At 39.5% G+C, this 115,343-nt stretch carries 110 protein-coding genes, 1 tRNA gene, 1 other RNA gene, 6 pseudogenes and 1 riboswitch (2 of these 119 only partly in view); of the genes and pseudogenes, 69 read left to right on the forward strand and 49 right to left on the reverse strand.

Going from position 1 to position 115,343, the window contains the following annotated elements; all coding sequences use genetic code 11:
- From ACT3S9_RS01760 to ACT3S9_RS01825, 14 genes are all read left to right on the forward strand, one after another.
- Window positions 1–21, forward strand: the 3' portion of a protein-coding gene (locus ACT3S9_RS01760) for a hypothetical protein (protein WP_444750680.1). The gene continues 357 nt to the left of window position 1, outside the view; the window shows 21 of its 378 coding nt (coding positions 358–378); the start codon falls outside the window, past its left edge; the stop codon is at window positions 19–21.
- Window positions 21–1,148, forward strand: a complete 1,128-nt coding sequence (locus ACT3S9_RS01765; RefSeq protein ID WP_444750681.1) for a polysaccharide pyruvyl transferase family protein — start codon at window positions 21–23, stop codon at window positions 1,146–1,148. Before ACT3S9_RS01760 ends, ACT3S9_RS01765 begins: the two co-directional genes overlap by 1 nt.
- A gap of 27 nt (window positions 1,149–1,175) precedes the next feature.
- Window positions 1,176–2,171, forward strand: coding sequence for a glycosyltransferase family 2 protein (locus tag ACT3S9_RS01770; RefSeq protein WP_444750682.1), 996 nt, complete (start codon window positions 1,176–1,178; stop codon window positions 2,169–2,171).
- Entirely contained in the window at window positions 2,171–2,560 is a 390-nt protein-coding gene (tagD, locus tag ACT3S9_RS01775; protein WP_444750683.1) for a glycerol-3-phosphate cytidylyltransferase, read from the forward strand. The genes ACT3S9_RS01770 and tagD overlap by 1 nt, the downstream gene beginning before the upstream one ends.
- Before the next feature lie 36 nt (window positions 2,561–2,596).
- On the forward strand, window positions 2,597–3,718 hold the full coding sequence (locus ACT3S9_RS01780) for a CDP-glycerol glycerophosphotransferase family protein (RefSeq protein ID WP_444750684.1): 1,122 nt from the start codon (window positions 2,597–2,599) through the stop codon (window positions 3,716–3,718).
- A gap of 468 nt (window positions 3,719–4,186) precedes the next feature.
- The gene (locus ACT3S9_RS01785; protein ID WP_444750685.1) at window positions 4,187–5,233 is read left to right on the forward strand and encodes an EpsG family protein; all 1,047 of its coding nucleotides are present in this window, start codon (window positions 4,187–4,189) and stop codon (window positions 5,231–5,233) included.
- A 52-nt stretch (window positions 5,234–5,285) separates the two neighbouring features.
- Complete coding sequence (locus tag ACT3S9_RS01790; RefSeq protein WP_444750686.1) at window positions 5,286–6,368, forward strand: glycosyltransferase; 1,083 nt, start codon at window positions 5,286–5,288, stop codon at window positions 6,366–6,368.
- Between the two features lie 119 nt (window positions 6,369–6,487).
- A complete protein-coding gene (locus ACT3S9_RS01795; RefSeq protein WP_444750687.1) occupies window positions 6,488–7,225 on the forward strand; it encodes an ATP-grasp fold amidoligase family protein in 738 nt (245 codons plus the stop codon).
- A 239-nt stretch (window positions 7,226–7,464) separates the two neighbouring features.
- Complete coding sequence (locus tag ACT3S9_RS01800; RefSeq protein ID WP_444750688.1) at window positions 7,465–7,761, forward strand: glycosyltransferase; 297 nt, start codon at window positions 7,465–7,467, stop codon at window positions 7,759–7,761.
- Between the two features lie 45 nt (window positions 7,762–7,806).
- A complete protein-coding gene (locus ACT3S9_RS01805) occupies window positions 7,807–8,694 on the forward strand; it encodes an ATP-grasp fold amidoligase family protein (protein WP_444750689.1) in 888 nt (295 codons plus the stop codon).
- Between the two features lie 27 nt (window positions 8,695–8,721).
- The gene (locus ACT3S9_RS01810) at window positions 8,722–9,843 is read left to right on the forward strand and encodes a glycosyltransferase family 4 protein (RefSeq protein WP_444750690.1); all 1,122 of its coding nucleotides are present in this window, start codon (window positions 8,722–8,724) and stop codon (window positions 9,841–9,843) included.
- 92 nt (window positions 9,844–9,935) lie between these two features.
- Entirely contained in the window at window positions 9,936–11,012 is a 1,077-nt protein-coding gene (gene wecA / locus ACT3S9_RS01815) for a UDP-N-acetylglucosamine--undecaprenyl-phosphate N-acetylglucosaminephosphotransferase (protein ID WP_444750691.1), read from the forward strand.
- Between the two features lie 463 nt (window positions 11,013–11,475).
- Entirely contained in the window at window positions 11,476–12,642 is a 1,167-nt protein-coding gene (locus ACT3S9_RS01820) for a nucleotide sugar dehydrogenase (RefSeq protein ID WP_444750692.1), read from the forward strand.
- A 146-nt stretch (window positions 12,643–12,788) separates the two neighbouring features.
- Window positions 12,789–13,793, forward strand: a complete 1,005-nt coding sequence (locus ACT3S9_RS01825) for an NAD-dependent epimerase (RefSeq protein ID WP_444750693.1) — start codon at window positions 12,789–12,791, stop codon at window positions 13,791–13,793.
- Window positions 13,794–13,981: 188 nt separating this feature from the next.
- Here ACT3S9_RS01825 and ACT3S9_RS01830 read toward each other — a convergent pair.
- From ACT3S9_RS01830 to ACT3S9_RS01880, 11 genes are all read right to left on the reverse strand, one after another.
- Window positions 13,982–15,072, reverse strand: a protein-coding gene (locus tag ACT3S9_RS01830) for an IS3 family transposase (protein ID WP_444751098.1) whose coding sequence is annotated in 2 segments (ribosomal slippage) — window positions 13,982–14,880 and window positions 14,880–15,072 — 1,092 coding nt in all. Because the reading frame shifts where the segments join, the coding sequence is not laid out codon by codon here.
- 118 nt (window positions 15,073–15,190) lie between these two features.
- Window positions 15,191–15,943, reverse strand: coding sequence for an IS21-like element helper ATPase IstB (gene istB / locus ACT3S9_RS01835; protein WP_208835222.1), 753 nt, complete (start codon window positions 15,941–15,943; stop codon window positions 15,191–15,193).
- A complete protein-coding gene (gene istA, locus ACT3S9_RS01840; RefSeq protein WP_443490040.1) occupies window positions 15,936–17,429 on the reverse strand; it encodes an IS21 family transposase in 1,494 nt (497 codons plus the stop codon). The genes istB (ACT3S9_RS01835) and istA (ACT3S9_RS01840) overlap by 8 nt, the downstream gene beginning before the upstream one ends.
- Before the next feature lie 163 nt (window positions 17,430–17,592).
- Window positions 17,593–18,579 (reverse strand): hypothetical protein, encoded by a 987-nt coding sequence (locus tag ACT3S9_RS01845; protein ID WP_444750694.1) that lies wholly within the window; start codon window positions 18,577–18,579, stop codon window positions 17,593–17,595.
- A gap of 130 nt (window positions 18,580–18,709) precedes the next feature.
- Complete coding sequence (locus ACT3S9_RS01850; RefSeq protein WP_444750695.1) at window positions 18,710–19,864, reverse strand: tyrosine-type recombinase/integrase; 1,155 nt, start codon at window positions 19,862–19,864, stop codon at window positions 18,710–18,712.
- 315 nt (window positions 19,865–20,179) lie between these two features.
- Window positions 20,180–20,725 (reverse strand): hypothetical protein, encoded by a 546-nt coding sequence (locus ACT3S9_RS01855; RefSeq protein ID WP_444750696.1) that lies wholly within the window; start codon window positions 20,723–20,725, stop codon window positions 20,180–20,182.
- A complete protein-coding gene (locus ACT3S9_RS01860) occupies window positions 20,722–21,483 on the reverse strand; it encodes an IS5 family transposase (protein ID WP_089367531.1) in 762 nt (253 codons plus the stop codon). The genes ACT3S9_RS01855 and ACT3S9_RS01860 overlap by 4 nt, the downstream gene beginning before the upstream one ends.
- Before the next feature lie 77 nt (window positions 21,484–21,560).
- A complete protein-coding gene (locus ACT3S9_RS01865; RefSeq protein ID WP_444750697.1) occupies window positions 21,561–22,298 on the reverse strand; it encodes a hypothetical protein in 738 nt (245 codons plus the stop codon).
- A 12-nt stretch (window positions 22,299–22,310) separates the two neighbouring features.
- Window positions 22,311–25,196: a hypothetical protein gene (locus ACT3S9_RS01870; RefSeq protein ID WP_444750698.1), complete on the reverse strand. Its 2,886-nt coding sequence runs from the start codon at window positions 25,194–25,196 to the stop codon at window positions 22,311–22,313.
- Entirely contained in the window at window positions 25,189–26,793 is a 1,605-nt protein-coding gene (locus ACT3S9_RS01875) for a hypothetical protein (protein WP_444750699.1), read from the reverse strand. The genes ACT3S9_RS01870 and ACT3S9_RS01875 overlap by 8 nt, the downstream gene beginning before the upstream one ends.
- A 151-nt stretch (window positions 26,794–26,944) precedes the next feature.
- Window positions 26,945–27,424, reverse strand: a complete 480-nt coding sequence (locus ACT3S9_RS01880) for a hypothetical protein (RefSeq protein ID WP_444750700.1) — start codon at window positions 27,422–27,424, stop codon at window positions 26,945–26,947.
- Between the two features lie 2,302 nt (window positions 27,425–29,726).
- Here ACT3S9_RS01880 and ACT3S9_RS01885 point away from each other — a divergent pair.
- Window positions 29,727–29,954 carry a hypothetical protein gene (locus tag ACT3S9_RS01885; RefSeq protein ID WP_444750701.1) on the forward strand — a complete coding sequence of 76 codons (228 nt, stop codon included), beginning with the start codon at window positions 29,727–29,729 and terminating at the stop codon, window positions 29,952–29,954.
- An 11-nt stretch (window positions 29,955–29,965) separates the two neighbouring features.
- Here the strand turns inward: ACT3S9_RS01885 and ACT3S9_RS01890 are convergent.
- A protein-coding gene (locus tag ACT3S9_RS01890) for an IS3 family transposase (protein WP_086957897.1) occupies window positions 29,966–31,116 on the reverse strand; the annotation gives its coding sequence in 2 pieces (ribosomal slippage) (window positions 29,966–30,861 and window positions 30,861–31,116; 1,152 coding nt in all).
- Between the two features lie 56 nt (window positions 31,117–31,172).
- Here ACT3S9_RS01890 and ACT3S9_RS01895 point away from each other — a divergent pair.
- Window positions 31,173–31,685: pseudogene (locus tag ACT3S9_RS01895) on the forward strand (UDP binding domain-containing protein); the annotation flags it as partial.
- Window positions 31,686–32,298: 613 nt separating this feature from the next.
- Here the strand turns inward: ACT3S9_RS01895 and ACT3S9_RS01900 are convergent.
- From ACT3S9_RS01900 to pmbA, 4 genes and pseudogenes are all read right to left on the reverse strand, one after another.
- Complete coding sequence (locus tag ACT3S9_RS01900; RefSeq protein ID WP_444750702.1) at window positions 32,299–32,979, reverse strand: HlyD family efflux transporter periplasmic adaptor subunit; 681 nt, start codon at window positions 32,977–32,979, stop codon at window positions 32,299–32,301.
- A gap of 8 nt (window positions 32,980–32,987) precedes the next feature.
- Entirely contained in the window at window positions 32,988–33,455 is a 468-nt protein-coding gene (locus ACT3S9_RS01905) for a biotin/lipoyl-binding protein (RefSeq protein WP_444750703.1), read from the reverse strand.
- A gap of 57 nt (window positions 33,456–33,512) precedes the next feature.
- A pseudogene (locus ACT3S9_RS01910) lies at window positions 33,513–33,746 on the reverse strand (IS66 family transposase zinc-finger binding domain-containing protein); the annotation flags it as partial.
- Window positions 33,747–33,898: 152 nt separating this feature from the next.
- A complete protein-coding gene (gene pmbA, locus ACT3S9_RS01915; protein ID WP_444750704.1) occupies window positions 33,899–35,248 on the reverse strand; it encodes a metalloprotease PmbA in 1,350 nt (449 codons plus the stop codon).
- A gap of 132 nt (window positions 35,249–35,380) precedes the next feature.
- On the opposite strand from pmbA, the gene yjgA reads away from it, so the two are divergent.
- The 3 genes from yjgA (at window position 35,381) to ACT3S9_RS01930 (ending at window position 38,010) form a co-directional block, all read left to right on the forward strand.
- Window positions 35,381–35,905 carry a ribosome biogenesis factor YjgA gene (yjgA, locus tag ACT3S9_RS01920; protein WP_441835728.1) on the forward strand — a complete coding sequence of 175 codons (525 nt, stop codon included), beginning with the start codon at window positions 35,381–35,383 and terminating at the stop codon, window positions 35,903–35,905.
- A 103-nt stretch (window positions 35,906–36,008) separates the two neighbouring features.
- Window positions 36,009–36,878, forward strand: coding sequence for a nucleotidyltransferase family protein (locus ACT3S9_RS01925; protein WP_441835727.1), 870 nt, complete (start codon window positions 36,009–36,011; stop codon window positions 36,876–36,878).
- A 58-nt stretch (window positions 36,879–36,936) separates the two neighbouring features.
- The gene (locus tag ACT3S9_RS01930) at window positions 36,937–38,010 is read left to right on the forward strand and encodes a phosphotransferase enzyme family protein (protein WP_444751099.1); all 1,074 of its coding nucleotides are present in this window, start codon (window positions 36,937–36,939) and stop codon (window positions 38,008–38,010) included.
- Between the two features lie 71 nt (window positions 38,011–38,081).
- Here the strand turns inward: ACT3S9_RS01930 and ACT3S9_RS01935 are convergent, their stop codons facing one another.
- The 3 genes and pseudogenes from ACT3S9_RS01935 to ACT3S9_RS01945 form a co-directional block, all read right to left on the reverse strand.
- Complete coding sequence (locus ACT3S9_RS01935; protein WP_441993250.1) at window positions 38,082–38,507, reverse strand: secondary thiamine-phosphate synthase enzyme YjbQ; 426 nt, start codon at window positions 38,505–38,507, stop codon at window positions 38,082–38,084.
- 98 nt (window positions 38,508–38,605) lie between these two features.
- Window positions 38,606–38,730, reverse strand: a pseudogene (locus ACT3S9_RS01940) (chemotaxis protein CheX); the annotation flags it as partial.
- 60 nt (window positions 38,731–38,790) lie between these two features.
- Window positions 38,791–39,225, reverse strand: coding sequence for a transcriptional repressor (locus ACT3S9_RS01945; RefSeq protein ID WP_441835725.1), 435 nt, complete (start codon window positions 39,223–39,225; stop codon window positions 38,791–38,793).
- Between the two features lie 89 nt (window positions 39,226–39,314).
- Here ACT3S9_RS01945 and ACT3S9_RS01950 point away from each other — a divergent pair, with 89 nt between their 5' ends.
- The 3 genes from ACT3S9_RS01950 to ACT3S9_RS01960 all read left to right on the forward strand — a co-directional run bounded on the left by ACT3S9_RS01950 (window position 39,315) and on the right by ACT3S9_RS01960 (window position 41,180).
- On the forward strand, window positions 39,315–39,935 hold the full coding sequence (locus ACT3S9_RS01950; RefSeq protein WP_441835724.1) for a MarC family protein: 621 nt from the start codon (window positions 39,315–39,317) through the stop codon (window positions 39,933–39,935).
- 46 nt (window positions 39,936–39,981) lie between these two features.
- Window positions 39,982–40,461, forward strand: coding sequence for a DUF721 domain-containing protein (locus ACT3S9_RS01955; RefSeq protein ID WP_441835723.1), 480 nt, complete (start codon window positions 39,982–39,984; stop codon window positions 40,459–40,461).
- 245 nt (window positions 40,462–40,706) lie between these two features.
- The gene (locus tag ACT3S9_RS01960; protein WP_441835722.1) at window positions 40,707–41,180 is read left to right on the forward strand and encodes a peroxiredoxin; all 474 of its coding nucleotides are present in this window, start codon (window positions 40,707–40,709) and stop codon (window positions 41,178–41,180) included.
- Window positions 41,181–41,264: 84 nt separating this feature from the next.
- Here the strand turns inward: ACT3S9_RS01960 and ACT3S9_RS01965 are convergent.
- Window positions 41,265–43,130 (reverse strand): annotated as a pseudogene (locus tag ACT3S9_RS01965) (S8 family peptidase); the annotation flags it as partial.
- 73 nt (window positions 43,131–43,203) lie between these two features.
- Between ACT3S9_RS01965 and ACT3S9_RS01970 the strand changes: the two are divergent.
- Window positions 43,204–44,172, forward strand: coding sequence for an IS30 family transposase (locus tag ACT3S9_RS01970; protein WP_086959932.1), 969 nt, complete (start codon window positions 43,204–43,206; stop codon window positions 44,170–44,172).
- 9 nt (window positions 44,173–44,181) lie between these two features.
- Here ACT3S9_RS01970 and ACT3S9_RS01975 read toward each other — a convergent pair whose 3' ends face one another.
- The gene (locus tag ACT3S9_RS01975; protein WP_444750705.1) at window positions 44,182–44,466 is read right to left on the reverse strand and encodes a hypothetical protein; all 285 of its coding nucleotides are present in this window, start codon (window positions 44,464–44,466) and stop codon (window positions 44,182–44,184) included.
- A gap of 311 nt (window positions 44,467–44,777) precedes the next feature.
- Between ACT3S9_RS01975 and ACT3S9_RS01980 the strand changes: the two genes are divergently transcribed.
- Window positions 44,778–45,962: an NAD(P)/FAD-dependent oxidoreductase gene (locus ACT3S9_RS01980; RefSeq protein ID WP_441835720.1), complete on the forward strand. Its 1,185-nt coding sequence runs from the start codon at window positions 44,778–44,780 to the stop codon at window positions 45,960–45,962.
- Between the two features lie 105 nt (window positions 45,963–46,067).
- Here the strand turns inward: ACT3S9_RS01980 and ACT3S9_RS01985 are convergent, their stop codons facing one another.
- The gene (locus tag ACT3S9_RS01985) at window positions 46,068–46,571 is read right to left on the reverse strand and encodes a GGDEF domain-containing protein (RefSeq protein ID WP_444750706.1); all 504 of its coding nucleotides are present in this window, start codon (window positions 46,569–46,571) and stop codon (window positions 46,068–46,070) included.
- Window positions 46,572–46,651: 80 nt separating this feature from the next.
- Here ACT3S9_RS01985 and istA (ACT3S9_RS01990) point away from each other — a divergent pair, with 80 nt between their 5' ends.
- Entirely contained in the window at window positions 46,652–48,145 is a 1,494-nt protein-coding gene (gene istA, locus ACT3S9_RS01990; RefSeq protein WP_443490040.1) for an IS21 family transposase, read from the forward strand.
- The gene (istB, locus tag ACT3S9_RS01995) at window positions 48,138–48,890 is read left to right on the forward strand and encodes an IS21-like element helper ATPase IstB (RefSeq protein WP_208835222.1); all 753 of its coding nucleotides are present in this window, start codon (window positions 48,138–48,140) and stop codon (window positions 48,888–48,890) included. The genes istA (ACT3S9_RS01990) and istB (ACT3S9_RS01995) overlap by 8 nt, the downstream gene beginning before the upstream one ends.
- Window positions 48,891–48,936: 46 nt before the next feature.
- Here istB (ACT3S9_RS01995) and ACT3S9_RS02000 read toward each other — a convergent pair whose 3' ends face one another.
- Window positions 48,937–49,554 (reverse strand): hypothetical protein, encoded by a 618-nt coding sequence (locus tag ACT3S9_RS02000; protein WP_444750707.1) that lies wholly within the window; start codon window positions 49,552–49,554, stop codon window positions 48,937–48,939.
- A gap of 340 nt (window positions 49,555–49,894) precedes the next feature.
- Here ACT3S9_RS02000 and ACT3S9_RS02005 point away from each other — a divergent pair.
- Window positions 49,895–49,971 (forward strand) — tRNA-Ile (locus ACT3S9_RS02005).
- 149 nt (window positions 49,972–50,120) lie between these two features.
- Here ACT3S9_RS02005 and galE read toward each other — a convergent pair.
- A complete protein-coding gene (gene galE, locus ACT3S9_RS02010) occupies window positions 50,121–51,134 on the reverse strand; it encodes a UDP-glucose 4-epimerase GalE (protein WP_441836455.1) in 1,014 nt (337 codons plus the stop codon).
- 214 nt (window positions 51,135–51,348) lie between these two features.
- Here galE and ACT3S9_RS02015 point away from each other — a divergent pair, with 214 nt between their 5' ends.
- Entirely contained in the window at window positions 51,349–51,843 is a 495-nt protein-coding gene (locus tag ACT3S9_RS02015) for a DUF3016 domain-containing protein (protein WP_441836454.1), read from the forward strand.
- Between the two features lie 54 nt (window positions 51,844–51,897).
- Here ACT3S9_RS02015 and ACT3S9_RS02020 read toward each other — a convergent pair whose 3' ends face one another.
- Both ACT3S9_RS02020 and epmB read right to left on the reverse strand, forming a co-directional pair.
- Window positions 51,898–52,188, reverse strand: a complete 291-nt coding sequence (locus ACT3S9_RS02020) for a prephenate dehydrogenase (protein ID WP_441836453.1) — start codon at window positions 52,186–52,188, stop codon at window positions 51,898–51,900.
- Window positions 52,189–52,355: 167 nt separating this feature from the next.
- Entirely contained in the window at window positions 52,356–53,369 is a 1,014-nt protein-coding gene (epmB, locus tag ACT3S9_RS02025; RefSeq protein ID WP_441836452.1) for an EF-P beta-lysylation protein EpmB, read from the reverse strand.
- A gap of 42 nt (window positions 53,370–53,411) precedes the next feature.
- Between epmB and efp the strand changes: the two genes are divergently transcribed.
- On the forward strand, window positions 53,412–53,978 hold the full coding sequence (gene efp / locus ACT3S9_RS02030) for an elongation factor P (protein ID WP_441836451.1): 567 nt from the start codon (window positions 53,412–53,414) through the stop codon (window positions 53,976–53,978).
- A 58-nt stretch (window positions 53,979–54,036) separates the two neighbouring features.
- A complete protein-coding gene (epmA, locus tag ACT3S9_RS02035) occupies window positions 54,037–55,011 on the forward strand; it encodes an elongation factor P--(R)-beta-lysine ligase (RefSeq protein WP_441992737.1) in 975 nt (324 codons plus the stop codon).
- Between the two features lie 78 nt (window positions 55,012–55,089).
- On the opposite strand, the gene ACT3S9_RS02040 is transcribed toward epmA, so the two are convergent.
- Window positions 55,090–57,183, reverse strand: coding sequence for a TonB-dependent receptor (locus ACT3S9_RS02040; RefSeq protein ID WP_441992742.1), 2,094 nt, complete (start codon window positions 57,181–57,183; stop codon window positions 55,090–55,092).
- Window positions 57,184–57,307: 124 nt separating this feature from the next.
- On the opposite strand from ACT3S9_RS02040, the gene ACT3S9_RS02045 reads away from it, so the two are divergent.
- The 10 genes from ACT3S9_RS02045 to ACT3S9_RS02090 all read left to right on the forward strand — a co-directional run bounded on the left by ACT3S9_RS02045 (window position 57,308) and on the right by ACT3S9_RS02090 (window position 65,944).
- On the forward strand, window positions 57,308–57,703 hold the full coding sequence (locus ACT3S9_RS02045; protein WP_441834718.1) for an acyl-CoA thioesterase: 396 nt from the start codon (window positions 57,308–57,310) through the stop codon (window positions 57,701–57,703).
- A 124-nt stretch (window positions 57,704–57,827) separates the two neighbouring features.
- A complete protein-coding gene (locus ACT3S9_RS02050; RefSeq protein ID WP_441834719.1) occupies window positions 57,828–58,229 on the forward strand; it encodes an META domain-containing protein in 402 nt (133 codons plus the stop codon).
- Between the two features lie 66 nt (window positions 58,230–58,295).
- A riboswitch (TPP riboswitch) is annotated at window positions 58,296–58,406 on the forward strand.
- Window positions 58,407–58,571: 165 nt separating this feature from the next.
- Complete coding sequence (gene thiC, locus ACT3S9_RS02055) at window positions 58,572–60,524, forward strand: phosphomethylpyrimidine synthase ThiC (RefSeq protein ID WP_441834720.1); 1,953 nt, start codon at window positions 58,572–58,574, stop codon at window positions 60,522–60,524.
- A 60-nt stretch (window positions 60,525–60,584) separates the two neighbouring features.
- Complete coding sequence (locus ACT3S9_RS02060; protein ID WP_441834721.1) at window positions 60,585–61,586, forward strand: FAD-dependent oxidoreductase; 1,002 nt, start codon at window positions 60,585–60,587, stop codon at window positions 61,584–61,586.
- A 25-nt stretch (window positions 61,587–61,611) separates the two neighbouring features.
- Window positions 61,612–61,809, forward strand: a complete 198-nt coding sequence (gene thiS / locus ACT3S9_RS02065; RefSeq protein ID WP_441834722.1) for a sulfur carrier protein ThiS — start codon at window positions 61,612–61,614, stop codon at window positions 61,807–61,809.
- A gap of 1 nt (window position 61,810) precedes the next feature.
- Window positions 61,811–62,608 carry a thiazole synthase gene (locus ACT3S9_RS02070; RefSeq protein ID WP_441834723.1) on the forward strand — a complete coding sequence of 266 codons (798 nt, stop codon included), beginning with the start codon at window positions 61,811–61,813 and terminating at the stop codon, window positions 62,606–62,608.
- 21 nt (window positions 62,609–62,629) lie between these two features.
- Window positions 62,630–64,171: a thiamine phosphate synthase gene (thiE, locus tag ACT3S9_RS02075; RefSeq protein WP_441834724.1), complete on the forward strand. Its 1,542-nt coding sequence runs from the start codon at window positions 62,630–62,632 to the stop codon at window positions 64,169–64,171.
- Window positions 64,171–64,950 (forward strand): HesA/MoeB/ThiF family protein, encoded by a 780-nt coding sequence (locus tag ACT3S9_RS02080; RefSeq protein WP_441834725.1) that lies wholly within the window; start codon window positions 64,171–64,173, stop codon window positions 64,948–64,950. Before thiE ends, ACT3S9_RS02080 begins: the two co-directional genes overlap by 1 nt.
- Window positions 64,951–65,134: 184 nt before the next feature.
- Entirely contained in the window at window positions 65,135–65,710 is a 576-nt protein-coding gene (locus ACT3S9_RS02085) for a BON domain-containing protein (protein WP_441834726.1), read from the forward strand.
- Between the two features lie 75 nt (window positions 65,711–65,785).
- Complete coding sequence (locus tag ACT3S9_RS02090; RefSeq protein WP_064667813.1) at window positions 65,786–65,944, forward strand: YqaE/Pmp3 family membrane protein; 159 nt, start codon at window positions 65,786–65,788, stop codon at window positions 65,942–65,944.
- Between the two features lie 409 nt (window positions 65,945–66,353).
- On the opposite strand, the gene mgtE is transcribed toward ACT3S9_RS02090, so the two are convergent.
- From mgtE to ACT3S9_RS02150, 12 genes are all read right to left on the reverse strand, one after another.
- On the reverse strand, window positions 66,354–67,712 hold the full coding sequence (gene mgtE, locus ACT3S9_RS02095; RefSeq protein WP_441834727.1) for a magnesium transporter: 1,359 nt from the start codon (window positions 67,710–67,712) through the stop codon (window positions 66,354–66,356).
- Window positions 67,713–67,830: 118 nt separating this feature from the next.
- Window positions 67,831–68,103, reverse strand: a complete 273-nt coding sequence (locus ACT3S9_RS02100; RefSeq protein ID WP_441834728.1) for an HPr family phosphocarrier protein — start codon at window positions 68,101–68,103, stop codon at window positions 67,831–67,833.
- 21 nt (window positions 68,104–68,124) lie between these two features.
- Window positions 68,125–68,970: an RNase adapter RapZ gene (gene rapZ / locus ACT3S9_RS02105; protein WP_441834729.1), complete on the reverse strand. Its 846-nt coding sequence runs from the start codon at window positions 68,968–68,970 to the stop codon at window positions 68,125–68,127.
- A gap of 12 nt (window positions 68,971–68,982) precedes the next feature.
- Window positions 68,983–69,432 carry a PTS sugar transporter subunit IIA gene (locus ACT3S9_RS02110; protein WP_441834750.1) on the reverse strand — a complete coding sequence of 150 codons (450 nt, stop codon included), beginning with the start codon at window positions 69,430–69,432 and terminating at the stop codon, window positions 68,983–68,985.
- A gap of 4 nt (window positions 69,433–69,436) precedes the next feature.
- On the reverse strand, window positions 69,437–69,724 hold the full coding sequence (gene hpf, locus ACT3S9_RS02115) for a ribosome hibernation promoting factor (protein ID WP_441834730.1): 288 nt from the start codon (window positions 69,722–69,724) through the stop codon (window positions 69,437–69,439).
- 28 nt (window positions 69,725–69,752) lie between these two features.
- The gene (locus ACT3S9_RS02120; protein WP_441834731.1) at window positions 69,753–71,246 is read right to left on the reverse strand and encodes an RNA polymerase factor sigma-54; all 1,494 of its coding nucleotides are present in this window, start codon (window positions 71,244–71,246) and stop codon (window positions 69,753–69,755) included.
- A gap of 61 nt (window positions 71,247–71,307) precedes the next feature.
- Window positions 71,308–72,033, reverse strand: a complete 726-nt coding sequence (gene lptB / locus ACT3S9_RS02125) for an LPS export ABC transporter ATP-binding protein (protein WP_441834732.1) — start codon at window positions 72,031–72,033, stop codon at window positions 71,308–71,310.
- The gene (gene lptA, locus ACT3S9_RS02130; protein ID WP_441834733.1) at window positions 72,030–72,554 is read right to left on the reverse strand and encodes a lipopolysaccharide transport periplasmic protein LptA; all 525 of its coding nucleotides are present in this window, start codon (window positions 72,552–72,554) and stop codon (window positions 72,030–72,032) included. The genes lptB and lptA overlap by 4 nt, the downstream gene beginning before the upstream one ends.
- Complete coding sequence (gene lptC, locus ACT3S9_RS02135; RefSeq protein WP_441834734.1) at window positions 72,544–73,098, reverse strand: LPS export ABC transporter periplasmic protein LptC; 555 nt, start codon at window positions 73,096–73,098, stop codon at window positions 72,544–72,546. Before lptC ends, lptA begins: the two co-directional genes overlap by 11 nt.
- Window positions 73,095–73,646, reverse strand: coding sequence for a 3-deoxy-manno-octulosonate-8-phosphatase KdsC (gene kdsC, locus ACT3S9_RS02140; protein WP_441834735.1), 552 nt, complete (start codon window positions 73,644–73,646; stop codon window positions 73,095–73,097). The genes lptC and kdsC overlap by 4 nt, the downstream gene beginning before the upstream one ends.
- Window positions 73,646–74,617 (reverse strand): KpsF/GutQ family sugar-phosphate isomerase, encoded by a 972-nt coding sequence (locus tag ACT3S9_RS02145; RefSeq protein WP_441834736.1) that lies wholly within the window; start codon window positions 74,615–74,617, stop codon window positions 73,646–73,648. The genes kdsC and ACT3S9_RS02145 overlap by 1 nt, the downstream gene beginning before the upstream one ends.
- Before the next feature lie 25 nt (window positions 74,618–74,642).
- The gene (locus tag ACT3S9_RS02150) at window positions 74,643–75,620 is read right to left on the reverse strand and encodes a calcium/sodium antiporter (RefSeq protein ID WP_441834737.1); all 978 of its coding nucleotides are present in this window, start codon (window positions 75,618–75,620) and stop codon (window positions 74,643–74,645) included.
- Window positions 75,621–75,902: 282 nt separating this feature from the next.
- Here ACT3S9_RS02150 and ACT3S9_RS02155 point away from each other — a divergent pair, with 282 nt between their 5' ends.
- The 7 genes from ACT3S9_RS02155 to murA are packed head-to-tail and all read left to right on the forward strand — an operon-like array spanning window position 75,903 to window position 80,557.
- Window positions 75,903–76,718 (forward strand): ATP-binding cassette domain-containing protein, encoded by an 816-nt coding sequence (locus ACT3S9_RS02155; protein WP_441834751.1) that lies wholly within the window; start codon window positions 75,903–75,905, stop codon window positions 76,716–76,718.
- Entirely contained in the window at window positions 76,718–77,497 is a 780-nt protein-coding gene (gene mlaE, locus ACT3S9_RS02160; protein WP_441834738.1) for a lipid asymmetry maintenance ABC transporter permease subunit MlaE, read from the forward strand. Before ACT3S9_RS02155 ends, mlaE begins: the two co-directional genes overlap by 1 nt.
- A 13-nt stretch (window positions 77,498–77,510) precedes the next feature.
- Window positions 77,511–78,059: an outer membrane lipid asymmetry maintenance protein MlaD gene (gene mlaD / locus ACT3S9_RS02165; RefSeq protein ID WP_441834739.1), complete on the forward strand. Its 549-nt coding sequence runs from the start codon at window positions 77,511–77,513 to the stop codon at window positions 78,057–78,059.
- Window positions 78,060–78,064: 5 nt separating this feature from the next.
- Window positions 78,065–78,736 carry an MlaC/ttg2D family ABC transporter substrate-binding protein gene (locus ACT3S9_RS02170; protein WP_441834740.1) on the forward strand — a complete coding sequence of 224 codons (672 nt, stop codon included), beginning with the start codon at window positions 78,065–78,067 and terminating at the stop codon, window positions 78,734–78,736.
- Complete coding sequence (locus ACT3S9_RS02175; protein ID WP_441834741.1) at window positions 78,729–79,022, forward strand: STAS domain-containing protein; 294 nt, start codon at window positions 78,729–78,731, stop codon at window positions 79,020–79,022. The genes ACT3S9_RS02170 and ACT3S9_RS02175 overlap by 8 nt, the downstream gene beginning before the upstream one ends.
- Before the next feature lie 5 nt (window positions 79,023–79,027).
- Window positions 79,028–79,285, forward strand: coding sequence for a BolA family protein (locus tag ACT3S9_RS02180; protein WP_441834742.1), 258 nt, complete (start codon window positions 79,028–79,030; stop codon window positions 79,283–79,285).
- Between the two features lie 12 nt (window positions 79,286–79,297).
- Window positions 79,298–80,557 (forward strand): UDP-N-acetylglucosamine 1-carboxyvinyltransferase, encoded by a 1,260-nt coding sequence (murA, locus tag ACT3S9_RS02185; protein WP_441834743.1) that lies wholly within the window; start codon window positions 79,298–79,300, stop codon window positions 80,555–80,557.
- 50 nt (window positions 80,558–80,607) lie between these two features.
- Here murA and ACT3S9_RS02190 read toward each other — a convergent pair whose 3' ends face one another.
- The 3 genes from ACT3S9_RS02190 to ACT3S9_RS02200 form a co-directional block, all read right to left on the reverse strand.
- On the reverse strand, window positions 80,608–81,690 hold the full coding sequence (locus tag ACT3S9_RS02190) for a trypsin-like peptidase domain-containing protein (protein WP_441834744.1): 1,083 nt from the start codon (window positions 81,688–81,690) through the stop codon (window positions 80,608–80,610).
- 99 nt (window positions 81,691–81,789) lie between these two features.
- Window positions 81,790–83,142, reverse strand: a complete 1,353-nt coding sequence (locus tag ACT3S9_RS02195; protein ID WP_441834745.1) for a Do family serine endopeptidase — start codon at window positions 83,140–83,142, stop codon at window positions 81,790–81,792.
- Between the two features lie 137 nt (window positions 83,143–83,279).
- Window positions 83,280–83,723 (reverse strand): YhcB family protein, encoded by a 444-nt coding sequence (locus tag ACT3S9_RS02200; protein ID WP_441834746.1) that lies wholly within the window; start codon window positions 83,721–83,723, stop codon window positions 83,280–83,282.
- Window positions 83,724–83,857: 134 nt separating this feature from the next.
- On the opposite strand from ACT3S9_RS02200, the gene zapE reads away from it, so the two are divergent.
- From zapE to ACT3S9_RS02240, 8 genes are all read left to right on the forward strand, one after another.
- Complete coding sequence (gene zapE, locus ACT3S9_RS02205) at window positions 83,858–84,946, forward strand: cell division protein ZapE (protein ID WP_441834747.1); 1,089 nt, start codon at window positions 83,858–83,860, stop codon at window positions 84,944–84,946.
- Between the two features lie 273 nt (window positions 84,947–85,219).
- Window positions 85,220–85,648, forward strand: a complete 429-nt coding sequence (gene rplM / locus ACT3S9_RS02210; protein ID WP_441834748.1) for a 50S ribosomal protein L13 — start codon at window positions 85,220–85,222, stop codon at window positions 85,646–85,648.
- An 8-nt stretch (window positions 85,649–85,656) separates the two neighbouring features.
- Window positions 85,657–86,049 (forward strand): 30S ribosomal protein S9, encoded by a 393-nt coding sequence (gene rpsI, locus ACT3S9_RS02215; protein ID WP_441834752.1) that lies wholly within the window; start codon window positions 85,657–85,659, stop codon window positions 86,047–86,049.
- An 835-nt stretch (window positions 86,050–86,884) separates the two neighbouring features.
- Window positions 86,885–87,475 (forward strand): ubiquinol-cytochrome c reductase iron-sulfur subunit, encoded by a 591-nt coding sequence (petA, locus tag ACT3S9_RS02220; protein WP_441836136.1) that lies wholly within the window; start codon window positions 86,885–86,887, stop codon window positions 87,473–87,475.
- Window positions 87,475–88,740: a cytochrome b gene (locus ACT3S9_RS02225; RefSeq protein ID WP_441836135.1), complete on the forward strand. Its 1,266-nt coding sequence runs from the start codon at window positions 87,475–87,477 to the stop codon at window positions 88,738–88,740. The genes petA and ACT3S9_RS02225 overlap by 1 nt, the downstream gene beginning before the upstream one ends.
- Entirely contained in the window at window positions 88,737–89,480 is a 744-nt protein-coding gene (locus ACT3S9_RS02230) for a cytochrome c1 (protein WP_441836134.1), read from the forward strand. The genes ACT3S9_RS02225 and ACT3S9_RS02230 overlap by 4 nt, the downstream gene beginning before the upstream one ends.
- A 79-nt stretch (window positions 89,481–89,559) precedes the next feature.
- Window positions 89,560–90,186 (forward strand): stringent starvation protein SspA, encoded by a 627-nt coding sequence (gene sspA / locus ACT3S9_RS02235; protein ID WP_441836133.1) that lies wholly within the window; start codon window positions 89,560–89,562, stop codon window positions 90,184–90,186.
- Entirely contained in the window at window positions 90,186–90,632 is a 447-nt protein-coding gene (locus ACT3S9_RS02240) for a ClpXP protease specificity-enhancing factor (RefSeq protein ID WP_441836132.1), read from the forward strand. The genes sspA and ACT3S9_RS02240 overlap by 1 nt, the downstream gene beginning before the upstream one ends.
- A gap of 100 nt (window positions 90,633–90,732) precedes the next feature.
- On the opposite strand, the gene dolP is transcribed toward ACT3S9_RS02240, so the two are convergent.
- Genes dolP through ACT3S9_RS02260 form a run of 4 tightly spaced genes read right to left on the reverse strand, consistent with a single transcriptional unit; the run spans window position 90,733 to window position 94,172 of the window.
- Window positions 90,733–91,302, reverse strand: coding sequence for a division/outer membrane stress-associated lipid-binding lipoprotein (dolP, locus tag ACT3S9_RS02245; protein ID WP_441836131.1), 570 nt, complete (start codon window positions 91,300–91,302; stop codon window positions 90,733–90,735).
- A complete protein-coding gene (locus ACT3S9_RS02250) occupies window positions 91,302–91,889 on the reverse strand; it encodes an SIS domain-containing protein (protein ID WP_441836130.1) in 588 nt (195 codons plus the stop codon). Before ACT3S9_RS02250 ends, dolP begins: the two co-directional genes overlap by 1 nt.
- A gap of 1 nt (window position 91,890) precedes the next feature.
- A complete protein-coding gene (locus tag ACT3S9_RS02255) occupies window positions 91,891–92,262 on the reverse strand; it encodes a YraN family protein (protein WP_441836129.1) in 372 nt (123 codons plus the stop codon).
- A gap of 29 nt (window positions 92,263–92,291) precedes the next feature.
- The gene (locus tag ACT3S9_RS02260) at window positions 92,292–94,172 is read right to left on the reverse strand and encodes a penicillin-binding protein activator (protein ID WP_441836128.1); all 1,881 of its coding nucleotides are present in this window, start codon (window positions 94,170–94,172) and stop codon (window positions 92,292–92,294) included.
- Between the two features lie 61 nt (window positions 94,173–94,233).
- On the opposite strand from ACT3S9_RS02260, the gene rsmI reads away from it, so the two are divergent.
- From rsmI to ACT3S9_RS02295, 7 genes and pseudogenes are all read left to right on the forward strand, one after another.
- The gene (gene rsmI / locus ACT3S9_RS02265; RefSeq protein WP_441833659.1) at window positions 94,234–95,091 is read left to right on the forward strand and encodes a 16S rRNA (cytidine(1402)-2'-O)-methyltransferase; all 858 of its coding nucleotides are present in this window, start codon (window positions 94,234–94,236) and stop codon (window positions 95,089–95,091) included.
- Window positions 95,092–95,133: 42 nt separating this feature from the next.
- Window positions 95,134–95,513, forward strand: an RNA gene (gene rnpB, locus ACT3S9_RS02270) — RNase P RNA component class A.
- A gap of 775 nt (window positions 95,514–96,288) precedes the next feature.
- A complete protein-coding gene (gene ltrA / locus ACT3S9_RS02275; RefSeq protein WP_086960535.1) occupies window positions 96,289–97,563 on the forward strand; it encodes a group II intron reverse transcriptase/maturase in 1,275 nt (424 codons plus the stop codon).
- Window positions 97,564–97,784: 221 nt separating this feature from the next.
- On the forward strand, window positions 97,785–98,822 hold the full coding sequence (locus ACT3S9_RS02280) for an IS110 family transposase (protein WP_301563131.1): 1,038 nt from the start codon (window positions 97,785–97,787) through the stop codon (window positions 98,820–98,822).
- Between the two features lie 685 nt (window positions 98,823–99,507).
- Complete coding sequence (locus tag ACT3S9_RS02285) at window positions 99,508–100,386, forward strand: NAD(P)-dependent oxidoreductase (protein WP_444511471.1); 879 nt, start codon at window positions 99,508–99,510, stop codon at window positions 100,384–100,386.
- A gap of 388 nt (window positions 100,387–100,774) precedes the next feature.
- The gene (locus ACT3S9_RS02290) at window positions 100,775–101,119 is read left to right on the forward strand and encodes a cupin domain-containing protein (protein WP_444511470.1); all 345 of its coding nucleotides are present in this window, start codon (window positions 100,775–100,777) and stop codon (window positions 101,117–101,119) included.
- 2 nt (window positions 101,120–101,121) lie between these two features.
- Window positions 101,122–101,280, forward strand: a pseudogene (locus tag ACT3S9_RS02295) (MFS transporter); the annotation flags it as partial.
- Between the two features lie 29 nt (window positions 101,281–101,309).
- Here ACT3S9_RS02295 and ACT3S9_RS02300 read toward each other — a convergent pair.
- On the reverse strand, window positions 101,310–102,071 hold the full coding sequence (locus ACT3S9_RS02300) for an IS5 family transposase (protein WP_089367531.1): 762 nt from the start codon (window positions 102,069–102,071) through the stop codon (window positions 101,310–101,312).
- A gap of 89 nt (window positions 102,072–102,160) precedes the next feature.
- Between ACT3S9_RS02300 and ACT3S9_RS02305 the strand changes: the two are divergent.
- The 3 genes and pseudogenes from ACT3S9_RS02305 to ACT3S9_RS02315 all read left to right on the forward strand — a co-directional run.
- Window positions 102,161–103,303, forward strand: a pseudogene (locus tag ACT3S9_RS02305) (MFS transporter); the annotation flags it as partial.
- Between the two features lie 77 nt (window positions 103,304–103,380).
- Window positions 103,381–104,313, forward strand: a complete 933-nt coding sequence (locus ACT3S9_RS02310; RefSeq protein ID WP_441836516.1) for a sugar kinase — start codon at window positions 103,381–103,383, stop codon at window positions 104,311–104,313.
- 477 nt (window positions 104,314–104,790) lie between these two features.
- Window positions 104,791–107,517, forward strand: coding sequence for a poly(beta-D-mannuronate) lyase (locus ACT3S9_RS02315; RefSeq protein ID WP_441836517.1), 2,727 nt, complete (start codon window positions 104,791–104,793; stop codon window positions 107,515–107,517).
- A 189-nt stretch (window positions 107,518–107,706) separates the two neighbouring features.
- Here the strand turns inward: ACT3S9_RS02315 and ACT3S9_RS02320 are convergent, their stop codons facing one another.
- The gene (locus tag ACT3S9_RS02320) at window positions 107,707–108,843 is read right to left on the reverse strand and encodes an ISAs1 family transposase (protein WP_008466968.1); all 1,137 of its coding nucleotides are present in this window, start codon (window positions 108,841–108,843) and stop codon (window positions 107,707–107,709) included.
- An 87-nt stretch (window positions 108,844–108,930) separates the two neighbouring features.
- On the opposite strand from ACT3S9_RS02320, the gene ACT3S9_RS02325 reads away from it, so the two are divergent.
- Window positions 108,931–111,879: a TonB-dependent receptor gene (locus ACT3S9_RS02325; protein ID WP_444751100.1), complete on the forward strand. Its 2,949-nt coding sequence runs from the start codon at window positions 108,931–108,933 to the stop codon at window positions 111,877–111,879.
- Between the two features lie 74 nt (window positions 111,880–111,953).
- Here the strand turns inward: ACT3S9_RS02325 and ACT3S9_RS02330 are convergent, their stop codons facing one another.
- Window positions 111,954–113,087 carry a mechanosensitive ion channel family protein gene (locus ACT3S9_RS02330; protein ID WP_441994518.1) on the reverse strand — a complete coding sequence of 378 codons (1,134 nt, stop codon included), beginning with the start codon at window positions 113,085–113,087 and terminating at the stop codon, window positions 111,954–111,956.
- A gap of 173 nt (window positions 113,088–113,260) precedes the next feature.
- On the opposite strand from ACT3S9_RS02330, the gene ACT3S9_RS02335 reads away from it, so the two are divergent.
- From ACT3S9_RS02335 to ACT3S9_RS02345, 3 genes are all read left to right on the forward strand, one after another.
- Complete coding sequence (locus tag ACT3S9_RS02335; protein ID WP_441836509.1) at window positions 113,261–114,235, forward strand: YihY/virulence factor BrkB family protein; 975 nt, start codon at window positions 113,261–113,263, stop codon at window positions 114,233–114,235.
- A 218-nt stretch (window positions 114,236–114,453) separates the two neighbouring features.
- Complete coding sequence (locus ACT3S9_RS02340; RefSeq protein WP_441994519.1) at window positions 114,454–114,627, forward strand: hypothetical protein; 174 nt, start codon at window positions 114,454–114,456, stop codon at window positions 114,625–114,627.
- Between the two features lie 62 nt (window positions 114,628–114,689).
- A protein-coding gene (locus tag ACT3S9_RS02345; protein ID WP_441835416.1) for a glutathione S-transferase family protein crosses the window boundary here: on the forward strand, window positions 114,690–115,343 show its 5' portion. 327 nt of this gene lie beyond the right edge of the window; the window shows 654 of its 981 coding nt (coding positions 1–654); its start codon is at window positions 114,690–114,692; its stop codon lies beyond the right edge, outside the window.

Below are 115,343 nucleotides of genomic sequence, written 5' to 3' on the forward strand. Positions count from 1 at the left end.
TCACGGATTTTGAGGAAATAATGAAAATAGCGATAATGACCCAGCCACTAGGCAAAAATTACGGTGGCATGATGCAAGCTTATGCTTTGCAAAAAGTATTACGTAATTTAGGGCATGAAGTAACAACGATAGATTACAACTATGCCGAATCGAGCATTTTTCGAAAAATGGCTAGATTACCGTATCGCTTCCTTCAAAAATTAACCGGGAAACGAAAAGCACCAATCAACCTTGAGGCTAAATTACCTTATATTTTAGAGCATACACAACAGTTTATTAAACAGAACATATCAATGTCGGAATACGTTGATAATGACGCTGCTTTAAATAAGCACTTTGATAGTAATAGCTACGATGTTGTCGTTGTTGGCAGTGATCAAACTTGGCGTCCTCGATATTCACCAAATATATATAATTTTTATCTGGATTTTTTAAAGCATAATAAAAACATTAAAAAAATCACCTACGCCTCTTCTTTTGGTGTTGATAATTGGGAGTATAGTAGCGAGCAAACGGATAAGTGTGCTGAACTAGCTGCTTTATTTGACGCTATATCGGTGCGCGAAGAATCAGGCGTTGAACTATGTGAAAAACATTTAAATGTTAAAAGTGAATGTGTTTTAGACCCAACGCTTTTACTAACTAAAGAAGATTATATTGAGTTATTAGGTAGTAAGTTTAAAGGAGGTAAAGGAGAGGGGGTTTTCACTTATGTTTTAGATAGCAGCCAAGCTAAAATGGCCGTTGCTGAAAATGTAAGCAAGCAGCTAAATACTCATGTATTTAAATGCCAAGCTAAATGTAGCCTTGGTAGCTTAGCGAGTAGCTCCTTACAAGACTATAAAATGCCCGCAGTGCAAGATTGGCTAGCATCGTTTGCTAACGCAGAATTTATTGTTACAGATTCTTTTCATGGTATGGTATTTTCAATTATGTTTGAAAAACCATTTTTAGTTATCGCAAATAAAAAGCGTGGTGCTGCAAGATTTGAATCTTTATTGAATAAACTACAGGCTGAAGAACATTTAATTTATGATGTTAACAATATTGATTACAGTATTTTGAGTAATATTAAACCAGTTGATAAAGAAAAACTTAATGTTTTGAAAAGTGACTCAGTTAATTTTATACATAAATACCTAAATTAATACAATGGATATGAGTTGTATTTAAATATGAAAAAATTAGTAAGCGTAATAATCCCTGTATACAACGTAGAAGCATATATTGAAAAGTGTGTGGAGAGTCTATTAGAGCAAACGTATACTAATTTCGAAGCTCTAATAGTTGATGACGGTAGCCCTGATAGCTCTATACAGCTTGCAAAGCAAAAAATCGGTAATGATCCAAGGTTTCGATTTTTTGAAAAAGAAAATGGTGGCCAAGGTACAGCCCGTAATTTAGCTCTAGATAATGCTAAAGGGGAATATATAACCTTTTTAGACAGTGATGATTACTACGATCAAAATTATTTATCTGTAATGACTGAAAGTATTATCAGTTCTGATGCTGATATATGTATGTGTAATACCAATTTTATTGATGAAAATGATAAAATAATAAAAGTTTATAAAAATAATTTACCCATATATTTATCAAAGCAAGATTATTTATTGTCGTATAGAAGTATATCAAATTACATGTGGGATAAGATATTTAAAGCTAATTGTTTTGATAACTTTAGGTTCAATCCATTAATAAGAACTTATGAAGATGTACATATTTTATTTAGAATTATGTATCAAAAAACAATGATTAGTATTGATTCTGTATTATATAACTATGTACAACGTACAGGGTCAACTATGAATAGCTTTCCTGAGTCTTATATTGATGATCGCTATAATATATATTTAGAAGTGGAAAAATTTTACTATAAGCACTTAAGTGATAACTCTAAGTATAAAGACCATCTATCACACCATTTCTTAAATAACTTTATATTTGACTGTGCAATTAATATTGTTAAATATTCGAAGAATTGTCATATGGATATACAGCATCTATTATCAAAAGAGGGCGGTAACTTATTCACCTATAAAAACATAATTACTAGTAAAACATTACCTATAAAAAATAAACTGCTTTTATTACTTTTGAAGTTAAGCCCTAAGGTTTTTAAAGTTTTTATGAATAGATGGTTAAATCTTAAATATGGTGGTTCAATATAATGAAACGTATAATAACTTATGGTACTTTTGATCTTCTACATTACGGCCACATAAACTTACTCCGTCGAGCTAAGCAGCAAGGAGACTATTTAATAGTCGCCCTGAGCACAGATGAGTTTAATTGGAATTCTAAGAAGAAAAAATGCTATTTTGATTACGATAAGCGTAAATCCTTGCTAGAAGCAATACGTTATGTCGACTTAGTTATTCCTGAAAATAATTGGGAACAAAAAGTAGATGATGTAAAGCTATACAAAGTTGATAAGTTCGTAATGGGTAATGACTGGGAAGGAGATTTTGACTTTCTAAAAGGAAGCTGTGAGGTGGTTTATCTAACGAGAACCCCTGAAATATCTACCACCAAAATTAAAAGTGACATGAAAGTGTAGGCTTTTTATCAATAACAATATAGAAGATTTGGCACCGTGAAATTAAAAAACACTATAGACATCGCATACTCTTTTTGTATCTTCATATTCTCTTTATTTGTAAAAAACAAAGAGAATATGTGGCTTTTTGGATCGCAAGGAGGGAATAATTATTCAGATAATTCCAAATATTTTTTTGAATGGATGTTAGCGAACCAAAAAGAAGATTGTTACTGGGTAACTAAAAACAAAGATGTTTATAAGAAACTCTTATCTGAAGATATTCCTGTAATCTATTTTTATGATATTAAAAATTTTTTGTTATTAGCGAAAGCTAAATATATTCTTTGTACACATAGTCATATTGGAAATGATATATATAAATTTATTAGCAAGAATAAAGTGTTAATTACACTTTGGCATGGCATACCACTCAAAAAAATGGGTAAATCAGCTGAACGAAAATATCGCAAATATTTTAATATTAAAAGTCAGCCTGATCTTTTTTTAGTGACGAGCCCTACTGACGCTGACTTGTTCAGTAATTTATATGAAATAGATCGAAATAAATTTTTTATAGGCACATATCCTAGAGTTAACGACTTAATCTCAAAAGCAAATCACAAAAAAACTATTTTATATGCTCCGACTTTTAGAGATGGTATGACACAAGGCTATTATAATGAACACATTTTTCCTACTCTAGAGGAACTTGAAAATATTAATAATGCTTTAATTAAATTTGACTATAATTTTTTTGTTAAAATGCACCCTTATGTACAAGCAGAATTTCCAGATTTGAGCGGTTTTTCTAATATACATTTAGTTTCCCCTTTTGATGATGTGCAAGATTATTTAGCCCAAGCAAAAGTGTTAATTACTGATTACTCTTCTATTTATTTTGATTATTTAAGCCTAGATAGGGATGTGGTGTTTTTTATACCTGATTACGAGTGGTATAATAAAACATCAAATAGAGGGCTTCTTTATAAATATGAGGAAGTTACACCTGGTTTGAAGGTCATTAATTGGCATGATCTCCAAAATAATTTAACAAGTATATTTAGTGAAAATAACCTTACTGATTTTTCTAATAAGAGAAAAGAAATTCTTAATTTATTTTATACAGAGCGAAGTTCAGGGAATGTTGAGTTATTTAATAAATGTAAGCAACTATAAAGTTAGAGAGTTTTTGTAAAATAAATGCCAATCTAATGATTCAACAGCGAGAAATGCTTGCTCATTTTATAATTTATAATGGCTTAAGTGTTAATGTTGAGTTAGTAGATAATACAGCAATGTGACACAGTATTATGAGCAAGCAGCAATATTTTGCTTGAGCTCTCGCTTTGAAGGTTTTCCGATGGTTTTATTAGGACGCTTAGCTTTTTTACCTGTATTAGTTTTAACTGTGGTAGAGACTCTGAAGAAATACTAAGCGATATTAATTCGATATTAGTTGATTGTTATAATGTTGAGCAACTAGCAGAAGGCTTAATGATACTGATTTATGTGAAAGTATCAGTGCTAAAAGTAAACACAAAGCGTTACAATATTAGGGTGAAGAAATTATAGAAAACTGGAAGCAATTACTCTCTGAGCTGTAGTTAATTTTTTAAATAAGAAGTGCCCTTGAGATATGTATAAATGACTATTTATTACTTAACAATTTTTGCTTTTTTACTGTTAGGCTTATTGTATGAAAGGTTGGCAAGTGAGAATGTAAATAATGATAAACCTAAACTTATTATTCTCACTATAGGTGTTTTTTCATTAATATATGGCTTTAGGTTTGAGGTTGGTGTTGATTGGTTTAATTATATAAGAGTATACGAGCGACAGGTGGCTGATATATGGTCTTTGAACACTATTGAAGTTGGATACAAAGCGCTTAATGTTATTGCTTATTATGTAGATGCAGGGATTGTTACGGTAATATTGTTATCAACCGTACTTTTTATTATGTTTACATTACTCGCTGCAAAAAAATTAGGAGTTAATCCTTTTTATTTTTTTGCTATAGTCGCCCCTTATCATTTGGTTATGTCGGGCGTTAATTATACTCGCCAAGGGGTAGCGTTAAGTGTATTTATTTATGCGGTTGCTTGCTTAATAAATAACAAAAAAAATCAATTTTTAGTCTTTATTATTTTAGCAGGGTCTTTTCATACATCAGTTTTGTGTTTTGCTCCTTTATATTTTATTGAGCATAAAAAGCGTTATGCCATTCTTTTGTTTGCTTTAATCATTCCGCCTATTATTTACTCTATGTTAACAGGGTATAGCCAATACATTGATTCTACAATGGAGAGTTCTGGCGTTTATTTAAGGGCGGTGTTTTTGCTCGTTCCAACAGTGCTGTTATTACTACACATAAACACAGTTAAAACATTTTCGTTAATTGAGCAAAGATTGGTATTTATTGTTATCTGCTCGTTTCCGCTTGTTATGTTGTTTAATATGTTGTCGTCAACAATTGCCGACCGGTTTGCCTATTACTTTATTTTACTAAATACCTTATGTTGGATGTTGGTAAGCAAGCGTAATTTTAATGTTAATGCTCGTTTTTTAAAGCCCTATGGTAACTTTATTTTATTTTTAAGTTCTCTACTTGTTTTTGCTATTTGGACTATTTTTACAAAATATCAAAAGCAGTATCAGTTTGATTCATATTTTAACTATTGGTTAAGCTAAAGATGTTAGCTTTAAATTTAAACCCAATACATCATCTACAAAATGGAATAGAATGCAAATTTTACAATTAGTCTCATCTTTTGGAATTGGTGGTGCAGAAAAGTTTGTTGCAGATCTTAGTGTTGAGCTAAAAGCCCAAGGTCATGAAGTAACTATACTTGTACTTGATCATGCAAAAGATGTTGGTAAAGACCCAGAGTACGAAAAAAACATCATTGAATACTTAAATGAAAAACAGGTGCAAGTTATTCATGTGGGTGAAAAAGCAAGAAGGCGCCCCTTTACTATTTTATTTACACTAAATGAAGTAATTAAAAAGCTGAAACCTGATGTTATTCACTCACATTTGTTAATTTGGAGTGTTTATTTATCTACTTTTTGGAGAAGTAAAAAGCATGTCTTTACTCAACACATTAACTTTTTAAAATTTCCTTTCATACATAAGTTTTTTATTAGAAAGAATATAGATAAATATATTTCTATATGTAATGAAGCTAGTAACTCTATGTATAAAGTTATAGCAAAGGAGAACGTGTGCAAAGTTGTAAATGGTGTTGCGCTTGAAAGGTTCTCTAAAGTAGAGAAACATCAAAGAGATAAAATTGTGCAATTTGTAACTATCTCAAGATTGACTGATCAGAAGAATCATATGCAAATAATTGATGCAGTTAATGAGTTGGTTTATGTTATAAAAAAAACTAACTTTTTAATTAATATTGTTGGCGATGGTCCTTTAAGGCAAGAGCTAAAAAGTAAAATTCATAAGTTAGGGTTAGGTGATTATTTTGTTTTTCATGGGGTTAAAAAAGATATCCCTGCTATTTTATCTGAAAATGATGTTTTTTTACTTCCTTCCAAACTAGAAGGGTTTTCTATTGCACTAATAGAGGCTCTCATGGCAAAGGTTTTTATTATAGCTTCAGATGTGGGTGCTAATGATGAAATACTGTCATTTGGAAAATATGGAACTCTGATTGAAAAAGATAATTTAAGTGCTTTAATCGAAGCTATGTTAAAAGAGATAAATAACGAAAATAGCTATGAATATGATACTGATGAGTTTAAAGCACATATAAACTCTCTAAGTATAACCACTAGTGCTAAAAATCATGTAGATTTGTATATGTCACTATAAAGTTTAATTAATGTTTTGGCTTATTCATAAATACAACGTTGGATTTGGGGAGTTTATGTGTTTTTATCAAATAAATTAATTACATGCACCTCTGTAATTTATAAAACTAGGAAGTAATAATGACAATAGGAAAAAAGCTTATAACTAAAGCGTGCTCGATGGCTTTTAGTGTTAGTTTTTATAATAAGTTAAGGTTTTTTTATAAACACAAAAAATGGCCTAATCTAGATACGCCAAGCACTTTTTCTGAGAAATTTTTAAAATACAAGCTGTCTTACTTCAGCCCTAAAATGACAATTTGTGCTGATAAATACGCGGTTAGAGGTTACGTGGAAAGTAAGGCCAGTGCTGATATTTTAATACCTTTAATTGCGCGTTTTAATTCATTAAAAGAATTTAAAACGGGTTACAAGGATTTACTGAGCTCTTTTGCTTTAAAGGCTGCACACGGTAGTGGTTGGAGCGAGATTGTATTTAATAAAAATAATGTAGATTACAAGTTATTAGAAGGCAAAGTGCAAAAGTGGCTCTCACAAAATTACTATGACTCTGGCTTTGAAAAGCAATACAAAGATATTCCGCCTTCAATAGTTGTAGAGGAACTATTACTCTCAAATGATGGAAAGGTACCTGTAGATTATAAGTTTTACTGCTTTGGAAAAGGTGGCAGTAAAAAGATTATAGTACAAGTAGATATCGATAGATTTGATTTTTTTATAAATAAACTTATAGAGTGCACGGTAGATAGGATATTTTGTGATTCTAAAAAAACCTTACAGGTTGTTCAACAGCGATCCAAGACTCCCTCTGTTGTTGTCCCTATGAATGTAACGTTCAATAAGCAGGTAATGAAATAAAAAAATCGTGAGTTGTCTTTTGTGTATATCGGTCGTTATTCTCATTCACAAAAGAATTTGAGAGATGCATTAAAATTTATAAAGCTATTAAAAAATAAAACGTCAGATTCAGTTAAGTTTACGCTGTTTGGGCGAGATGATGGGGATCTGTCTGATATTTTAAAGCATGCTAAAGAATTGCAATTAGAAAGTGTTGTGTAATATTGTGGTGAGTTAAACCCTATTGAAGTTGAAAAAAAATGTCTCAGTTCTCATTTTTTCTCCAAACAAGCTTATATGAAGGTATGTGCATTACTTGCTTTCAGGCGATAAAAGCTGGCTTAATTCCTGTTATTAACCCTGTAGGCGAGATGGTTCAGTATACCAAAAATGGTATGAATAGTTTTTATATCAAACTGGATGAGCTTGAACTTTCAGTTGATAATTTTTATCAGGAATATATTGATTCAGGTTTTGATTGCTATATTTCCGGGGTATTAAATAATGAAAAAGATTACCCTGTATTCAGTGAAAGCTTTTTTAAAAATTTATATTAAATAGTAGACAGAAAATATGTTTAGTGCAGTTATAAGTGATTTAGTATGAAAAATAAACTTAAATATTTAATGCGGGATTTTATCCGCTTTTTAATTAGACCAAGAGGTTATACTTATCTACGATTTTTAATAACACATAAATATATTCCTAATTTCAGACAGCCAAAAGCGTTTAGTGAGAAGTTGATAGTTAGAAAGTTTACTGTGAAACCTAGTAAGCTTTCAAAATTTGTAGATAAATTTACTGTTAGAGAGCATGTTAAGAAAACAATTGGTGAACAATACTTAATCCCCTTAATTAAAAATGTTACTTATCTAAAAGTCAGTGACTTTGATAACTTACCTAATAGTTTTGTCATGAAAACCAGTAATGGTGGAGGTGGAGAAAACGTACTTATTGTTGAAAATAAAGCGGATCTCGACCTAGAAAAAATATGCAAAAAATTTAATGCTTTTTTAGAAATTAAAGTAGGTAATATTGTTGATGAACACTTTTACGATATAGAATTACCAAGAGTTATATTTGAGAAACTGATAAAACATGAAGACGGCAGTTACCTCTCTGATTTTAAGTTGCATATATTTCAAGGAAAGGTTGAGGGGGATGTAAAAGTAATAGTTCAGGTTGATGCTGATCGATTTGAAAACCACAAACGGTCTCTTTATAGCGAAGATTTAAAACTGTTGAATTATAATATTCAGCCAAAATACGACACCCTTGGTAGTAATTATCAGTTTCCTGATAATATGAAAACCTTAATAAAGCTGGCCAAGCAACTTGCTAGCCCATTTAGGTATGTGAGGGTTGATATGTATAATGTTGATGGTGTTATTTATTTTGGAGAACTTACATTTTGCCACGGCAGTGGTTGGGAACCTATGAGTTCTAAGGGCGTAGATAAATTATGGGGACAGTACTGGGATGAGTTTTAACTTTAAAAATAATGCCCAGGAGGCCCTTTGAAAAGTATCGCAATAACAGCAAATACCAGCTGGTATTTATACAACTTTAGAAAAAACACAATTTTAGCGCTTTTAGAGCAAGGCTATAGGGTTATTGCTATTGCCCCTGTTGATGACTACTCACAAAAGCTAACCGATTTAGGGGCAACGTACCTGCCTGTAAAAATTGATAGTGGCGGCACTAACCCCGTAAACGATATTGTTACGTTTTATGCTTTTTATAAACTATATAAACAGCATAAACCCTGTGTTACTTTAAACTTTACCCCTAAAAACAATATTTATAGCACGCTTGCTGCTAAGTGTGCTGGTGTTAAAACACTTAATAACATTGCTGGCTTAGGGGCATTGTTTATTAATGAAAGCGTCGCGTCTAAAATTGCGAGAGTGTTATATAAATACAGCCAAAACCAAGCTGATTTTATTTTTTTCCAAAATGAAGATGACAGAGCGCTGTTTAAGCAACATAAAATTGCACAAGGGGTTATGAGTGATCGCCTTCCTGGGTCGGGGGCTGACTTATCGCGCTTTACGGTATCTCCGGCGCCTGACGATGGTGTAACTCGTTTTTTATTGATAGCCCGTATGCTTTTTGATAAAGGAATAGGGCAATATGTAGAAGCCGCCCGCGCTTTAAAAAAGCAATATGGTGATGCTGTTGAGTTTAGACTGCTGGGCTTTTTAGATGTTGATAACCCTTCAGCAGTGTCTAAAGCACAAATGAATGCATGGGCAGCTGAAGGGGTAGTTAATTACCTTGGTACAAGTGACAATGTTGAAGCCGAAATAGCACAAGTAGATTGTATGGTATTGCCTTCGTATTATCGTGAGGGGGTTCCTAAATCGTTACTTGAGGCTGGCGCTATGGGTAAGCCTATAGTAACAACAGATAATGTAGGTTGCAGGGAAACTGTTGATGATGGGTTTAATGGTTTTATTTGCGAACCTCGAAGTACCGAAAGTTTAACTGACGCCTTAAATAAAATAATTATTATGCCTCACTCTGAGCGCCTTAAATTTGGTGTTAACAGTCGCCACAAAATTGAAACTGAATTTGACGAAAAAATTGTTATAAATAAATACCTTGTGGCTGTTAAACAGCTTTTAAACGAGGCTTGAGATTATTTGTTTATACATTTTTTAGTGTGTAAATAGCGATACAATAAAATACTTAACGGAATGGCGTAAGTACTATCTGCTCAGGATGAAACATGTTTATAGATTTACTTCTTACCTTTTTTATTGCGTTTGCAATATTGTTTTTGATGCGAAAAGTTGCACGTAAAGTAGGATTGGTAGATAAACCTTCAGGCCGAAAAATGCATACGGGTAATATCCCATTAGTTGGTGGGGTAGCTATTTGCATAAATATAGTAAATTATATTTATACTCACCCAGGTATGATCAATCACGCCAATTTATTTATGTTATGTATATGTGCTTTAACAATTGTTGGAGCACTGGACGACCGGTTCGATTTAAGTGTAAAAATACGTATGGGTGTTCAAGCACTTATTTCGTTTGCGATGATTCATTATTCAGGTGTGCACTTGCATACTCTAGGGGATATGTTTGGTTTTGGGAATATAGAGCTTGGCTATGTTGGGGGGATTATAACTATATTTGCTGTAATAGGTTGTATTAACGCATTTAATATGGTTGATGGTATAGATGGTTTGTTAGGTGGACTTTCGATAGTTACGTTTGCTAGTTTGGGTATTTTACTTAGCTTAGTAGGTGAGCAGAGCTTAAGTTATTTATGTTTATTGCTCGTTATTTGCATGGTGCCATATATTATTATGAACCTCGGATTGATTGGCCATAAACGAAAAGTATTTATGGGAGATGCTGGCAGTATGATGATTGGTTTTACTGTCATTTGGCTCCTCATAGGAGCTAGTCAAACACCGGGTAATGCAATGATCCGCCCTGTTACTGCTTTATGGTTAATTGCAGTGCCATTAATGGATATGACAGCAATAATGATACGTCGAGTTAAACAAGGTAAATCACCATTTAAGCCTGATCGTGAGCATTTACATCATATATGTCAACGCTTAGGTTGCAGCCCAACACAAACCCTTATTTTAATATGTTTAGTTGCATCAGTGTTTGCAGGGATTGGTGTAATAGGTGAAATTTTCGTAATTCCAGAATTTTTAATGTTTTATAGTTTTTTAGTTGTATTTACAGGTTACTTACTTGTACTAATTAACTACTGCAAAATTATAAACTTTTTTAGACGTAAATTAGACTTACCAGAAAAACAATATTCTGCGAGTAAGTAAAGCTATATGAGTGCGAAATAAATTTGTACCTACTGGGTGAATATATTGTAGGCGAGGTTTTAAGCTCCGCTTTCGGCAAAGTTAAGTTACATGAGCGCGAAGTAAATTCGCACCTACAGGGTGTGTATTGTGAATGAGGTATTATGCTTCGCTTTTATAAAGGTAAATAAATTACTTGAGCGCGAAGTAAATTCGCACCTACTGGGTGTGTATTGTAGATGAGGTTTTATACCTCGCTTTTATCAAGATAAATTACTTAAATGCGCAGTAAATTCGAATCTACAAAGAACGTGTTTATCAGGATATTCACCCACTTTAAAAAGCACAGCTTTGGTAAAGCTCTGAGGCCGTCGAGTAATATCATTCGATGTTACATTTTGGCTTGAGCCTTTTTGCCTAGAGCCTAATTTATAACTCTGGTAGAATCATTTTATTAATTATTGACTAATCTTAAAGGATTAATATGAAAATTGCCGTAGTAGGTACAGGCTACGTAGGCCTTTCTAACGCTATGTTGCTAGCACAACACAATGAAGTGGTTGCATTAGATATAGATGAACAAAAAATAGCGCTGTTGAATGATAAAAAATCACCAATAGTTGATACCGAAATTAGTGATTTTTTAACTCGTAGTGATTTAAATTTTACAGCAACTACAGATAAGGTTTCAGCGTATAAAAATGCAGACTTTGTAATTATTGCGACCCCGACTGATTATGATGTAGAAAATAACTACTTTAATACCAACTCGGTTGAAGCAGTTATTAAAGATGCTGCAGCGTATAACCCAACTGCGGTTTTAGTAATTAAATCGACAGTTCCGGTTGGCTTTACTCAGAATATAAAAACAGACTTAGGTGTAGATAACTTAATATTCTCACCAGAGTTTTTACGCGAAGGTAAAGCTTTACACGATAACTTATATCCATCACGAATTGTTGTTGGCGAGCAAAGTGAGCGTGCAGAAGTATTTGCTAACTTACTCAAGCAAGGCGCTATAAAAGAAGACATTGAAGTACTCCTTACTGATTCAACAGAAGCTGAAGCGATTAAGCTCTTTTCTAATACATATCTTGCGATGCGTGTGGCTTACTTTAATGAGCTTGACAGTTACGCTGAAGCGCATGGTTTAAACAGTAAACAAATTATACAAGGTGTTAGTTTAGATCCGCGTATAGGTAACCATTATAACAACCCTTCGTTTGGTTATGGCGGTTATTGTTTACCAAAAGATACTAAGCAATTACGCGCAAATTATGCTGACGTACCAAATAATATTATTGGCGCTATTGTAGATGCCAATACAACACGTAAAGACTTTATAGCCGATTCAATTATTAAACGTAGCCCTAAAGTTGTAGGAGTGTACCGCTTAGTAATGAAAACAGGGTCTGATAACTTTAGGGCTTCTGCCATCCAAGGCATTATGAAGCGTATTAAAGCTAAAGGTATTGAGGTAGTAGTTTACGAACCAGTACTTGAAGAAAATGAGTTTTATCACTCACGCGTAATTAAAGACTTAAACGAATTTAAGCTAATATCAGATGTAGTGGTATCTAACCGTATGGTAGAAGAGCTGAATGATATTGCAGATAAAGTATATACGCGCGACTTATTTGGTAGTGACTAATTAGTTACTTAGCTATATAAATTGGATATACAGTTTTATGTATCAGTCATAGCTTATTACGTAATTAAATGCCTCTTCGCTAGTAACTAGTTTTTATTGCTTTGACGTTCGATACCTCTTTACCCTTTTACATATAAAGGAATATTATGAAATATTTAGTAACAGGCGCAGCTGGCTTCATTGGTAGCGCGGTTGTGGAGAAACTTACTGCTGCAGGGCACCAAGTAGTCGGTATTGATAACTTAAATGATTACTATGACGTTAACCTTAAGCTTGCGCGCCTTGATCGCATTAAGCATGAGTTGTTCGAATGCAAAAAGGTTGATTTAGCAGACCGCCCAGCAATGGCAAGTTTATTTGAGCAAGAGCAATTTGACCGTGTCATTCATCTTGCGGCACAGGCTGGTGTGCGTTATTCAATTGAAAACCCACATGCTTACGCTGATTCTAACTTAGTGGGCCATCTTAATATTCTTGAAGGCTGTCGCCAAACAAAAGTGAAGCACCTAGTTTATGCATCATCGAGCTCTGTGTATGGCCTAAATGCTAAAGTTCCTTTTGAGACTTCTGACTCAGTTGATCATCCTGTTTCTTTGTATGCAGCGACTAAAAAAGCCAATGAGTTGATGTCGCACAGCTACTCGCATTTATACGATATTCCAACAACTGGCTTGCGCTTCTTTACCGTGTATGGCTCGTGGGGCCGTCCAGATATGGCACCGTTTATCTTTACTAAAAAGATATTAGATGGCGACACCATTGATATTAATAACAATGGTGATATGTGGCGTGACTTTACCCACGTAGATGACATTGTTGAAGGCGTAGTACGTATCGCTGATGTCGTACCGGGTCGTGATGAACAATGGACTGTAGAGCAAGACACGCCGGCTTCCAGCTCTGCACCTTACGCTGTATATAACATAGGCCATGGCTCACCTATTAGCTTGATGGATTTTGTGAAAGCAATTGAAGATGAGCTGGGTATAGAAGCCAAGAAAAACTTCCGTGAAATGCAGCCCGGCGATGTATACCAAACCTATGCTGATACCCAAGACTTATTTGCTGCAACAGGTTACAAGCCAAAAGTTGGTATTAAAAAAGGTGTTGCCGAGTTTATTACTTGGTATAAAGATTTTTATAACAAATAATAAAGCTTAGATTAAGATATAAAAAAATAGACGTTATAACTAAACGTTAAAAAAGACCGAGCCTAATTTGAGCTCGGTCTTTTTCTTTTTTTTTTTTGATGATGTTGTTTTACTCAAACATTACTTAAAAAAAATTAAAAATGTTCAGCTTAGATATATGATCTGAACCATCATTAGTGGACACTTCGTTAAGCGACATTTAGTTGTTCAAATTTCTCGGGGCTTAAATAGCCTAACGCACTATGCCTTCTCTTTTTGTTGTAATCAATTTCTATATATTCAAATACATGCTGCCTCATGGTTTCTCGGTTCATAATAGGCTCATATTGGATGGCTTCGACCTTGAGTGAATGGAAGAAGCTTTCCACACACGCATTATCCCAGCAGTTGCCTTTACGACTCATACTTTGCATTAAATGATGTTCGCTTAATAAATCACGATAAGCATGGGAAGCATATTGGCTGCCTCTATCACTATGTACAATGACATCTTTAGGTCTACCTCGGCGCCAGATAGCCATTTGCAGGGCGTCACACACCAAAGATGATGTCATGCGTGTACTCATTGACCAACCAATCACTGAGCGCGAGTACAGGTCGATAATCACAGCGAGGTAAAGCCATCCTTCGCTGGTCATTAGATACGTGATATCACCTGCCCATTTTTGGTTGGGCTTATCGGCGGTAAAGTTCTGCTCAAGTAAATTAGGGGCCACAGGTAAATTGTGTTTACTGTCGGTGGTCGACTTGAATTTACGAGCTGCTTTAGCTACTAAACCCTGACGTCCCATGCTTCTGTTGATGGTTTTTACATCATGTTTATTCCCTTGCTCCGCCAGCTCGACTTGGATACGTCTCGCACCGTCTCGCTCTTTACTGTCAACAAATACGGCTTTGACCTGAGTATCTAACATTTGCTGTTGTTGTTTGCGCTTACACACGTGCTCACATGATTTTATCCATGCATAAAACCCACTTGGCGATACACAAAGTACCTTAGCCATTCTGATAACGCTGAATGTGCTTCGGTAGCTTTGCATAAATTCAAATCGTGTTATTTTTGATTTTTCGCGAAGTAGGTGGCGGCTTTTTTTAATATGTCTAGCTCCTCTGCTTGCACCGCTAGTTGGCGTTTCAAACGAGCATTCTCGGTAGCTAACGTACTTTCTCTATCTGATGTAGATGCCTTTTTCAGAGCAGCAGTTCGCCAATAGTAAAGCTGGGACTCTGCGACACTTAATTCTCTGGCAGCTTGAGCAAAACCTACTTTACTCGCCAGCTTTAGTGCTTCTTCTTTGAATTCTTCTGAATAGGATTTACGTTTGGTCTTAGTTTATCTAGCGTCAATTAACTTGGCCGGTTCCGCGTCAATTATCTTGGCCGGTTGACACCGAATTTTATTTGCTCTTATTGAGCGCTGTTTTGCGTCGGTAACTTTCACCTTCGCAATGAATAATCGTTGCATGATGAACCAAGCGATCTATTGCCGCTACAGTCATCGTTGAATCATCAAATAGTTCATCCCATTGTTCGAATGATTTGTTTGATGTGATGATCATGCTGTGTCGCTCATAGCGATGGGCTATCAATTCAAACAGCACGCTCGTTTCCTGTTCCGTTTTTCGTACGTAACCAACGTCATCAACGATTAATAAGCTGTATTTATCGAGCTTTACAAGTTCGTCTTGCAAGCGTAAATGTCGCTTTGCTTGCTGGAGTTGTTGAACAATCGCTGACGCGGCAACAAACTTAACTTTATGGCCCTGCTCGATAAGGCCATAACCGATACTACTGGCGATATGCGTTTTACCAAGACCACTGGCGCCAAATAGCAATATATTGCCACCGTGCTTCAACCAATCCGGCTGATTTATTAAATCAGCAACAAGGGGCTTACTAACCCCATCAACAAGGGTAAAGTCGAAGCTGCTAAGGTGTTTACCCACGGGCAATTTTGCATCTTTTAAAAGCCGCTGAAGGCGTTTATCATCGCGTGTCGCAAGTTCAATATGGCACAGCTCAGATAAGTATTGCTGTGGGCTCCATTGTTCTTCTATCGCTTTTTTGCCCAGGGTATTCCACTGTTGAAGCATGGTGCTAAGCTTTAATTGTTTCAGCATTAAAGGTAACGAGGCCGTGAAGTTATCCATGTAGACCTCCCGGTATCATGCTGCTATAAGCGCTCAAGCTGTGTTGCTTTATTGTTATTGTGGGTATGTTTGATGCAATCACTAAAAATTGCGCTTCACATTCTCGGATGGCCGGTAATTGTCGCTGAGTAATTGACGCTGCTACAAATCGTCCTAATTGACGTTCGCACCCACTTTGTTTTGCTAAATGGAGCAGTTTTACCATGTAATAGCTCGCTTCATCCGCTAAAAGGTGGGCATTAACGTATTCCCAAATAGCTTTGTAATTGTCGCTTGGAAGTAAGTCGTCACGTAGTTGTGAGTAGCGAAATGCCAATGGTTTTTTAACCAGTGCGTCAATAACATGCAAGTAACTAATATTACGTGCACGGCATCCTTTAGAAGCATAGACACGCGCTAACGTTTGAACTAAATCGCTGCCATAGTGCAGCTCTAAACGGTTGTCATATAAACGAACCAGTAATCGGCTACCAATAAGGCGTGACGGGACGCTATAGGTAACACGTTTCAATGAAATAGTACTCGTACGTGACACCGTTAGATAATGCTCGGTGTAATTGACGCTCATCGTCCGTGGTAAAGCATGTAATTGTCGCTGCTCTACTGCGTATTTATCACTTACACGGCGATTACGGCGAGCTACAATGTCGGCAACAAACGATTCATAGACTTCTCTTGTCTGAAAGTCATAACTACCACGGATTTTTAATGCTTGCTCCAGTTGCGATTTAAGATGCCCATGAGGGCTCTCAATAGCCCCATTTTCATGCGCAATACCGCGGTTATTGCGGGTCGCTTTAAAGCCATAATGGGTGACTAATTCATTAAAGCGCTCTGTAAAATCGTTATCATTAGTGTGATTACGATAGGCGGCACTCAGACTGTCTGTACGCACTTCTTTAGGCACACCGCCGGCTGCTTTAAATGCGTTTTGCACGCCATCAGAAAAAGCAGCAAAGCTTTCACCGCCGTAGATCACTTGGGCGTAAGCCCAGCCACTGGCGGGCATACGATAATGAAACAACATATGCTTTAAGGGTTCACTAGCAATGGTAACGGGTGACTTCACATGTGTAAAATCACACATACCTAATAGGCCATACTCGTGTGTTTGCAGGAATACGACCTCTTTACTTGAGCCATACAGTGCCCGCCATTTATGAATTCGACGCTCTAATGTACGCCGTGAGCTAGGGTTAAATTTGTCGGTGTGAAACTCGCAAAGGTGATCAAAAATTCCCACCGGAGTTAACGTTGCATCACCTTGAAGTAGAGGGACAACAATACTGTCCCAGATAGACTCAAGTGGATCTATACGCGTTCGCCATTGGCGTTTATTAGACAATGGCTGCTCATCCAGTTTATCAATGCGCCTTGCTGAACGTTCTGAAATACCTGCTTTCGCAGCCGCGATAACTTGGCTATTACGTTTTCTATGTTTCATATAAATAGTGACCTGCTGATCAGTGATTCGTGTTCCCGGCACAGTGAACTCCTCCGTTCTGCTGTACCGAACCTTATCAGATCAACCGGCCAAGATAATTGTCGCTAGACCGGCCACCGTAATTGTCGCTTAATAGTTTCACCATTAGTGTATGTAATGTGAGCATGAATGCGTTGCTTACCTGTGCTTTCTTTTTCACCACGCTCTACCTGTACCGACCATATAGGGTATAGTTTAAACTTATTTGAAATTCGGTATAAGTCGTTAATAATTTTGCATCACTGCTTATCATGTCACACACCTTTCCACCGTCTTGTCTTTTTCTAAGTGAAGACAATGTTGTGCGTGCTATAAAGTAATCGGCAATGACAATATCAATGATGTACTTATCTTTTTGTTTAAAATAGTTTTTAAAGTCAGGACGTTGATACTCAGGAACATAATCAGATGTGTATACCTTAATATCAGTAACATGCGCTGCATCACTAAATTTTTGTAGCTCTTTTTTCACGCTTGCTTTAAATGTTTTAATTTTTTGAGGTGTGTTCATGTCTTCAAGATCATAAGACACCGCCTGTATATTTTTTGCATATTTGAGTAACTTAGTGGATGTTTCGGCTATGCGCTTTTCAATTTTATTTCTTGCCTCTGAAAATTCAGCGATTAAGGTATAGCGATAATCGCGTTTTGAGTGAACATAATTCACTTCAACAGTTAACGATAATAAGTTTTGATCTGCGACTCTTCTATTATCAAGTATGTTATCTAATTTATGCTGTAACGTTGTTTGAAGCTGCACTGCATGGTTTGTTTTTTGCGCTATTAAGGCACAAGGGCACAGCGTAATATTGCCCTCTTTAGTAATATACTGAGATAAATAGCTCAACATTCGCCGACGCGGCTTTGATGGCTTTTTGGTATACCCTAAAAATTGTGTAATGTGTTTTTGACACGCCCGCTTATGGCTAGAGGCAGAGTAAGGAATGGTGCACTCGTACTGTTTAAACAAACCAATAATAGGTTGAAACATCATCCTGTTACTAAATTCATCATACCATTGGCTTTTGTTGAGCTGCTTTAATGGCATATCCATTAGCTTAGCAAACGCAGTTTGAGCTACGTTTAAATCTATCTCAAACTCTTTAGTTGATTGGTACGCCAACGTATTACCTGGGCATTGTTTGCAAATCATAAGTAACCTCTTTTGGGTTAGTAGTAAATTAAATGCGCATAAGCGCGGTATTAGTATTAAATGGTATAGGTGTGGGATGCGTTTGTTTGGCGTTAAGCAATCAAACGCATAGCCATTAACTGTGTGTGCTTTATGCAATCCCGCGTTCAATCATCATTTCATTAAACGCAAAGCCATCTTGCCTTGACGCATTGGCAACATAGGGTGCGTATACGTCAAACAATAAACGTGTGTCGCTGTGGCCCAGCATGTGCGAAATGTACAGTGGGTTTTCATGCGCAGCGATATGCAGTACAGCAGCGGTATGGCGTGTTTCGTAAGGGCGGCGGCGTGCAAGGCCCGCTTTATTAAGTGTGGGGTACCACAGTTGAGTGCTTACAAAGTGGGTATCAAGCGGTTTGCCTTTGTGAGTAAACACAAATTCACTGGTTGTTTGTTTTTGTAAGCGTTTAAATAGCGAAAAGAGTGTATTACACATCTTTAAGTCGCGGCGCGATTTAGGTGTTTTTACATCCCCGAGTTCACCATTTACCCAATTGTGACGAATACGAATGAGGCGATGATTAAAATCCACATCCTCCCAGCGCAGGCCATGTATTTCACAGCTACGCATACCAGTCCAAAATCGCACCGTAAAATAATCGCGCCATTGTGTAGGAGTACATTCTAAAAAGCGTTGTACTTCATCTGCGGTTAGTGGCAGTGAATTAGCGCGTTCTTCTTTTAAGGTTTTATAGCGGCGTAATGGGTAAGTAAAGTCATGCTCTTCGGCGGCTAAACTTAAAATAGCCACAAACGGCCATAAAATACCGTTAATGCGTTTATTAGAAAGTTTACGGGCCCCTTTGGTATCGCACACCATTAAGCTTTCGCGAAAATAGTCCACATTAGCCAACTTGATCTCATTAACTAATATATTGCCAAATTCAGGAATAAGGTAACGGTCGAGCGTATTACGTACCACGCTTTGATAACTACTTTTCCATTTTGCTTTTTGACGATCGAACCATTCATTCGCGTAATCGTTAAAAAACGGATAAAGACGATCGGGATCTTTAGCGCGTTGCAAAGCTTCAAACTTAGCGACCTTTTTACTTTCAGGAAAATAATCACGGTATTGAAAAGTTTCTAAATCAATTTCAGCATTGATTTTTTTAAGCGTTGCATTGGCTTTTTTAATATTAACAGGGGTTGCCATGAGCTTAGTGCCTTCACGAAAGCGCTGCCCATAAATGTGTAAATCAAATTGAATACGCCCATTGGGGCGAATGCGAATGTGAGCCATAAAGGCCTCCATCAGTTAATGGATCTATAAATAGATCTATCCCTCACCGATGGAATTCGTTAGAATTGGATCATCGGCTGGGTCGAGTTAAAGTCAGCGCAGCCGGTACGGGGTAGGGAGGTTGCCGCCTCTTTACCCCAACTGCTTATTTTATCTTCAGTTACACCAATACCATACACTAAGTACGAAATCGCGCAACTGATTAGAATTTCACTATTAAAATATAGCAAGTACTGTCTATTTGTCCAGTGTTTTATTGTTGAGTTTCGAGTTTGTCGTGATATCTTGCTTAGCACAAACGCAGTAGCAGATAATTTAAACATCATCAAACCCTAGAGCATCAAGTTGTGGGTCACCGAAATCCTCTCCACTGATCCCCAGTTTTTTCTCCAATGCTTTTTTAGCTTCTATTACCTTGTTCATTTTTTCAGGTGCAAGTTCAATATCATCAATACATTGATATGGATTGACTGAGTCTGTATCGCTATAAAAACCGAGACTACGTTTTCCATCTTCATCTAGTAACATTTGCAACTTGATTTGAATAGCTGTTGTGATGTCATTAATTTTCACTTTTGAAAGTGTACTTAAGTTAATGCGGTAAATCATAGGCGATGTTTCATTGATATGCTGTGTGGATAAAAAACAATTACCACCAGTTTCTTCAGTTAACCCAGCTAACATTACGCAATTACTGTCTATGTACAATAGTGCTTCGTTTGCTTTTTTTACCATGTCCATACTACGGTAGATTTTAATTTCATTTTTTAAGGTATAGATACTGATAACAAGCTTTTGCTCAACGACGTAGTTTATTTCTTTTTTATTAGGGGCTGTTGATCTTTGTAGTACATATATCAATCAGCCCACATTGGTAGCCACATCATAGTAAATGCTAAAGCGAGCATTGAATGATAATTTCGTTCAAGCTTTTCATACCGCGTGGCTATCCCTCTATATTGCTTAATACGGCCAAATGCATTCTCAACCAAGTGCCGATATTTGTACATGCACCAGTCAATATCTTCATTGCCTACTAAACTGTTGCCCTTACGTGGAATAACGGGTGTAGCGTTATTATCACGAACAAACGCTCTCAGTTTTTCACTGTCGTAGCCTTTATCTGCGACAACCATATTACTTGTTGGGCAATTAGCTACGAGTGACTCTGCATGGACGATATCATGCGTATTCCCACAGGATAATTCATAATAAACAGGCAACCCTCCGCTATCGACTGCAAGATGAATTTTCGTAGAATTTCCACCTCGGCTCTTTCCAATTGATTCATTGTCAGCAGTTCTTGCACCGCAACTATGTTGATGAGCCCTGACAATACTGCCATCAATGAAGACCCAATCCATGTCCGCATCACGAGATAATGCGCGAAACAGTTCATTCAAAATCCCTTTTTTGGACCATAAATTAAACCGTCTGTAGATAGCACTCCAACGGCCAAAATCAGAAGGTAAATCTCGCCATGGAATACCTGTGCGCATCTTATACAGTATGCCTTCGAGCGTTTTTCTATGGTTGGGCTTATTATAAATTCGACCACTTAAGTACATTACTTTTGATAAGACATTCCATGTCCCGTCTGTTAACATTAATCTTGGCATGTAGGTTCGGTGTAAAGTTTTCTGGCGAATTCAATTATACCTTATCTTCATGCTGTTTGTTTTTCATACCACAAAGATCAACACGCCCTAGTATAATCACGTAAAGAAAGTAACGAGTTGGATATTACGTTATTACCATCACTAAATACCGCCCGCTCATCATCAGTATATATAGTCACAGTTTCGGATTTAGTTGATAGAGCGAGATTTTTTAAGTTTTCAACGCCATCCTTATTCAATAATAAGTCAAATTTTGGTGTAAACCCTTCAGGAACATCAAATGGAATGATTTTGTTGTCACGTTCGATACGAATTTTCGATTCTGCTTTATTCGTTTCAAATGAATCGTAAGGCGTATATGAATTTGCGATATTGGCCATTTCTATTGCTGAGGCTGTTGGTATTGTTAGCTTCTTTGCTTGTTCAACAAACATTAAAAAATCAAGGTGTTCTGCCACTATCTCTTTAGCCAGAATATATATACGTGATTCGCCTTTTGTTAGGGTGTCAACGTGTGGGTAGGGGCTTTTGGAGGTATACTCAATATCGACTTCAATATTGGTCTGTTGTGAATGGAGACACAAACACTGCTTAAAGCTACTTGCGGATAAACTCCACTGTCCATTTTTTAATAACCAATCTTCTTCAACATCTAGACTGATTATTTGCATGCTATCACCTGCCCCCATAATTATTTTGCATGTTTTATCATCGATAATAAATGAAATCCGAGCTTCAGCATCTAATTTTATTACGCTCTTTAAAAAATCATTTATCGAAGTTTGCTCTTTTGGTTTAACAACTATTTTTGCCATTATTAGTTATCCTTATTTTAAGGTTATGTTTAAAAAGTATTGTTCCAACGTTTGCGCTAGCAATGTAGAAGGAATGAGTGTTTTCAGTGTGATAATTAATTGAGTATTTCCATAAGGCGTTTTACGCCAGTTAAAATTATCGGCTTTACGTAAAAATTGGTGCTTAACCATATTTAATTTGTTGCTGTTAAGGCTTTTTCTATTTTGGATTAGTAAAAAAGTAGCCGTGTAATGCTTTAATGACCCTCTGTGGCAAAGGGTTTTAAAAGCTTGCAATGTCTTTTGGTTGCATTTACACGAAAATTGAATATCAAGGGTTTCGATATTTGATTTATCCTTTGGTGTGTGAAGAATTACTTTAGGTTTACCCAATGTTTTAAGCGCTGTTAGCTCTTTAGAGGTAAAGTTTAGATATTGTCCTTTTGCTAATTGACGCCATTGAATATTAGCTGTTTTAAAGTCTAAGATTTCTTTATTCAGCGCAGTAAATACCTTTTTACAAAAGTAATAAAACGTATTTGTATTTTTATCGATAAAATCTTCAGGTAAGGAGCTAACCCAGAGAGGTGTAAAATCACATTTATTAAATGTAGAATGCTGTTTATTGGTCGTGCTGCTCTTACCTCCCATGAGGGTATTCAATTTCAGTTTATTTATAATTTGGCTCTCTGCTAACTCAGGCTGGAACTGCTTTTTATCCTTATTGCTCAGTAATGAGTACTCTTGACTAAGTGAGTTTAAAATACGCGAAATATCATTTGAACCTACAGGGATATCAATGATATAGCGAAGCTCTGCTCGTGAGTATTGGCGACATGCAGGTTTGAGTAATGCAATTGTTTTTTCCATGCCATGAAGGTAATGACGACGAGTCGTTGCGTAGCTGGAGTGTCCCAGCTGTTTTGCTATAACGTCTAATAATAGTCCGGCATTCATTTTGTCAAATGGTCGGCCTTCTAACCAAAAATCAAAACGCGCTAAACAGCTTTCTTTAGATAGCATTGCCTCTGTAGCTTCATCTTGAAGGATATTTGATAAGTGACATCCTTGACGCTGATAAGCGAGATGTAATCCCTGTAAGTAAAGTAATTCCGCACCACCATGACGCAAATGATGGAAGCGTACTTTAGGGCCGAATAGTGCTTTTAATGCTTGAGTTGCAGGGTAGATATAATAGCTTGAGCGCAAGCCTATAGATTCGTGTTCAAAACCAAGTAAAGGTTTCGTTTCATCACAGCCTGTTTTGATTTTTAATAATATTCGTATAAGTTTGGCTGCTGGCTCTGGCATAAATACAGTAATTATTCTCGTCTTTTTATTTTTAGTCGTCCCCTCTGGCGTATTCCTTATAACGATACTAAAAAGCTGATTTTTTTGTGAGTTTATGTTCGTAATGTCACCTAGGCATAACCTTAAAATTTCGCCTCTTCGCATAGCTCCGTAATACCCTAAGATGACTGCTATGCTAGCAAATAGTCGTTGCATGGCATGCCCATTTTTTGAAGAAAGTAATAGCTCTACGGTGCTGTTTATCTGAGACACATTTAAGCAAAATGGATCAACAAGAGAAGGCAGCTCAGGGCGCTCGAATTGTTCTAGATCTAACTCATCAGTGATCTCTTGATGTGCTGCACTGCGAAGGAAATTATATAAATGCCACGGTGTTGTTTTTGCATCTAAACGTTCGAACTCTTTATGTGCCCAACTATGCAATGTTTCCGGGTTGGAGGCATCGTCAAAGCTTAATGGGTTTAAGTTTTTATAAAAGTTTGTATAGCGGTCGATACTTTGAGGAGGGAGTATTTTTTTGTGAACCCCACCTTCATTAAATAGTTCATCAGTAAAGTGAAAAAACAGTTTTGGTATTACATTGTCAGGATCCCAATCTGGCGCAGTAGGCCTTATAGAGTTTTTTTTGGATGATAGCTTATGGTATTTAATAAGTTTTTTATGAGGCCATGCATCGGCGAGTGCTTTTTTTTCTGCCCCAATAACCGCTTTATTCAACGGGGGGATGAATAATAATTTTTCTTTTGCCGTATCAATAGTATAAGATTTTGTGGATTCAAGTGGCGATACATGACGCATAGGATCACTTAAGTCACGTAATAATTTTGGTGGCACAGCATAGTGGTGATGCCAGAATGATTGGAACATACGCAGCCATTCTGCGGGGCCCATTGCAGCGAAATAATATGGCTCAGTATCTACCCACCGATTAATAGCATCCGATAATGATTTTGTTGTTAACGCCTTTTCAGGGAGATATTTATAAAAGTTTTGTAAAACCCTTAAAGGGAAAGCTGGTAGTGGGTAACGTGTGAAGCTCGTGTTGCTGTTATCTGCATATGAAGTAATAGGTTTAGGGTGTGACACTTTGAGTGTAAATTGCCCTTCGAAAAACTCAATACAGGTAGGTGTTGATAATATTCTTTGCCAGTACGATAAATGCAGCGGTGCCACTTCAAAGTTCAACACAAGCAATACCCAACCTAAGTCATGCCATCGCTTAACTATAAAAGATTCACGTTGTGACTCATATCGGGAAAAACATTGACTTGCTAGTAGATTTTTCTTATGAATACTAAGCAACCACTTCGTTGACTCATCCGTAAAAGCTTGCTCTTTTACTTCTGGTAGCTGCCAATTACATATTTCTTTTAAATAAAATAAAACTTGATCAAGTGCGCTTAATAACACTCGTTGTTTACCTGTGGGAATACTTTTAATTTGCTTATTAATTTCGTTGAGCTGTTCTTTTGATAATGCCCGTTCATTAATATTCAAAGAGTTAATTAGATCGCATACCGACTGAAGCTTGCTAGTTTCCTCGCACTCCATACCGAGTTCTTCACGATAGGTAATAATAGTCTGAGCCGTTAGTGGTTTTTTAGCCATGATTTACTCCTTTTATCTCAGCTAAATTTAAAAACTCAGGGATTTTATTTAAAAAGGAGCCAAATTTGTTTAGTACGACAGGAAATAGCTCATCGCTTCCTAGCTGTTCTCCATAATTTGCATGCCCCATAAGTCGGCTTATATCTTGCGACGTGAGCGTAGGAGATAACGATGCTAATGCATGCTGGGAAAAAAAGTGTCGTAGATGATAAGGTACTATTTTTACTTCCCCAGGATTAGCTTTTGACCACCACTTAGCCATAAACGGTCGTAAAATTTTTGCTGATAATGGCTTTACCGCCAAATTTTCATCAATCAAAAACCACATTAATGGAGAATCAAAAGTAGTAGATGAATGACGTTGCAAGTTTTGCAGTAAAAGCTCGTAGCGTAATAATGCAAGACGAAAATAGTCACATAACCAAATAGTACGATAACGACCTTTATCAAAAATGATGGCAGAGTGTTTATCGAAGCAATATTCTTTTTTAAATGTAATTTCGTGTGTTGGACGTGCGCTTGTTAATGCAATATATAATAGTGCAAGTTCATATACTCTAAAGTTATACAGCTTCAGTAAACTTTCTAGCGTATGTTTACTTTGCTCAAGCTTTTGACCTTGCAAGTGAAGTTCGTGAAAAAAGCGACGTACTGAATCAACATTTACATATCGTATTGAACCTATAAAAATAGGCGGGGTGTTTATATAGTTTCGTTTTGCTGTCGATATATCATAGTGTAATGAAGGTATTTTCCCTGATGTACAGAGGTAGTCTTGTTGTTTGCTCGTATAGCGAATGATTTGAGAGTCGTTATGCAAAATAGGCTTTGCAGCGCTAAACAGCTTTAATAGCTCAGGCTCATAGATAGCTTGCGATAGTCGATCTAAGTAATATGTTTGGGCAATAAAAATATCAGATCTTATTTGGTCACTGCTGCGTCTTTGATAATGAAAAGCACTAGAATGATGTAAGTTATCAACTCCAAGTAAAACTGCTTTTGCTGGTGTTGTTAGGCTGGGATCGCATTGAACCATTTTTTTGAAGTAATTAAACAAAACATCCTTACGAACTAGGTATTTTCCTTTTAATACAGAAGGAGTGCGCCATTTATCATTAATAAAACGTAAGAATATTTCTTTCTCTTCCTGGCTCATCACCCAACAATTATTAGCTTGAAGCGTTTTAGTTATTGCATCAGAGAACCAGTGATTTAAACCATTTGGAATAGGTTGCCATTGCCAGTTAATACCGCCTTTAGTTGGGTAAGCAATAGCATATTCTACCCATGAAGGGTTATTTCTACGGACACTCCTTAAACTGTGTTGTTGGCAAGGGCTATTACCGCTAACAATGGTGATATCTGGAATATCTTTGATTGATCTACATGACGTGAGAGCATCAGACAGCCATAGGTATAAGAAGTTAAAAAGTGCGCGATCGTATGCTGTTACTTTTGTACTTGATGATGGTTTATATAGTTTTTTTAATCTTATTACAGCTGCCAATAACTTAAGAGCATAATGCCTAGCATTGGGAAATGGGGCTCCACTATTTTTATATCTTTCTTTTGATTTAATGGCTTCATTACTCATCATTTATACACTTCTCGTTTAGTTGTTCGTTATTGGAGTCGGTTAACTTTAAAGCTAAATAGTAGGTTTACCTCAGCACACTAGTGACGCTTAAAAACATGAATAAATCGCATGGTCTTTATTCATAAAATTCGGTTAATGAATTCGGTTTTTATCAGATACATTTATCACCTCTAATGCTTGACGGAGATACTTGAGCTAAATGACTAAGCTGTTTTTTACTGGGTACAGCTAAATTAAGTGACTTAGCGTTATTATGCCGACCGTGTAATTGCTGCAGTAAAGATCTGAATTCAGGTGCAAGTAGTGCCGGCTTTATTAGCTCAAGGGTAGAAATTATTGGCTCAGCTTCATCATAAATAATGAGTGATGCTATTAACTTAAATGCTGCATTATGACTGAGAATAATTTTGATCAGAGGCATAATAATTAATGCTATATACTGTCCTTCTTTTTTACTCTTCAAGACAGGTATAGGGCTAGAATCAAGCAAACATTGAAGCTGTTCAATTGAAAGAAACTGGATGTCGGGTAGTTTTTTCTGCGTAAATTTCTCGTCTGATACCAAAGCAGTCAGCGTTGGGTGCTGTTGCAATTCAAGCGCGTTTAACGGTAGTTTTTTAATCTTTGGCACAACAATAGCTCCCTATATAATTTAATTTTACGATTATCGATATGTTCATTTTGTTATTAATTAATATTGCTCTGAGCTTTACTAAAAATAGAAAAAGTGCACTTTAAAGGATGTAAATCTAATGACATTTGTATGACCTTAATGGGTAACTTACCAATGCACTGGTTTACTTTTAAATTTACGACATCATTTTTAGTCAGCTCCCTTAATCGTGGATGACCTTGTAATTTTGCTTTGGTTAACTGAATCTTTTTTTGCTTATAGTGCATATAGCTCACTCTATTTAATTAACGTATTCATGTTTAATTTATGGTAACCCTTTACCATTTTTGTTTTGACTATTAAGTCTGGCTATTTAGGCCTACTTATTTAGGGCGAATAAACCATTCGCGTTTTGTAAAAACCTCCGGCATTTTTTATAAATGAATTTATTCATTTATTTATGTTTAATTATGTTTAATTATGGTAACGCGCTTTTTTTGCTACAGCGGCGATTAACTCCTGCTTTGTAGGTATACTTATTTGGCGAACTAAACTTAACATCCTCACGTATTAAAATGACTCAATAGCTAAAATGTGAATAAAATAAATAGTAAAGGAATTTTTAATGTGTCTCAGATTAGAGACCCCTTTTTTAGCACCTGAAAAAGATCAGGCGATAAAAATATTTTTTATAAAAAACAATGTTCGTTTAAAAGCCATCAATGAAGCATATTTTCAATGACTTAGGGGTTGTTCGTTTTTTGCTTTATTAAAATAAATGTCTCTTTGAATTTTAAATTTTTAATTTTTGTAAGTTTTTTATTTCAATTGGTTAGTGATTTTTAGGTTTCGTGTCCCATATAAAAAATCGCAGTCAAAAATGCTAAGTTATTGAAAATATACTTATGCAATTTTGTTTTGATAAATTTTGGACACAAAAAAGAGACCTATAGGCAAATTAACAAAAATGCTTATTGGTTGTGTGGTTAGGTAGGCTGGTTTAAACCTACTTTGCTAGTTCAGTTGAACTAGCGGTTAGTTGGCTAAATAGCCAAAGGGGTTTTATCGCCGAAGCGACTTTTTATTTGCCGAAGCAAAAAGGGGGTTATCGCCGAAGCGACTTTTTATTTGCAGAAGCAAAAAGATTTTTTATCGCCTTTGCGATAATGGTTCTCTTTCGCCGAAGCGAATTCTTTACCAAAGTAAAAAGGTTTTTGTCGTTGAAGATAGTTTTCACCTTAGCGACGTATGTAACTTATAACAGCTATAATATTTTTTCAACATTAGCGTTAGTCTAATTTTTAGATTTTTAGATCCCGCTTTAGTATTACTGAAGTTTGGCTTTTAAAAAGCTTGATAACTTTTGCGTAAATTAAATCTGTATTTTCACAACTAGTTAATAGTTTACTAATTAGTACCTACGAAAGATTGGAGCATAAATATAAGATGGTCAACACTCATATCACTTAACTTAGTTCAGTGTATTTGAGGTAAAACCGGTTTGTTACTATCTGCCTTTTCTCCGTAAATTTTAGATAGTCTAAAAATATTAGTACCCATTCATCTGAACGAACTTTGAATTTCCACACTTTTCCAGGCTTCTATACCTCTTAAGCTTTTCAAACCTTTTATCTGAAGCTATAAATAGCACTGATAACTTATAAAATAGCTCTCGTAAACCCCAATTTACGATAGCTATTATTATGTTAAGTAGGTGGTTAGGTTACATCCAGTGTGAAATAACCAGAAATATTGACTTGTATTGAAACGGAAAGGAAGTAATTGGGCTGGTTTAAAGGTTCACGTATTCGAACTGAATTGCCCCGTGTTTGCCAGAGACACAATAGCTTGAGAAACTGGAACTATGAAAAAATCAAATCGCTATACATCAGAATTTCGTGAACGTGCAATTAGACCTGTTACTACACAACCGCATCAATGCCTATACTGTCCTTTAGGTGATCGAATTTTAAACTAATATCCAGCCTCTTTATTTTATGTTTAATCCCCAATGGAGGTACTGTTGTATATAGGCCATTCAATGTTTAAGGATCAGGTTATATATATGTGTCGTTATAGCGCTGCTTACATGGCCTATAACCATGAATACTCTCGCATCTCACCCAAGTTTTAATACAATTAGTACTAATTCTGAGGATCTTTTTGGTGCTAACTGACGGCTAATAACGATATACAATATAGTCTTATTGAAGTTTTAGTGGTAGTTTAGTTAGGTTAATTATATTTACATTGTGTTTGGCGTAGTTATTTATAATAAAGCCTTAGCCTATCCACCATACACTTTAACATGGACGTATCAATGATAAAGATTGTTATTCTTGCTTGTTTTGTTCTTTGGATGTTCATCCGTCAGCTTACTAAATCAAACCCAAATTCAATTTGGCGTATTAAATTAAAACGTTTATCTCGTTATACCTTAATTGGCGCTATAGGTTGGCTAATAATTATCACCTTAGGCTCTGTAAAATATCAAATATATACAGACAAAACATTTACCTATAGAGGTAATGATCTGAACCATCATTAGTGGACACTTCGTTAAGCGACATTTAGTTGTTCAAATTTCTCGGGGCTTAAATAGCCTAACGCACTATGCCTTCTCTTTTTGTTGTAATCAATTTCTATATATTCAAATACATGCTGCCTCATGGTTTCTCGGTTCATAATAGGCTCATATTGGATGGCTTCGACCTTGAGTGAATGGAAGAAGCTTTCCACACACGCATTATCCCAGCAGTTGCCTTTACGACTCATACTTTGCATTAAATGATGTTCGCTTAATAAATCACGATAAGCATGGGAAGCATATTGGCTGCCTCTATCACTATGTACAATGACATCTTTAGGTCTACCTCGGCGCCAGATAGCCATTTGCAGGGCGTCACACACCAAAGATGATGTCATGCGTGTACTCATTGACCAACCAATCACTGAGCGCGAGTACAGGTCGATAATCACAGCGAGGTAAAGCCATCCTTCGCTGGTCATTAGATACGTGATATCACCTGCCCATTTTTGGTTGGGCTTATCGGCGGTAAAGTTCTGCTCAAGTAAATTAGGGGCCACAGGTAAATTGTGTTTACTGTCGGTGGTCGACTTGAATTTACGAGCTGCTTTAGCTACTAAACCCTGACGTCCCATGCTTCTGTTGATGGTTTTTACATCATGTTTATTCCCTTGCTCCGCCAGCTCGACTTGGATACGTCTCGCACCGTCTCGCTCTTTACTGTCAACAAATACGGCTTTGACCTGAGTATCTAACATTTGCTGTTGTTGTTTGCGCTTACACACGTGCTCACATGATTTTATCCATGCATAAAACCCACTTGGCGATACACAAAGTACCTTAGCCATTCTGATAACGCTGAATGTGCTTCGGTAGCTTTGCATAAATTCAAATCGTGTTATTTTTGATTTTTCGCGAAGTAGGTGGCGGCTTTTTTTAATATGTCTAGCTCCTCTGCTTGCACCGCTAGTTGGCGTTTCAAACGAGCATTCTCGGTAGCTAACGTACTTTCTCTATCTGATGTAGATGCCTTTTTCAGAGCAGCAGTTCGCCAATAGTAAAGCTGGGACTCTGCGACACTTAATTCTCTGGCAGCTTGAGCAAAACCTACTTTACTCGCCAGCTTTAGTGCTTCTTCTTTGAATTCTTCTGAATAGGATTTACGTTTGGTCTTAGTTGTCATGTTTCACCTCTATGAGTTAGTTTACTCACTTAATGAGGTGTCCAAAACTATTGGTTCAGATCAATGGCTTAAACTCCAAACAAATTATACAGGGAGTTAGTTTAGACCCGCGTATTGGTAGTCATTATAACAACCCATCTTTTGGTTATGGCGGTTATTGCTTACCAAAAGACACTAAGCAACTGCGTGCAAATTATGCAAATGTGCCTAATAATATTATTGGCGCCATTGTTGATGCAAACACCACGCGTAAAGACTTTATTGCTGATTCGATCATTAAGCGTAACCCAAAAACGGTAGGTATATACCGATTAGTGATGAAGTCTGGTTCTGATAACTTTAGAGCCTCATCCATTCAAGGTATTATGAAGCGTATTAAAGCGAAAGGCATTGAAGTTGTGGTATATGAGCCAGTACTTGATGAAGGTGAGTTTTACCATTCTCGGGTAATTAAAGACTTTAACGAATTTAAGCAAATATCTGATGTGGTGGTTTCAAACCGTATGGTTGACGAGCTCAGCGATATTGCAGAGAAAGTTTATACACGTGATTTGTTTGGTAGTGATTAACGAATAAAGTTTTAATAAAAAGCGTTAGACATAAGAAGCTAAAGGCTAAAGTTACTTTATATTGGGAGCGTTGTGCAACTTTAAGGTTTAAAAGTGTGGCAATGCTCAGCTAATTTAGGCTGTAAGGTTTTTATTTTCTTTAACAAAGTAGAAGTTTGCTTTAAAAGTCAAACTACACGATATGCATTATCAATTACATCAAATATTGCAAACGACTATGATGAAAGGCAGCTAAAGGTTACTGTTGTTTTCTCTCTTATTTTAAAGATAGTAAACCATTTATTACTGGCTGTAATAATAACTGGGTGTTTAATTAAACCTTGCGCGGCGCAATAGCGTGTGTGACCTATACAGCATCATTGAAACTGCGAAATTGAAACTGCGAAGTCCAACGACTTAACGCCATTTGATTACATCATGCATTTCCTTTACGAGCTTTTTTAGTCTGAGGCAGAGACATTGAACGCTTATTGCCCTGGAACATCAATATCTAGGTGGAGATCCTCCAGTTAAGTTGATTAGCTCTTAACTGGAGTAGTCGAATCCATTAAACCACGTCGTAAAAGGTTGGAGCTGACATTTAGTTCAATTTCTAAAACCAAATTCAGGTTGATTAGTTTAGTTTAGCTTTTAAGAGCGGATTTAATAAGTAACTTAATACTGTACGCTTACCTCCTAACACATCGACTTTCGCAATCATGCCGGGACGAATAGGGTAGCTCTTACCATTTTTGACTAAGTTATTGCCTTGTGTAGCAATGAGGATCTGATAGAAATATTCTTTGCCCTGCGCTGTTTCTTCCTCAATGGTATCAGCACTGATTTGAACCACTTCGCCTTCGAGATCACCGTAAATAGAGAAATCATACGCGGTAATTTTGACTTTAGCTTTCATTCCTGGTGCTAAAAATGCGATGTCCTTGGGAGCTATTTTAGCTTCGATCAGCAATTGCTCGTCAATAGGTAATATGTATAGAATTGCTTCTCCGGGCTGTACCACTCCTCCGCGAGTGGTTACCAAAATATCATTTACCATTCCTTTAACAGGTGAAGTAATTTGTGTGCGTGTCAGTTGATCCTGTCGTTGAACCAATGACTCGTTCAGAGCATTGAGTTCTGCCTTTTTTTGAGTCAGTTCGGTGTACGCATCTTGCATATAATTGTTACTGACTTCGATAATCTTCCCTTTCAGATCTTCCAGTTCTTTCTCAACCTTTAATAACTCCATCTGACTGACTGACTCGGAGGAAATCATGGGTTGCAAGATACTAAGTTGATCTTCAACAATACGCATGTGTCTTTCTAATCCGGAAATTGTTTCTTGTTTGTTGTTGCGCCGAGCGGCAAATAAAGCTTGTTCGAATAAGCGGTCTTTTCGTCAATTTCTAAATCGCTAGGAAAGGTTAAAGTGGGGCTATCACGCACTTCAGCCTCCAAACGAGTGATAGATGCTAGTAATGACGATGCTTGGCTCTTCCCCTCACGATATGCTGCTAAAAAACGTGTTTTATCAAGACGAAGTAAGGGTTCGCCCTGTTTAACCAATTGTCCTTCTGAGACCAGTAGTTCTTCGACGATACCACCTTCAAGGCTTTGAATTTTCTGTAAGCGACTAGAAGGAACTACCTTACCTTCTCCACGAGTGACCTCGTCAATTTCTGCAAACGCAGCCCAAATAATGAAAATGGCAACAATCAATGTACATAACCAAAGCGCTGGGCGTGCTCCAAGAAAGCGGTTCTCATCAGACCAAGGCTTATTACGTTTCATTTTTCATCTGTCCTTGTTGTGCAAAAATAGTATCAAAATCACCCTCTGTAGTAACTCTGGCATGTTTGGTATTTTGGCTTGTTTGATACTTTTATTCGTGCCTGACTTATCACATTCACGGCAGGCGTAATTTGGGCTAATATGCTCAATGACTCTTACCTTTGGCGATATGAATACGTACTTTTGGATGATACCTTCACTTATTTTATGCAGTTCATTACCATAGCAGTCACACTGTTTGTCTTTATCGGCAATGTTATGAATCACTTGCTCACGGGGTAATTTTTTTGGTGTCTTGTGCGTCTTGATTAAAGTGGCGACCCATGTAGGGTCGCTTAAATAAGGCTGGATGGAGTAACTCTTTCACGGATAAAGCCGCTCCTATGTGGTTTATGTTACCCGTCGGAAATGGCTTTAGCCAAGAATGTGTTTAGTGTTATATCTTACGAGCCCGCTATTTGCATCTGTTCTATTAATACTGAGCCGGTTTGAATGCCGCCACGGCGTTCTATATCACCGCCTATACCTGCAACTGCTTTAAACATATCTTTTAAATTACCAGCGATGGTTATTTCGCTAACCGGGTATTGAATTTCACCATTTTCAACCCAAAAACCAGCTGCGCCACGCGAGTAATCACCTGTTACGGTGTTAACGCCTTGCCCCATTAGCTCTGTCACTAATAATCCAGTACCCATCGTTTTAAGTAAGGCGGTTAAATCGTTATGAGTTTGTTCTACGAGCCAGTTATGAATACCGCCAGCGTGGCCAGTTGGGGTCATATTCATTTTTCGCCCAGCATAGCTCGCTAATAAGTATGTGCGTAGTTCCCCGCCGCTGATAATATCGCAATCACGCGTTTTTACGCCTTCGGCATCAAAAGGAGAGGAAGCTAAACCTTTTAATAAATGCGGACGCTCGGTAATATTAACGCAGGGGTTAAATACGGGTTTGTATAGGCTATCAAGTAAAAAGCTTGATTTACGATATAATGCACCACCGCCAATGGCTGACACTAAATGGCCAAATAATGAGTTGGCGATATCAGCTCTAAAAATAACGGGCACTTTCATTGTGCCTAGCTTTTGACTATTTAGCTTGGCAAGTGTTTCGGTTGCGGCTTCAAGGCCGACTGCCGCGGCATCTTTTAAATCACTTTTCTCACGCGATATAGTATAAGCAGAGTCGCGCTGCATGTTTTCGCCTTCTTTACCAATTACCATGGTGCTAATACTATGACGAGTGCGCGGAAAACCGACTATTTGGCCGTGGCTATTACCATAAACACGTAACCCCTGGTGCGATGAAAAGCCTGCGCCATCTGAGTTTACAATTCTGTCATCGGCACTAAGTGCTGCTTGCTCTGCTTGGTGACAAAACTCCATACCTTGTTCAGGAGTTACATCCCAAGGGTGATATAAATCTAAATCAAGTGGAGCAAACTCAAGTAGCTCTTTATCAGCAATGCCATTATGTGGGTCATCAGAGGTGAACTTTGCGATATCTATGGCTTTTTCGACCACGGTGCGCAGTGTTTTAGGATTTAAATCAGCTGTTGATGCCGAGCCTTTATGGTTACCCACATACACACTTATACCTAAACCACCGTCTTGATTAAATTCTATTGTTTCAACTTCGCCCATACGGGTACTAACCGAGAGCCCCGAAGTGCTAGACATAGCGGCTTCTGCGCCTGTTGCCCCCAGTTTTTTTGCGTGCTCAAGTACTTCGGCTACGGCATCTTTTACTTGGCTAATTTGATTATAAATAGGATCTTGCTGGTGGCTGGTCATATTCTTTCCTAGGCGAATCTTGCGTGCAATTTAAGTAAATGCTAACACAGTAAACGCTTAGCATCAGCTAATATTAATCAGTAAAATAATAACGTATAATAGCTGTAGTTAACGTTATTATAAGAGTGCCCCATGGCCAAGAAAAAAGGCAAACCTGCTGAAATTGAAGAAGAAATTATCTATGTATCAAAAAGTGAACTTAAGCGCGACGCGCAAGAGTTGCATCAGTTAGGTTCTGATATCGCAAAAATGGGTAAAAAACAGCGTGAGCGTTTACCCCTTAATGACGATTTACAAGAGGCTATGGTGGTTGCTGACAAAATTAGCAACAAAAGCGATGCTTATCGTCGCCACTTAAATTACATAGCTAAAACTCTGCGTACTGTTGAAAACATCGACGAAATTAAAGCGCTTATCGATATAATGCTGAATAAAAATAATCAAGCGGAAGTGATAATTAAAAAAATTGAGCAGCTGCGTAGTGATTTAATTGAGCAGGGTGATGATTTAATTAATCAAACTATTGAGCAATACCCAACACTTGAACGACAAAAAATGCGCCAATTAGTGCGCAATGCCGCCAAAGAAGTTAAAGCTGAAAAACCAGCCAGAGGCTATAGAGAATTATTTCAGTACCTTAAAGGCGCTATCATGTAATCCATTATCAGCTTTAGTGATTTTTGAATTAGCGGTTAATACTGATAACTCAAATTAAAGCTGATAAAATATTTCTCTTAGTTAAATAACGATTCGGTTCATAATGCATAAATTAAGCTTAGTGGTGCTAGCTGGTGGGTTAGGAAGCCGTTTTGGTGGCAACAAGCAAATAGCTGAAATTCCAGGTCTTGGCTTTACTATTATGGAGCTGAGTATTACAGATGCTTACAAAGCGGGTGTGACTCAAGTTGTTTTAGTAATCAACCAAGCTGTACGAGCAGAGATTGAGCAAACCATTTTACCTCGTTTACCGGCTAACCTTGAGGTTACTTTAGTTGAGCAGCGTATTGCTGACGTACCCGCCGAGTTTAGTTATTTAGTTGCTGAACGCGCAAAGCCTTGGGGCACCGGCCATGCTTTACTTAGTGCTAAAACGCAGATAAATAACCCATTTATTGTTATAACCGCTGATGATTATTATGGTGCAAGCTCATTTAAACTGTTGAGCGAGCACTTTAAAAAACACAGTAACTGGGCAATGGTTGGCTACCCGATTCTAGATACGTTATCACTTCAAGGTGGAGTAAACCGTGGCGTGTGCCAAATCGAAAATAACTTATTGGTTGACGTGGTTGAATATTTAGCTATTCAAAATGAAAACGGTATTATTATAGGCGATAGCCCGACAAGTTCACGCAAAGTTATTTCACAAAGGGCATTAGGCTCTATGAGCTTTTGGGGGTTAACCCCTAAATTTTTTGAATTATTAACTACAGGTTTTAATGAATTCTTGCAAAAGTATGATACCGCTGCCAAAGAAGAGTATTATTTACCTAATCAAATTCAATATGCGATCAAAAATAATAATCAATCGGTTACTGTTTATACCGCTCAAGAGCCATGGTATGGAGTGACTTACAGGTCAGAGTTACAGGAAGTTGCAAGTAAACTTTATGAGTTACGCCATGGATGAAATTACACCAAAAACGCCTTTAACAGATCTCGTTGGGCAAAGTAATAGCGAAGTAGATATGAAATCAAATCTAACTGCGGTTTATTTATCACAGCAGTTCGGTCTTGGTAATGAACAAGTCAGTATGAAGCCCATTGGTAATGGCCATATAAATTGTACTATGTTGTTAAGTGCGCCTAAAAAATCGTTAGTCGTGCAAAAACTCAATACCGAAGTATTTCCGAAGCCTGAACAGTTAGTTAGTAATGCCTGCTTAATTGAACGCCACCTTAGCCGAAAATTAAAAGCTGGTCAGTATAATTTAGATATTATTCGTCATGTGCCAACCCTTAATAATAACTTTTTAGTTGAATGTGATAACGGCGTGTGGCGCGCACTCGAATTTATTGGCGGAAGTTATAGTGAAGACGTAGTAGCAAATATTTCACAAGCACAAACTGCGGCTAATGCATTTGGCCAATTTGCGGCAGCCTTAGAGGATTTTGACGCTAAACAACTTCATCATGTAATTCCTGATTTCCATAATCTTGCTATGCGTGCCAGTAAGTTTAAAGACGTTATTAAACAAGACCCTGCTAATCGTTTAGCAAGTTGCCAAGCGGATGTTGATTTTTGTTTATCGCAGTTTGATTTAATTGATGAATTGAACGCATTGCAAGGCAATGTACCTGTTAGGCCATGCCATAACGATACTAAAATCAATAATATGTTGTTTTGTAATAAATCACATGATGCAAAAGCAGTGATTGATTTAGACACTTGCATGCCAGGTTATTGGCTTTATGACTTTGGTGATATGGTGCGTACTTTCTGTTCGCCAGAGCAGGAAGACTCAACCAATCTTGATAACGTAAAAGTTCGCGAAGAGATTTTTGAAGCGATTGTAAAAGGCTATGTTGAGCCATTAAAGGGATTGATCACCGAGCAAGAAAAGCAAAGCTTTTGGTTAGGCGCTAAAGTAATGACTTTTATGATTGGCCTGCGTTTTTTAACCGATTATATTGATGGCGACAATTATTTCGCCATTAAGCATCCCAAACACAACCTACAACGGGCACAAAACCAGCTCACGTTATACCGTGATATTATAGCCAAAAAAAGCACCCTAAAAGCAATTTTAAGTGACGTCTGATACATTTCATAAAGTGCTTCGCGGCTGAAGCCGCTCCTACGAGGTTAAGGTTGTTCTTTATTAAGGCAGGCTTATACCTGCCCTTGTAAAGTAGCTATAATACGCCGAGCTGTGCCATGGTCGCGGTGTTCACCTAAATAAACCCCTTGCCATATACCAAGTGCTAAGCGGCCATTCGTGATAGGAATACTTAACTCACAACCTAATGTGCTGGTTTTAATGTGTGCGGGCATGTCGTCATCACCTTCGTAATCATGGCGATAGTAGCTTTGCCGCTCGGGTATAAAGTGGTTAAAATGACTTTCCATATCCATACGGACGGTGGGATCGGCATTTTCGTTAATTGTTAAACTAGCAGAGGTATGTTGAATAAATAAATGCAATAAACCTACCTTATAATTTTTTATTTCAGGTAGTGCAGCTATTATTTCATCATCAATAATGTGAAAACCCCGTGAGCGAGGTTTTAATTGTAGGGTTTGCTGATGCCAACTCATAGTTTATCGAAGCTTACTTCTATATTGGCGTTACCTACATCAGAAGTGAATGGACTTAAAGTTTTTGCACCGTCGGTTACCATACCTATTACTCCTTATGTGTTGCCACAAGCGATTTCATCTTTTTTTATTCTTGGCTTACCAGGCTTTAACCTGGTTTGTGCCATTGTACTAAGCACGTTTAACAAAGGTGACAAAAAAGATTGATGAATTCTACATTCATTAAATCTTTTCCCTTACTTTTGCATTGTTATGCATATTCGTTTAACTATAAACCTAACTCTTAATCTTTACACTTCCCACATTTGCCGTGTGCTTCAATTGTTTGCCCTGAAACAATAAAGCCACTTTCTGCCGCTAAACTATTTAGCTCATGAGAAATAACCGTAGAATGCAGCTCTTTTATATAACCGCAGTCATCGCAAATAAGCAGTTGCACCGGATGTATATGATCAAAGTGATGGCACAGCATAAATGCATTGGTGCTTTCAATTTTGTGGATAAATCCTAGTTCAGCTAAAAAGTCGAGTGCTCGATAAATGGTTGCAGGTTTTGCGCCCGCTTCAGTTAATTTTAACTGCTCTAATAAATCGTATGCGCCTACACCGCCTTGCGCGCTGGCAAGTAAGCGGAAAACTTTTTCACGAATAGGTGTAAACCGCGCACCGCGATTGTCGCAAACATTTTTGGCCTTACTAACGAGTGATTCTATATTCATCTTCTCTTATCCTTTACGTTACGGGGATATGGTAACATACTGTATTCTAGTTGCAGTGTTTTTATTAAGCAGCGTTTACTTGGAATATTATGAACGAATTAATTGCCATTTTTATCTTTTTTTTTGCTGTTATTGACCCTATCGGGACGGTGCCTGTATTTATAGCGGCAACCCGCGGTGATGATGAAAAGTTTAAGCGTAAAGTTGCTCTCAAGGCGGTAGCTGTTTCGGCTTTGTTGTTATTGTTTTTTGTACTTGCGGGAGAGTTTCTGCTTAACGCGATTAAAACGCCTTTATCAGCATTTCAAATTGCTGGTGGCATTGTTTTATTACTTTTTGCGCTGTCAATGATATTTGGTGAAAGTAAGCCTGAAAGTGAAATTAAAAGTGTTCGCGACAGTACCGAAACAGCCGTTTTTCCGTTAGCGATTCCTTCTATTGCTAGTCCTGGTGCAATGTTAGGTGCTGTACTGATGACTAGTAATAATGAATTTACGTGGGTTGAACAAGCGATTACCTCATCAATAATGTTAGGAGTGCTGTTAATTGTGTTGGTGCTTTTACTTTTAGCGACTCATGTTCATAAAGTAATTGGCGATAGTGGCGCAAGTATTATTAGCCGAATTATGGGATTAATATTAAGCTCAGTAGCTGTGACTAATATATTAGATGGCATCGCTCATTTTTTTGGTTTGCAAACGGTGGCTTAATAAGCTGAGTGTATTTAAGTTAAATCGTTTTTAATAGGGGAGAGTTATGGCTAAAGATAGATATGCGCCTAAGCCACTTAACGATATTATATCGGGCTTAACGGGTCGTTTAGCTTCGTACGCTGGTAAAAGCCAAGCGCTGAATAAGCCGCAAAATACCCTTGCTGATTTTTTAGGACCAAACTTGTCTAAAAAGTGTCGTGTTAGCCAATATCAAGATGGCACGTTAATGATTGAAGCGATATCAGCGCCTATTGCGCTGCGCTTAAATTACTTAAAAATGGATATTCTTTCGCACTTTCGCAGCCAAGGTATGGTGGAGTTGGCGCAAGTTAAAATTACCGCTAATCCACAAGCTACGCAACGTTTAGCACCCGAAATGGGTGTTAAAGGAGCGCAAGCGGCTGCCCCTAAAAAGCGGAAAATGAGCGAAAAAACAGCCGAACACCTCAATGCTATTGCAGCCGATGCACCGCCTTCATTAAAAGAAAAATTACAACGCTTAGCAAAGCACGCAAAAGGGTAATCATTTAAGAAGTATGTTTTAATAAATCTTTGTATAGGCGCTTGTAGGAGTGGCTTTAGTCGCGAAGAGTTTTATAATTTAAAGCTCAAGCGCAATACATTTCTTGGTTAAAACTACTTCCTACCAGGTTAATCGTGGGTGCGATTTTATATTGTGACTTTTAACTTTACCTAAAAGACATCGCGTTAATGCTTTATCCGCATTACACTGATCTATCATCGTTAACTACTCTAAGAGGAAAGAATATGATTGCTCAAGATCAAAAATTACCAGTCGCTAAATTAAGCCAGCTAACCGATGATGGTATGCAAACACACACCACGGAAGACTTATTCAGTGGCAAAAAAGTTGTGCTATTTGCAGTACCCGGTGCATTTACACCCACTTGTTCTAATGCTCATTTACCAGAATATGTGGCGCTTGCGGATAAAATAAAAGCAAAAGGTATTGATGCTATTTACTGCGTATCAGTAAACGATGCTTTTGTGATGAAAGCGTGGGGCGAAGCACAAAATGCTGAACATATAGCTATGCTAGGTGATGGCGATGCCAGTTTTACTAAAGCATTAGGGCTTGATAAAGACACTGGTGGGTTTGGTGGTATTCGCTCAGCTCGTTACGCTATGATTGTTGAGGATCAAACCGTTACTGGTTTATTTATAGAACAAGATAAAGAGTTTGCAGTGAGTCGCGCGGAAGCTATTTTAGAAAAACTATAGCCCTTAGCCTATATTTTAGCCGAACTTTCGTTCGGCTAAAATATAAAAGGGTCTAAGGAAAGTATAATTAAATAATGCCCTTATTTATGGTTGGTATTGTGCATCAAGTGTGACACCTGAAAATGTCTGATAAGCATTTAAACTTAAATGCCATGTCCCTGCTTGTGGGTTACTGAATGTACAGGCTTCTGAATTACCATTTTTATATGGACGACAATCATAGCTTGACTTAGTTGCTTGACTCCCCAATTTAACGAATAAATCTGAATCCCCTGAGCCACCAGATGTAGTCACTGTAAAGCTTGCCATTCCAGCGGGTACGTCAAGAGTAAAATGTTTCCATTGGCCTGTATTTGCGGTGATATTTTCAATTGTGGCACCGCCGGCTTGAGGGGATCCTGTCTCACCTGATGACGTTAAATTACCGATTAAACTTACGTTAGAGTAAACTTGATAAGCATTTAACATGACATGGTAAGTGCCCGCAGCGGGGTTATCGATTGAGCACACTTCGTCATTGCCATTTTTATATGGACGACAATCATAGCTTGATGTGGTTGGAGCGCTACCTGCGCGAACATATAAATCAGCATCACCTGAGCCACCGCTCATAGTAAAAGTGACATTTTTTGCGCCAGCAGGAACCTGCATGGTATAAAATGTTTTACTGTTTGTTGCGCCACTTAAGCCCGTTTTAGCTTGACCAGCAGTGAGTTCATTACCCGTTGGAGGTACTGTAGTGCCCAAAGCTGCGTTTACCGCAGCAGCTGCATCAACAATACCAGTGCCGCAGTTATCACACGCTGCAGGGAAAGAACGTGTTGTTGATTTTAAAATACTTTCAATTTCGTCAGGTGTTGCGTCAGGTTTCGCTTGCTTAATTAGCGCAGCTACACCCGCAACATGGGGAGCTGCCATTGAAGTACCTTGTGAAAAGGCGTAGCTATCACTTGAAGGTGAAGATGAACCTGAGTTGTAAGTTGATAAAACACCTTCAGAGTCATTGGCAAAGCTTTGCGCGCCGCCTGGGGCTGCAACATCAATATTATTGCCGTAGTTTGAGTAATATGCGCGGCCACCATTACGAGCAACCGATGCAACATTAATCACGCCATTACAGTTACCCGGATTATAGTTGGCTGAATTGTCATTATCGTTACCTGCTGCAATAACAACCACAGTGCCATTGTTACGTGCTTGGCTTATTGCGTTTTGGGTTGTTGAACCACATGAGCCGCTGCCGCCTAAGCTCATATTAATAACGTCAGCAGGGTTTGCATTGGCTGATGTGCCAGTGACCGAGCCGCCAGATGCCCAAATAATGCCATCTGCAATATCAGAGGTTAATCCCCCGCATTTACCCAGCACACGGACAGGAACCACTTTTGCGTCATAAGCAACGCCTGCAACACCTTCCCCATTATTGGTTACTGCAGCTACAGTACCGGCAACATGAGTGCCATGCCAGCTTGAGTTCTGTGCGCCATTATTACCACACTCTCCGGCTGTAACTGCATCACCAGGATCTTGTGCATCGCTATCACGACCATCACCGTCATTGGCAACTGACAGATCTGAAATCATATCGTAGCCCGGTAAAATATTCGCATTTAAGTCAGCATGTGGGCGGTAACCTGTATCAAGCACCGCAACTACAACACCATTGCCTGTTGCACTATTCCAAGCTGTAGGTAAATTTAAGCCGCCAGCTTGCTCATAATAATGCCATTGGTCATCAAAGCGTGGATCATTTGGTGTTGAAAAAGGTTTTAGCATTTGGTCAATTTCAATGTACTCAACGTTACCTGAGTCAATCATTTCTTGCATGAACTCTTGTGCTTGTTCTGCACTTAGCTTTTTGTCTGCACGCATAACGTGATGATTATTGAGAGCCATAGCGCGAACATATTTTGCTTTAACGTTGCTTTTTTTACTCCTAAATTCGGATAATAAGTGCAATTTCTCAGATTAGATGGCCAGCTGTTATAATTCGGCCATTTTCTCGCCAAAGGAAATTGCTTTAATGAAATATAAACAGCTGACACAAGAAGAAAGATACCAGATTTACGCGTTAATAAAAGCAGGAAATAACCAAAAGCAGATAGCTGAAGAACTAACTCGTTCACCGTCATCTATTTCTAGAGAGCTAAAACGCAATAAAGGACTTAAAGGCTATCGGCCTAACCAAGCCAATAACTTTGCTGAACAAAGACGTAAGTCATCTTTCAAAGCAAGTAAGTTAACAGAGGACGTCACTCACTGGATTAATAAATTGTTGCATGACGGACTTTCCCCTGAGCAAGTGGCAGGCCGCTTAGCTTTAGAGAAACAGGTCGTTTTACATCATGAAACAATTTATCAATATATTTACAGAGACAAGGCTCGTGGTGGCAAGCTACATAAGACACTCACTCGTGCATGTAAAAAGTATAAAAAACGCTATGGAAGCTATGATAAACGTGGACAGATAGTTAATCGAGTCAGCATTGATGAACGCCCAAGTATTGTGGATTCAAAGTCTAGGATTGGTGATTGGGAGGGCGATACAGTGATAGGTAAAGGGCGTAAAAATGCGCTTGTCACAATGGTTGAACGTAAAACGTTATATACAGTCGTTCACAGAATTGAAAGCAAGCATGCGAAAATAACAGCCGATGCGCTGATCACGTGTATGACACCATATAAAGGTAAGGTTATTACCGTGACGTTAGATAATGGAAAAGAGTTTGCTCACCATGAGCATGTTGCACAAAAATTAGAAGCTGATGTGTATTTCGCTCATCCCTATTCATCATGGGAGCGGGGCATAAATGAGAATACCAACGGCTTACTTAGACGCTTCTTCCCCAAGGGAACTGACTTTATGGCGCTAAGTGAAGCAGAGATACAGGCGGCAGTTGATAAGCTCAACCATCGGCCAAGAAAAACAAGAGGGTATAAAACCCCTCATGAATTATTTACGGGGCAATCAGAAGTTCTGGTGGCTGCATAATGATTGCACTTAATACTTGAATTCAAGACTGCTAAAGCTTTTAACAAAGCTCTGTGCTTTTTTGTTCATCATAGTAGGTTGTTGCTCTGTTGCAGAGAGCGTCATCATTTCAGGATTACTATTTTTATACTTAATAATAAACTGAGTGCCGATAGCATTTTGGCCTTCAAGCTTCGCGCTTGTTTCCATCATTGTTGTGGTTAGATTTGGATCAGCCATACCAGAAGTGGTTGCAAATAATGAACTCATTGCCAACGCAACGGCGCACTTTTTTAAGCTTTTTCTTGTTGTCATAATAATTATCCCTAGATTGTTATATGTTCTTCTAGATGAATGTCTGGAAGGAAGTAAATGTTAAGAACGTTAAAGTAACGTTTACTTATACTGGAGTTTACTTTGGTTATAACAAGATGTGTATATGGCTAAATACGCATAAATTCTGTTGCAACTTCCTTTTTTTAATATTAAAGGATTGCTTTTCTCAAACGGATAATTTTATTTATTTTGTTTTTTAGGTTTATCATTAGTGCTGACTTGTGCGAATAAACACGATGAAATAAAGAAATTTTGTTATAATCTAACAAATTTTTTGATGAGAATATTAAATGACGCAAGTAGATGTAATTGTGATCGGTGCGGGTGCCGCAGGTTTAATGTGTGCAGCACAAGCAGGGTATCGAGGACGCAATGTCACGGTGCTTGATATGGGTAAAAAACCGGGTCGTAAAATTCTCATTAGCGGTGGTGGGCGCTGTAATTTTACTAATGAAAATGCCAGTCCAGAAAACTACCTATGTGGTAATCCCCACTTTGTTAAATCGTGCTTAAGTCGTTATACCCAGCATGACTTTATCGAGCTGGTGGACAGACACGGCTTAGCTTATCACCATAAAACACTGGGCCAGTTATTTTGTGATAATAATGCACAAGATATCGTAGATATTTTATTAGCAGAGTGCGAATGGGCAAGCGTGAATGTTGCGCTTCGTAGTGAAGTGCTAAGTGTAAAAAAAATCGAAAATGGTTATCAGGTTACAACCGAACAAGAGTTATTTACTTGCAAGTCGCTGGTAATTGCATCGGGTGGCTTAACGATGCCAAAACTTGGGGCAACTCCAATTGGCTATAAAATTGCTGAGCAGTTTGGCTTAAACGTTTTACCGACTATGGCAGCACTTGTGCCTTTTACCTTACATCAGCACGATAAAGACCGCTTTGCAGGATTATCAGGTATTAGTATTCCTTGTCTTGTTAGTAGTGAAGACGGTACTCAGTTTAAAGAAAATATCCTATTTACCCATCGTGGTTTATCAGGCCCCGCAATTTTACAGATCAGTTCATTTTGGCGAGCAGGGCAGGCAGTTACTATTAACTTATTACCAGATCTTGATTTGAAAGAGCAAATAGCCCAATGGCGAGCAACCCAAGCGCAAAAATCTTTAAAAAATAGTCTCGCGACTATTTTACCAAAACGCTTTACTGAAATACTTCACGACAGCCAAGCAATTCCTGATTGCAATGTAAACCAGCTTAGTCACAGCCAAATAAATGAGCTCGCTAATTACATTCATAACTGGCAAATTAAACCTAATGGTACTGAGGGTTATCGCACGGCTGAGGTTACCTTAGGCGGCGTAGACACCGACGAGCTTAGCTCCAAAACTTTTGAAGCTAAAAAAGCTCAAGGGTTGTATTTTATTGGTGAAGTTACTGATGTGACCGGTTGGCTCGGGGGGTATAATTTTCAATATTCGTGGAGCTGTGGTTTTGCAGCAGGGCAGTATTGCTAGTAAAAATGCACAACATTAGGTTATTTCTATTTTCTTATCTAAAGCGTAGTGCCTCATAGTTACTTTGTGAGTAAGTCTCTAAATAATTTTTGGCTGAAACTTGTTTTATGTGCTCGGGTAAACAGAAATATTACAGTTATTATCGCTAAAATAGACTGCGTTACGACCATTATTTTTAGCTTTGAATAGTGCAGTATCTGCCCGTTCTAGTATGCTTTTTACCGTATCATCAGAGCGAACGTCTGTTAAACCTATACTAATAGTGAAAGATGAACCTTCAAACCTTTGTCCGCTAATATATTTTTTTAGTTCGTAGGCTTGTGCTGCTGCATTTGTTAAATCAGTCTCGGATAAAATAATAGTAAATTCTTCTCCTCCCCAACGTGCTATCAGCGAACTATTTGGCATTTTATTTTTGAGTACGTTGGCAAACTCGGTCAAAATACTATCACCGACTAAATGGCCATATGTATCATTAATATTTTTAAAGTGATCTATATCGCAAATCATTAGGCAATTTGAGGTTTTAGGCTCCTCACTTTTAGCTAATAATTGCGATAGTTCATGATCGAATTTTTGTCTATTATAAAGGCCCGTATTAAGCGACAATTACGGTGGCCGGTCTAGCGACAATTATCTTGGCCGGTTGATCTGATAAGGTTCGGTACAGCAGAACGGAGGAGTTCACTGTGCCGGGAACACGAATCACTGATCAGCAGGTCACTATTTATATGAAACATAGAAAACGTAATAGCCAAGTTATCGCGGCTGCGAAAGCAGGTATTTCAGAACGTTCAGCAAGGCGCATTGATAAACTGGATGAGCAGCCATTGTCTAATAAACGCCAATGGCGAACGCGTATAGATCCACTTGAGTCTATCTGGGACAGTATTGTTGTCCCTCTACTTCAAGGTGATGCAACGTTAACTCCGGTGGGAATTTTTGATCACCTTTGCGAGTTTCACACCGACAAATTTAACCCTAGCTCACGGCGTACATTAGAGCGTCGAATTCATAAATGGCGGGCACTGTATGGCTCAAGTAAAGAGGTCGTATTCCTGCAAACACACGAGTATGGCCTATTAGGTATGTGTGATTTTACACATGTGAAGTCACCCGTTACCATTGCTAGTGAACCCTTAAAGCATATGTTGTTTCATTATCGTATGCCCGCCAGTGGCTGGGCTTACGCCCAAGTGATCTACGGCGGTGAAAGCTTTGCTGCTTTTTCTGATGGCGTGCAAAACGCATTTAAAGCAGCCGGCGGTGTGCCTAAAGAAGTGCGTACAGACAGTCTGAGTGCCGCCTATCGTAATCACACTAATGATAACGATTTTACAGAGCGCTTTAATGAATTAGTCACCCATTATGGCTTTAAAGCGACCCGCAATAACCGCGGTATTGCGCATGAAAATGGGGCTATTGAGAGCCCTCATGGGCATCTTAAATCGCAACTGGAGCAAGCATTAAAAATCCGTGGTAGTTATGACTTTCAGACAAGAGAAGTCTATGAATCGTTTGTTGCCGACATTGTAGCTCGCCGTAATCGCCGTGTAAGTGATAAATACGCAGTAGAGCAGCGACAATTACATGCTTTACCACGGACGATGAGCGTCAATTACACCGAGCATTATCTAACGGTGTCACGTACGAGTACTATTTCATTGAAACGTGTTACCTATAGCGTCCCGTCACGCCTTATTGGTAGCCGATTACTGGTTCGTTTATATGACAACCGTTTAGAGCTGCACTATGGCAGCGATTTAGTTCAAACGTTAGCGCGTGTCTATGCTTCTAAAGGATGCCGTGCACGTAATATTAGTTACTTGCATGTTATTGACGCACTGGTTAAAAAACCATTGGCATTTCGCTACTCACAACTACGTGACGACTTACTTCCAAGCGACAATTACAAAGCTATTTGGGAATACGTTAATGCCCACCTTTTAGCGGATGAAGCGAGCTATTACATGGTAAAACTGCTCCATTTAGCAAAACAAAGTGGGTGCGAACGTCAATTAGGACGATTTGTAGCAGCGTCAATTACTCAGCGACAATTACCGGCCATCCGAGAATGTGAAGCGCAATTTTTAGTGATTGCATCAAACATACCCACAATAACAATAAAGCAACACAGCTTGAGCGCTTATAGCAGCATGATACCGGGAGGTCTACATGGATAACTTCACGGCCTCGTTACCTTTAATGCTGAAACAATTAAAGCTTAGCACCATGCTTCAACAGTGGAATACCCTGGGCAAAAAAGCGATAGAAGAACAATGGAGCCCACAGCAATACTTATCTGAGCTGTGCCATATTGAACTTGCGACACGCGATGATAAACGCCTTCAGCGGCTTTTAAAAGATGCAAAATTGCCCGTGGGTAAACACCTTAGCAGCTTCGACTTTACCCTTGTTGATGGGGTTAGTAAGCCCCTTGTTGCTGATTTAATAAATCAGCCGGATTGGTTGAAGCACGGTGGCAATATATTGCTATTTGGCGCCAGTGGTCTTGGTAAAACGCATATCGCCAGTAGTATCGGTTATGGCCTTATCGAGCAGGGCCATAAAGTTAAGTTTGTTGCCGCGTCAGCGATTGTTCAACAACTCCAGCAAGCAAAGCGACATTTACGCTTGCAAGACGAACTTGTAAAGCTCGATAAATACAGCTTATTAATCGTTGATGACGTTGGTTACGTACGAAAAACGGAACAGGAAACGAGCGTGCTGTTTGAATTGATAGCCCATCGCTATGAGCGACACAGCATGATCATCACATCAAACAAATCATTCGAACAATGGGATGAACTATTTGATGATTCAACGATGACTGTAGCGGCAATAGATCGCTTGGTTCATCATGCAACGATTATTCATTGCGAAGGTGAAAGTTACCGACGCAAAACAGCGCTCAATAAGAGCAAATAAAATTCGGTGTCAACCGGCCAAGATAATTGACGCGGAACCGGCCAAGTTAATTGACGCTAGATAGGCCCGTTAATTTATCTGTCTCTGCTAGGTACTGAATTTCAATATTGCGAGTGGATAGATGCTGATAGGCTGAAAAGCGGGTTTTTTCGTAAAATCTAAAAATTAAAATATGAGCAATACTTACTTCAATCACATTAAATAATGAACCAGGCCCTATGGTAATAATTAGTTGTTGTTGTTTATATGTGAGGTAAGCACAAATACAAAAAGCAATGCCACTCAAAGTACTGCCCCAACTTCTACCTACTAAAAAGAATGCTAAAGGGGGAATTAAGGTTGCCCAAAATAAAGTATGTGCACGTCCGCCAGCAGAAATAACAAACATCATAATTAAACTAAATATTATAAGCGTAATAGCCCATGCAGCTAAATCTACTTTATCTGTTTTTTTAAACCATGAATAAATACTTAATGTGATACAAAGGCCTATAGCATCAAATAAAGCGATATCGTAATTTGCAAAGTAAAAGATATTTAGTAGAGTTAAAATTACAAAATAGCAAGTTGCCACCAATAATGTGTGGGCTATTAACTTTGTGCGCCAAAAGTCTTTGTGATCTTTTGGGTACTTTTGGAGCTCCTTGTACCAAAAATATAGCATGCTAATATGTTCCTTCATTTCGTAAAATATTTATACAATGATTATTACTTATAAAAGGCTTTTATTATAGTTTCTATAGGGAATAAGTGGCTTCTACAGTGAATTTATTAATTTCAGTGATTGTCTAGGATTTATTATCGCCCCCTTTAGCGAGGTTCTTTTTCCATTATTGGCCACATTGCGATTACTATTTAAGCAGTTAGCTTGTTGATTGCTAAAATAAAGGTTTTTGCTAGTGACAAGGCGATAAAAACTTTTTATACTGCAGTCCGCTTTAATCGATATAAAGATTAAACGCTTCAAAATTTGGTTTTTCAATAGCTGAAAACACTAATAAAATGGCCCCTTAGCTCAGTTGGTTAGAGCACACGACTCATAATCGTTAGGTCCCCAGTTCGAGTCTGGGAGGGGCCACCACTTTTTAAAATATCATTTAACTCTAAAACTTATCATATTCTATAAATATTTATTGAACGATTAGTTACGCTTTTTGTTACTTTTTGGGTATAAAAAAGCACGATAAAATATCGTGCCCTTATAAAGTCTTTAGCTATTTAATTTGCTGCTTATTTATACCCATTTGGGTTGTTGCTTTGCCAGCGCCAAGCATCTTGCATCATGGTTTCAAGGCCACGAGTTGCTTGCCAATCAAGCTCTGCCAGTGCTTTTTCAGGGGCGGCGTAACAAGCGGCAATATCGCCTGGACGACGAGGTGATAGTTGATAAGGCACTTCTTTTTCGCAAGCATTACTAAATGCCGTAACCATTTGTAGTACCGAGTAGCCATTGCCGGTGCCAAGGTTATAAATATGGGCGCCGTTGTCTTTAGTTATTTTATTTAGCGCTTTTAAATGACCTAAAGCTAAGTCAACAACATGAATATAATCACGTACGCCTGTGCCATCAATGGTGTCGTAGTCATCACCAAAGACGCCCAGCTTATCTAGCTTACCAACAGCAACTTGTGAAATATAAGGCAGTAGGTTATTTGGAATACCATTTGGATCTTCACCAATTTGGCCTGACTCGTGGGCACCTACAGGGTTAAAGTAGCGAAGTATCGCAAAAGCAAAACGTTCGTCTGATTTAGCAATATCTTCTAGCATCATCTCAACCATTAGCTTTGATGTACCGTATGGATTTGTAGTGCCACCCACTGGGAAGTCTTCACGAATAGGTAAACTTGCAGGGTCGCCATAAACCGTCGCAGATGAGCTAAATACGAGCTTGAAGACACCCGCGTCACGCATGGCGTCGACCAAGGTCAATGTGCCCTGTACATTCGTTTGATAATATTCTATCGGTTTTACTACTGACTCACCAACGGCTTTTAAACCAGCAAAATGAATCACATTATTAATGACGTGCTTATTAAATACAGTGTCTAAAAAGGCTTTATCAAGAATATCGCCTTGGTAAAAAGTAATCTCTTTTCCTGTAATTTTTTTGACCCGAGCGAGTGACTCTTCAGATGAATTGGCGAGGTTGTCGATAACCACCACATCAGTGCCTTGCAGTAACAGTTCTAAAACGGTATGCGAACCTATATAACCCGCACCACCTGTGACTAAAGTGGTCATTCAACCTCCATATAAAATATTGAGTGTAAGCTAAGTTAATTCCACCACAAAAAGGAACATATTACATGTTTTATTTTTGTTTTTTTGCTTCTTACTTTTTGATTACATGTTCAGTATAAATGATAACAACACATAAAAACTGGATTAAGCTATAGTTAATCTGTAAGTGATAAAATTTTACACAGGTTAGGTATGCCTATTATTGGAGAAAGTTATGAACACCTTTAAAAAAGTCGCAATGGCAATTATTATTGCATTACCTTCTTTCGTTCATGCTGGTGAAGCTGTTGTAAAATGGCACGACTTTAACGATTATAGCGATGTGCGCCCATCTAACGAGCCGCGAGGCTCGTATCATAAGCATGTAGCAAAAAGCTTTGAAAAACATTTTACCAAACTTGCTGCAGAATTACCTGAAGGGTATAAATTTAACGTTGAAGTGACCGATTTAGATTTGGCCGGCGATGTACGTTTTGGCGGTATGAACGATTTACGTATTGTTAAACCAATCTATTTTCCACGTATCGATTTTAGCTACTCAGTAACCGATAAAGGCGGCCAATTGGTTAGCGAAAGTGATAGCGTACAGCTTAAAGATATGGGATTTATGGAGCGTATTAAAATGGGTCGTGATGGAGCCTTTTACCACGATAAACGTTTGATAACTGATTGGTTTGAAGAAGAATTACTACCAAAAATTACTAAGTAACAGTTAAACTGATTATGCAAAAGCGCTGTCTACGCAAACAGCGCTTTTTAATGGTTATTTAAAAGAAGCCAGTAAGGTGAGCAATTGCTGCAGTTTAGTTACTGTGGTTTTTAGTTTTTGTTCATTAAAGCCTTTATTATTTAGACTCTCAACGTCTGCGGCTACATCAAGCACATACGGTTTAAAGCGCTTGGCTTCAAAATCAAAACCAGCATCAGCGGGGAATAATGACTTAAACTTGCCATGACCTTGTTGATGAAGTTCATCTAATTTTTTATCTGCATCAAGTGCTTGACGATAAACAATTTTTAAGTTTGCATTGAGCTGCTCAATGATTGATTCCATTTTTTTCCTAAAGCTTTAGACTGCAATGTCGATATAATACGTGGATTGCAACAAAATGTCAGGTATTGGACTATGAATATATCCAGTGGAAATTTAATCGCGTTGCGAGTTGAGTAACCTTGTGGCCTAAGTAAAAACCGAGTGAAGCTACCGGGTCTTGCTAACGCTTAAATTAGTTTTAGGTCAATAGGAGTCTTGCTTGGTTGACCGCCAATTTCACGTGCCAGTTTAGGTACTAAAAATCCTGGCAATGCGCTGAGCATTTCGGCCATGATTTCGCGCGCCTGTTGTTCATCTATATCAAAGTGGCTCGCACCTGCTACTTTATCAAGTAAAAACAGGTAATAAGGCAGTATATCAGCATCAAATAAGGCTTCGCTTAGTGCTATTTGTGCATCACTTGAGTCATTCACATCTTTTAAAATAACCGCTTGATTGAGTAAAGTAACGCCTGCTTGCTTTAGTTTTTGCATGGCGGCCTTAAAGTCGTTATCAATTTCATTAGCGTGGTTGATGTGGTTGGTAAACACAATTTTAAGCGGCGATTTTGCAAAGCGCGCGCACAATTCATCGGTAATACGTGCGGGTATCACTACCGGTAAGCGACTATGAATACGCATACGTTTAATTTGTGGTAACTGTTCTAACTCATCCATAAACCAACTAACGGCATCATCTTTGGCCATTAGTGGATCGCCACCACTTAAAATCACTTCGTTGATGTTGCTATCGGATTTTATATACTCAAGGGCATCGAGAAGGCTGCGCTTATTTAGCTGGTTTTCTTGATACGGGAAGTGCCGGCGAAAACAATAACGACAATTAACCGCACATCCGGTTTTAAACATCACTAAAACCCGAGATTTATACTTGTGTAATAAACCAGGTTGGTTGTTGCTTTGCTCTTCAAGCGGATCTTTATTAAAGCCGTGCTTTTCAATAAATTCTTGATGACGTGGCATAACTTGTAGTAAAAGCGGATCATTAGCATCGCCATAGCGCATTTTTTTTATAAAAGGCACTGGCACGCGAACCGGGAATAAGCTACGAGCTTTTATGTCGTTTTCATGCACTTGGCTCGATAAACCGACCATTTCCAATAAGATTTTTGGGCAAGTGATCACATTAGATAATTCTTTTTGCCAGTTTTTATGCAAATTTGCTTCATTTCTTTGTATCATTGGTACGTAGATTACTCGAAAAATTATTAAACAGAGGAAACGATGGCGAATTATAGCACTAATGAGTTCAAGGGCGGCCTAAAAATTATGATGGACGGCGAACCTTGCAGTATTTTAGAAAATGAAATGGTAAAGCCAGGTAAAGGGCAAGCGTTTAACCGTGTTCGTATCCGTAAGCTTATCTCTGGTAAAGTGCTTGAAAAAACCTTTAAATCAGGTGAGTCAGTAGAGGGTGCAGATGTAATGGATACTGATCTTGCGTATCTTTATACTGACGGTGAATTTTGGCATTTTATGAACAACGAAACATTTGAACAAATTGCAGCGGATGAAAAAGCGCTTGGCGACACTGTTAAATGGTTAGTGGAAAATGACGTTTGTACAATTACCTTGTGGAACGGCAGCCCAATAGCGGTTGCAGCGCCTAACTTTGTTGAGCTTGAGATCACTGAAACTGATCCGGGTTTAAAGGGGGATACAGCGGGTACTGGTGGTAAACCAGCAACATTAAGCACCGGTGCAGTGGTTCGTGTTCCTTTATTCGTACAAGTTGGCGAAATGATTAAAGTAGATACCCGTAGTGGTGAATACGTAAGCCGCGTTAAGTAAGCCTAACGATGATATAGATAAATCCCAGCTTATGGCTGGGATTTTTTTTGGAGAAAATATGTCAGCAGATCTTTGGAAGCCCAGCGCAGAGATAAAGACTTTGCAGCAGCGTGCGGCAATTTTACGCACTATTCGTGAGTTTTTTTGTGATCGCGATGTGATGGAAGTTGAAACCCCAAGCTTAAGTGCAGCAAGCGTGACGGATGTCCATTTAGCTAGTTTTAATACCACCTTTGTAGGCCCAGGACATGCTGGCGGATTGCCGCTTTATTTACAAACATCCCCTGAATTTGCTATGAAGCGTTTATTAGCTGCAGGCTCTGGCGCCATTTTTCAGCTTTGTAAGGCATTTAGAAACGAAGAGGCTGGCAAACACCATAATCCTGAGTTCACTATGCTTGAGTGGTATCGCCCGGGGTTTAATGAATTTACTTTAATGGATGAAGTTGATGAGCTGATGCAGCTTATTTTGGCAGTACAACCGGCAGAACGTTTAACCTATCAGCAAGCTTTTCAGCAAGCTTTAGGTATTGATCCATTAACAGCTTCTTTAGAGAGTCTGCAACAGCTGGCTATTCAGCAAGGTTTTGCTGATATTGCAGAATATGAAACACATCGTGATACGTTATTGCAGTTATTATTTTGCATGAAAGTTGAGCCAAAAATAGGTCAAAACAAACCGTGTTTTGTGTATCACTTTCCGGCATCTCAGGCTGCACTTGCCAGTATTTGTGAACACGATCAACGCGTAGCGGGGCGTTTTGAGCTTTATTATCAAAATATGGAACTAGCAAATGGTTTTAATGAGCTAACTAATGCTAAAGAACAAGCGAAACGCTTTAACGAAGATAATGCTCATCGAAAAGCTAATAATTTAAAAGAAGTACCGATGGATACACGGTTAATTGCGGCCCTTGAGCATGGTCTAGGGCAGTGTGCAGGCGTAGCATTAGGAATCGATAGGTTAGTGATGTTGGCAACACGAAAAGAGACCATAAAAGAAGTGATCGCGTTTGATGTAGATCGAGCTTAAACGGGCTGAGATATAGGCTTAAAGGAAAAGGTAAAAGAGATGATCTTTTACCTTGTTATTGGCCCCTTGAAACTTGTTTTATAGCTCGTATATAAACGTTAAGCCTGCAGTCATTGGTTCGCCAAGCTGAACATAAGTGTTGGTTGCATAGCTTTCACGAGGGTCATTACCAAATTCAAAGCCACGGGTGGGTACTTCTTCGTTGAACACATTACGTGCCCAAGCGCGAATAGACCATTGCTCGGCCTCATAACCTGTGGTGAAGTTAACTAGGTTAGTATTTGGTGCTTGCGAGTTATGGCTGTCTGAGAAGTAGTAATCGTCTTTACCTTCAATGCCAATACTGGCAAATAGCTCATCAGTAAGGTTATAGCGGGCGGTAAGCGAATATTGATATTTAGGCGCTTGCGCTTGCTCGCGGCCATCTTGGTCTAGGCCTGACTGCGCTACAAAGTTATTGATTTTAGTATTTAAATAACCTGCACTACCGGTTAACAATAAGTCATTAGTTAACTGGTAGCTACCCTCAATTTCAAGGCCGTAGTTTTCACCTGAACTGGCATTATCTACATAACCGGTAAATTTTTGGTCTTGTACTTGCCAAGCCTTGAGCTGCATATCTTCGCGATACATATAAAACGCTGCTAAGCGTAATACAAATCTATCGTCAAGTGAGCTGCCTTTAACGCCAAACTCACCGCTCCATAAATATTCAGGGGCAAAGCTTACATGATTTTTGAAAAAGTCAGCGTCAAGGTTTAAACCATCGTCTTTGGCTTTAGCTAGTGCTTCAGAGTTGATGCCACCGGCTTTGTAGCCGCGAGTTAAGCTGGTGTAGATCATGGTGCGATCAATTACTTGATACTCAAGTGCTAACTTACCACCAATCATTATGTCATCAGTGTCTTCAATAAAACCGTTGTTATCAGTGTAATCGCCTTGATATTGTTCAACTCTTAGGCCAGTAATCAAAGTGGTTTTATTGCCAATAGGTGTGGCTAGCTGACCATAAATTGCAGTGTTACTGGTTTCATAAGTTGATGCGAAAGGGTTTGAAAGCCACGTGTATTGGCGTTCTAGATCAATATCACGGCCTTGATAATAAAGCCCTGCTACCCAGTTACCGCCTTTGCCATTAAATTGTAGTTCAGCGGCTTGATCTTGGCGGTCACGCAAATAAGCATCCGTTGAGCTATAACCGTCTGGGTGTATGCCTGCACCACAAGCTTTAGGCTGGCTTTCATCGTTACACACCCAGTCCTCATCAAAGCTGTAGGCTAAATCGCTGTCAATCCCTGATAAATTTAAGCTCACATCAAACCAATCAAAGCCGGTATAAATATTAGCAAGGCCAACGGCAATGCTTTCTTGATTATCTTGGCCTGGCTGATCGGCAACGCTGTTACGGCTATTATCAAGGGTAAATGCGTCATAGCCGTTATTAATATCAATATAATGGACGCTTAGTTCGGTACGTAAATTATTAGTAAGCTGGCTGTGTAACTTAAAACGGCTGACCATTTCATCTTGCTGCTGAGTGGGTTTGTTTAAATAGAGGTTATCTACGTAGCCATCTGATTTACGTTGATAAATACTGCCTCGGACCGCAGTACTATCGGTAATGCCTATACCAGCGGCAACGCCTGCTTCGTGGCTATTGTAAGTACCAGCGCCAAGTTGGAATTTTAAGCTTGGATCGAGTGTTGGGTCGGCTGATTCCATTTGGATCATGCCAGCTAGGCCATCTGCACCAAATCGCGTGCCTTGTGGGCCTCGGTAGATTTCAATTTGGTTTACATCAAATAATAATGAACTGCCGCCAAGGCCTGAATAGTTAATACCGTCGATAACTAGGCCAACAGATGGATTAATTGGGTCAACAAACTGAGAGCGTAAACCAACACCACGAATTTGCACATAACGACCGCGGGATGCGCCTGAGGTAAAATTAACATTAGCTGCACTGGCAAGCATTTGGTCAAGAAAGTTAGCGCCACGGTCATTAATTTCATGTTCGCTAAATAAGCTTGCGCTGGCACTAAGGGTTTGAATACTTTCTTTTTGAAAGTCCCCAGTGACCACTATTTTTTCAAGATCGGTATCTTCAGCAAACGCTGGGGCGCTTAAAATAGGTAATAGCGCGGCAGTAATTAAGGACAGGCGTAGTTTCATTCGATTACTTAACTCCATTTCAGGGACTTTCATGATAGCAACTATTCTCATTAAAGTCGCCATTCAACTTTTAGCTGTTTATATGCTATAAACGCGAACAGTATACATAATTAGGATTACGAATATGACCTTTAAAGTAGACTTTAAAGTACGCGACTATGAATGCGATTTACAGGGTATTGTAAATAATAGTGTTTACTTTAACTATCTTGAACATGCTCGCCATGAATTTCTACACGCCAATGGCGTTGACTTCGCACAGCTTACACGGGACAAAATAAATCTTGTAGTCATGCGCAGTGAAATGGATTACAAACAATCACTCGTACCAGGTGATGAATTTTACGTGGCGGTAACGCCTGAGCGTATCAGTCGCTTAAAGTTTGGTTTTAGGCAAACTATAATTCGAAAACGTGACGAAAAAGTAATGCTTAAGGCGCTGGTTATTGGTACATCGCTTAACGAACAAGGCCGACCATTTTTACCTCAGCAGGTTGAACGCTTGTTTAAAGAAGAGTAATTACTGATGTGAACGTTTTTTACTACCTTAGAACAATTTTTTACATTAAAAACATGCATTATTAACGGCACGAGCGAATAAATATTGTTATTATTGACGGATTGAATATTAGGTTAATAATTACATGAAACTAGCAGCAATACCGATGATTATAATCGGCTTATGTATCGGCTGCTCATCGACAGGGACAGTCACTAATGAGCAATTGAAATACACCAAGTGGCAATTATCACGTGTGGATGGTCTTGTTATCCCTGCGTCATATTCGGCTTCACTAAGCTTTATTGAAGCACTGCAAGTGAATGGCTTTGCCGGATGTAATAAGTTTTTTGGCGAAGGCTCGCTTGATGAAAGTCATTTAACAGTAAATAAGTTAGGGATGACCCGAAAATCATGTGGTGAATCGCTGGATGAGTTTGAACAGCAGCTACTTGATACTTTAAAGCAAGGCGCGCCTTTACAAATTCAAGGCCAGCAATTAGTTTTAAATGGTAAGCAAACTTTTGAGTTTATTCCAGCTGGTTGATTACAAGTTAAGCTCTTGCAGCAAGTGTATATCTAACGTACACTCATTCAGAAATTAGAACAGAATTTTTACTTGTCGGAGTGCCTTAAGTATTTACTTAATGGCTGAGATCGCGAAAGCGGGATCCGTGAACCTGATCAGGCTAACACCTGCGTAGGGAACAAGCTGCCTTAAAATAGGTTCTTGTGCGCCATTTTGGGCATAAGCATTTTGGCTGCCAAGATTGGTAGTACTTTTTGTAATATCCATCTTCGATCTATAGCATTTGCTACTCTCTATTACGCTGCTTTTTCGCGACGTAATATCTGACAAGACAACCCTTTTTTAGCAATGAGGTAAGTCATGTCAAACACATCAGAAAAACCGTCTCGCCGCGAAATCCGTGCGGCCGCATCAGATTATATTTATAACCTAACGGGGCAGCCATTTCCAAGCTCGCATAAAGTGTATGTACAAGGTACACAAGAAAATGTGCGTGTGGGCATGCGTGAAATCACTCTAAGTGACACCTTTATCGGTGGTACTGATGAAAACCCTATTTATGAGTCAAATACACCACTGCGAGTTTATGATACATCGGGCCCATATACTGACCCTGAACTTAGCATCGATGTGCGTAAAGGCTTGGATAAATACCGCGAACAGTGGATTGAAAGTCGTGGCGATACTGAAATTTTAGAGTCCGTCACCTCGCAGTTTTCACAGCAACGTATGGCTGATGAAGGACTCGATCATATCCGCTTTGAGCATTTACCTAAAATTCGCCGTGGTAAAGCTGGTAAAAACGTTACACAAATGCATTATGCTCGCCAAGGTATTATCACCCCTGAAATGGAATATGTTGCAATGCGTGAAAATATGGGGCGCTCAGAACTACGAAAAGAGCTACTTGCTGAGCAGCATAAAGGTGAATCGTTCGGCGCGAGTATACCTGAATTTATTACTCCTGAATTTGTGCGTGACGAAATTGCCCGTGGTCGCGCTATTTTACCCAATAATATTAACCATCCAGAAACCGAGCCGATGATTGTTGGTCGTAATTTTTTAGTGAAAGTTAATGCCAATATAGGTAATTCATCGGTGAGTTCATCTATTGAAGAAGAAGTTGAAAAAATGGTTTGGTCAACTCGTTGGGGCGCAGACACAGTGATGGATTTATCGACCGGGCGTTATATTCACGAAACTCGCGAGTGGGTAGTACGTAACTCACCAGTCCCTATAGGTACCGTGCCTATTTACCAGGCGCTAGAAAAAGTAAATGGTGTAGCCGAAGATTTAACTTGGGAAATTTTCCGCGATACATTAATAGAGCAAGCCGAGCAGGGGGTCGATTACTTTACTATCCATGCTGGCGTACTGCTTCGATATGTGCCGATGACAGCAAAGCGTGTTACGGGAATTGTGTCGCGCGGCGGTTCAATTATGGCGAAATGGTGTTTAGCTCACCATAAAGAAAGCTTCCTTTACACACACTTTGAGGATATTTGTGAAATATTAAAACAATACGATGTGTGTTTTTCTCTTGGTGATGGTTTGCGTCCTGGCTCTATTGCTGATGCCAACGACGAAGCACAATTTAGTGAGCTACGTACTTTAGGTGAGTTGACTAAAATAGCTTGGAAGCACGACGTTCAAGTGTTTATTGAAGGCCCCGGGCATGTGCCAATGCATATGATCAAAGATAATATGGAGGAGCAGCTTAAGCATTGTGATGAAGCCCCCTTTTATACTCTTGGTCCTCTGACAACCGATATTGCTCCTGGGTACGATCATATCACCTCAGGTATTGGGGCAGCGCAGATTGCGTGGTATGGCTGCGCCATGCTGTGTTACGTAACACCCAAAGAGCATTTAGGTTTGCCAAATAAAGAAGATGTAAAAGAAGGTTTGATCACCTATAAAATTGCCGCGCACGCCGCAGATTTAGCAAAAGGCCACCCAGGTGCACAAGAGCGTGATAATGCGTTGTCTAAAGCGCGCTTTGAGTTTCGCTGGAATGATCAATTTAATATTGGTTTAGACCCTATTCGTGCTCGTGAATATCACGATGAAACTCTGCCACAAGAATCAGGTAAAGTCGCGCATTTTTGCTCTATGTGTGGACCTAAGTTTTGCTCAATGAAAATCACTCAAGAAGTTCGTGAATACGCTAAAGACTTAGAAACACGAGGTATTGACCCGAACAACGTTGGCGATGCTATTGAAGTTAAAATGGTTGATGTAGAAGCTGAGATGAAAACTAAATCAGATGAGTTTAAAAAAACTGGTTCAGAGATTTATCATAAAGCGATATAGAGAATTAGTGAGTTAGAAAGTTGGCGAGTGATGAGCTCGCTAACTAAATTAAGGGTTCTTATGTCTTACAACATTGCGGTGGTGGGATTTGGCTTGGCGGGGCGCTTGGCGGCGCTTGAATTGAGTTTGCATCATAAGGTAACGGTGTTTGAAGCGGGTGATGAGCATGCATTAGATAGCGCAGGACGTGTGGCGGCGGCAATGCTTGCACCACTGGCTGAGTCGGTATTGTGCGAGCAGGACTTGGCGTTAATGGGGCTTGATTCAATTGCCCGTTGGCCGGATATTTTAGCAAGCCTTGATGAAGAGGTGTTTTTTCAACAGCAAGGCACACTGGTGGTTGCACATCAACAAGATAAAGGTGATTTAGAAAGTTTTGAAAATCGCCTGAAGCCATTGGCTGAGCATCAAGTGCAGCAACTTAATAGTTCCCATATTACTGAACTTGAACCTGAATTAGTTGGGCGCTTTAACCAAGGACTTTATTTACCTTGTGAAGGTCAAATAGATAACCAAGCATTTTACAAAGCAAGTTTTAACAGTCTTAAAGCGCGGGGTGTTAAATTTAAATTTGGTCAGCATGTTGATATTGAAAGTTCAAAACTGAAGTCATCGTATGACTACATCATCGATTGTCGCGGCTTAGGTGCTAAAAGTGCAACGTGTAAATTGCGAGGAGTGCGCGGTGAAGTAGCTCGTTTATATGCACCAGAGGTGCTACTTACTCGCCCGATACGTTTAATGCACCCGCGTTACCCGATTTATATTGCCCCTAAACCGAATCATGAATATGTGATTGGCGCGACAGAAATTGAATCGCAAGATAACGGCCCTGCAACAGTACGTTCAACTCTTGAATTACTCTCGGCGGCGTACACGGTACACAGTGGATTTGCTGAAGGAAGAATACTTAATATTCAAACGGGTCTTCGCCCGGCATTTAAAGATAATCGCCCGGCGGTTACTCAGCATGAAAACGTGATCAGCATAAATGGCTTGTATCGGCACGGTTATATGCTTGCGCCGAGTTTAGTTGCAAAGGCGGTTGAATTAATAAAATAACCTTCACTTGGTTAAGAGGTTAAAAATGAAGATAACAATTAATGGTCAGTCATTTGAAACGGCTGAACACACTATATTGGCAGAAATATTATCAGAATTTGGTGCAAAAAAACCTTATGCGGTTGCTTTAAATAAGCAATTTATACCTCATCATTCATGCGCCGAAACAGTAGTTTCACAAGGCGATAGCATAGAATTACTTTCGCCAATCCAAGGGGGGTAAGATGAGCAGTGATACAAATGATAACTTTAGTATTTATGGCGAACAAATAAATAGCCGGCTATTGATTGGCTCTGCACTTTATCCGTCTCCTGCGATTATGACCGACTCTATTGTAGCCTCAGGCGCTGAGGTGGTTACTGTATCGTTGCGCCGCCAGCAAAGTGCTGCAGCGGGAGGGGATTTTTGGCAGCTAATTAAAGACACTGGTTTAAAAATACTTCCCAATACTGCAGGGTGTCATAGCGTAAAAGAGGCGGTCACACTTGCACAAATGTGCAGAGAAGTATTTGCTACAGACTGGATCAAACTAGAGCTAATTGGTGATGAATACAATTTACAGCCAGATCCATTTGCTTTGCTAGAGACGACAAAAATTTTAATTGATGATGGCTTTAAAGTATTACCTTATTGTACTGACGATTTAGTACTGTGTCAGCGATTAGCTGATGTTGGCTGTGAGGTTTTAATGCCATGGGGAGCCCCGATTGGCACAGGAAAGGGGTTGTTGAATCAATACAATTTAAAAACTATTCGTGAGCGGCTTCCAGAAATGACATTAATCGTTGATGCAGGGCTTGGTTTGCCATCTCATGCCTGCCAAGCACTTGAATTGGGTTATGATGGCGTGTTATTAAATTCGGCTATTGCAGGGGCGGGTTGCCCTGTTACCATGAGCCATGCATTTAGAGCCGCAGTTGATGCTGGGCGCTGCGCTTATAAAGCGAAAGCTATGCCTGAAAAAGAAATGGCTGCGCCATCAACGCCTACAATGGGTATGCCTTTTTGGCATCAGACATAAAAAATTAGGGAATAAGTAAATATGAATCACGTTGTTTGGACAATTGCAGGCTCTGATTCTGGCGGTGGTGCAGGTATTCAGGCAGATATTAAAGCCATGCAAAGTTTTGGTGTACATGGTTGTACTGCAATTACTGCACTTACTGCGCAAAATAGCTTAGGCGTAGAAGCGATTAATCCTATTTCAACCGATATAATAGAGTCGCAGTTATTAGCCCTTGAAAGTGATATGAAAGCCGCCGTAATTAAAATTGGCATGTTAGCGAACGTTCAGCAAATTCAACTTGTTAGTGAACATATAAAGCATTATCAAGCAACATGGCCAATACCGCCACGAGTTATATATGATCCCGTAGCGATTGCTAGTAGTGGTGACTTACTTACCGAAGAAGATACCGTTAGTGCAATTAAAGAGTGCTTATTGCCGCTGGTGGATGTGATCACCCCAAACACTCACGAAACGCAATTATTAACTGGGGTGTATTTAATTGGCCCAAGTGCAGTAAAGGAATCAGCTGCAAAGCTGCAAAGTTGGGGGGCAAAAGCGGTGGTGATCAAAGGTGGGCATTGGGATTACCCAGCTGGTTATTGCGTTGATTACTGTACTGATGGTGCAAGCGAGTATTGGCTTGGCAACGAAAAAATAACGACACCGCACAGTCATGGTACAGGTTGCAGTATGGCCTCTGTAATTGCTGCGTGTTTAACAAAAGAATACCCACTTAAAGATGCTTTTATTTTAGCTAAAGCCTATATCAACCAAGGTTTAAAAGCGGCAGTACGTTATGGTGAAGGTCTTGGCCCTGTAGCACAAACATGCTTCCCCGAAAATATTAATGATTATCCACAAGTGATAGAAGCAGGTAGTTGGCTTGCCGATGAACTAGACTTCGACGGTGCTGATGAATTTACTATGGCTGCCAATTTTGCTCCGTGTGAAAGTAAACAACTCGGTTTATATGCAGTAGTTGATACACTTGATTGGCTAGAGAAGTGTTTAGCGCAAGGTATTAAAACCGTACAGCTAAGAATAAAAAATGGCACAGAAAACGAGCTTGATGAGGTGATTGCATCAGCAGTTACACTAGGGAAAAAGTACGATGGTAACGTGTATATTAACGATTACTGGCAATTGGCAATTAAACACGGCGCTTATGGTGTACATTTAGGCCAAGAAGATTTGCTTAAAGCTAACTTAGCCCTGATAAAAGAGTCGGGGCTGCGTTTAGGGCTTTCGACTCATGGTTTTTATGAAATGCTTCGCGCGCACAATTATCGTCCTAGTTATATGGCATTTGGAGCTATTTACCCAACCACCACCAAAGATATGACGGGTCAAATCCAAGGGCTTGAAAAGCTAAAACATTTTGTGCCATTAATGCAAAGTTACCCAACAGTCGCTATCGGGGGGATTGATTTAGCGCGTACTTTAGAAGTGGCTGCCACAGGTGTTGGCAGTGTTGCTGTAGTAAGGGCTATTACTGAAGCTGATGATTATCAACAAGCAATTGTAGATTTACAAGGTGCTATTAAAGAGAGTTATAAGGATGGCTTTGAAAAATAATGACAGACTTACCTGAGAAAGAATTATCTGACAAAGAGCAGCTACGTTATAGTCGCCACTTAATGCTTAAAGAAGTTGGCCTTGATGGTCAGCTAAAACTAAAAGCAGCACACGTTGTTGTGATTGGTGCGGGCGGTTTAGGTAGCCCTGCGCTTTTGTATTTAGCGGCTTCGGGTGTTGGTGAGCTTACGTTACTTGATGACGATAAAGTCGAACTTTCTAATTTGCAGCGACAGGTGCTCTATAAAGTGAACCACTTAGGGCAAGCTAAAGCGAGCGCTGCAGGTAAAGTGCTAACGAGCTTAAATAACCAAATTACTGTTAACACTGTTAGTCAGCAATTAACTGAAGAAAATGCTGAGCAAATATTTAAAGCTGCAACACTGGTACTGGATTGCAGTGATAACTTTGCTACACGTTATACAGTTAATCGTTTTTGTTTAAAAGCGGGTATACCACTTATATCAGCCGCGGCTATTGCTAGCGAAGGACAGTTGATGTGCTTTGATTTTCGTGTGCCACAAAGTCCCTGTTATGGCTGTCTGTTTCCAGAGCAGCCAGAGCAGCCAGAGCAACAAGCACTGAATTGTGATAATGCAGGTGTGCTGAGTCCGCTTCTAGGTGTGATGGGATCAATGCAGGCATTACTCGGGATTAATTTAATCCTAGGGCACCACCAAGGTAGCCAGTTTATCTGTTTTGATGGTTTAACTCTCGCACAGCAAAAATTCACTCTTACGAAATCTACCGATTGCTCTGAGTGTTATAGCCCAGTATAAAATACTTACAAATGACCATGAAGTGTTTATCTATTGTTGCAATACTAGGAATAAATTACCGAGTAGCTTGTAAAAAAATTACAACGGTTAAATGTTTTTTTGTATCTTATTGATTATTAATAGTTATAAAGTTGGCGCGATGTTCGCATATTAAATAGCGTAACTAATCAAAAGGAAACAGATTATGAAAACATTTAACAAAACAATGATTGCAGCTTTAGTTCTTGGTACAACAGCAATGGGTGCTCAAGCCAATAGCTGGGAAAGTGAAAGTAAAGATGCATGGGTTGATGGTAAGGCTGAAACCGTACTGTTAATGAATAGCAATCTGAATAATTTTGACATTAATACCGATGTTAAAAATGGTAAGGTAACATTAACTGGTAAAGTGAAAAGTGATCTTGATAAAGAGCTTGCTGAAGAACTTGTGTTAAGCATTGATGATGTCATGGACGTAGATAACCAGTTAACTGTTATTCAAGATAAAAAGTCAGCCATGATGAAAAGTAAAGACATGGACAGCGATGATAGCGCTGATAGTGACTTAACAGATGCTAAAATTACCACTGTTATCACAACGCGTTATTTGTTCAATTCTGAAGTAAGCGGTACTAATATCGACGTTGATACAGATAAAGGTGTAGTCACGTTGAACGGTACAGTTGAATCTGACGCTGAAAAGCAGTTAGCTGTTAAAATTGCCTCAAATGCAGAAGATGTAAGAGATGTTAAAGACAATCTTACTATCGTTAAAAAGTAATATTTGTCACTTTATAAAGCCCAGTCTTTTGGGCTTTAAGTTTGAGATTTAGTTTTTTATAGTAAGGAGCGCAAGATGGATTTAATACGTATTATATTTTCAGTGCTCATTCCACCTTTAGGTGTTTTTTTACAGGTAGGTTTGGGTGCACAATTTTGGATTAATATCTTGTTAACATTGCTGGGTTATATTCCTGGTTTGATCCATGCGATTTATATCATCGCTAGACGTTAATAAGCCGTATTCATTAATACTTACAAGGAAGAACAGGCGCAAGTCTGCAAGGAGGAATGTTATGGAGTATAATCATACAAAAGAAAGTCATTTTAAAGAAACGGATGTACAAAGTGTGTCGCTATGGACGGCGCAGCAATGGAAGAAAATTATGGATACTACTTCACCGAGCAAGTAAGTAATGGATTATAGAAGGCTTGGATAAATAAGGATAATGGAAGTTAAGGTGGAATTACGAGAATGGCTATGGATAGCTGTAAGCACACGAAAAGTAAGGGTGGTTAGCTAGGATGGCAGCAATATTAGAAGTGTTAAGTAGTAAAAACCATAAGTGCATGTTACTAAATGCCGCCCTTAGTGAGTATGTAGAGTTGAGCTAATTCAAGCAACTTTTCTTACACTAACTCAATTAAATCAGTAACCAAGTTGCAGTGCCTAAAAAGGCGAAAATACCTATTATATCAGTCACTGTAGTTAATAACACACTACCTGCAAGGGCTGGATCTATATTCATCTTTTTCAAAATTAGTGGAATACTAGCACCGGCTATACCTGCTGCTACTAAGTTCATAAACATAGCAAAAGCAAGCACGGCTCCCAACTTAAAGTCCCACTGCCAAATAGCGACCACGCCTGCTATTAAAATTGACCATACCACGCCATTAATCGCGCCGATAGCCAGTTCTTTCATCAGCAAAAAGCGTTGGTTGGTTTGATTTATATGGCCAACTGCAATACCGCGGATAACCAGAGTGAGTGTTTGACTACCTGCAACACCCCCCATCGACGGCACAATACCGTTAAGTACGGCTAGAATAGGTAAAACAGCGAGAGTGTTTTCAAAAAAGCTGGCGACAAAAGCAGCTGTTAACGCCGTCAATAAATTCACACCAAGCCAAATAGAGCGCTTTTGGGAGCTTTTTAATACGGGAGCAAAGGTATCCTCTTCGTCATCAAGGCCGGCTAAGCTCAATAAGCTATGTTCAGCATCTTCACGAATAACATCAACGATATCATCGATAGTAATACGACCAAGTAATTGTGCGTTATCATCAACAACAGGGGCTGAAATCCAGTTATGGCGTTCAAACAGCTGCGCAACGTCACTCTCATCCATAGAGATGGCAATTGACTCACAGTCTTCATCCATCAAATCACGAATGACTTTATCCGGAGAGTTAGTTAATAGTACGCTTAGCGGCATTGCGCCCAAAAAACAGTTATGCTTATCAACTACGTATAAATCGTCGGTGCCTTCAGGTAGCTCGCCGCGTAAGCGCAGATAGCGAAGGACTACATCAATAGTAACATCAGGGCGAATAGTCACCGTATCGGTGTTCATTAATGCCCCGGCTGAGCGCTCTTGATAAGAAAGTGCTTGGGTAGCACGTTCTCTATCTTGGCTGTCCATGGCGCCAACCACATTTTGATAAACTGTATCGGGCAGGCTACGTAATACTTCGCCGAAGTCATCATCGCTCATGTCTTCAGTGGCAGCAGCTATATGCTCAGGTTCCATTTGCGCAATAATACCCAAGCGCACATCTTCAGAAAGCTCTTCGAGTACATCACCTTGCACATCAGGGTCGACCAGTTGCCATAGTAAACTACGGATTTTATGCGGAGATGACTCTAGTAATAGCGCGGTATCGCACGGGGCCGTTTTTGCTAACATACGCCTGACTTGAACAAACTGCCCACTATTGAGTGACTGAGTCACCTGTTTTAGTTGTTGTAGTGGATAATCCTGTTCAAAAGTATCGGGCATTGGCGTCCTTATAAAAATAAACTATTACGAAGATAGAAAAATTCAGATAATTAACAATGTTTTGGCTAAAAACTGTATTTAGTTTACCGCAATTTAAAGACAGACACCAAGCGCAAGCTTATTCTTGCTCGTTAAAACGCTCTGCTATTAACTGTCCGATGGCTGCAAGCGCGGATTTTGCATCAGGGCCTTTACAAATAACTTTTACTTCTTTGCCTTTACTGCTTTCTAACAGCATCAGTGCTAAGACACTGTCGCCAGCCGCTTGTTTTTCATCTTGAAATAGCGTTATGGTGGCATCAAATTGCACTGCTAATTGTGCAAGAACGCTAGCAGCACGAGCATGTAGGCCTAACTTGTTTTTAATTAAAAAAGTATCTTCTGCATACATTAATTGTGGCTACCTTGGTATTTATATTTCTTGTTCACGGTGGCGAATTTTCACATTTGAGTGAGACATTGCAAAACTTTCACCAATGGTTTGCGCTAAATAGACTGAACGATGCTGGCCACCTGTGCAACCAATAGCAATAGTTAAATAGCTACGATTATTACGCTCTAAATGAGGCAGCCATGTTTGTACAAAGGTTTGAATTTGCCAGGTGAACTTTTGCACTATACTGTGACTTGCTAAATAATCCTTTACTGGTTGATCAAGTCCTGTCAGTGGCTTTAACTCAAGTTCCCAATGTGGGTTTGGTAAAAATCGTGCGTCAAATACGTAATCAGCTTGTTTAGGAATTCCATGTTTAAAGCCAAATGATTCAAAAGTTATGATTAATTTTTTGTCTTTTTTGCCGAGAATTTTTTCACGAATTGATTCAGCCAGCTGGTGGACACTTAAATCGGTGGTATCAATAATAAAATCAGCATGAGTGATCAGTACATCCAGCAATATTTTTTCTTGTTTTATCGCTAAATCAAGCGGTAAAGAGTCAATCGATAATGGATGCAGGCGACGAGTCTCAGAAAAACGTTTTATCAGTGTTTGCTCGTCGCTGTCTAAATAAAATAAAGTTGGTTTTGCAAATCCAGGTAGGTATTCGAGTATATCGTTAAATTCTTTTTGTTCTTTAGGCAGGTTTCTAACGTCGATGCTAACAGCTATTTTGTCGTAATTGTCTGATACACTTCGTACTAGAGACGGTAATAGGTTAACTGGAATATTATCTACGCAGTAATAGTCTAAGTCTTCTAATACTCGTAGCGCAACGGACTTCCCTGAGCCTGAGCGGCCGCTGACGATAATTAACTCCATTACTAGTCTCCTTTATTGTGCATCAATTACATTAAATAAATCTTGGTCCGTTTTTGCGCTACGTAATTGTTTGCAAAACTCTTTATTGTTTAGTTTATCAGCAATGGCGGCTAGCGTCTTTAAGTGCAGCTCACTATCACCGTCAGGGACGATGAGTGCGACAAATATATCAACAGGGCGATTATCGATAGCATCAAAATTAATGGGTGATTTACTCACTAGCACAAGCGCTAAAGGACTATCAATACCATTCATTCGGCCATGAGGAATAGCAATACCTTTACCTATACCTGTACTCCCCAACTTTTCGCGAGTCAACAGCGCATTAAGTATATCTTGCTGGACTAAATGCGGTAACTGCTCGTGGGCTAGCTGGCTTATGAATTCAATAATGCGTTTTTTGCTATTAAAAAGGACCGCAGCTTTACTGCAGTCCTGACAAGTAAGTGAGCTTAATTTCATAGGATTAATGTCGAGCAATCTTCTCTTTGTGTTTGATTACTTGGCGGTCTAGTTTATTTATAAGTCCGTCAATCGCGGCGTACATGTCTTGGTGCTGTGTCGAAGCGAACAACTCCGCGCCACTGACATGTAAAGTGGCTTCTGCTTTTTGCTTTAGTTTTACTACATCAAGAATGACATGCACATTGTTTATATGATCAAAGTGCCTTTCTAGCTTCGCAAATTTACTATTTACATAGTCTCTTAATGAATCAGTAATATCTACATGGCGACCCGTTAAATTTAATTGCATAAGCATTTTCCTTCTGTGTGTTAACGCCTTAAATCAAACTTTTTCTTTGGTTCGATGGTGGAATAGCAAGCGACTCGCGGTATTTTGCAATGGTGCGTCTAGCCACTTTTATTCCTTGCTCTGCCAATATATCTGCTATTTTGCTATCACTCAACGGTTTCGCTGAGTTTTCTGCGCTGACTAGCTTTTTGATCAGAGCACGAATAGCTGTTGATGAGCATTCCCCCCCATTTTCGGTGCTTACATGACTTGAAAAAAAGTATTTCAACTCAAAAATACCGCGTGGAGTATGCATATATTTTTGCGTAGTTACTCGCGAAATTGTTGACTCATGCATTTCCACCATTTCAGCTACATCATTTAAAACCATTGGGCGCATAGCTTCGGGTCCATGTTCAAAAAAACCTTGTTGTTGCTGCACAATGCAGTTAGTTACTTTTAATAAAGTATCGTTACGGCTTTCTAAGCTTTTAATAAACCATTTGGCTTCTTGCAGATGAGAGCGAATGAACTGGCTGTCACTGCTTGATTTAACAGAGCGAGACATTGCCGCATACTGGCTGTTTACACGAATTTTTGGCATGCTGTCGGGGTTAAGCTCAACTATCCAGCGGCCTTTTATTTTCTTCACTGACACATCAGGAATAACGTACTCAGATTCTTCACGCACAATGGTATCAGCCGGCTTGGGATTGAGACTGTGAATGAGCGTCATAACCTCTTTAAGCTCGTCTTCTTTAAGCTTAGTCTTTTTCATTAAAGTACGGTAATCACGACTGGCTAATAAATCGATATGATCAGTTAGAACCTTTTTTGTCTCGCTAATCCAAGGGGTTGCGGGATCAAATTGATTTAGTTGAATACATAGGCATTCAGGTAAGCTGCGTGCGCCGATGCCGATTGGGTCAAAAAGTTGAATTCTCTTTAACACAGCTTGTATTTCATCAAGTTCTATTTCTTCTTCGCCGCCTTGATTCAAGCTTTCTAATAAGTCTTCACAACTAACGGTTAAAATACCTGATTCATCGATGCCTTCAACAATAGCTAAAGCGATCGCCTCATCAGTGGGACTAAATGGCGTTAACTGTAGTTGCCACATTAAATATTCGTGCAGTGTTTCTGTTGATGCACCTTGATAAATAGATTCATCTTCAGGCATTGGCCCTGATGACGAATTAGGGGCTGCACTCATGTACTCATCCCACGTAACGTCCATTGCCATTTCGTCACTCACGGTTTCTTTAGTTAATGCTTCTGAGCTTTCTTGTTCGTATTCGCTTGAGGTTTCGTCTGGCGAAGCGCTAACCGTGACATCATCTGTATCTTGCTTTTGTTCATTTTTACCAGCATTTTCGTCACTAAAATTTTGTTCTTCAACCTCAAGTAATGGGTTGCTATCTAGCGCTTCTTGTATTTCTTGCTGGAGATCCAATGTACTAAGTTGCAGCAGGCGTATCGCTTGTTGCAGCTGTGGTGTCATTGTAAGTTGCTGGCCCATGCGCAGCTGTAATGATTGCCTCATGTATCTCTAACAATCCTTTTTAAAATGTTGTCATAATTAATACTAGCAGATGCTAGTCGATTTAGAGTCTAAACTGTTCACCTAGGTAAACATCGCGCACTGTTTTATTATTTAATACGTTTTCAGGAGTGCCAGATGCAATTAGCTCCCCATGAGAAACAATGTAGGCTTTTTCACAAACATCAAGGGTTTCTCGTACATTGTGATCAGTAATAAGTACGCCTATACCTCGGTTTTTAAGGTGTTCAATAATCTTCTTTATATCTAACACTGAAATAGGGTCAACACCAGCAAAAGGCTCATCTAAAAGAATAAATTTAGGATTGGCTGCTAATGCGCGAGCTATTTCTACCCGGCGGCGTTCACCACCAGACAATGCCATGCCTTGGCTATCACGAATGTGTTGAATACTTAGTTCGTCAAGTAATTCATTTAGTACCTCTTCGCGTTCAGTCTTTTTTAGTTCTTTACGAGTTTCTAAAATTGCCATTAAATTTTGGTAAACGGTGAGTTTACGAAAAATTGATGATTCTTGTGGTAAATAGCCAATTCCTAAGCGTGCGCGGCTGTGCATTGGTAGTAGCGTTATGTCTTGCTCATCAATAGTAATACGCCCTTTATCACTTGGAACTAAACCAACAATCATATAAAAAGTGGTGGTTTTACCCGCACCATTTGGGCCAAGTAAGCCAACAATACTACCTGCACTGACTTCAAGACCGACATTTTTTACGACTTCGCGGCCTTTATAGCTTTTTGCTAAAAATTCTGCTTTTAAAGTGCTCATGGTTGGCCTTTTTCGTTATCTTTTTTGCTGTTTATAGGCACTAAAATGGTGTGTACTCGGTCGTCAGAGTTTTCATCTTTTTCGGCGCTAATAAGCTGTTGCTGCATATCGTAGGTGATGCTTTTAGCATTAATTTCTTGTCCTGCCTGAGTCACTTTAGCATCACCAACTAGGGTCAAAAAGCGTTTTGCTACGTCGTAACGTACTTCATTGGCGCTGGCGCTCATTACAGTGCCATCGGTTTGCTTTTCTTCAAAGTAGGCAGGCTTGCCTGTTGCGATTAACAATTGTTTATTTTCGCCTAAATCGCCGCGTTTATGAACCTCAAGGCGATCGGCTGTAATATGACGATTACCATGAATTACTTCGACATTTTTTTCAAAAATCCCCACATTTTCTTTAAGTTGTGCTTGCTGCTTATCGGCACTAATTGATACTTGATCTGCAGGCGGCGTGGCTGCGATTGTTGAAAAAGCGATGAATAGGCTTGGTAATAGTATTTTAGTTAGTTTATTGGTCATAATATATGGTTCGCGTATGGTTGATAAGTTCTATCACTTCGGCTTTTAAATCGGCTTCGAGGCCGCGGCCAGTGATCTTTAAATTCGGACCGATTAATTCTACCGGCTGCGCTGAACGCATGGTTTGTGCTTCGATATTTACTTCAATGTTGTCGGCGTTAATATTTTCAATCATAGCATTACTAGTTAAATTTTTAGCCACAACATCACCGTCTAAAATAAGGGTGTTGTTTTCGTATAACGTGGCTTCTTTAGCGTTTATTCGCCAAGTCTGTTGCTCGTTATATATTGTAAATATAGGCTGTTCAAAGTAAGTAAAGCCAAGCTTTCGGTAAAGCTCCATTTTTGTCGCTGTGACTTTATGGCTTATTTTACCTTGTTCATCATAAGCTGTTTGCTTAAGGGCAACTGCTACATAATCAGGCTTAGCGATGATTCTTTCTTGTTTATTTTGATTGTCTAGAGGTTGATTAAAGTACGGATACCATAACCAAACCATAGTCGCTACAAATAAAATAGATAGAATTATACGCGTGCTACTCATGAGCTTGTGCCTGTGCTTGTTAGCGGTTTATTATTAACTAACATCAGTAAGTCGGTTAATTCACGCACTGCACCAAACCCACCTGGTAGCATAGTTGTATAATGAGCAAGGTGCTTTATAAGTGGGTGCGCATCATTTACCGCTACCGCAAAGCCAACTTGTTCCATTACAGGTAAGTCAGGGCCATCGTCGCCGATATAAGCGATTTGGTCATCATTGAGCTTTAAATTATTTTTAAGCTCTTGATAGCTTAGTAACTTATCCTCTTGGCCTTGGTAAATATGTTGTACGGTTAGGCTAGTCATGCGCTGCTGAACTATCTGTGAATGACGCCCGGTGATCACAGCAACCTCAAAGCCACTATTAATAAGCGCTTTAATGCCAAAACCATCTTTGGTGTTAAATGCTTTTAATTCTTCGCCTTGGTTACCTAAATAGATGCGACCATCTGAAAATACGCCATCAATATCACAAATCAGCATTTTTATTTTTTTTGCGCGTTGCTCTACGTCGTGGCTTAGAGGCTGGTATAAATCAGAAAATTGCATTATAAAACTCCAGCTTTAAGTAAATCTTGCATGTTTAACGCGCCAATAGGGCGGTTGTTATCATCAACTACAATTAAACCATTGATGCGTTGACGTTCCATTATATTTAGTGCTTCAGCAGCTAGCAATTGTGCTTTGGCGGTTGTACACGAACGGGTCATTACTTCAGTGATTGGGGTGCCATGAATATCAATACGTTGCTCTAAAATACGGCGTAAATCACCATCAGTAAATAACCCTGCTAATGAGCCTTGGTTATCGACAATGGCTGTCATGCCAAGGCCTTTTGCCGACATTTCAATTAATGCGTCTTTAATGGTTTGCTTATCAGTGATAATAGGCACTTGCTCATTGGCATGCATCACATCGTTTAAGCACAGTAGTAAGCGCTTACCTAGGCTGCCGCCAGGGTGTGAAAGTGCAAAATCATCAGCGGTAAAACCACGAGCTTCAAGCAGTGCAACTGCCATGGCATCGCCCATGGCAAGTGTGGCGGTGGTGCTGGCAGTTGGGGCTAATCCCAATGGACAGGCTTCCTCAGTAACTTTAATGCACACATGTGCATTAGCGAGGGTAGCCATAGTTGACTGCGGGTTTCCTGTCATGCTTATTACTTTTGCGCCAATACGTTTTAGTACCGGTATAATATTAAGTACTTCGCTGGTTTCACCTGAATTTGAAATGAGCATAACAACATCATTTGGGGTGATCATGCCTAAATCGCCATGACTGGCTTCACCAGGATGAACAAAAAAAGCTGGGGTCCCGGTACTGGCGAGTGTTGCTGCAATTTTATTGCCAATATGACCAGATTTACCCATGCCAATTACAATAACGCGGCCATCACATTGATACATTAACTGGCAAGCCTGATTGAAGTTATCATCCAAATATTGGCTTATATCTACAAGCGCTTGGCGTTCTATTTCAAGTACTCGCTTACCTTGCTCTATAAAATTTAGCTGCGTCATTGTGCTACTCGTATGGTGAATGCTGTTAGCCAACTTGGCTGAAAATATAGCCTTGATAGGCAATAAATGCGACTAGTAATAAACCGCCTTCTACTCTATTAATGCGGTGTGTGCCTCTAAAACTCAAGGACATGACGATAAGTGCAATTGTTGCGCCTATCATTATCAGTACATCTCGGTTGGCTGCTGATGGGTCGATAATTGACGGATTAATAATACCTGCCAATGGTAAAACAGCTAGAATATTAAAAATATTAGAGCCGACAATATTACCTAGAGCTAAATCGTCCTCTTTTTTTAATACCCCAGCAACGCTAGCAGCAAGTTCGGGTAAGCTGGTGCCAATGGCAATGATGGTTAAACCAATAACTAAATCGCTTAAGCCAAAATATTTTGCAATATCGACCGCAGAGCCGACTAAAAAGTGCGAGCTAATAGGGAGTAATATTATACCCACTGCTAACCAAAATACGGCTGACTTAGTTGGTACATTATTAGGCACGTCTTCGCAGGCCTCGCTGACAAATGGGTCATCAGCTTGAGTTTGTTTTTTGGCTTTAATTGATATAGTAATAAGGCCAGCAATAAATACGATAAACGCAACCAGTAGCGCAATACCTTCAGTGAATGAAAAGTAGTTATCTGAAAATACGTACCAAGTAGCCACTGAAATCAGTAATACTAATGGCATTTCACGTTTTAATGTTGATGAAGAAACTGATAAGGGCCGTAATAGTGCTGTGATACCCAACACTAGAAAAATATTAGTGATATTTGAACCTATCGCATTACCTACCGCAGTGTCTGTTTTACCAGCAAGCGCTGCTGATGCTGAAACCATCATTTCGGGAGCTGAAGAGCCCATTGCAACCACCGTTAATCCGATGATTAAAGTAGGTATCCCCATGTTTTTTGCCAGAGCTGCAGCGCCATAAACAAAGCGGTCTGCACTCCAAACTAGTGCCGCAAAACCTAAAATTAAAATGACAAATGATGTCAGCATGCCTGTACGCCAATTTTTTTAAACGAGATGACTATAAATAGTATCAAAAGCCAACATGAAAGTATAAATAAAAGAATCCGGTCAATTTGCTAGGATTGTGTACTAAGTCTCTTTAAAATGCGGGGCTGTATATACGTACGTAAATAAAATATTTAAGGGTAGGTTAAGCCAATAAAGGTGAGGATTAGATGGTTATGTAATAGAATATTACAAAATTTTACGATTTGTTTTTTCCATCTTGCTGCAAAAAGCCTTAAAATAGGGGAACTAGTGAAAATAGTTATGGAGAGCGACTTGTCGCAACCAATAGTAGAGATCAAGGATGTAACCTTTTTGCGAGGTGAACGCATCATATATAAAAATATGAGCTTCAATGTCCCAAAAGGAAAAATCACCGCGATTATGGGGCCCAGTGGTATTGGTAAAACCACCTTGTTACGTCTAGTGGGTGGGCAATTAAAACCCGACTGTGGTGAAATTCTGTTTGAAGGCAGCAATATTCCGAGTATGTCGCGTAAAGCACTATATGCTGCGCGTACTAAAATGAGTATGCTATTTCAAAGCGGCGCCTTATTTACCGATATGTCAGTGTTTGACAACATTGCGTTTCCTCTACGCGAACATACTAGCCTAAGTGAAGATTTAATTCGTCTAGTAGTCATTTTAAAGCTGCAAGCCGTAGGGCTTCGTGGCGCGCAAGATTTAATGCCATCAGAGTTATCAGGTGGTATGGCAAGGCGTGCAGCCCTTGCACGCGCTATTGCTTTAGACCCTGAATTAATCATGTACGATGAACCTTTTGCAGGACAAGACCCTATTTCCATGGGAGTACTAGTTAAGCTGATTAAGTCCCTTAATGAAGTGTTGGGATTATCATCGTTAATTGTTACTCATGATGTTACAGAGGTAATGAGCATTGCCGATCATGTTATTATCATTGCAGAACAAGGTGTTATTGGTGAAGGTTCTCCTGAACAAATGCGTAATCATGAATCGCCTTTAGTACAACAGTTTTTAAAAGGTCTATCAGACGGCCCTGTGCCATTTCACTTCCCAGCAACGCCTTATCAAGACGAATTACTTGGAGGGCAACAATAATGCTCGATTTACTACAACGCTTAGGGCATAAAACCTTGGGCCGTTTTGCGGCGCTGGGTCGTTCATCACAAATGTTGGTGGGTGCACTAGCTAATGTGCCGAATATTAAAAAAGGTACACCGTTACTGATCCGCCAATTATATATGGTTGGCTCTCAGTCGTTATTAATTATCATGGTGTCGGGTCTATTTATTGGTATGGTGTTGGCTTTACAAGGCTATACTGTCCTTGTTGGTTATGGCGCTGAAGATAGTTTAGGCCCTCTGGTTGCCTTGAGCTTACTAAGAGAGCTTGGACCTGTGGTTACTGCATTACTGTTTGCTGGGCGTGCAGGCAGTGCGTTAACGGCCGAAATTGGCTTGATGAAAGCAACAGAGCAGTTGTCGAGCTTGGAAATGATGGCAATTGATCCGCTTAAGCGTATTATTGCACCGCGTTTTTGGGCCGGCTTTATAAGTATGCCATTGTTGGCACTGATTTTTTCAGCAGTCGCTATTATTGGAGCACACCTTGTTGGGGTTGACTGGTTGGGGGTTGATTCGGGGAGTTTTTGGTCAATCATGCAATCGCAAGTATCTTTTCAACAAGATATTTTGAACGGTATGATCAAAAGCTTCGTATTTGCTTTAGTAGTGACATGGATTGCACTTTATAAAGGTTATGATTGTGTACCAACCTCAGAAGGGATCAGCAGAGCAACTACCGAAACGGTAGTGCATTCTTCTCTTGCTGTATTAGGTTTTGACTTTATTTTGACAGCGGTAATGTTTACCAGCTAATAGGGTATTAATAATGAATTCACGGAAATTAGAAATTTTAGTTGGTTTTTTTGTGGCTCTCGGTATTGCCGCACTTGCTATGTTAGCGCTTAAAGTGGCTAATGCAGGTATTGGCGGTGGAGTTGAAACTTATCAATTAAAAGCCAAGTTTGACAATATTGGGTCCTTAAAAACCCGCGCACCGATTAAGGTGGGTGGTGTGGTTATTGGTCGAGTAGAATCAATTAAGGTTCATCCACAAGAGTTTGTCCCTGTGGTTGATATGACTATTGACGCGCAGTATCAGTGCCGGTTTTCTAACACTAGCTCAATTTCGATTTTGACTTCAGGTATTTTAGGTGAGCAATACTTAGGAATTAACCCTGTTATTGCGCCAAAATCAGCTGAACAACGTTGTATGGGTGTTGAGGTAACGAGCAACGATGGAGATGTTGGCTTAGATGAGCTGTTTGGTGTGCAAAGTAAAGCGCTAAATGATGGTGACTTTATTACTGATACTAAATCAGCGATAGTGCTTGAAGAATTAATCGGGCAGTTTTTATTCAACCAAGGTAGCGAGTAATTATTATGTTTAAGAAAATTTTATGTGTTGTTGGGCTCGTTTTTATGAGCGGTGCTACTCAGGCACAAGATGTTGATTTAAAAGACCCTTATAAAATGGTTCGCCAAGTAGCTGATAATACTTTTCAGCGTATTACTAAAGAACAGTCAATCATTAAAAAAGATAAAGAGCGTTTACGCGTTATTGTTAGTGAAGAGTTAATGCCTTATGTGGATTATAAGTATGCGGCTTTGCGTGTATTGGGTAGTCATGTTTCAAAAGTCAGAGCGATTAAAGATCCCGCTGAGCAAAAAAAGGCTATTGATGAAATTAAGCGCTTTATTGATGTATTTCAAGAGTATTTAGTCGCTACATACGCTGGTGTATTTACCCAATATAGCAATCAGAGCGTAGAGTTTTCTCCAGCAAAAGCGTTTGCAGGACAAGATGTAGTGCTAGTAAAAACAAAAATTGTTGAGTCAGGCAAACCTGATATTAAAATTGACTTCAAAGTACGTGAAAACCGCAGTGGTGAGTGGCGCGCTTATGATATGGTTGCTGAAGGTATTAGTTTACTTGATGCTAAACAAAGCGAACTACAAGGCATTTTACGCCAGCAAGGGCTTACCCATGTTAGTGACTTATTAGAACAAAAGAGCAAATTGCCAGTGCAATTTAGGGGTAACACAGGTGAGTAATCTCACGGTCAATAATTCGAGTGATGGACAATTTAAAATAAGTGGCGAGTTGACCCGACATTCAATCGCCACTGAACGACTTATTAACAAGCAGCCACAAAGTGGCCATAAAACATGGTATTTTGACCTTTCTGAGGTTACAAGGGTTGACACAGCGGGCTTAGCTTGGTTAATTCACTCTTTCAGAGAATTAAAGCAGCAAGGCGTTCGCCTTGAGTTGCAAAATATACCTGAACAGCTGCAAAAACTAATGCAGTTGGGTCAGGTTACAACCCTATTTGAGTGAGAGTTATGGAAACAAGTCAGGTCGAAGTCTTATTACGCGATGAGTTACAATTAGCTGAAGTACATGTTAAAGCCAATGGTAGTCATTACGAAGTGATAGCTGTAGGTGAGTGTTTTGACGGTTTAAACCGCGTCAAAAAGCAGCAATTGGTATATGCACCTTTAATGAATACTATTTCAGATGGCACAATTCACGCAGTATCTATTCGTGCTTTTACTCCTACCGAGTGGAAACGCGAGAAAAAACTCATTTTACCTCAATAATAAGGCTTGCTCATGGATCAATTCGTAATTCAGGGCGGCACAGGGCTGGCTGGTGAAGTCACGATCTCTGGCGCTAAGAACGCAGCATTACCCATTTTATTTGCAGCGTTACTTGCCGATGGTAAAAGCCATTTCTCAAATGTGCCACGTTTACGCGATATTGGCACCACAGAGGCATTATTAAAAACTCTTGGTGCCGACGTACAGTGGCAACAAGATACACTCGTTATCGATGGCAGTGTGGTCGATAAAACGTTAGCTCCTTATGATTTAGTAAAGCAAATGCGAGCGTCTGTATTAGCGCTTGGGCCTTTAGTTGCTCGCTTTGGTCAGGCGCAAGTGTCACTGCCTGGTGGTTGTGCTATCGGTGCTCGCCCGGTTGATATTCATATCAAAGGCCTTGAACGTATGGGCGCGATTATTGAAGTTGAAAATGGCTATATCAATGCCAAAGTAGATGGCCGCTTAAAAGGCGCTGAAGTTTATATGGAAATGGTCAGTGTTGGTGCTACTGAAAACTTACTTATGGCAGCCACATTAGCTGAAGGTAAAACGATACTTGAAAATGCCGCCCGCGAACCTGAAATTACCGACCTTGCCAATTGCTTAATTGCCATGGGTGCTAAAATTAGTGGCGCTGGCAGTAGCCGTATCGAAGTGGAAGGTGTTGAAAAACTAAATGGTTGTGAGCATCGTATTTTACCCGATCGTATCGAAACTGGTACGTTTTTAGTGGCTGCAGCTATGGCAGGTGGTGAAGTATTATGTAAAGCCACAGATTTTCATAACCTTGAACCCGTTATTGAAAAGCTACGTGCAACTAATGCATTAGTTGAAGTAAACGATGATAGTATTTATTTGGACATGCGTAACCGTGAGCTCAAAGCGGTTAACATTAAAACCATGCCACACCCTGGTTTTCCAACCGACATGCAAGCCCAATTTACCGCTTTAAATGTGGTTGCTAATGGCAATGCAACGATCACTGAAACTATTTTTGAAAACCGCTTTATGCATGTACCAGAACTACAACGCATGGGTGCTAATATTCGTTTGGAAGGCACGACTGCTATTTGTGGTGAAACAACGGTACTAACTGGCGCACAAGTAATGGCTACCGACTTACGTGCCTCAGCAAGCCTTATACTGACTGGTATTGTTGCAGAGGGCGAAACTATAGTTGACCGTATTTATCATGTTGACCGTGGTTACCAGCATATTGAAGACAAGCTAAGTGCACTCGGTGCTAATATTAAACGTAGAAGTAATTAAATAACCTAAAACCTAGGTCCTAATAAATAGGCCCTAGGTTTAATTAGTTCTTATAGCTTCGTCTCTAACTCTGCCACTTTCACCATCACTTTTTTGATCTCACCGTTACGGTATAACTCAAACTCAATTTCTTTACCTGGCTCTGAATTACCAATCATATGTAAGGTTTTTTGTGGATTACTTACATCCGTACCGGCAATTTTAATGACAATATCTTGCTCTTTAATGCCTGCTTGCCACGCAGGGCCTAATGGGTCTAGATTGGTGATCCGCATGCCTGTGACAGGGGTAAAGTTATCACTGATTTCTTTGCCGGTGCTATCTACAGCGGTTCCCGTAAAACCTAAGTAGCCGCGTACTACACGGCCATGCTTTATCAGTTTTTTCATAACTTCTTTAGCGAGTGAATAGGGCACCGCAAAAAAGATCCCTTGAATATCGAGGTTTTCACGGGTTTTAAATTGTGCCGAGGTAATGCCAACTAAATCACCATTTGAGTTAATTAGCGCCCCTCCTGAATTACCCACATTAATTGCGGCATCCATTTGCAATAGGTTGTTATAAGGACTGTCGGTAATTTTTTGTTTGCCGGTTGCGCTAATAATTCCTTGGGTGATGGTTTGCCCTAAGTTAAGTGGATTACCAATTGCCAGCACAACATCGCCCACTTGTGGATTAAACCCGTTGTTGATAGGGATCATGGGTAAATGTTCGGCATTTATTTTTAGCAGTGCTAAGTCTGTTACGGTATCAAAACCGATTAATTGCACATCAAAAAAACGTCGTCCATCAGTTAAAACGACTAAAATTTGGTCCGCATTATTGATCACATGATAGTTAGTTAAAATATAACCATCGTTTGACATGATCACCCCAGAGCCAAGTTCTTGTACGGTGTTTTGGCCCTTATAACGAGGTTGACTAGAAATACTTTCTGAAAAAATAGTAACTACAGAGGGGCCAGCGCGCTTTACTGCATCAGAGAAGCTAAGGTGGCTGGTACTCATTGGGTTGGGGATTTCTACATTCGGTAATAAGTTATCACGTAATGTCGGGCTAAAAAAAACCACAAGAAAGGCAATACCCAGCCCTGCAAAAAGTGGCGGCAGGGTAAATTTAATAAGTTTTAGCACGGTGTTCTTATTGTTAGTTAGCAATTCTCTAATGATGGCATAAAAAAAATCACAGCGGCAAGTATTGCTGTGATTTTTATTGTTTTATAGTGAATTAAATTACTGGATCAGTACAAATACAGATTCACGACCACGTTGCACACCTAATACGATGTTACCTTGGGTTGCTTCGATGATTTGATTCATATCACGAATCGTCTCAACTCGTTGGCGATTTACTTGCATGATCACATCACCTTTCTCTAGACCTACCCTAGCAGCCGGTGAACGAGGATCAACCGATTGAACTTCGATTCCTTCATGGCTGTTCTTTTGGGTATTTTCTAATACCGAACCTTGAAAAGCAGGATGCAGTTCTTCGCCAGGTGATGAAATACCTGATGCGCCATCAAGTGTTACGTTAACGGTTTTAACTTCACCGTCGCGATAGATACCTAATTTAACTTCTTTACCTTCACCTAAAGTTGCTATTTTACTGCGTAGCTCATGGAAACCACCGATATCACTGCCATGGATACTGACGATCACATCGCCGGCTTTAATACCCGCCTCACTGGCTGCAGAATCATCCATAACCTGCATAACATAGGCGCCTTGCTTCACATCAAGCTTTTGGGCTTTAGCAAGCCCAGCATCAAGTGGACGACCTGAAATACCGAGCGAGCCACGGCGAACTTCTCCGTGCTCAATAATTTGATCTACTAAGTTTTTCATCATATTTGATGGAATGGCAAAGCCAATCCCAACATTACCGCCTGATGCACCTAAAATTGCGGTATTAATACCTATTAGCTCACCGTTTAAATTAACTAAAGCACCGCCTGAGTTACCTTGGTTGATGGCTGCATCTGTTTGAATAAAGTCTTCATAGCCCTCAATATTTAAGCCGCTGCGACCAAGGGCACTGACAATCCCTGAGGTCACGGTATGGCTTAAACCAAATGGATTTCCGATAGCGACTGCAAAATCACCAACTCGTAGTTCATCAGAGTTAGCAAGTTTAACGGCTATTAAATCATCAGCATCGATTTGTAGAAGTGCAATATCGGATTCTTTATCACTACCAATCTTAGTGGCTTCATATTCACGACCATCTTCAAGCGTGACCAGCATTTTTTGCGCATCTTGTACTACATGGTTATTGGTAACAACGTAGCCTTCATCAGCATCAATTATAACGCCAGAGCCCAAACCACTAAATTCACGCTTTTGGCTGCGTGGCTGCGGGTTGCCAAAAAAGAAATCAAGTGGTGCTGCGCGACTACGTACTTCTTTAGAACCTGAAACTTGAATGCTAACTACACCAGGGCTTATTTGCTCTAGCATTGGGGCGAGTGTTGGTAATTGCTGGCCATTAACAGCAATGGGCATTTTTGCGAACGAAACGCCAGGGGTTACTAATAAGCTCGCTGATAAAACGGCTGCACTGATCAAAGATAATTTCATTTTCATAGTCAGGGTTTACTCCACATCACAAGAAAAGCAAAAACTAAAAAAGGCTGGTAAGAAGCAGCCTTTTATTTATAAGTTTAATTAAATAAAACGTAAAGCTGTTCTATTTATTGACTATGGGGTCGAAAAAAAGTTCATCAAGAGGCTTTAGAATGTTCTGAAACTTTATTTTCACCAGCAAATAAGCCAGATTCACCTGATACATAATCCGTTGGTTGAGCTTGTGCTGATGAGCGGTCGCTTTGACGTTCTTGCAGCGATGATTGCAATTGCTCTGTGGTCTCTTTTGAGAAGAATGGCTCTGTAGGATGCTGCTTTTTATCTTGTACAAGTAAGCGATTAGTATCATCAACATGGCTTAATAACTGGTCGTAGTTATCTTTCATTTTGTTAACTAACTTACCGGTGCTAGCTAAGTGATCAGCCACATCTTGACGATATTGCGCTAATGCATTTTTAGCTTGCTCGGCTTGTTGTTCAAGTTCGTCTTGTTTGAACTGTTTTTTAGTTACAAATGCACCAAGAATAAAGGCGACCACGGCAACAATAATGATTATGCCAACCCAAGTAACTGTACCCATAAATTTACCCCTTTGGGAAAGTGTGCGTGTAAATACGCATTCATTAATAAAACTTTGCTGGGGTTAATATACCCCGAGTTACGATGCGTGTTAATATATTACGTAAATTAAACCCAGTTTTATTGTAACCCGCTATGACGCCTTGGCAAAAATATCAACAAGATTTACAACGTGAAGACTTTGTTCATGACGAAGCACAAGAAAATGCTGTTCGCCATTTGCAGCGTTTATATGATGATTTAACTGCACCGCAACCAACAGTGAAAGGTTGGTTTGCAAAGCTCTTTACTAAAGATAGCACGCCAGTAATTAAGGGGCTGTATTTTTGGGGCGGTGTGGGTCGTGGTAAAACTTATTTAGTTGATACTTTTTATGAAGCGCTCCCCTTTGAGCGAAAGATGCGTGTGCATTTTCATCGCTTCATGCACCGAGTACACGATGAGTTAAAAAAGTTAAAAAATACTAGTGACCCACTTAATACTATCGCTGATATTTTTAAAGCTGAAACCGACATTATCTGTTTTGATGAGTTCTTTGTTCAGGATATTACCGATGCGATGTTGTTAGGTGGCTTAATGGAAGCTCTATTCGAGCGCGGTATTGTGCTGGTCGCCACATCAAATATTATTCCTGATGAGCTTTATCGCAATGGTTTGCAGCGAGCTCGTTTTATACCCGCAATCGAATTAGTAAAGGCCAATACTGAAATAGTTAATGTTGACTCAGGCATTGATTACCGCTTACGGACCCTTGAGCAAGCTGAAATATTTCATAGTCCTCTTGATGAACAAGCAGACAAAGACTTGTTTGAGTATTTTGATAAGCTATCGCCAGAGCCCGGTAAACTTGATACCTCCATTGAGATAGAGGGACGTGTTATAAAAACTCGCAAAGTGTCAGATTCCATTGTGATGTTTGAATTTAAAGAGCTTTGTGAAACAGCGCGTAGCCAAGTTGATTACATGGAAATAAGCCGTTTATATAACACTGTGATACTGGCAAACGTTAAACAGCTTGGCCAAGCAAACGATGATGCGGCAAGGCGATTTATTGCTTTAGTTGATGAATTTTACGAGCGCCATGTCACATTAATTATTTCAGCAGAAAAACCGATCACCGAATTATATACCCATGGTAATTTAAATTTTGAGTTTAAGCGCTGCATCAGTCGGTTACAAGAAATGCAGTCGGTAGAATATTTAGCAAAAGAGCATTTAGCTTAAATAAGCTGAGGATGGAAGGTTAAAGCGGCTTTGACTTGTCACTTTTTACTTTCGAGTATTTTCTTGTGGAAAAAAACAACCGTCCGGTAGCAATGTGTTTTAAGTGCTGGTATACTCCCGCGTCTGCCACGTTGCGTTCTATTGCCCTCAATTAGTTTAGCCTCTAGTGAGTGGCCTAAAGTCTTAAACTCGAAGGGGTTGAAGCATATACTTAGAGCGGTAATTAATAATAATTACCTGTGGTTTTAATTGAAAAACATTGGATTTTTATAAATGAAAACGTTTGTTGCTAAACCAGAAACAGTAAAACGTGACTGGTATGTAGTTGACGCTGAAGGTAAAACTTTAGGTCGTATCGCTACTGAAATCGCTAATCGCTTACGCGGTAAGCATAAAGCTGAGTACACTCCACACGTAGATACTGGTGATTACATCATCGTTATCAACGCGGAGAAAGTTACTGTAACTGGTAATAAGTTCAAAGAGAAAGTGTACTATGCTCATACTGGTTTCCCAGGTGGTCTTAAGTCTACTACTTTTGATAAACTTCAAGCTGCAAAGCCTGAAATGATCATCGAAAAAGCTGTTAAAGGCATGTTGCCACGTGGTCCTTTAGGACGCGATATGTACCGTAAACTTAAAGTTTACACAGGTACTGAGCACAACCATGCTGCACAACAGCCTCAGGTTCTAGACATTTAAGGAGCACTATCATGGCAAATCAATACTACGGTACAGGCCGTCGTAAAAGTTCAAGTGCTCGCGTATTCTTACGCCCAGGCACTGGTAACATCGTAATTAATAAGCTCTCTCTTGAAGAGTACTTTGGTCGTGAAACGGCTCGCATGGTTGTTCGTCAAGCATTAGAGCAAGTTGATATGACTGAAAAGTTTGACTTACACATCACTGTTTCAGGTGGTGGTACAACTGGTCAAGCTGGCGCAATCCGTCACGGTATCACTCGTGCACTTATGGAGTTTGACGAGTCACTTCGTCCTGAGCTTCGTAAAGCAGGCTTTGTTACTCGTGATGCACGTAAAGTTGAACGTAAGAAAGTGGGTCTTAAGAAAGCACGTAAGCGTCCACAGTTCTCAAAACGTTAATATTTACGTTTGTCAGAATTTCAAAAACCCAGCTTTGGCTGGGTTTTTTGTTGACGGAAAGCTTTAAGGTATATGTTGTAAGCTCGACACTAAACTTCTAAAATTTAAAGCCTTATTCACCAATGAGATAACCTAAGTGCGATACAAAGTCGTGAAGATGCGAGCTTAAAAAAAGGTTGAAGACTAGAAATTAGGTTAACCCTGATATCTGTAATCTGATATTTTCCATAGTTTGCGCGACTTTACGCGACATAGTGCCCCCCTCACACACCTGTCCAAATTATAAATAAGAATGTTAACAAGTCCTGTAGGCAGGGTTTACCTAGCACATGGTTTTAAAGCCCCGAGTCTACTTTATCGTAGTCGCATCACACTCTAGCCCCCTAATATCTGATAGTTGAAATCTCTTTTTTTTGCTTGATTATTGCTCAGATTTGGCGTTTGCTGTGTATAACTTTAAAAAAAGTTCATTAAATATAGCAATTAGTGTAAATCCGTCAGTTAATTGGTGAATTTTTTTGCTACAATTGTCAGGCAAGTAATGTGAGCAAGTTTGATATCGCTATGTGCAGTTTATACTGCTTCCTCTTAGTGTGATTGATCTTGGTCAGTAATTATTTTTATAAAGTCGCTATTATAAGCGGCTCTATGCTCGAGCTAACTTAGTCATTTAGTTGATAAAGTCGGGATTATTCGAGCATGGGGCTGTTAATAACCTTGTTTTAATCAAGGGTTTTATTTATGATCGCGTCTAACTTAAAATTCGAAAAATTAACCTGCTGTAACTGATGTTCTCAATATAGCAAGTGTTGAGAATCATAGTGGAGATAAGTGGATGAGCAATGCGCCTGTAGACAATGGCCGACGTCGCTTTTTAACCATAGCTACCTCTGTTGTAGGTGGTGTTGGTGCGGCTGGGGCTGCTGTTCCTTTTATTGCGTCTTGGAATCCAAGTGAGCGAGCTAAATCTGCAGGTGCGCCTGTAGAAGTAGATATCAGCAAACTTGGGTCAGGACAATTAATACGTGTCGAGTGGCGTGGTAAACCTGTATGGGTTATATCACGGACCCAAAAAATGCTTGAGCAGATGAAAGGTCATGAAGAACAGCTTCGTGATCCTGCGTCTGAAGAACCTCAGCAATTAGAATCTGCAACTAACGAGTTTCGGTCACAACGACCGGATATATTTGTTGCTGTAGGTATTTGTACGCACTTAGGGTGCTCACCTAGCTTCCTTCAAGGTAGTTTTGGTGAGAAAGTACAAGGTACAGATGATGGTTTCTTCTGTCCGTGTCATGGCTCTAGGTTTGATATGGCTGGACGTGTTTTCCAAGGAGTACCAGCTCCTTTGAATTTGGAAGTTCCGCCTTATACCTTTGTTGATGACACCACTATTATCGTTGGTGAAGAAGAAGGGGCTGCGTAATGCTTGGTAAAATTATTGGTTGGATTGACGACCGAATTCCATTGACACGTACGTGGAACATGCATGTTGCACAATATCCAGCGCCAAAAAACTTTAACTTCTGGTACTTTTTTGGCTCACTAGCCATGTTAGTACTTGTTAATCAAATCCTTACCGGTATTTGGTTAACAATGAATTTTGTACCTTCAGCTGAAGGTGCGTTTGCGTCTGTTGAATATATCATGCGTGATGTTGAATACGGATGGTTACTACGTTATTTGCACTCAACAGGTGCATCAGCATTTTTCGTAGTTATATATCTACATATGTTCCGTGGCATGATCTACGGCTCCTATCAAAAGCCACGTGAATTATTGTGGTTATTTGGTATGTTTATCTTCCTTGCTTTAATGGCTGAAGCATTCATGGGTTATTTACTTCCTTGGGGGCAAATGTCGTTCTGGGGGGCGCAGGTAATTATTTCACTGTTCGGGGCTATTCCGGTTATTGGTGATGATTTAACGCTTTGGATCCGTGGCGACTATGTAATATCAGGGGCAACGCTTAACCGTTTCTTTGCATTACATGTTATTGCCTTACCATTGGTTATCGTAATCTTGGTATTCTTACATATTGTTGCTCTTCACGAAGTGGGTTCAAATAACCCCGACGGCGTTGAAATAAAACGTAAGAAAGGTTCTGTAGCTGAAGAAGATAAGCCTAAATTTAAATTCCATGAGTACTACACTGATAGGAAAGATATTGTTGACGCGATACCGTTCCATCCTTACTACACTGTAAAAGATATTGTGGGCGTGGTTGGTTTCTTAATTCTGTTTTGTTGGGTGGTATTTTTTATGCCTGCTATGGGTGGATTCTTTTTAGAAGCGCCAAACTTTGAAGCAGCAAATCCACTTAAAACACCAGAGCATATTTTCCCTGTTTGGTATTTTACGCCGTTCTATGCAATCTTGCGTGCAATTCCTGATAAGTTAATTGGTGTTGCAGCAATGGGGGCATCTATTGTGGTGTTGGCACTAATGCCTTGGATAGACCGTGGTACTGTTAAGTCGGTTCGTTATCGTTGTGGTTTCCACAAGTGGAATATTGCAGGTTTTGTGGTTACGTTCATTATCCTTGGTTGGGTAGGTGCAACACCACAAACAGACTTTAAGACGATTTTATCGCAAGTTTGTACTGTGACTTACTTTATGTTCTTCGTACTGTTGTTTGTTTACAGTAAGAATGAAAAAACTAAGCCATTGCCTGAGAGGTTAACGAAATGATGAAAAAGCTACTTATCGGTTTATTTGCTTTATCAATAAACGTATTGCCGGCAATGGCGGCGGGTCCTACGGCTTCTTTGATGGAAGCGGGCAATGACCTAACGGATCAGCCTTCGTTGCAACGTGGTGCTAAGTTGTTCATGAACTACTGCCTTGGTTGTCACCAAATGCAGTATCAGCGTTATAAACGTACTTTTCAAGATATTGGTATTCCAGATGAAGTCGGCGAAGAGCAACTTATTTTTGATGGCTCAAAAGTAGGTGGTCACATCACTAATGCAATGTCGAAAGAAGATGCTGAAAAATGGTTTGGTGCGGCTCCGCCGGATCTAACAAATGTTGCGCGTGTACGTGGCAGTGATTGGATTTACACCTATTTAAAATCGTTTTACAAAGATGAATCTCGTCCGTTCGGTGTAAACAATACGTTATTCCCATCAGTAGGTATGCCACATGTTCTGCAAGAGTTGCAAGGTGTTCCTACCGCAATTACTGAAGAAGTAACAGTAGATGGTAAAACAACCACTCATATCACTGGTACAGAAACTGATGGCACGGGTGAAATGAGTGTCGATGAATACGACCGAGCAGCTCGTGACATAACTAACTTCCTTGAGTATGTGGGTGAACCTTCACGTCTTGAGTCAGAAGCATTAGGTCTTAAGGTAATTGGATTTTTAGTCATCTTATTTATCTTGGCATTTATGCTTAAGAAAGAATACTGGAGAGATGTTCATTAAGTTTGAACATATTTAAAGGTAATTTTGCAATAGGGGCTTAAGCCCCTATTGCTGTTTTTGTTATTTAATGGAGGTAGGCATGGCCGTAGCTGCCAATAAGCGCCCTGTAATGACTCTTTTTTCTGGTGCTAACTGTATGTATAGCCACCAAGTACGTATTGTACTTGCTGAAAAAGGCGTAAGTGTTGATATTCACCTGGCTGAAAAGGATAACTTACCAGAAGCACTTCATGAAATTAACCCTTATGGTACAGTACCAACACTGATTGACCGTGAATTGGGTTTATATCAGGCAAACATCATCATGGAATATCTTGATGAACGTTTTCCTCATCCTCCACTAATGCCTGTTTATCCGGTAATGCGTGGCCGTAGTCGCTTAATGATGCATCGAATTGATACTGACTGGTACAGCTTAGCTGAAAAAATCAATACAGGTGCAGCTGATGCTAGTCAAGCCCGTAAAGAGCTTACCGAAGCGTTACTAGCGATCGCACCAATCTTTTCTGAAGCACCTTACTTTATGAGTGAAGAATTCAGCTTAGTTGATTGCTATTTAGCACCGTTACTATGGCGTTTGCCTGAGCTTGGTATTGAGCTTACTGGCGCAGGCGCTAAAGAGCTTAAAGAGTATATGATCCGCTTATTTGAGCGTGAATCATTTCAAGCCTCTTTAACTGAAACTGAGCGCGAGATCCGTTTATAATGACGCCTAATCGTCCTTATTTACTGCGCGCATTCTTTGATTGGATTGTTGATAATCAATGTACACCGCACCTTGTGGTTAATGCTGATTTTGAGCAAGTGCAGATACCAACCCAGTTTGTCCAGGATGGTCAAATTGTATTGAATATCAGCCCATCAGCTGTGACCCAATTTTCGATGGACAAACAGCAGCTCAGCTTTAATGCTCGTTTTGGTGGTCAGCCGATGCAAGTATACGTACCTTTAGGTGCTGTACTCGCAATTTACGCACGCGAAAATGGTGAAGGTACTGTATTTACCGCAGATGAGTTTTTAGAGGACGAAGACGATTTTGCGCCGGAACTTGAAAGTGTTGATTTGGATAGTGGTGATATACCGCCTGATGACGAACCAGCACCGGCTAAGCCGGATAAGAAAAAAGGTGCTCACTTACGAGTGATTAAGTAGCTTTTAACTTATTAAAAAACCCGCTGAGAAGCGGGTTTTTTGTGTCTGGGATACTTGAAAAAGGAAAAGTTAAGTTAACAATGAAACTTTTTGACCTGATCTATAAGTAATATTCAAATACTTTAATTACCCGCTCTACACCAGACACATTACGTGATACTTCAACAGCTGTCTTTGCTTCGTTGCCTGAGACTAAGCCCATTAAGAATACTTCACCGTTTTCAGTCACTACTTTAATATTATTACTGCTGAGATTTTCCGTTGTGAATAGCTGGGTTTTAACCTTAGAGGTCAGCCATGAGTCATGGGTTTTGGTAGTCATACCCACATTAGAACCAATACGAATTTGATTATGAATTTTACGAATACCATCTACATTTTCAACTGCTTTATAGGCTTCGTCTTTCATTTCTTGATTAGCAACTTGGCCGATTAAAAGCACAATACCATTGACGCTGATAACATCTAAATTTGCATGCTGCTCTAATCGTGAAACTTCGCTGATAGCTAGGTTACTTTTAATTTCAATATTATTATCATCAATTTGTGAACCTAGTGTGCGACGGTCGTTAGCTGCGGTTACCGCACCTGCAGTACCCGCAACAACGGCTGCGGCACAGCCTTGAAGTAATACAACGGCGCCTAAGACAAGTAGAGAGCGTTTAAACATTAATTTTCTTCCTGTGGAAATAGGGTCAAATCAATTAATTCACTTAAACAATGTAAATTAACTAAATGAGATTCAATAATACGGCTAGGGCGCTTTGATGGAACACGAATCTCAACGTCATTTGCACCTAGCAAACCGACTAGTTCACCACCATCACCACCCACTAATACTATGACCTTCATATCGCGGGTAAGTGCCGCTTCGACGGCAGAAATTATATTTTTCTCGTTACCGTTTATCGCCAGTACTAATAATAAGTCGCCTTTTTGTGCAAAAGCACGTATCTGTCTAGCAAAGGTATCGCGTTCATCAATTTGGCTTTGCTGTGACAGATTTATTTGTTCTTGAGAAAGTGCCACAGCAGGCAAACAAGGGCGTTCGGTTTCATAAAAGTTAATTAGTACACCCGCCATATGCTGTGCCAGCATATGGCAGCTGGAGGCGCCGCAACAAATTAATTTATTACCATTAATAAGGCTTTGTGCGATAGTGAAAGCAGCAGCTTCTAGGGCGCTAGGCAGTACTTCCCCTGCGGCAATTTGTACTTGAATACTTTCTGTGAATATTTCTTTAATAGTATCTTGCATATTAAAATACGTTTTTTATCCAATTAATTTGTGGTGCGCTTTCGCCGGTAATTGCCACATAATCAATGCGCATTGATTGTGTCGGCAGATGCTTAGCTGCTAAGTAGTGATATATGGTGCGGCGTAAGCGCGATTGCTTTTGTTTACTTAAAGCATAATTCGCGCCTCCGCGAGCGTTATTTTTACGAAATTTAACTTCTACAAAAACCAATTTATCGCCGTCACGCATGATTAGGTCAAGTTCACCAAACTGGCAATTGTAGTTACGCTCTATTGCAGTTAACCCTTGGCTAATTAAGTACTTTTGCGCTTGTAGCTCATAATACTGTCCTTTTTCACGGCTATTGTGCCACAGTTGTTTAAACCACGACATGTTACATTCCTTGTCATAGGTAAATATAATTACTCAGCGCGTTGCTCTGTGCTCGCTGACTGCATAAATAGTGGTAATGGTTGTCTGGTTTCAAGTGAGACCGCTTTAATTTGTTTATTTTTATACTGAGCCCAATTTAATTGACGTGTTACTTGGCCATCGCTTGCAATACTAAGTTGGCCTGTTAACCCTGAGTATTGTTTACCTGAGATCATACTTAATTGCGTTATATCACTAAGCATTGAGATAGAGTCATAAGCCATAGCAAATAGGCGCTGGATTATGTCGGCTTGGTCAGGCCAAAGAGATTCATACTGGTGACGCAATGTGTGGTTGTTATTTAGTTGTTCATCCAACATCCACGGTAACTCAGTAAAATAAAGGCCTTCTAAGTCGCCTTTATCGGTTTTGTCTATTTGCTTACTGTGACTTTTTGAGCTGGCGTATAAGGGAATGCGCTCTGAAAATGTACTGACGTTTACATCTAAATATGGCTTTATCAAGCGAGTTTCGATAGCGTCACCCAAAATATAAATCACGTCAATATCACCACGTGAGCGCGTCTCACTTTCAACTTCAGGTTTGAAAAGTGATTTAACAACATCTATACGTTGTTTAGAACTATCCACTTCAAGTAAGTCAACAATAGTTTTGGGCATATCTTGTCTATCGTTATATAAACCGACTTCCGCTTTTGTCTCGCTATAACGGTGCCACTGTAAATCAAAATAATCAACCAAGCGTTGGCCTGCAGCGGTATTTGGCGCTAGCAACATTGGTTTTTGGTAGCCAATAGCTAAAAAGTGTTCGAGTGCTTGTTGGACTTCATGTTCAGGACTTAAGGCAAAATAGTAATGTTGTAATGAAGCTCGCTCACCATCAGAGTTATTTAGGTGAAGCGTAGGAATATTTTGTAAGGTTTTAGCTGCAGCTAATTTTTCTATATTGTTTTTAAGAAGCGGCCCCACAACAAAGTCTGGTTTATGCTCGCTAAGTGCAAGGGCTATTTCATCGCTACTGAGAGTTTCATCAATGAAAATTGTTTCGTTAATATCTTGGTTATCAAGCGCCGCCAATACACCGGCCTTTAAGGCATCGCCTAATCGGGTATTTGCACCTGTTTGAGGTAACAAAACCACAATACGATCAATGTTAAGAGGCTTTACCTGCATTAATTCAGTGACCTTTTTGGGTAGAACTGCGGCTGCAGGGTGCCCAGGATAACGACGTTGCCAGTTATTCATTGCTTGATGAAGTTCAACTGGTTCACCCAAATAAACTTGATTATAAAGAGCTAGATTAACCCAGCCTTGTTGGATAACTGAACCTCGATTAAAGCGCTCTAGTGCATAAGATGAAAGCTGTTGAATGTTGGTCCATAAAGCTTTGTTTAAATTCGGGATCTCAATATCATTATTGGTAGCAAGTTCAGACGCATTAAAATAATAAGGCATGGCTTGTTTTGGCATATTTTGTGAAGCGTAAATACTGGCGGTTAAATATTGATGCCAAGCACTATGTTCAGGCAAACTTAACTTACCGTCTACGCTATTAAGTAGCTCTAACGCTTGATTGTTTTTATTTTGTTGAATTTGGGCGTAGGCAATATAAAGTGAGTTTTGTATTTTATCGACACTGGGGGTACGTTCAAGTTCAGAGCAAATTTGTTCAAGTAACGGCCAGCTCTGCTGTGTGATAGCCGCATCTCGCGCACTATAAAGTAGTTGTATTTTATCAGCACCTTGTCGATTTAAGGCATTTTGGTACATCGAAAGTGCATCAATATTTTGATTTTGTACCGTGTTAGTGGCTGAACTGAGGTTTTCAGTGTTTTTAGTCGGTTTTTCGGTTGTACTACAAGCCGATAACCCTGACAATATAATAATTAGACTAACAAGTTTAAGTCGCACAATGATTTCCCAATACGTTATCGCGATTTGCTTATATTACTGACTGACGCAGGAGACCTCAATGTTAAATGAGGAGAATTCAGATAAAATTGGCACTCTTTACATTGTCGCCACCCCAATTGGTAATTTCGACGACTTGAGCCAGCGTGCAATTGCGACACTATCGCAAGTTGACTTAATCGCGGCTGAAGATACTCGCCATACCGGAAAGCTACTAAGTCATTTTGGTATTAAGGCTAAAACCTTTGCATTACATGATCATAATGAAAAGCAAAAAGCTCAGCAGATCATCGTTCAGCTGAACCAAGGTTTAAATATAGCACTAGTTTCAGATGCCGGAACACCGCTTATTAGCGACCCAGGTTATGCGGTGGTTAATTTATGTCGTGAGCAAGGTGCTCATGTTACGCCAATCCCCGGGGCGTGCGCTGCAATAACTGCCGTGTGTTGCTCAGGACTCCCTACAGATCGCTTTCAGTTTATAGGTTTCACTCCAGCTAAGAGTAAAGCCAGACAAGACTTTTTTATCGAAGCGGTTAGTTCAAATATCACCAGTATTATGTACGAAAGTACTCATCGGATTATGGCGAGCTTAGACGACCTTGAAGCGGCACTTGGTAAAGAGCAGCAAGTGGTATTCGCCAAAGAGCTGACCAAAACCTTTGAAACATTTTTTGATGGCACCGTCGTTGAATTAAAACAGTTTTTAACTAACGACCCAGCCAAGCAGCGTGGCGAAATAGTATTAATGTTGCCGGGGAAACCAAAGCTTGTTGATGAAATCTCTCCAGAAGCGCGTAAAATGTTGACTTTACTCGAAAGTGAAATGCCAATGAAAAAAGCCTGTGGCATTGTTGCTGAATATTTTGGTATGAAGAAAAACGCCCTATATAAAACAATTATTGATGAAAAAGGTTAAATCTTTACTGCACCCAGCGTTAAGCTCAGGTATAATGCGCGCCGAGTCAGCCAAGATAATCGCTGCCTGTGACGAAAATGAGCAGGGGGAGGAAAGTCCGGGCTCTATAGGGCAGGGTGCCAGCTAACGGCTGGGGGGCGTGAGCCCACGACAAGTGCAGCAGAGAGGAGACCGCCAACCTTCGGGTTAGTAAGGGTGAAAGGGTGCGGTAAGAGCGCACCGGGCCACTGGTAACAGTTGGTTGCAAGGTAAACTCCACCCGGAGCAAGACCAAATAGGGTTCTATCATTTTAAATAATGAACGCGTGGCCCACGTGAGAACCGGGTAGGTTGCTTGAGCCATAGAGCGATTTATGGCCTAGACGAATGATTATCACTTTCTTAGGAAAGGACAAAACCCGGCTTATCGGCTGACTCACTCATTCAAGAAAAAGCCCGCAGTGCAAGCTGCGGGCTTTTTTGTTTGCCCAGCGAAGCTGGCAAACCCGATAGGCTGAAAGATGCCTTATCACCCTGACTAAGGGGAAGATAATCTGAATGGCAAGGGCGTCACTGGCCAACGGTGGGGTCTGAAGGAAGCCATAAGAAGTTAGAGGTACACAACTAACCGTAACCTGTTTCGGCAGTATTGGTGGGTCAGCGTGCAAAATAGCGCAACGCCCTATACTTAGTCAGACCAATACTGTGCTTGAGGGTGGGATTTCTAACAGGGAGCCAGTGCAGTAACTGGGGAAGCCTGGCATCTAAACTTAATGAGAGTAAGTGGCCTAAATTCAAGGTGAAAGCCAAGATTTAGTGTCGGTGTGAGGTGGCAGATGAACCCGTAGTAGTGAGTAAGGCTAGGCCGATGAAAGCCAGTAATGGTGTGGAGGGGAAAACCAAGCCGACCATCAACATTATGTTTGATGGGGTCAACTTTAGCCAAAAGCTTTAATTGATTGCGAAGGGGGGAAGTATTCTTTAAGCGTATGAAAGACGGGAACTTTTGTTTATCGGCTCACAAGTATTTCGACGGAAATAGCCAAAATATGACGGCCAAACAGGAATGTAGACGCTGAGAATTGAAGGGCGAGCAATGGAGTAATGACTGACCACTTAGGCAGATTGCCAAAAAAGGCTAGCACACCTAATGTCATCATGAAGAATCAGCGATAAGTAGAGTGACACGAGCAGACATACCGCAAGCAAAGGCAGAAAATGACAGTTTACTACAGCTTGTACGGACAATTATTAGACATTAATAACCTGTACAAGGGATTCAAAAAAGTGAAAGCAGCTAAAGGAGCGGCCGGAATAGATAGGCAGACCGTAGGCGCATTCGCCCTGAATTTAGAAGCAAACTTAAAACAACTGCAACTTGAGCTGCAAACCAAGCAATATAGGGCACAACCTGTCAAACGGGTGGAAATACCCAAAGATGATGGCGGTGTCAGAATGCTAGGTATCCCCGCAGTTCGAGACCGAATAGTGCAACAAACACTATTGAACATACTCCAACCGATATTCGACATCGACTTTCACCCATCGAGTTATGGGTATAGGCCGAAACGAAGCTGTCATGACGCTATCAGTAAAGCAAGTGTATTTATCCGTAAATACCATCGCGACTGGGTCGTAGACATGGATTTGTCGAAGTGTTTTGACCTGCTTGATCATGCTTTGATAATTAGGAGTGTTAGACGCAAAGTGACGGACGGTAGTATTTTAAAACTGATTAATCAGTTCTTAAAAAGCGGAGTAATGATAGGTGAACACTGGGAGGCTAGTACGATAGGAAGCCCACAAGGTGGCGTAATTAGCCCGTTATTGGCCAATATCTACCTAGATGCTTTCGATCAAGAAATGAAAAAGCGTAATCACCGAATAGTGAGGTATGCAGATGATATCTTGATTTTGTGCAGCACAGAAAAAGCAGCGCAAGAAGCACTTAAGGCATCCACCCAGATACTAGAGCGAGACTTGAAATTAACCGTGAACCAAAATAAAACCCATATTGCTCATAGCAGCAAAGGAGTGAAGTTTTTGGGAGTAGAGATAGGTAGCCAGTGGACACGGATACAAGCATCAAAACTCATCGGGTTTAAACAAAAAGTGAAGCAATTAACAAAACGTAACGGCGGCATAAATTTAGCAGAAGTAATAAAACGGCTAAATCCAGTTGTGCGCGGTTTTGTAAATTATTTTAGTATAGCCAATTGTAAACGAGAGCTAAAAGCCTTGGCAGGTTGGATCAGACGAAGACTAAGGGCAATACAGCTGAGGTTGTGGAAGAAGCCATCAAGGCTACATCGACGACTAAAGCAGTTAGGAAAAAAGCCACCGTTTAAGTTCATTAAGATGAACTCGTGGCGTAACTCACTAAGCCCTTTATCTTGTGTATCGATGCCAAACCAATGGTTTGAGGAGCTTGGTTTATATCCAATAGAAAAAGTGAATACGGGATGGCTTGCTTTATCGGCGTTTAGGAAATAAGTTGATAAAATGTGAAGGGTACAGGAGCCGTATACGAGGTCCGTACGTACGGTTCTGTGAGAGGGATGAGGCATAAGCCTCACCCTACTCGATGTGTTTGTTTTTCCTACCACCAAGGCGCCCTTACATAGTAATAAGCTCGTCTTAAACAGATGTATGGACTCCCACTTCCATCAGAAGTAACGTAATAAGTGTCCAAACTTTTACTAAGGAGCCCATACATGTTGAATTGTAATGTGATAGCGATTGATTTAGCAAAAAATTTATTTCAAGTTTGCAAAACGCAAAGCAATGGCAAAGTTATTTATAACAAAACAATAAGCAGAGCCAAGCTTAAAGAGTTATTAATTAAAGAAAAGCAATCTTTAGTTGCTATGGAGTCATGTGGCGGAACGCATTATTGGGCGCAATTTGCTAAACAGGCAGGGCACCAGATCAAAGCGATTAACGCGCGACAGGTAAAAGCATTTCGTCAAGGGCAGAAAACCGATGCAAATGATGCGCTGGCTATTTCAGTTGCAGCGAGACAGCCTCATATAAAAGGAAGTCGTTTACTTTCAGTGCAAGAGCAATGCTTACAAGGCATTGAATGTATGCGTGATTTATTAGTCAAAGAAAAAGTCAGTTTAGGTAATCAACTAAGAGCTTTATTGTTAGAGTTTGGTTACCCAATTGCTCAAGGGGATACGAAGTTGACCCAAGCGATACCTGAGATATTAGAAGATGCTGAAAACAGCCTAACAGGCGCTTTTCGCTTCACAATTAACCGAGTTTATCAGCGTTTTACTGAGGCGATTGAAGAGGTGAAGCTGATTGAAAAGCAATTGCATGAAGTAATTAAAGAAGATCAAACCTGTATACGTTTGCAAGCATTAGAAGGCGTGGGACCTGTCTGTGCAATACTGATTAAAATAGCACTAGGTAATATAACCCATTTTAAAAATGGTCGAGAAGCTGCGGCCTGCTTTGGTCTAACACCAGTACAGCATAGTAGCGGGGGAAAACAAAATATAGGCTCGATATCTAAAGTAGTAGGAAATAAGAAGCTGCGTAGTGCTTTGTATAAAGGCGCATTAGCTGTTGTTTCACAACTAGAAAAAAGAGAAGTTCGTAGCCAAAAAGATATATGGTTAAAAGCATTAAGTGTACGTCGAGGCAAAAAAGTAGCCGCTATAGCGTTAGCAAATAAAACAATCAGAACGGCTTTTGCAATGCAAAAGCATAACAAAGATTATCAGCCACAATTACTTGTGGCTTAAAGACTTGTCAGAAAGATCGATTGAAATAGGTAAGACCGACCTTCAATAGACTGTTAGGGTCTGAAGTTTGAAAAACTGCTCAACAGAAAAGTCATGAAGGTGCGAATACATTTGAGGCCAGGGGTAGCTCCTCAATTTGAGCCCGTATATAAGCTAGCATCTAATTTATTTCAATTTTATTTTTGACATTAATAGGGAGTCCATATAAGACCCTAAAGTAAATTTATAACGTTTACTTAGTTCCTAAGCTAACCCTGTGAATTGCAGGGTGTTGGCTCATCTTACATATATATACAGCTTAAGTTTCAGCAAACCTTTATTACCAATATTTATGATAAGTTATCTTTTCGCAATTATATGCACCAGAGAGTGACATTTCCTACTAAATCCTTTGTTATAGTGCGCTGCAGGGGAGTGAGTGATAATGAAAATTCTAAATTAAAGTTACATGAAGCGATGTTTAACTTTACAAATGTTAGTTATTGGTTGACAAATTGGATATATAGTAATAATGTTTTTGCATGAAAATTGGTAACCTCTAAGGTAAGGTTTAGAGGGAATCGATATATAACCAGAGTTATATTTAGCGTAAAGTTAAATGTGGCTCTATTTAATTAATAATAAATGGCGTTCTACGGCAGTTATTTTTACTTACAAACAAGTGTTATCACACTAGGAGTTAAACATGTCAAAACCTATCATCGGTTTCATCGGCTTAGGCTTAATGGGCGGGAATATGGCCGAAAACTTACAAAACAAAGGCTATGAGCTGATTGTTATGGACCTCGATAAAGAGGCTGTAGCGACATGTACTGCCAGAGGAGCAAAGTCAGCTGATAATGCGAAAGAGTTAGCTGCCGGCGCTGATATTGTCATGCTTTGCCTTACTACATCAACTATCGTTGAAAAACTTGTTTATGCTGACGATGGCATTCTTGCAGGTATTAAAGAAGGTTCAGTATTAATTGATTTTGGTACTTCAATTCCTTCATCAACGCAAAAAATTGGCGCTGATTTAGCTAAGAAGGGTGTAGGTATGATCGATGCACCGCTAGGCAGAACTCCAGCTCATGCTAAAGATGGCTTACTTAATATTATGGCGGCAGGTGATATTGAAACGTTCAATAAAGTTAAACCTGTTTTAGACGAGCAAGGTGAGAATATATTCCATCTTGGTGAGTTGGGTGCTGGCCATACAACGAAGTTAATCAATAACTTTATGGGTATGACAACAGTATGTGCTATGTCTCAGGCATTTTCAGTAGCAGACCGTGCTGGTGTAGATCGTCAGCAGCTTTTCGATATTATGTCTACGGGCCCTTCTAGCTCTCCATTTATGAAGTTTTGTAAAAACTATGCTGTTGATAATGTAAGCGACCTTGGTTTTTCAATTGCTAATGCAAACAAAGATTTAGGTTACTTCCTACAAATGGTTGAAGATTTAGGTACAGAGTCGAAGATAGCCGAAGGTTCTTCTGCTAATTTACAAGCTGCATTTGACGCAGGTATGGGTAAAGGTAACGTGCCAGAAATTTTTGATTATTTCCGCACATTAGAAAAATAATATCAGTACCGTGTAATACAGCGCTTAATTCAGGTTACTCATCTTTTTATCATGAAGTACTTGTTTTTAAGCGCTAATAATAGCTTAACTTGGTTTTTCTTAACGATAATAATTACTATTTTATCAGGTTATTAAAATATTAACCTAATTTATCGTATAAGTAATTAACCATTATATTTATATATTTTAGTAGGTTACTGGCGTGATGAGCCTAATGATCTTAAGCCACGCAGTTGGCATTACCAGCCTTAAAGGTTAGGTGGTTAAGTTCCTATTGATGGGTGACGCGCAGTTAGCTGAGCAAGTGAACATTTACATAAAAATAAAATATTTATTTAAAAGGCCAATGCGCTGTTTATTAAATGAATAATGATTAGGAGTAATTTAGATGCAAAAGCAAAGTGCGCACTTTTCATTTGGCAATGAAGCTGAAATTGAAGATTTAGGTAATGGTTTAAAACGTCAAATGCTAGGCTATAACGAAGAGTTAATGGCAGTAAAAATTTGGTTCAGTGAAGGTGCGATTGGTTACAACCACGCGCATCGTCATTCTCAAGTTACCTATGTTGTTGAAGGTGAATTTCATTTTAATATTGATGGCGTAACTAAAGTGCTAAAAGCCGGTGATAGCTGCTTTATGCCTCCACACGCTGATCATGGTGCAACCTGTCCAACTGGCGGTATTTTAATTGATACCTTTAGTCCTATGCGAGAAGATTTCCTTAAGGATTAATTATGAAACTTAAAGGCTTACGTTGGTGGGTAATAGCATTAATTGCACTTGCCACCATAATAAACTACATAGACCGCCAAGCACTTAGTGTGCTGTGGCCAGATATTGTTAATGACTTATTTCCCGATAAAACAGTTTTAGAACAAAAGCAAATATACGCTAGGGGCTGTTGATCTTTGTAGTACATATATCAATCAGCCCACATTGGTAGCCACATCATAGTAAATGCTAAAGCGAGCATTGAATGATAATTTCGTTCAAGCTTTTCATACCGCGTGGCTATCCCTCTATATTGCTTAATACGGCCAAATGCATTCTCAACCAAGTGCCGATATTTGTACATGCACCAGTCAATATCTTCATTGCCTACTAAACTGTTGCCCTTACGTGGAATAACGGGTGTAGCGTTATTATCACGAACAAACGCTCTCAGTTTTTCACTGTCGTAGCCTTTATCTGCGACAACCATATTACTTGTTGGGCAATTAGCTACGAGTGACTCTGCATGGACGATATCATGCGTATTCCCACAGGATAATTCATAATAAACAGGCAACCCTCCGCTATCGACTGCAAGATGAATTTTCGTAGAATTTCCACCTCGGCTCTTTCCAATTGATTCATTGTCAGCAGTTCTTGCACCGCAACTATGTTGATGAGCCCTGACAATACTGCCATCAATGAAGACCCAATCCATGTCCGCATCACGAGATAATGCGCGAAACAGTTCATTCAAAATCCCTTTTTTGGACCATAAATTAAACCGTCTGTAGATAGCACTCCAACGGCCAAAATCAGAAGGTAAATCTCGCCATGGAATACCTGTGCGCATCTTATACAGTATGCCTTCGAGCGTTTTTCTATGGTTGGGCTTATTATAAATTCGACCACTTAAGTACATTACTTTTGATAAGACATTCCATGTCCCGTCTGTTAACATTAATCTTGGCATGTAGGTTCGGTGTAAAGTTTTCTGGCGAATTCAATTATACCTTATCTTCATGCTGTTTGTTTTTCATACCACAAAGATCAACACGCCCTAATATTTCAATTGTGTTTGTGTTTGCTTATGCTTTTGGCCAAGCTATATTTGGTAAAATATTTGACTGGATAGGTACTCGTTTAGGTTTTGTACTCTCTATTGGTGTTTGGTCTCTTGCTACTATTGCACACGCATTGGCGCAAGGTGTTCTGAGTTTTAGTTTGTTCCGCGCTATTTTAGGTGTTGCCGAAGCGGGTAACTGGCCAGGTGCTGCAAAAGGTAATGCAGAATGGTTTCCTACGAAAGAGCGTGCACTTGCTCAGGGGATTTTTAACTCCGGCGCAGCCATTGGCGGTATTATTGCAATTCCTCTTATTGCTTATTTAACAGTTTACTTTAGCTGGCAATTAGTCTTTATCATTATAGGTGCACTGGGCTTTCTTTGGTTATTACCTTGGTTAATTCTAGTTAAATCACCACCAGGTTCTCACCCGTGGATCACAGAAGAAGAACGTGAATATATATTAACTGGCCAAAAACGACTTGATGATAATGGTGAAGAAACTAGTGACGAAGATGAGTATAACCCTTCAACTGGTGAGTTATTAAAACGTAAGCAAAGCTGGGGCGTTATAATTGCGTCTGCGGCAATTGACCCAATTTGGTGGCTATTTGTATTTTGGATACCTATCTACCTAAATGAAGTGTATGGCATGGATGTAAAATCTATTGGTATATATGGTTGGGTTCCTTATGTTGGTGCGATGTTTGGTGCTTGGTTTGGTGGATTACTCGCGCAAAACAGGCTTAAGGCCGGCTGGAATACTGATAAAACACGAAAGCTGACAATTACGCTGGGGTGTTTGATTATGTTGCCTGCTTTACTTGCTATGGCGGATCCAGGTGAGCCAGTTGTGGCTGTACTAATTATGGCCGTTATCTTGTTTGGTTTTCAAACAGCCATTGGCAATGTACAAACATTACCAAGCGACCTATTAGGTAAAAAAGCAGTGGGTACATTATCTGGATTTTCAGGTATGGCTGCTAAACTAGGTGCAGTAGGATTAACTTCGCTAGTTCCTTATTTAACCGCCGGAGGGAACTATATGCCTGCGTTTGTAATAGGTGCGTCATTAGCGATTATTGCGATGGCAGCTGTTTGGATACTAATTCCAAAAATTGAGCCACTAAAGAAGCTCTAATAATTTGATATAAAAGTTACGCGGTGCGGACATATCCTTGTCCCATCGCTGAGCGTTACTTATGGTAAGTATTTAAAATGAAAAACATTTATTTTTTTGGTGAATGTATGGTTGAGCTCAGAGCAATGAGTGAATCAACTTTATATAAGTCATTCGCTGGGGATGTTTATAATTCAGCTGTATATTTAAAACGCTGCTTCCCTGATGTTACTGCATCGATGGTCACTGCCGTTGGGCAAGATAAACTAAGTGAACAAATGTGTGAGCGTTTTAGCAGTGAAATGATAGACACTCAATTTGTTTTTGCGCATAACGATAAAGTACCTGGCATGTATTACATTGAAACTGATGAAGCAGGAGAACGCAGTTTCACCTATTGGCGTAATGATTCTGCTGCCAAAAAAGTGGTTGATTTTTTAGATGCTGATACGCTTGCGGATTTAGCATCTGCAGAAATGTTCTTTTTCTCAGGTATTTCGTTGGCTGTTATAGAGCAAGGTGCCAGATCACTATTTTGGCAAAAGCTGGCTGAACTTAAAAAAGCGGGAGTAAAGATTGTTTTTGATCCTAACTACCGTGAACGTCTGTGGCAAACGACCGAGGAAACTAAAGAACAATACGATCAAGCATTTAGTTTAGCTGATATTGTACTGCCTGGAGTTGAAGATTTTGCCAAGCTTTATGATATTCATAGTGTGGAAGGTGTAGTTGATTTTTGTAAGTCATATGAACTATCAGAAATAGTAGTTAAAAATGGCCCTGAATCAGTTGTAACTATTGAAAATAACACACAGTTAAGCCATAGCATCACGCCGGTTAAAAATGTAGTAGATACAACCTCTGCTGGAGATGCCTTTAATGGTGTTTATCTTGGTGCTCGTATGTCAGCACACACTGTCACTGATGCCGTAAAATTGGCTGCAAAAGCGGCGGCTACGGTTATTCAGCAACCTGGTGCTGTCGCACCTAAAGATATATTTCTGCAAGCAATGAATGAAGTAGAAATTTAATAGTAAGTTCAAGTTAAGTAGTCACTTTGACATATAGTCAAAGTGACTTAGTTTTTTATGCCGCTAAGCTGCTATCGTAGCTACACCCCCATAAGTTTAAATTCTAAAAGATTACACCTCTAACCAATTAAGTCTGTTTAAAAACCCTCTTGTAAAATTTCAAAGCAAATATTAATTTTTACTTTATTACCAGTGCATGTTAATTGGTAATGCCCATCCTGTGCAGGTTGTTACTGACCTTTAGTCTTAGTTGATCCCTTACTATTAAAGTTTGGAGGATTAATTGTGAATTAAATGTTGTATTTATTGATCGATTGTACTGGTAAGTTTCATTTTAGTATGATTATATTACCCCTTGGTTAACAATTGTACGTAAATGTAAAATAATTTGGTAATAACATTTTCGTTCATTTGGTAATATGTTGACTTGAGAGCTACTAAAAAATTATAACCATGCAATTGGAGAGTAGAACCTTTATGAACTTAAAAAACTTTGCACTATGCGCTGTTGCAGCAGCAATAATGGGTTGTAACAGTGACACAAGTAATAATACGAATACGCTGGGGTCTGTATCCCTATCGGGAACCGCGTTAACAGGTGAGTCATTAAGTGCAAGTGTCAATGACTCTGACGGTATATCAACTGATATTACTTACTACTGGTATGCAGATGGTGAGATGATCTCGGGGGCTAACAGTTCATCATTTACACTTACTGATCAACAAGTAGGCCTGCCAGTTACAGTGCAGGCACTTTACACCGACGATGGTGGAATTAATGAGTCACATCTTAGTGAGCCAACGGATAATGTTTCAGCTGTTGCTTTTGACTCTACGGTCACGCTTACAGGTGATGCACTTATTGGCTCAACGTTAACTGCGAATGTTGCAGATGAAAATGGTTTTGATAGCGACACTGTTATATATACGTGGTTTGCTGACGGTGTTGAAATAGAAGATGAAGTACTGCTTACGCTTGAGCTAACAGAGGCACAGCTGGACGCTGCTATCACCGTGATGGCTACTTTTGTAGATGACAGAGGCTTTGAAGAATCCGCAACCTCTAGCGCAACAACTCCAGTCAAGCGTGTTAATTTTGAAGGTGACGTTATTGTTCAAGGTACACCAGCTTTTGGCGATACGTTAACTGCTGTTCCTAGTGATCCAGATGGTTTACCTGATGAAATTACTTATCAATGGTTTGTAGATGATGAAGCAATAGCCGGTGAAACACAAAGTACCTATGTTGTTGATCCGTCACTTTTAGGTATGTCGATAACCGTGCAAGTAACCTATATCGATGACTATGATTTTCCAGAAGATAATTTATCTGAACCTGTTGGTCCTGTCACCGAATTTGCGATTGATGAACCTGGTAGTGTGGAGATTTCAGGGGTTGTTCCTTATCTAGCCGATGCTCCATTAACAGCTGAGGTATTTGATAACAACGGTGTTGACGAAGCTAATATTTCTTATACTTGGTTAGCTGATGGAGTAGAAGTTGTCGGTGAAAATAGTAAAACTTTCACTCCTTCAGATTATGCTGGTGCAATTATTTCTGTCCGCGCTACTTATAACGATAATGATAATTTCCCAGAAGCGACCGTTGAAGGTGCCCTGACTACTTTAGTTTATAGTCAGATAGTTAGTGACGCTAATGAACTTGTAGGAGCCGTCAATACTGGTTTAGCTGATGGTACTGTTGTTGGGCTTAAAAGCAATAATTATGATGATATGGAGCCTATTCTATTAACTAGTGCAGTGACTTTACGTGCCGTTGAAGGGGAAACCCCGAAGATTCTTGGTGAAACTTGTTTTCATGTTGCCAGTGGTGTGGTTGGTGCTGAGATAAGCGGCCTGAGTTTTATAAACATTGACACCAAAATCGATTCATTTTGTGATCTTGAAGAAGCCGCGGTTATTTATTCTGAAGGTGACGACTTTGTATTTTCTGAAAATACCATGGATGGCGAGGATGAAACTTTAAACAACGAGGCCTACCACTGGATGGTATTACAAGGGAATAACGCTCTAATTGAACGTAATACCTTCACAAACCGTGACAATGCGCTTGAAGGCTCAGTAATCAAAATGGCCTCCTCAAGTGTTGATCATACGCTGCAGTATAACTTATTTACCAATGAGATTGACGAAGGTGATGAAATCGTAAGTTATGACTCTAGTTTGATGCTAATCAATGTCGGCAATACAACCGGCAACGCTGCTGCCACTGATGCAAATTTAACTGTGCAATATAACCGTGTAGATAACTTTATTACGGGGCGCCGATTAATGCGCGTTCAAACTTCAGGGGCAACAATTAAGGGCAATACGGTTATTAATCCTAATGGTGCTATTTCGCTCGAAGATGGCGGCTACAATACGGTTACTGACAATATTATGATCCGTACTTCTGAGATTATGGACAGTGATGATAGGCCAGGCGGTGTTTTAATCACTCCTTTGGGCCATACCGTGAGCAACAACTATATTGCTGGTATTCGTGCAGATGGTAAAGAAACCGGTGGTATCGTGTTTACTGCTAACCCGCTTTCACAAGGAGATGGCGGAGTACCAAGAGATGGCAACCAAACTATACTCGACAATCCGGGTGACTTTACCCTTAATGTGAACAAAAATACGGTGCTTAACTCTATTCAACCTATTGTTTTTAGTACAGAGGTTGGCTCTAAAGTCTCAGCTGATGATTGTGATGACTTAAATGAAGAGTTCCATGAAACGTTATACGGCTTAACAAAAAACTTCTTTGTTATTAACTTTGACGCAAATTTAATTGCTAATGGTTTAAATGACAATGCCGAAGCTCAAGGGTTGTTTTTACCTTTTGATGCTAGCAGCAGCGACCACTCATTTGAATATGACTGCGACTTAATAAATCACGATGAATCAGTCTTCTCAAACAACTTCGGTTTTAGTGATAGTTATTCATCTGGCGATGTTGAAGATGAAAGCTGGGTTGATATTAGAGGCGTTAATGGTAATGGCAAGTTCGATTCAGATGGCGCTATAGACCAAAATCCAGCTGAAAATGATAAAGAAGAGCCTGACTTTGTTACCGCACCAAACACCTTAACTGAAACTAATCCAGAGGGTGCGCAAGGGGGTGCTGGAGCAAAAGGGCTACATTACATTCAAGAGTCGGAAGTGGGGGTAGGTTCTACCTGGGTTGCACAGGGCGACTAAATTTAAATCAACAAGCTTGATTAAATAACCTAAATACTTAAGCGACACACTACACACAATAAAATGGAGATATAGGAAATGTTGTTGCAAAAAAAATACTCAAAATACAACAAAACAAACAAGCGAGCTTATACGCAATTTGCATTACGTCCAACTGCTAAGTTAGTTAGAGCAACGTTGGTGGCACGGCTAGCGCATTTTAATCCCAGACTCTAGCAGGGTTGAGCGGTAATCATCGTCTAGCCCTGCCATTTTCTTTTTCCTCGCCATACTTGCTGACTTAGATGCATCTTGTTTAAAAAGCGCCATGGCTATCTTTCGCATTACATTAAACATTAATGGCCCTTGAAGTTTGCGTATTCTCGATTCATCTTCTCTGAAGTTCATATCAAGCATCCAATGCATGCTTTCAACCTGCCAGTGACTGCGTACTGCATTGAGTGCTTGCGCTGCATTTAAGTCTAATGAACTTATATACCAGCGTGTTTCAGTGGTATCCGACCCTGCCGACTTATCATGAACTTCAGCCCTGACCTTAATAATACTCGTTAAGCCAGGCCAACGATAATCCTTGCCTAGCCAGCTTTTATCTATAAGTAACTGCTGGCATGTACGTGTTTCAACACGCCCATGTCCTGAGCTTATTTCGGTATGTTCATCACAATTATGCTTAGTTAACCTTTCACGCTCGCACTTGTGCCACCACGCTTCTAGTTCCTTTTGCATGCCTGAATGATTACCTTTAAGTGCAAGAATATAATCTGCTTTTTGTTGGATGATTTGTTTTGCTATTTCTTGTTGGCATCCCATCGCATCTAACGTAATGATACTGTTTTCAATATCGAGCAGGGTGAGTAATTCTGGTATTGCGGTGATTTCATTTGTTTTATTATCAACAGCCGTCTGCCCAAGCACTAACTGGTGTTGGCAACTCCATGCACTGACCGTGTGTAAGGCACTTTTTCTGTCTTTTGTGGTAAATGAACGCCGTGCGGTTTTGCCATCGATAGCGATGATATCTGCACCTGTAGTTTCAATCAGTGATGATATCCAAGATTGAAATGCCCTTTCTATTTCATTTGCTTTTAACCGACACATGACGCGAGCAATCGTGTCATGTTTTGGAATTCCTGCGTTGAACGTGCCGTATTTTTTTAACCAATCAAGCTTTAGGTGCCCAAAGTCTTCAATATCTTCCCATCCTTCTGCACCAGAGAGTACAGCGCTAATAGCAAGGAGAAGAATATCGATAAGTTCATGCTTTTTACAACGTTCAATGCGAGGATCTGTAATTGAATTAAAATGTTTCAGAAAAGTAGTGCTCATATTTATGCGACCAAGTAATTATTATGCCTTGATCTGATCACTACTTGCTCTATAAGTTCAATTTATAATGATCTTGCCGTGACGTTGGTGGCAAGTTTGGCGGGTTCATTTGCTTTTGCTGCACAGGCTCAAGAAGCCCCCGAAAATACACAAGCAAGTGAAGATGATGGTATTGAAATTATTAGTATCACCGGTTCGCGCAGAACAATTCAAGATCAAATAGCCATAAAACGCGAAGCAACAACGGTTGTTGATGGGCTTTCAGCTGAAGATATTGGTGATTTACCTGCTCTATCTATTGGTGAAGCACTAGAGTCAATCACAGGTGCTGCGTCACACCGTGAAAATGGTGGTGCTACAGAGATTACTATTCGTGGTCTGGGGCCATTTTTAAGTGCTACTCATATTAATGGGCGCGAAGCGACTAATGGTAGTGGTGACCGTTCGGTAAACTTTTCTCAGTTTCCATCAGAGCTAGTTAAAAAAATAGCCATTTATAAAACCCAAGATGCCTCAATGATCGAAGGGGGCGTGGCAGGTGTTATTGCACTTGAAACCGTGCAACCTCTTGACTACGGCAAGCAAAGAATTCAGGGTGAAGTGAAGGCAAATTACAATCCTGATGAAAGTAATGTAGAGAATTCATTACAAAGTGATATTGGCTTTCGAGGTACTTTTAGTTACGTAGATCAGTTTGAATTTGATAATGGTCAAGCTGTTGGTGTTTCTTTTGGTGTTCAGCGTCAAGATATCAACCAGCCAGAATCCGAATATAGAAGCTCTAGCCCATCAGGATCCTCGTTGTGGGCTTGTTTAAACGACCCAACTAATACTAATGAAGGTTTCTACCGTGGTGAAGCAGATGACTGTGAAGACCGTATCACCGGTGGTAGTAACCAAGGTTATGATACGGAAATTGACCCAGACACAGGTAAAGCAACTAGTGATGGAGTACCTTATGCCTGGACAGGGAGCACCCGTAGCTATCGTCAAAATGAAACTTCAGATGAGCGTGATGCTATTTTCTTTGCTATGCAATATCAACCGTCTGATACATGGGATATTAATTTTGATGTGCAAGTGTCTGATCGTATCCAAGCAGAAGCTCGACATGATATTAAATTTTTACAAAAACGTGCAACGCCAGGTGTTACTGGACCTACACTTGTAACAAATGACGTGGGCAGCATTCTACACTGGGAAGGTGAAGAAAGAATAGAATCAGCCGGTGAACAGTTTTCACGTGAAGAAAACTACATTGGTTATGGTTTAAACATAGAGCACCAAGCTACAGATAATTTAAGTTTAAACTTTGATGTATCTTACTCACAAACAAAACGTGAAGAGCTACAAATATCGAACCGCGGTAGAACAGTTAACCGTCCATTTTTTTCTTGGGATATGGGAGATGAAATACCTCATTTCACTACACAAGATTTTGATGTAACAGATATCACAAACTTTACTGATAGCTTACGTTCACGTATTGACCGTGAAAACAGCCGTGAACATGAAGTTATAGGGGCTCGAATAGATTTCACTTATTTACTCGATAGCGGCATGTTCACTAGTATACAAGGTGGCTTTAGAGCTTCTGAACTTACTTTCTTACAGTTTGGTGGCAGTAATGGTAATGGCTCACGTACTGAGTATGCATTGGATGATAACGTTGATCCGGATGTTGTGTTAGGCGTGTTGGAAAGTTGTCAAATTGATTTTCCAGAATCAGGCTTCTTATCCAGCGTATCTGATGGCGACATTATCACCAATGTTGATAGTGATGGGAATGTAATAGATAGTGGAACAGGTTCTTCTTGGGCTACATACGACAATACATGTTTCTCACAAGAAGTGGCAGGAATTGTGGGCGAGGAATGGGTTTACCCTGAAGTTGAGTATGAAAATGCAGGTACTAAAGATGTCACAGAAAAAACCACTGCAGCGTACTTAATGGCTAATTATGATACTGAAATGTTTGGTAAGTTCATTCGTGGTAATGTCGGTGTTCGTATTGTTGATACTGATGTAAATTCAATTGGTTTTAGAAACACTTTTGAAGTGGTTACAGATGATCTAGGTGTATTGGATGTAGTACCGGGCGATTCTCTTGATAAAATTGAAGGGGGCGGTGACTATACTGAGATACTGCCAAGCTTCAACTTAGTAGTTGATTATAGCGAAGATATTTTAATCCGTGGTGGTATATTCCGTGGTATGTCAAGAGTCGAACCGGGTAACTTAAGCTACAGTCGTACCTTTCAAACTGATGACGACGCTGCACCGACGACTATAGAAGAGCTATTTGTTGGTGTTAATGGTTCAGGTAATCCAAATACGCAGCCGTTAATGTCATGGAACTATGATGCAGCTATTGAATGGTATCCAAATGATGACTCTATTTTCTCTCTTGGTTTCTATTACAAGCAATTCCAAGGTGGTTTCCAGCAGCAAACAGTACTAGAAGAATTTGTAATAGATGGCAATAGCTATCAGCTACCGATTACTAACTCAGTTACCACCGATGAGGAAAGTGATATTTATGGTATTGAGAGTTCGATTGCTTATCGCTGGGATAGCGGTATAGGTGTAAAATTTGGTTATAACTATGCTGACACTGATTATGAGTTTGAAGATAGCAACTATGGGGACACCTTTGTTACTGATATAGACGGTAACAGCTCTCAATTAACAGAGGGGATTGTTGAGCCGGGCGCGGTTCCTGGATTCTCAGAGCATGTATTTAGTGGTCAGGTATACTATCAAATTGGTGATTTTGATACGGCTGTTATTTATAAATATCGTAGTGAGTACTTCCAACCTTATACTAGTAACGGTACACGCTTACGCTATGTTGATGCGGTAGGTGTGTGGGAAATGCGCGCTTCATACAGAATAAATAGTCACGTAAGGGTGAAGTTTGAAGCTATTAACCTATTTAGTGAGCCTAAGTCTCAGGATTTCTACACTGAAGATAATTTAGGTGAAGTAAACAGCTATGGCCCACGCTTATTTGCTGGAGTTTCTTTTAAGCTCTAAGTTTATTTCCAAGCTAAGATAAGTAGGAAAAGGCATTTTTGCCTTTTTCTACTTTACCCACCGTAAAAATATCATTAAATAATGTTACTACCTTGCTCTGGATCTCTGGCTTGATCTGCTTGCTCACGGATTTCATCTACATCACTGCTAACATCATCTAAATTATGCCTTTGATTATTATAACTTTTATTGATTTTAGGTTTTTCTGACACTGGCTGATTTTTTTGCTGTGCTTGAGGGACGCCTGTTTCGGGCTGAGTTGCTGTAGGTAAATAAAGATCGTCGCCTTGGCTATTGAGTAATATCCGCTCTCGAGCGTCATCGGGCATACTTATTCCTTGTTCAATAAAGTCAGTCACCAGTGTACGCATAAGCTGCGAGGCAACTTTAATAGTGCTGTGCTGTTCGCTATTAACCCAAAAGTAAATGGTTAAATTGATTGTGGCTGCGCCTAAGTTGTCTACCAATACTTGTGGAGCGGGATCGTCTATAATAGCGCTCTGGGCTTTTATTATTTCAAGAGCGCGGTTTTGCACGGCGCGAACGTCGTTATCAAAACCAACTCCCAATACAAAGTGACCGCGCATTTTAGGGTTTGCTGTTAAGTTTTTAATGACATTCTTATACACCGTCGCATTAGGTATTTGAATATGATTACCATCAAAATCCACTAAGGTTGTGGCGCGAGCAGTCACTTTTTTTACCACCCCTAAATGATTATTAACTTCGATAACATCATCAATTTTAAATGGCCGCTGCACGCTAAGTAACATACTGGAAATAAAGTTTTCAGCAATATCGCGAAACGCAAAACCTAAAATTAAACCCAGTAACCCGGTACCACTCATAACGGCCACAGCAAATTGAGTGAGGCCAACTAAGCGTAAGAATATATAAATTCCAAAGAAGATAATTAAAATACTAACAAAGCGTCGTGCAACTAAATTAAGCAAGTGGCTTTCACTCATATAACCTAGTGGCTTAATAATTATTTTTGAAAGTGGTCGAGCTAAAAAATAGCAGCCAATGATAACCACTACGCCCAATAGTAGAGCCGGTAACATTTGCCAAGCAGCTTGTAAAAACTGCATAACTTGCTGTTCTAAGTCAGGCCACAAAAACTGCCATGCATCGTTTCTGGTACTTATGTTTTCATTTTCGATTAATCTTTTAATATTCTGATTTATATATAAATGGCTATATTGCATGGGCATTTTCCATAATACACAAAAGTGATTAGACCGTTTACTAATCGGTTTATTACTTATTAGAATAGCAAATAAGAGGCCAGTTCGAGCTGGCAAACTATTTGCTACACCCTGTTATTAATGGGCAGTTATTTATGTGCTGCGCGGCAAGTAATCATAGCGGGGTTATCATCATGTCGAAAGATGAACGCGGGCATCAAGCACGAACACCGACTGAAATTCCATTATTGGGTTGGTGGGATATTAGTAAGCGAGTTTATACCAGCTTATCGCAAGATAACCTCTCATTTGTTGCTGCGGGAGTTGCTTTTTATGCCTTGTTAGCTATTTTTCCTGCACTTGCTGCACTCGTTTCGACGTATGCGTATTTTGCGTCGCCAGCGGATATTTCTGAGCTGTTAAGCCGGTTTGTAACATTATTACCGCAAAGTAGTCGCGATATTATATTAGAGCAGGTTTCGCAGGTGACAGAAAAATCACAAACACAGCTGAGTGTGAGTGCTATTGGTACATTGTTACTGGCTGTTTGGAGTAGCAGTAAAGGTTGTCAGGCATTAATTACAGCATGCAATATTACGTATCATCAACATAATAAAAGGCAGTTCTTTAAAGCGTTATTTGTACGCTTTGTGTTTTCGTTCGGGGCGATAGTTGTTGCGGTTATTGCGTTATTAATCATTGGTATATTACCTATCGTGCTTAATTTAGTGGGGCTTAACGCTCATATTGATACGCTTATTCAGTTAATTTCTTGGCCTATATTGGCAATCACATTTAATTTTGCTTTGGCTTTATTGTATCGTTATGCACCACACCGTAGTCCTGCAAAATGGTGCTGGGTAACCCCAGGCTCATTGATTGCGATGTTTTTTTGGATTATTGCGTCTTTAGGTTTTTCATATTATGTATCTCAATTTTCTTCTTATAATGAAACCTATGGCTCTATTGGTGGTGTAGTGATTATGTTGATGTGGTTGTATATTAGTGCTTATATTATTATTTTTGGTGCAGCAGTTAATGCCTGCACAGAGCAGCAAACGATGCATGACAGCACTATCGGTCCAGCTAAAGATGCTGGGGAGCGAGGTGCGTTTGTTGCCGACCGTTTAACGACGTTGCAGGCCAAACAAGAAAGCCGGGATGAGTAGTCTACACGACTCAACTAGAGTGGTAAGGGCTAGGGCTGCCTTTACTACTCTTTTGTTGCAAGTATGTTGCTAGTAATTAAATAAACGTTGTAAGTTATTAAGTTAGCCTAGCGTGCAGAGTCGAATCTGTCCCCACTTACCAATGACTTTGGTGTTAAGTTGAGTGGTTTAACTGGTGTACATATTCCCATAAGTCGTGAGTTTGTACTTGCCTGTTGATGGCTGACAACAGTAGTTTAGAGGCAGGTAAATTATTGACTCTAGAGCCTGGCAGCGAGATTGAGTTCACGAGTGAGCAAAACGCTGACATACTTATTTTGGCCGGTGAGTCACTTAAAGAAACCAATAGCGCACATCAGGTTCATTGTAATGGCTACGCAAAATACGATTAGGCAGTAACGCGTGATTATCGATGTGGCGAATATTTGGTCAAATTTAATTATCGGAGGTCTTTATGGGACTATTAGTAAAAGGTCAATGGCAAGATAAATGGTACGACACTGAGAGTAATCAGGGGGAGTTTAAACGTGAAGCCGCTCAATTACGTAATTGGGTTACTAAAGATGGCACCGCTGGGCCAACTGGTGAGGCTGGTTTTAAAGCGCAGTCAGGGCGTTATCACCTCTACGTTTCATTGGCTTGCCCTTGGGCGCATCGTACCTTGATATTTAGAAAACTAAAGGGTCTTGAGTCACATATCGATGTTTCAGTGGTTAGTCCTGATATGCTTGCGCATGGTTGGAGTTTTGATACCGATAACCACAGTAGCGGTGATAAGTTGTTTAATAATGATTTTATGCATCAAATATATACTCAGCATAAAAGTGATTATAGTGGCCGCGTTACAATACCTGTGCTTTGGGATAAACAGCAAAACAAAATTGTTAGCAATGAGTCGGCAGATATAATTCGTATGTTTAATAGCGCATTTAATGAGATAACCAATGATAAACGCGACTTTTATCCGGCTGTATTACAAAGTGATATTGATGAAATAAATGAGTTTATTTATGAAAATATCAACAATGGCGTATATCGCGCAGGCTTTGCGACAACAGTTAATGCGTATGAGCAAGCATTTGATTCATTATTTAGTGCTCTTGATAAC

This window comes from Pseudoalteromonas sp. AOP31-A2-14 (assembly GCF_052378035.1).
Lineage (GTDB): Bacteria > Pseudomonadota > Gammaproteobacteria > Enterobacterales > Alteromonadaceae > Pseudoalteromonas.

Bases quoted from the DNA above. Each gene is read 5' to 3' on its own strand.
- ACT3S9_RS02015 (WP_441836454.1), top strand. From the start codon at position 51,349: ATGAACACCTTTAAAAAAGTCGCAATGGCAATTATTATTGCATTACCT.
- lptB (WP_441834732.1), bottom strand. From the start codon at position 72,033: ATGAGCACTTTAAAAGCAGAATTTTTAGCAAAAAGCTATAAAGGCCGC.
- ACT3S9_RS01980 (WP_441835720.1), top strand. From the start codon at position 44,778: ATGACGCAAGTAGATGTAATTGTGATCGGTGCGGGTGCCGCAGGTTTA.
- ACT3S9_RS01795 (WP_444750687.1), top strand. From the start codon at position 6,488: ATGACAATAGGAAAAAAGCTTATAACTAAAGCGTGCTCGATGGCTTTT.
- ACT3S9_RS02120 (WP_441834731.1), bottom strand. From the start codon at position 71,246: ATGAGGCAATCATTACAGCTGCGCATGGGCCAGCAACTTACAATGACA.
- ACT3S9_RS02045 (WP_441834718.1), top strand. From the start codon at position 57,308: ATGACCTTTAAAGTAGACTTTAAAGTACGCGACTATGAATGCGATTTA.
- ACT3S9_RS01800 (WP_444750688.1), top strand. From the start codon at position 7,465: ATGTCTCAGTTCTCATTTTTTCTCCAAACAAGCTTATATGAAGGTATG.
- ACT3S9_RS01975 (WP_444750705.1), bottom strand. From the start codon at position 44,466: ATGACAACAAGAAAAAGCTTAAAAAAGTGCGCCGTTGCGTTGGCAATG.
- ltrA (WP_086960535.1), top strand. From the start codon at position 96,289: ATGACAGTTTACTACAGCTTGTACGGACAATTATTAGACATTAATAAC.
- ACT3S9_RS02100 (WP_441834728.1), bottom strand. From the start codon at position 68,103: ATGTATGCAGAAGATACTTTTTTAATTAAAAACAAGTTAGGCCTACAT.
- ACT3S9_RS01850 (WP_444750695.1), bottom strand. From the start codon at position 19,864: ATGGCTCACATTCGCATTCGCCCCAATGGGCGTATTCAATTTGATTTA.
- ACT3S9_RS02315 (WP_441836517.1), top strand. From the start codon at position 104,791: ATGAACTTAAAAAACTTTGCACTATGCGCTGTTGCAGCAGCAATAATG.
- ACT3S9_RS02040 (WP_441992742.1), bottom strand. From the start codon at position 57,183: ATGAAACTACGCCTGTCCTTAATTACTGCCGCGCTATTACCTATTTTA.
- ACT3S9_RS02255 (WP_441836129.1), bottom strand. From the start codon at position 92,262: ATGTCGTGGTTTAAACAACTGTGGCACAATAGCCGTGAAAAAGGACAG.
- ACT3S9_RS02320 (WP_008466968.1), bottom strand. From the start codon at position 108,843: ATGAGCACTACTTTTCTGAAACATTTTAATTCAATTACAGATCCTCGC.
- ACT3S9_RS02085 (WP_441834726.1), top strand. From the start codon at position 65,135: ATGAAAACATTTAACAAAACAATGATTGCAGCTTTAGTTCTTGGTACA.
- ACT3S9_RS02330 (WP_441994518.1), bottom strand. From the start codon at position 113,087: ATGCAATATAGCCATTTATATATAAATCAGAATATTAAAAGATTAATC.
- epmA (WP_441992737.1), top strand. From the start codon at position 54,037: ATGTCAGCAGATCTTTGGAAGCCCAGCGCAGAGATAAAGACTTTGCAG.
- ACT3S9_RS02180 (WP_441834742.1), top strand. From the start codon at position 79,028: ATGGAAACAAGTCAGGTCGAAGTCTTATTACGCGATGAGTTACAATTA.
- ACT3S9_RS01790 (WP_444750686.1), top strand. From the start codon at position 5,286: ATGCAAATTTTACAATTAGTCTCATCTTTTGGAATTGGTGGTGCAGAA.
- mlaE (WP_441834738.1), top strand. From the start codon at position 76,718: ATGCTCGATTTACTACAACGCTTAGGGCATAAAACCTTGGGCCGTTTT.
- mgtE (WP_441834727.1), bottom strand. From the start codon at position 67,712: ATGCCCGATACTTTTGAACAGGATTATCCACTACAACAACTAAAACAG.
- ACT3S9_RS01900 (WP_444750702.1), bottom strand. From the start codon at position 32,979: ATGCGTATTGTTGAAGATCAACTTAGTATCTTGCAACCCATGATTTCC.
- ACT3S9_RS02090 (WP_064667813.1), top strand. From the start codon at position 65,786: ATGGATTTAATACGTATTATATTTTCAGTGCTCATTCCACCTTTAGGT.
- thiC (WP_441834720.1), top strand. From the start codon at position 58,572: ATGTCAAACACATCAGAAAAACCGTCTCGCCGCGAAATCCGTGCGGCC.
- rsmI (WP_441833659.1), top strand. From the start codon at position 94,234: ATGTTAAATGAGGAGAATTCAGATAAAATTGGCACTCTTTACATTGTC.
- ACT3S9_RS02250 (WP_441836130.1), bottom strand. From the start codon at position 91,889: ATGCAAGATACTATTAAAGAAATATTCACAGAAAGTATTCAAGTACAA.
- ACT3S9_RS02070 (WP_441834723.1), top strand. From the start codon at position 61,811: ATGAGCAGTGATACAAATGATAACTTTAGTATTTATGGCGAACAAATA.
- ACT3S9_RS01765 (WP_444750681.1), top strand. From the start codon at position 21: ATGAAAATAGCGATAATGACCCAGCCACTAGGCAAAAATTACGGTGGC.
- ACT3S9_RS01825 (WP_444750693.1), top strand. From the start codon at position 12,789: ATGAAATATTTAGTAACAGGCGCAGCTGGCTTCATTGGTAGCGCGGTT.
- ACT3S9_RS01805 (WP_444750689.1), top strand. From the start codon at position 7,807: ATGAAAAATAAACTTAAATATTTAATGCGGGATTTTATCCGCTTTTTA.
- lptA (WP_441834733.1), bottom strand. From the start codon at position 72,554: ATGACCAATAAACTAACTAAAATACTATTACCAAGCCTATTCATCGCT.
- yjgA (WP_441835728.1), top strand. From the start codon at position 35,381: ATGGCCAAGAAAAAAGGCAAACCTGCTGAAATTGAAGAAGAAATTATC.
- ACT3S9_RS02310 (WP_441836516.1), top strand. From the start codon at position 103,381: ATGAAAAACATTTATTTTTTTGGTGAATGTATGGTTGAGCTCAGAGCA.
- epmB (WP_441836452.1), bottom strand. From the start codon at position 53,369: ATGATACAAAGAAATGAAGCAAATTTGCATAAAAACTGGCAAAAAGAA.
- thiS (WP_441834722.1), top strand. From the start codon at position 61,612: ATGAAGATAACAATTAATGGTCAGTCATTTGAAACGGCTGAACACACT.
- ACT3S9_RS02225 (WP_441836135.1), top strand. From the start codon at position 87,475: ATGCTTGGTAAAATTATTGGTTGGATTGACGACCGAATTCCATTGACA.
- ACT3S9_RS01955 (WP_441835723.1), top strand. From the start codon at position 39,982: ATGGCTAAAGATAGATATGCGCCTAAGCCACTTAACGATATTATATCG.
- ACT3S9_RS02230 (WP_441836134.1), top strand. From the start codon at position 88,737: ATGATGAAAAAGCTACTTATCGGTTTATTTGCTTTATCAATAAACGTA.
- ACT3S9_RS01885 (WP_444750701.1), top strand. From the start codon at position 29,727: ATGATAAAGATTGTTATTCTTGCTTGTTTTGTTCTTTGGATGTTCATC.
- ACT3S9_RS02285 (WP_444511471.1), top strand. From the start codon at position 99,508: ATGTCAAAACCTATCATCGGTTTCATCGGCTTAGGCTTAATGGGCGGG.
- ACT3S9_RS01905 (WP_444750703.1), bottom strand. From the start codon at position 33,455: ATGAAACGTAATAAGCCTTGGTCTGATGAGAACCGCTTTCTTGGAGCA.
- ACT3S9_RS01970 (WP_086959932.1), top strand. From the start codon at position 43,204: ATGAAATATAAACAGCTGACACAAGAAGAAAGATACCAGATTTACGCG.
- ACT3S9_RS01925 (WP_441835727.1), top strand. From the start codon at position 36,009: ATGCATAAATTAAGCTTAGTGGTGCTAGCTGGTGGGTTAGGAAGCCGT.
- ACT3S9_RS02050 (WP_441834719.1), top strand. From the start codon at position 57,828: ATGAAACTAGCAGCAATACCGATGATTATAATCGGCTTATGTATCGGC.
- ACT3S9_RS01870 (WP_444750698.1), bottom strand. From the start codon at position 25,196: ATGGCTAAAAAACCACTAACGGCTCAGACTATTATTACCTATCGTGAA.
- ACT3S9_RS01845 (WP_444750694.1), bottom strand. From the start codon at position 18,579: ATGATTTGCAAACAATGCCCAGGTAATACGTTGGCGTACCAATCAACT.
- ACT3S9_RS02340 (WP_441994519.1), top strand. From the start codon at position 114,454: ATGGCTGACAACAGTAGTTTAGAGGCAGGTAAATTATTGACTCTAGAG.
- hpf (WP_441834730.1), bottom strand. From the start codon at position 69,724: ATGCAATTAAATTTAACGGGTCGCCATGTAGATATTACTGATTCATTA.
- ACT3S9_RS01875 (WP_444750699.1), bottom strand. From the start codon at position 26,793: ATGATGAGTAATGAAGCCATTAAATCAAAAGAAAGATATAAAAATAGT.
- ACT3S9_RS02150 (WP_441834737.1), bottom strand. From the start codon at position 75,620: ATGCTGACATCATTTGTCATTTTAATTTTAGGTTTTGCGGCACTAGTT.
- ACT3S9_RS01950 (WP_441835724.1), top strand. From the start codon at position 39,315: ATGAACGAATTAATTGCCATTTTTATCTTTTTTTTTGCTGTTATTGAC.
- ACT3S9_RS02060 (WP_441834721.1), top strand. From the start codon at position 60,585: ATGTCTTACAACATTGCGGTGGTGGGATTTGGCTTGGCGGGGCGCTTG.
- mlaD (WP_441834739.1), top strand. From the start codon at position 77,511: ATGAATTCACGGAAATTAGAAATTTTAGTTGGTTTTTTTGTGGCTCTC.
- murA (WP_441834743.1), top strand. From the start codon at position 79,298: ATGGATCAATTCGTAATTCAGGGCGGCACAGGGCTGGCTGGTGAAGTC.
- ACT3S9_RS02290 (WP_444511470.1), top strand. From the start codon at position 100,775: ATGCAAAAGCAAAGTGCGCACTTTTCATTTGGCAATGAAGCTGAAATT.
- ACT3S9_RS02145 (WP_441834736.1), bottom strand. From the start codon at position 74,617: ATGACGCAGCTAAATTTTATAGAGCAAGGTAAGCGAGTACTTGAAATA.
- ACT3S9_RS02080 (WP_441834725.1), top strand. From the start codon at position 64,171: ATGACAGACTTACCTGAGAAAGAATTATCTGACAAAGAGCAGCTACGT.
- ACT3S9_RS01820 (WP_444750692.1), top strand. From the start codon at position 11,476: ATGAAAATTGCCGTAGTAGGTACAGGCTACGTAGGCCTTTCTAACGCT.
- ACT3S9_RS02280 (WP_301563131.1), top strand. From the start codon at position 97,785: ATGTTGAATTGTAATGTGATAGCGATTGATTTAGCAAAAAATTTATTT.
- ACT3S9_RS02300 (WP_089367531.1), bottom strand. From the start codon at position 102,071: ATGCCAAGATTAATGTTAACAGACGGGACATGGAATGTCTTATCAAAA.
- ACT3S9_RS02000 (WP_444750707.1), bottom strand. From the start codon at position 49,554: ATGCTATATTTTTGGTACAAGGAGCTCCAAAAGTACCCAAAAGATCAC.
- istB (WP_208835222.1), bottom strand. From the start codon at position 15,943: ATGGATAACTTCACGGCCTCGTTACCTTTAATGCTGAAACAATTAAAG.
- lptC (WP_441834734.1), bottom strand. From the start codon at position 73,098: ATGAGTAGCACGCGTATAATTCTATCTATTTTATTTGTAGCGACTATG.
- sspA (WP_441836133.1), top strand. From the start codon at position 89,560: ATGGCCGTAGCTGCCAATAAGCGCCCTGTAATGACTCTTTTTTCTGGT.
- ACT3S9_RS01960 (WP_441835722.1), top strand. From the start codon at position 40,707: ATGATTGCTCAAGATCAAAAATTACCAGTCGCTAAATTAAGCCAGCTA.
- ACT3S9_RS02200 (WP_441834746.1), bottom strand. From the start codon at position 83,723: ATGGGTACAGTTACTTGGGTTGGCATAATCATTATTGTTGCCGTGGTC.
- rapZ (WP_441834729.1), bottom strand. From the start codon at position 68,970: ATGGAGTTAATTATCGTCAGCGGCCGCTCAGGCTCAGGGAAGTCCGTT.
- ACT3S9_RS01945 (WP_441835725.1), bottom strand. From the start codon at position 39,225: ATGAATATAGAATCACTCGTTAGTAAGGCCAAAAATGTTTGCGACAAT.
- ACT3S9_RS01770 (WP_444750682.1), top strand. From the start codon at position 1,176: ATGAAAAAATTAGTAAGCGTAATAATCCCTGTATACAACGTAGAAGCA.
- kdsC (WP_441834735.1), bottom strand. From the start codon at position 73,646: ATGCAATTTTCTGATTTATACCAGCCTCTAAGCCACGACGTAGAGCAA.
- rplM (WP_441834748.1), top strand. From the start codon at position 85,220: ATGAAAACGTTTGTTGCTAAACCAGAAACAGTAAAACGTGACTGGTAT.
- ACT3S9_RS02020 (WP_441836453.1), bottom strand. From the start codon at position 52,188: ATGGAATCAATCATTGAGCAGCTCAATGCAAACTTAAAAATTGTTTAT.
- ACT3S9_RS01935 (WP_441993250.1), bottom strand. From the start codon at position 38,507: ATGAGTTGGCATCAGCAAACCCTACAATTAAAACCTCGCTCACGGGGT.
- ACT3S9_RS02195 (WP_441834745.1), bottom strand. From the start codon at position 83,142: ATGAAAATGAAATTATCTTTGATCAGTGCAGCCGTTTTATCAGCGAGC.
- ACT3S9_RS02155 (WP_441834751.1), top strand. From the start codon at position 75,903: ATGGAGAGCGACTTGTCGCAACCAATAGTAGAGATCAAGGATGTAACC.
- dolP (WP_441836131.1), bottom strand. From the start codon at position 91,302: ATGTTTAAACGCTCTCTACTTGTCTTAGGCGCCGTTGTATTACTTCAA.
- ACT3S9_RS01865 (WP_444750697.1), bottom strand. From the start codon at position 22,298: ATGGCAAAAATAGTTGTTAAACCAAAAGAGCAAACTTCGATAAATGAT.
- istB (WP_208835222.1), top strand. From the start codon at position 48,138: ATGGATAACTTCACGGCCTCGTTACCTTTAATGCTGAAACAATTAAAG.
- galE (WP_441836455.1), bottom strand. From the start codon at position 51,134: ATGACCACTTTAGTCACAGGTGGTGCGGGTTATATAGGTTCGCATACC.
- thiE (WP_441834724.1), top strand. From the start codon at position 62,630: ATGAATCACGTTGTTTGGACAATTGCAGGCTCTGATTCTGGCGGTGGT.
- ACT3S9_RS02335 (WP_441836509.1), top strand. From the start codon at position 113,261: ATGTCGAAAGATGAACGCGGGCATCAAGCACGAACACCGACTGAAATT.
- pmbA (WP_444750704.1), bottom strand. From the start codon at position 35,248: ATGACCAGCCACCAGCAAGATCCTATTTATAATCAAATTAGCCAAGTA.
- ACT3S9_RS02170 (WP_441834740.1), top strand. From the start codon at position 78,065: ATGTTTAAGAAAATTTTATGTGTTGTTGGGCTCGTTTTTATGAGCGGT.
- petA (WP_441836136.1), top strand. From the start codon at position 86,885: ATGAGCAATGCGCCTGTAGACAATGGCCGACGTCGCTTTTTAACCATA.
- zapE (WP_441834747.1), top strand. From the start codon at position 83,858: ATGACGCCTTGGCAAAAATATCAACAAGATTTACAACGTGAAGACTTT.
- ACT3S9_RS01860 (WP_089367531.1), bottom strand. From the start codon at position 21,483: ATGCCAAGATTAATGTTAACAGACGGGACATGGAATGTCTTATCAAAA.
- efp (WP_441836451.1), top strand. From the start codon at position 53,412: ATGGCGAATTATAGCACTAATGAGTTCAAGGGCGGCCTAAAAATTATG.
- ACT3S9_RS02110 (WP_441834750.1), bottom strand. From the start codon at position 69,432: ATGAAATTAAGCTCACTTACTTGTCAGGACTGCAGTAAAGCTGCGGTC.
- ACT3S9_RS02240 (WP_441836132.1), top strand. From the start codon at position 90,186: ATGACGCCTAATCGTCCTTATTTACTGCGCGCATTCTTTGATTGGATT.
- wecA (WP_444750691.1), top strand. From the start codon at position 9,936: ATGTTTATAGATTTACTTCTTACCTTTTTTATTGCGTTTGCAATATTG.
- ACT3S9_RS01785 (WP_444750685.1), top strand. From the start codon at position 4,187: ATGACTATTTATTACTTAACAATTTTTGCTTTTTTACTGTTAGGCTTA.
- ACT3S9_RS01930 (WP_444751099.1), top strand. From the start codon at position 36,937: ATGAAATCAAATCTAACTGCGGTTTATTTATCACAGCAGTTCGGTCTT.
- tagD (WP_444750683.1), top strand. From the start codon at position 2,171: ATGAAACGTATAATAACTTATGGTACTTTTGATCTTCTACATTACGGC.